Origin of the sequence: Bradyrhizobium sp. TM239, assembly GCF_036247985.1 — a bacterium.
Taxonomy (GTDB): Bacteria; Pseudomonadota; Alphaproteobacteria; order Rhizobiales; family Xanthobacteraceae; genus Bradyrhizobium; species Bradyrhizobium ottawaense.
The window spans coordinates 725,001-838,160 of the sequence record NZ_BTIR01000001.1; the positions used below are offsets into that span (position 1 = coordinate 725,001).

Below are 113,160 nucleotides of genomic sequence, written 5' to 3' on the forward strand. Positions count from 1 at the left end.
CCACAAGTCATCGGAGCCTTTTTCAACAGGCACCCGTTCGGTCCTCCAGTGAGTGTTACCTCACCTTCAACCTGCTCATGGCTAGATCACTAGGTTTCGGGTCTAATACAACGAACTTGACGCCCTATTCAGACTCGCTTTCGCTACGCCTTCGCCTATCGGCTTAAGCTTGCTCGTTAAATTAAGTCGCTGGCCCATAATACAAAAGGTACGATGTCACCCAGAACGTATCTTGGGCTCCATCTGTTTGTAGGTGTCCGGTTTCAGGTCTATTTCACTCCCCTCGTCGGGGTGCTTTTCACCTTTCCCTCACGGTACTGGTTCACTATCGGTCGCTGAGGAGTACTTAGGCTTGGAGGGTGGTCCCCCCGCGTTCAGACAGGATTTCACGTGTCCCGCCTTACTCGTGGATACATCATCGCATTACTCGTACGGGGCTATCACCCTCTGAGGCCCAGCTTTCCTGACTGGTTCCGATTGTCTTTGATGTATCACTGGCCTGGTCCGCGTTCGCTCGCCACTACTAACGGAGTCTCTGTTGATGTCCTTTCCTCCAGGTACTTAGATGTTTCAGTTCCCTGGGTTTGCTTGAAACCTCCTATGTATTCAGAAGTCTCATACCTTCTCTTGATAACCGGAAATCCAAAACCTCACGGTCAAGGATCGTTTGATTATCTCTCACAACCCCAAGACCAAGGTCTTGGAGTTCCGGCTATCGAAGGTGGGTTTCCCCATTCGGAAATCCATGGATCAAAGCTTCTTCGCAGCTCCCCACGGCTTATCGCAGCGTAGCACGTCCTTCATCGCCTCTCAGCGCCAAGGCATCCACCGAACACCCTTAAGGCACTTGATTGCTCTCATTATCAATGTCCACACACTCGGCAGAATGTTGTCTGCAGAACTGCCTTGCGGCACGCGCCCTCGATGAACGCTATCTGCAGCCGGACAATGATTAGAAAGACCAGCTTGCTTCGTAAGATCGTTCCGATAGCGAGGCGGTCAAGCTTCGCTAAAAGGATCATTTACAACTCGCCTGTCTCTCCAGAAGCAGCCTTGTGAGCTACCCTTGAAAGACGCACGAGCGCCGAAATGATCCGGAGATAATGAAGTCCCGCGTAGCAATTGCTTGCTGCACGATCCAACTCGGATCGATCTCCTCTTTACGATGTCAGAAATCACGCAACTTGCTGTCTATCCAGACTAGCAAGATGCGAAGTGATGTTTCGCGGACGATTTAGGTGCACGATCAGTCGATGATCAAACCATCTGGTGGAGCCAGACGGGATCGAACCGACGACCTCATGCTTGCAAAGCACGCGCTCTCCCAGCTGAGCTATGGCCCCGTAACCAGAAGACGAATGCTCACTCGATGAAAGTGGTGGGCCTGGGAAGACTTGAACTTCCGACCTCACGCTTATCAAGCGCGCGCTCTAACCAACTGAGCTACAAGCCCCTAACGCATATCCAGTCAAGGACCAGGGACTCTGCAAACCTGCAGCCCCAGCGCGTGTTCGTCCGCGAAGAAAGAGAAACGAAGACGGCGAAATCCCGCCAATGCAGCTCAACAATCCTGACGATTGTTGGCCACTGATGTTTCTAAAACGATCCGATAGTGAGCCGAAGCTCGCTGAAGGATCATCCTTAGAAAGGAGGTGATCCAGCCGCAGGTTCCCCTACGGCTACCTTGTTACGACTTCACCCCAGTCGCTGACCCTACCGTGGCCGGCTGCCTCCCTTGCGGGTTAGCGCACCGTCTTCAGGTAAAACCAACTCCCATGGTGTGACGGGCGGTGTGTACAAGGCCCGGGAACGTATTCACCGTGGCGTGCTGATCCACGATTACTAGCGATTCCAACTTCATGGGCTCGAGTTGCAGAGCCCAATCCGAACTGAGACGGCTTTTTGAGATTTGCGAAGGGTCGCCCCTTAGCATCCCATTGTCACCGCCATTGTAGCACGTGTGTAGCCCAGCCCGTAAGGGCCATGAGGACTTGACGTCATCCCCACCTTCCTCGCGGCTTATCACCGGCAGTCTCCTTAGAGTGCTCAACTAAATGGTAGCAACTAAGGACGGGGGTTGCGCTCGTTGCGGGACTTAACCCAACATCTCACGACACGAGCTGACGACAGCCATGCAGCACCTGTGTTCCAGGCTCCGAAGAGAAGGTCACATCTCTGCGACCGGTCCTGGACATGTCAAGGGCTGGTAAGGTTCTGCGCGTTGCGTCGAATTAAACCACATGCTCCACCGCTTGTGCGGGCCCCCGTCAATTCCTTTGAGTTTTAATCTTGCGACCGTACTCCCCAGGCGGAATGCTTAAAGCGTTAGCTGCGCCACTAGTGAGTAAACCCACTAACGGCTGGCATTCATCGTTTACGGCGTGGACTACCAGGGTATCTAATCCTGTTTGCTCCCCACGCTTTCGTGCCTCAGCGTCAGTATCGGGCCAGTGAGCCGCCTTCGCCACTGGTGTTCTTGCGAATATCTACGAATTTCACCTCTACACTCGCAGTTCCACTCACCTCTCCCGAACTCAAGATCTTCAGTATCAAAGGCAGTTCTGGAGTTGAGCTCCAGGATTTCACCCCTGACTTAAAGACCCGCCTACGCACCCTTTACGCCCAGTGATTCCGAGCAACGCTAGCCCCCTTCGTATTACCGCGGCTGCTGGCACGAAGTTAGCCGGGGCTTATTCTTGCGGTACCGTCATTATCTTCCCGCACAAAAGAGCTTTACAACCCTAGGGCCTTCATCACTCACGCGGCATGGCTGGATCAGGGTTGCCCCCATTGTCCAATATTCCCCACTGCTGCCTCCCGTAGGAGTTTGGGCCGTGTCTCAGTCCCAATGTGGCTGATCATCCTCTCAGACCAGCTACTGATCGTCGCCTTGGTGAGCCATTACCTCACCAACTAGCTAATCAGACGCGGGCCAATCTTTCGGCAATAAATCTTTCCCCGTAAGGGCTTATCCGGTATTAGCACAAGTTTCCCTGTGTTGTTCCGAACCAAAAGGTATGTTCCCACGCGTTACTCACCCGTCTGCCGCTGACGTATTGCTACGCCCGCTCGACTTGCATGTGTTAAGCCTGCCGCCAGCGTTCGCTCTGAGCCAGGATCAAACTCTCAAGTTGGACTTGAACTTTGAACCGGCTGATCACAACGTTTGACGAGGTCCCACCATTGTCGACCGAGATCGACTTGCTGCCTGCGATTCACATCGCGGGCAACGATGGTGTTTCCTTGAAAACGTGTACCGCCGAAGTCTTTCGTCCCCTCTCAGAACTCAAAAGCCGAAGCTCTTCAGTATCCGAGAGGCGCAAGGACTCCGCCGTCCACGTTTCTCTTTCTTCATCTTCACTTGTCAAACAGCCCGGGACCGTGGAGGCCCCAACCTTCCAGAGAGGAAGGGTTCCGACACCCTTACCGACGATGGATGAACTCCAATCGACTTACGTCGACTGTTGTGTCACTCAACAAGGTGAGGAGCATCAGTGGCGCGTTCGCTCGCCTTGGTCAGTGACCCGGCGGCGCCGCGCTCAGTGGTCGGGTTATAGGCCCCCGCACTCGGGATTGTCAACGGCCATTGTCAACAAATCGTCGCACGGTGGATTGTTGTAAAAAATCACACGATTCCAGCCGGTTAGCGGGACGCCGGTCGCGCGGGCCGGCCGCGTCCGGCAAAAAATCTGAAAAAAAGTTTGGCCCCAGGCGGGCTCCGGAGGGGCTCGGAAGGGGCTTCGGACACGGACTGCGGCGCCCCTCCAAGGGGGCCCCGCGCCGGGCCGTTCAGGAAACTTTTTCCCTGGTAGGCGCCGTACTAGAGCCACAATCCCGCGGCGTTCTGGTATGAGACAAGCTTGAATCGCAGGGATGCCAGTGGGGGCTGCCGGCGGTTTTCATGAGGTCAGAGGAAGGCATCTTGCAGATGACGCGGCCTTCCCCGGACATTCGAGAGACATCGAGAGAGCTTTTTCCGCCCTTCTGTTCGTAATTTCGGCCGGCCCCGTCGTGGGGCTTTCTGAGCGCGGACATCTGTGCGGCTTGCCTTTTCCCGGCAATCCCCCTTCAAGAGGGCGGCCTGGGACGAGGTTCGAAGCGGGCTTCTTGGGTCGTTGATTGGGGGACTTGGGTTGAGCCACAGGACATCACGCGGCGCTTACGGGCGTGAGACCGGGATCATCGATCTCGGCCACGAGCCGCCGCTGTCCGTCGATGGTTCCGAAGCCGCCGTGATCGACCGCCGCCGCGTCTCCGTGCAATGGTTCAGCGGGACAATCTTGACCGGACTCTGCGGCGCAGCCCTGATCGGCGGCGCCGTTTTCGCATCGCTCGACGGCGAGATGACCTTCGCCAAGGTGCCGGAGCGGGTCGAGGGCGCGCTGCGCGGTGCATTCGGCGCCGCCGATCGCGCCGCCACCCTGCACAAGAGCGACCGCCTGCCGCCGCCGAGCGAATCCTCGGCGTCCCGCAACATCGTGCGCGTCTCCACGGTCGCCCGCGTCGGCAACCGCGACGTGATGCGGGTGCGTCCCTTCGTCCGGATCGCCGGCAATCTGTCGATGACGACGAGCGACCTGTCGGCGAAGATCCCGCCGTTCAACGCCCAGCGCCTGCTCACCGACGTCGGCTCCGATCCGAAGACCGCATCCGACGATCCCAACAATCCCGAAGCGGTCGAGCCCGACGCCGAAGTGTCCTTCGTCACCAAGGACCTGTCGCCGGTGCTGCCGAAAGCCAAGATTTCCGCGGTGGTGGCGCTCGACGACATCCTGATGCGGGTGCGCGACGCCGCCAACTGGCGCGGCAATGGCGGAGTGCGCTACGCCTCGCTCGCCAATGCCGCAGCCGACGTCTCCGGCGCGACCGGCCCGTCCGACATCCGAAGCGCCTACGCCGCCGAAGCCTCGCCCTCCGATCCCTATGCCGGCTTCGAGACGCGCGTGGTGCCGGAAAACGTCACGCTGCTGCCCAAGACCAAGGAGCAGATCACCGGCGGCAATCCCAACGGCGAACGCGTCCATCTGGTCAAGAAGGGCGACAGCGTCGCCTCGGTGCTGCGCGATCTCGGCGCGAACGCCGACGAGATCAAGGCGATCGCCGCAACGCTCGGCCCCCGCGGCCGCGACGGCGGCCTCAAGGAGGGCGAGAAGCTCCGCATCCTGATGGCGCCGGCGAGCCCCGGCGCCCGCCTCCAGCCCTACCGCGTCGTCGTCGCCAACGAGACCATGGTCGAGGCGATCGCGGCGCTGTCCGATCTCGGCAAATACGTCGCGGTCGACGTCTCCAGCATGAACACCGTCGCCGATGCCGCCGCCAGCGCCAGCAGCGACGACGACGATGATGACGACGGCTCCGGCGTGCGGCTCTACCAGAGCATCTACGAGACCGCGATGCGCAACAAAGTGCCGATGCCCGTCATCGACGACATGATCAAGATCTACTCCTACGACGTCGATTTCCAGCGCAAGGTGCAGCCGGGCGATTCATTCGACGTGTTCTACGCCGGCGAGGACGAGGGCGTGACGTCGAGCGAAAAGAACGACGTGCTGTTCGCCTCCCTCACCGTCGGCGGCGAGACCAAGAAATACTACCGCTACCAGAGCCCCGACGACGGCGTCGTCGACTACTACGACGAGACCGGCAAGAGCGCGAAGAAGTTCCTGGTCAGAAAGCCGGTCAATAACGCCATCATGCGCTCCGGCTTCGGCGGCCGCCGCCACCCGATCCTCGGCTTTGTGAAGATGCACACCGGCGTCGACTGGGCCACCGCCTACGGCACGCCGATCTTCGCCTCCGGCAACGGCGCGATCGAGAAGGCCGGCCCCGAGGGCGGCTACGGCAAATACATCCGCATCAAGCACAACAACGGCTACGAGACGGCCTACGGCCACATGTCGGCCTTTGCCAAGGGCATGGAAGTCGGCAAGAAGGTGCGGCAGGGCCAGGTGATCGGCTTCGTCGGATCATCCGGCATGTCGACCGGCCCGCACGTCCACTACGAGATCCTGGTCAACGGCCGCTTCGTCGACCCGATGCGCGTGAAGCTGCCGCGCGGCCGTTCGCTCGAGGGCCCGATGCTCGCGGGCTTCGAGAAGGAGCGCGACCGGCTCGACGGCATGATGAGCGGCCGAGGCGGCGCCATCGCCCGCATGTCGGATGCGACCGGCGGCCCGTTGCAGGTCAGCAACCGCTAATTGCAACCGACCTGAGATCTCCAAACACGGTCCGAATTCGACGTTCCCGCGCGAGGCTGCTTCGCGGCGTCACAATTTCAAGTTTCGTTTGCCAAAGCGGCGCCAGGAGCGAATACTTTCCAAAAAACGGGAGGTCTCGCCATGACGAACAGGCTCGCCTGCGCAGCCTTTTTTGCTGCGTTTTTCGCAACCACGAGCGCATTCGCCGAGACCTGGGAGGTCACCAGGCTGGTCCAGGGTTCGGCATTCCATGGCGTGCATGGACTCGGCATCGACAAGGCTGGCCATCTGTTCGCCGGCAGCGTCGCCGGCGCGGCGCTCTACGAGGTCGACATATCAGGCGGCACCGCCAAGGTTGCAATCCCCTCTCCGATCGGAATGGCCGACGACATCGCGTTCGCGCCCGACGGCACCATGGCCTGGACCGGATTCCTGACCGGCGATCTCTATGCGCGCAAGGGCGACGGCCCGATCAAGAAGCTCGCATCCGGCCTTCCCGGCATCAACTCGCTCGCCTTCCGCAAGGACGGCAGGCTCTACGCCACCACCGTCTTCCTCGGCGACACGCTCTATGAGATCGACGTCGAGGGCGTCAAACCGCCGCGCCAGATCATGGAGAAGATGGGCGGCCTCAACGGCTTCGAGTTCGGTCCCGACGACAAGCTCTATGGTCCGCTCTGGTTCAAGGGCCAGGTCGCGAAAGTCGACGTCGACAAGGCCGAGCTGACCGTCGTCGCCGACGGCTTCAAGGTCCCGGCCGCGGTGAACTTCGATTCCAAGGGCAATCTCTTCGTGGTCGACACCGCGCTCGGCCAGCTCGTCCGGGTCGATCCCAAATCGGGCGCCAAGACCCTGGTCGCGCAACTGAAGCCGTCGCTGGACAATCTCGCGATCGACGACAAGGACCGCATCTACGTCTCCAACATGGCCGACAACGGCATCCAGGAGGTCGATCCCGCGACCGGTCAGGCCAAGCAGATCATCATTGGCAAGCTCGCTTTGCCCGGTGGCATCGGCGTCACCTCGGAGAACGGCAAGGATACGATCCACCTCGCCGACGTGTTCGCCTATCGCACGGTGGACGGCGCGACCGGCGAGGTCACCGAAAAGGCGCGCATGCACGCCGCCGACACCACGCTGGAATATCCGATGAGCGCGACGGCGAAGGGCAACGATGTGGTGCTGTCGAGCTGGTTCACCGGCACGGTGCAGGTGATCGACGCCAAGACCGGCGCGACGCGCGACATGCTGCACGACTTCAAGGCGCCGCACGACGCGATCGTGCTCGCCGACGGCAGCATTTTGGTCGCCGAGCTCGGCACCAAGTCGCTCGTCAAGGTGAGCGGTGAGCACGGCAAGGATCGCACCACGCTGATCGGCGACCTCGAGGGCCCGGTCGGGCTCGTCCGTGGCCAGACCGATGAAGTCTACGTCACCGAAGCCTTTTCGGGCATCGTCTCCAAAATCGACAGCAATGGCGGAAAGACCGTGGTCGCCAAGGAGCTGAAAATGCCCGAAGGCATCGCGCGCGGGAACGACGGCAAGCTCATCGTGGCGGAAGTCGGCGCCAAACGGCTGATCGAGATCGCGCCGGAAACCGGCAAGGTCACCGAGATCGCCGCCAATCTCCCGATCGGCCTCGCGGGCGCTCCCGGCGGGCTGCCGACGAACATTCCGACGGGCGTGGCGATCGGTGCGACGGGGGTGATCTATTTCACCTCGGACGTCGAGAACGCGATCTACAAGGTGGTGAAGAAATAGCGTCTGATCCCCACCGCGTTAGCTAAAGCGGGATGCTGCGCACCTTTTCGGACCACGCTTTTGCCAGCGCCCCCCAAAAAAACGCCCCGGAGAGGCTGGCCTCTCCGGGGCGGCTTATCGTTTCAGGCTTCGAGCGCCCGCGCTCAGTTCAGCTTCCGCTTCGCCGCCGGCGCCTCGAACTGGGTGATCTCGGCGGTCTGTGGTGCCTTGCCGTTGAAGGTCAGCACGTTGCCTTCGGACGAGATCGCGACACTGTCGCCGTCCCTGACGTCGCCGGCCAGGATCATCTCGGCGAGCGGGTCCTGGACGTGACGCTGGATCACGCGCTTGAGCGGCCTTGCGCCGTAGGCGGGGTCCCAGCCCTTGGCGGCGAGCCAGTCGCGGCCGGCAGCGTCGAGCGTCAGCACGATCTTGCGGTCGGTCAAGAGCTTCTGCAGCCGCGCGAACTGGATCTCGACGATCCGGCCCATCTCGCTCCGCTGCAGGCGGTGGAACAGGATGATCTCGTCGACGCGGTTGAGGAATTCGGGGCGGAAATGCCCGCGCACCATTCCCATCACCTGCTCGCGCACGGCGGAAGTGTCCTCGCCCTCCGGCTGGTTCACCAGGAATTCCGAACCGAGGTTCGAGGTCATGATGATCAGCGTGTTGCGGAAGTCGACGGTGCGGCCCTGGCCGTCGGTCAGGCGGCCGTCGTCGAGCACCTGCAACAGGACGTTGAAGACGTCGGGATGCGCCTTCTCGATCTCGTCGAACAGCACCACCTGGTAGGGCCGGCGCCGCACCGCTTCGGTGAGCGCGCCGCCCTCGTCATAGCCGACATAGCCCGGAGGCGCGCCGATCAGCCGCGAGACCGAGTGCTTCTCCATGTATTCGGACATGTCGAGGCGGACCATCGCGGTCTCGTCGTTGAACAGGTACTCCGCGAGCGCCTTGGTCAGCTCGGTCTTGCCGACGCCGGTAGGGCCTAAGAACATGAAGGAGCCCGTGGGGCGGTTCGGGTCCTGCAGGCCCGCGCGCGAGCGGCGCACGGCGGTTGCGACCGCACGCACGGCCTCGGCCTGGCCGACGACGCGGGTGCCGAGCTGCTCCTCCATCTTCAGGAGCTTTTCCTTCTCGCCCTCCAGCATCTTGTCGACGGGCACGCCGGTCCAGCGCGAGACCACCTGCGCGATGTGGTTGGCGGTGACCGCCTCCTCCATCATCTCGCCGGAGCCTTCACGTGCCTCGATATCCGCAAGCTGCTTCTCGAGCTGCGGGATCCGGCCATAGGCCAGCTCGCCGGCCTTCTGGAATTCCCCGCGACGCTGGGCGTCGGCGAGATCGACGCGCAGGGCGTCCAGCTCCGACTTCAGCTTCTGGGCGTTGGAGAGCTTGTTCTTCTCCGCACTCCAGCGCGCCGTCAGCGCCGCAGATTTTTCCTCGAGTTCGGCCAGCTCCTTCTGGAGCGCCTCGAGACGGGACTTGGAGCCGGGGTCGCTTTCCTTCTTCAGAGCTTCCTGCTCGATCTTGAGCCGGATGATCTCGCGGTCGAGCGAATCCAGCTCTTCCGGCTTGGAATCGACCTGCATCTTCAGCCGCGCCGCGGCCTCGTCCATCAGGTCGATCGCCTTGTCGGGCAGGAAGCGGTCGGTGATGTAACGGTTGGACAGCGTCGTCGCCGCGACAAGCGCGGAATCCGTGATCCGCACGCCATGGTGCTGCTCGTACTTGTCCTTGAGGCCGCGCAGGATCGAGATGGTGTCCTCGACCGAGGGCTCGCTGACGAAGATCGGCTGGAAGCGCCGCGCCAGCGCGGCGTCCTTTTCGACATGCTTCTGGTATTCGTCGAGCGTGGTCGCGCCGATGCAGTGCAGCTCGCCGCGGGCGAGCGCGGGCTTGAGCAGGTTGGAGGCGTCCATCGCGCCGTCGCCCTTGCCGGCGCCGATCAGCGTGTGCATCTCGTCGATGAACAGGACGAAAGTGCCCTCGCTCCCGGTCACTTCCTGGAGCACGGCCTTCAGCCGCTCCTCGAACTCACCGCGGTATTTTGCACCCGCGATCAGCGCGCCGAGGTCGAGCGACAGCAGCTTCTTGTCCTTCAGGCTCTCCGGCACGTCGCCGTTGACGATGCGCAGCGCGAGGCCTTCGGCGATGGCGGTCTTGCCGACGCCGGGCTCGCCGATCAGGACGGGATTGTTCTTGGTCCGGCGCGACAGCACCTGGATGGTGCGGCGGATCTCCTCGTCGCGGCCGATGACCGGATCGAGCTTGCCGTCGCGCGCCGCCTGGGTGAGGTCGCGGGCGTATTTCTTCAGCGCATCGTACGCGTTCTCGGCGGTGGCCGAGTCTGCGGTGCGGCCCTTGCGCAGGGCCTCGATCGCCGCATTGAGGTTTTGCGGGGTGACACCGCCCTTGGCCAGGATGGTGCCGGCCTCGCTGGTCTTCTCCAGCGTCAGGCCGAGCAGCAGCCGCTCGACGGTGACGAAGCTGTCGCCGGCCTTCTCGCCGGCCTTTTCGGCGGCATCAAAAGTACGGGCGAGCTCGGGCGCCAGATAGATCTGCCCGGCGCCACCGCCACTGACCTTCGGCACCTTGCCAAGGGCATCCTCGGTCGCCTTCAGAATTGCACGGGAATTGCCGCCGGCGCGGTCGATCAGACCGGCAGCCAGCCCCTCATTGTCGTCCAGGAGGACCTTGAGCACGTGCAGGGTGGAAAACTGCTGATGTCCCTCGCGCACCGCAAGCGACTGCGCTGACTGGACGAAGCCCCTGGAGCGTTCGGTATATTTGTCGATATTCATCTTTTCTGTCCCTCGGCCTGCCCCTGGAGCCCTCTAAGGCACTCCAAACGGCATCTTCATTGGGTTTCCGATTACCGCATTGACGTTTCTCAACCGGTAACGGTCATGTTTTGCCGACGTTGCCGCCGGCCTGAGGCAGATGTGGGAAGCAGGTTGCAGATGCGAAAGAGGCCAGTTCACAATTTCGTGCGCTGGCCCGCCGGCTTGGCGGGGCCGGATCGAATCCCTTAAGTAACGGCATGACAGTCAGCCACACTGCCGAAATCACCGGCCTTTACCGCTACCCGATCAAGGGCCTGACGCCGGAGTCCCTGCGCCGCGCCCCCTTGCGGACGGGCCAGACCCTGCCCGCCGACCGCCGCTACGCCATCGAGAACGGCCCGAGCGGCTTTGATCCCGAGCGACCCGAGTGGAAGCCGAAAATCCAGTTTCTGATGCTCGCGCGCAATGAGCGGCTTGCCGAGCTCGACAGCCGGTTCGACGACGCCACCAATGTCCTGACCATCCGCAGGGACGGCCAGATCGTCGCCAGCGGCGATCTCGAGACCGCGGCCGGGCGCGCCACCATCGAGAGTTATTTCAGCGAGAACTTTCAGCCGGAGTTGAAGGGCCCGCCCAAAATCCTGTCAGGCCGCTGCCACAGCTTCTCCGACGTCGCCCGCAAGGTGGTCTCCATCATCAATCTCGGCAGCGTCCGCGCCATCGAGACCATGCTGGGCGGCGCTGCCGTGCATCCGCTGCGCTTCCGCGCCAATCTCTACGTGAAGGGCTGGCCGGCCTGGTCGGAGCTCGATCTCGTCGGCCAGACGCTCGCGATCGGCGCGGTGCGGCTGAAGGTGGTCAAGCGCATCGTCCGCTGCCCGGCCACCAATGTCGACCCGGTGACGGCCAAGCGCGATCTCGAGATACCGCCGACACTCTCGCGCAACCTCGGCCACATGGACTGCGGCATCTATGCCGAGGTGATCGAAGGTGGCGAGATCGGCGTCGGCGATGCGGTTGCGGTGGAAGAGCCGAAGCTGGTGTGAGCTTCGTAGGGTGGGTTAGCCGAAGGCGTAACCCACCCTGTCTGTCACCGCAGAAACAGAAGAGGTGGGTTACGCCAGCGGACCGCGCTTCGCGCGACCGCTAGCTAACCCACCCTACGCGCCTCACCTCAATTCGGCATCACATAGGCGTAGATCCGGCCGCGCGAGACCGGCGCTTCGCGGACGCGATTGCCGTTGTTGCCGGAGATCATGATCGGATTGCCCTGCGCGTCGACGCCGGTGATGATGCCGACATGACCGCCGCGGCGGCCGCGCGACATCACCGCGATGGCGCCGACCTGCGGACCGGAGACACGGGTGCCGTAACGCGCGAACGAGCTCGCCATGTCGGAGCCCGAACTCTTATGGCCGGTGTGCTCCAGCACCATGTTCATGAAGCGCGCGCACCACAGGCTGCCGCGCCCGGTCGGGTTGCCGCCGACATAGCGGCGCGCCTCGGACACCAAGCTCGATCCGCCGCCGAAGCCGCCGCTATTGGCCATTGCGGTGTTAGCCATAGCGGCATGGGCCATGCCGCCGCTGTTGGCGTTCGGATCATAGCTCGCCTGGGTGTCCGCGAATCCGCCCGCCTGCAATTGCGCCGCGCTGCGCTCGAAGCGCGAGCTGCGGGCATGGTGGCGGTAATGATGATGCCTGGCGTGGTGCACGTAAGCGTGCCGCTCTGCGCTATGACGATGATGCGGCCGCGCTGAGGCCGGAGAAACCAATGCGGCAACCGCCGCGAACAAAATCGCCAGCGCGACAACACAACGCGACAGGCGAGACGCAAACAACTCAAACATTCTTCATCCTTCGTTGACACCCCACTTCCCAATCGGCCCGTGCAACGGCCGACATCGGTCTGGCCGTTAAGCCGCCCGATGTGGCGAGAAAAAGACGCCGCGCCGGTGAATAGCTGCGATGATTTTGCGCCGATACTGGATTGAGGCTGCCGCATTGCCGACAACAGCATTAACTGCAATCCTGCAAAGGCGGCTTTAAGAGAGGGAAACGGTTAATGCCCCACGCCACGACCAGGGACGACGTCCGCATCTATTTCGAAGAAGCGGGCCGGGGAACGCCAATCATTTTTCTGCACGAGTTCGCGGCCGACCACACCAATTGGGAGCCGCAGATGCGCTACTTCTCGCGCGGCCACCGTTGCATCACCTATTCGGCGCGCGGCTACACGCCGTCGGACGTGCCTGAGGGCGAGGTCTACACCTACACGCATTTCTACACCGACGCGCTCGCCGTGCTCGATCATCTCGGAATCGAGCGCGCCCATCTGGTCGGCCTGTCGATGGGCGCTTATTCCTCGCTGCAGATCGGATTGAACGCGCCGCAGCGCGCGCTGTCGATGACGCTGGCCGGCGTCGGCTCCGGCTCGGAGATCGAGAACCTGGAGGCCTGGCGCAAGCAGTGCCGCGCCAATGCCGAGCAATTCGAGACGCTGGGCTCCGCCGAGGTCGCAAAGGTCACGCGCGAGGCGCCGAGCCGGATTCCCTTCCTGGTGAAGGACCCGCGCGGCCATGCCGATTTCTATGCCGCGCTGGCGCGCCACGATTCCAAGGGATCGGCGCGCACGATGCGCGGCTTCCAGGGCGGCCGCCCCTCGATCTACACGATGACGGACGCAATCAAGCGCGCATCGACGCCGGCGCTGATCATCTGCGGCGACGAGGACGATCCGTGCGTCGGGCCGAGCCTGTTCCTGAAGCAGCATCTGCCCACGGCGGGGCTGGCGATGTTTCCGAAGTCCGGCCACGTGCTCAATCTCGAGGAGCCCGCGCTGTTCAACGAGAGCGTGGAGCGGTTCGTGACGCTGGTGGAAGCCGGGCGATGGCCGGTGCGCGATCCGCGATCGCTGGCTCTACACTAGCTGTCATTCCGGGATGCGCCGAAGGCGCAGGCCCGGAATCCATCGGGCTGCGGCGTTGTTGCACGATGGATTCCGGGCTCGCGCTACGCGCGCCCCGGAATGACGCCTACGGCGTCACTTCCCCCCGCCCCGGCTGAGCAAGAACACCGCCTGCTCGCCGAACATGTTCCACACCCACCAGGGCAGGTTCAGCGGCACCGGGCGGCCGTAGAGATCGAGCGCGACCGAGCGCTCCATCTTGACGTTGATCTCGTCGCAGAGCTGCACGAAATCCTTGATGGTGCAGAAATGGATGTTGGCGGTGTCGTACCAGGTCGCCGGCAAATTCTCGGTGCGCGGCATGTGGCCGCCGATCAGGAGCTGGAGCCGCATCTTCCAGAAGCCGAAATTCGGGAACGAGACGATGGCGCGGCGGCCGATGCGCAGCAGATTCTCCAGCACCACCCTCGGCTGCCGCGTCGCCTGCAGCGTCTGCGACAGGATCACGTAGTCGAAGGCGTCGTCGGGATAATTGACGAGGTCGGTGTCGGCGTCGCCCTGCACCACCGCAAGGCCCTTGGCGACGCAGCGGTTGACGCCCTCGCGCGACAGCTCGATGCCGCGGCCGTCGATGCCGCGGGTCTCCAGCAGCTGAAGCAGGTCGCCCTCGCCGCAGCCGACGTCGAGCACTTTCGAACCCGGCTTGACCATGTCGGCGACCAGCAGATGGTCGGCGCGAAACTGACCGGACGATCCGGTCGCAAGGCCGCCCAGCGGCAATACTTCCTGCACAGACATGCTAGCCATCCTTCAGTCCACGCGCCTTGCCCGCCGATTGCAGGAAGGCGCGGGAGATATCGAAGAATTCGGGGACGTCGAGCAGGAAGGCGTCGTGGCCGCGATCGGTCTCGATCTCGGCGAACGACACCCGTGCGCTCGACGCATTCAGCGCGTGCACCAGCGCGCGCGATTCCGAGGTCGGAAACAGCCAATCGCTGGTGAAGGAGACCACGCAGAAGCGGGTCGCAATTTCCGCGAACGCCTTCGCGAGCACGCCGCCATGGTCGGCGGCGATGTCGAAATAGTCCATCGCACGCGTCAGATAGAGATAGGCGTTGGCGTCGAAGCGCTCGACGAAGGACGAGCCCTGGTAGCGCAGATAGGACTCGACCTGGAAGTCGGCGTCGAACGAGAAGGTCGGCAGCTCGCGGTCCTGCATGCGCCGGCCGAACTTGCGATGCAGCGCTGCGTCCGAGAGATAGGTGATGTGCGCCGCCATCCGCGCCACCGCGAGCCCGCGATGCGGATGGATGCCATGATCGGCATAGCCGCCGCCGTGCCAGTCGGGATCGGCCATCACGGCCTGGCGGCCGAGCTCGTGGAAGGCGATGTTCTGCGCCGAGTGCCGCGTCGAGCAGGCGATCGCCAGCGCGGAGAACACGCGGCCCGGATAGGCCGCGGTCCATTGCAGCACCTGCATGCCGCCCATCGAGCCGCCGACGACCGCGAACAGCGTGTCGATGCCGAGCCGGTCGACCAGCATCGCCTGCGCACGCACCATGTCGGGGATGGTGATGACGGGGAAATCGAGGCCCCAGACCTTGCCGGTGGAAGGATTGATCGAGGCCGGCCCGGTCGAGCCCATGCAGCCGCCGATCACGTTGGAGCAAATGATGAAGTAGTGCTTGGGATCTATGGGTCGGCCGGGGCCGACCAGCGTCTCCCACCAGCCGGGCTTGCCGGTGACGGGATGCACATTGGCGACATGCTGATCGCCGGTCAGCGCATGGCAGATCAGCACCGCGTTGGAGCGATCGGCGTTGAGCTCGCCATAGGTCTGGTAGGCGATCTGGAACGGGGTGAGATCGACGCCGCAATCGAGCCGCAGCGGCTGCTCGGCGCCGAAATGCGCGATCTGCGAGCTTGGATGATCCACCTCGTGCGACCGCTCGTCGGCGCTGATCGCAGGACTCGGTATCGACTTGACGCCACCCATCTGACCATCGACCTCGTTTGCGATCAAACGCGTGATCGCCACTTGCATCAGGCCATGAAAAACCCGGCCTGAACGATAGGTTCGGCCGGGATCGGAAGCGTCCCCGGCCTGTTTAGCGAGTTTTTTAACGTGGCTGCAAGCCGGCCGGCTCAAATGACCACGGAACGGGCAAAAGCTACCGTCTTGGGCGGTTTTCGTCAAGTCGCGGCCCGGATCGACCAAATTCGCCTGCTACGCCGTCGGCGGAAAGCAGCGTCATTTCTCTTTGCTTTCGCGGCCCCGACTGCCTAATCAGGGCATCCCCCCATCGGAACGATCGACAGCCAGATATGTCCCAACGTCCGCCCGCGCCACCATCGCTGCAGGAACTGCGCAAGGAGATCGACGCGATCGACGCGGAGATGCATCGCCTGCTGATGGCCCGCGGCGACATCATCGACCGCCTGATCCAGGTGAAGCAGACCCAGGAGGTCGGCTCGGCGTTCCGCCCGGCGCGCGAGGCCGCCATGATGCGCGAGATCGTGCAGCGCCATCGCGGCATCCTGCCGCTCGACACGGTCGAGAGCATCTGGCGCGTCATCATCTCGACGTTCACTTACGTGCAGGCGCCGTTCTCCGTGCATGCCGACATCTCGGCGAGCGAGCCGGCGATGCGCGATTCCGCGCGCTTCCATTTTGGCTTCACCGTGCCTTACGTCGCGCATTTCAGCGCGCAGGCCGCGGTCGAGGCGGTGGCGAAATCCAAGGGCGATCTGGCGCTGGTCTCGGCAACATCCAGCCGCACACCCTGGTGGCTCTCGCTGGAGGAGACCGGTGCGCCAAAAATCATCGCGCGGATGCCCTTCGTCGAGCGCGCCGACCATCCGGCGGCACTGCCGGTGTTCGCGATCTCGCGCGTCGCCGACAGCGCCCTGGTGACGGAGGTCGAGACCTTCAGCGTGCGCGTGTCCGGCTGGAACGCCGAGGTCGCGCGCGCCCTGTCGCCGCTTGCCGAGATCGTGGCGGTGCCCGATACCGCCTTCGACGGCGCGGCGCTGCTGGTCTCGGTCACGAGCGCGACCAGCATCGACAAAATCAGGGCTGCCCTGATCGAGGCGGGGGCCTCGGTACGCTCCACGGCTCTCGTCGGCAGCCACGCAACGCGCTATACGGTGCCCCCGACCGGGGCGAAATCGTAAACCACGCGCCGCGCCCCGCCATTTTCGGAGTTCAAGATGTCCCGCCCCGTGCCGAATCCCGGCATCCTCGATATTGCGCCCTACACGCCCGGCAAGAGCCCGGTCGCCGAGCCGGGCCGCAAGGTGTTCAAGCTGTCGGCGAACGAGACGCCGTTCGGGCCCTCGCCCAAGGCAATCGAAGCCTTCAAGCACGTGGCGGATCACCTGGAAGACTATCCGGAAGGAACCTCGCGCGTGCTGCGCGAGGCGATCGGCCGCCACTTCGGGCTCGATCCCAACCGCATCATCTGCGGCGCCGGCTCGGACGAGATCCTCAATCTTTTGGCGCACACCTATCTCAGCCACGGTGACGAGGCGATCTCCACCACGCACGGCTTCCTGGTCTACCCGATCGCGACCATGGCGGTCGGCGCCAAGAATGTCGTCGCAGCCGAGAAGAACCTCACCTGCGACGTCGATGCCATCCTCAAGGCGGTGACGCCGAAGACAAAGCTGGTGTGGCTCGCCAATCCCAACAACCCGACCGGCACCTATGTGCCGTTCGACGAGATCAAGCGCCTGCGCGCCGGCCTGCCCTCGCACGTGCTGCTGGTGCTCGACGCCGCCTATTGCGACTACGTCTCGCGCAACGACTACGAGATGGGGATCGAGCTGGTCGCCACCACCGAGAACACGGTGGTGACGCACACCTTCTCCAAGATCCACGGCCTCGCCGCGCTGCGCATCGGCTGGATGTTCGGCCCCGAGCACATCATCGACGCGGTCAACCGCATCCGCGGTCCGTTCAACGTGTCGACGCCGGCGATGTATGCCGCGGTCGCCGCGATCGAGGACACCGCGCACCAGGCGATGTCGAAGCAGTTCACCGAGACCTGGCGCAACTGGCTGACCGAGGAGATCGGCAAGCTCGGCCTGAAGGTGACGCCGAGCGTCGCCAATTTCGTGCTGATCCACTTCCCGACCGACAAGGGCAAGACCGCCGATGACGCCGACGCCTTCCTCACCAAACGCGGCCTCGTGCTGCGCGCGCTGAAGAACTACGGCCTGCCGCATTCGCTGCGCATGACCATCGGCACCGAGGAGGCCAACCGCCTCGTCGTCGACGGCTTGCGCGACTTCATGGCCGGCAGATGAGCGCGAATCCGCACTTCCAGCGCGTCGCGCTGATCGGCTTCGGCCTGATCGGCGGCTCGATCGCGCGCGCTGCGAAGCTCCAGGGCCTGGCGGGCGAGATCGTCACCACCGCGCGCTCGGAGAAGACCCGCGCGCGGGTGATGGAGCTCGGTATCGTCGACCAGGTCGTGGCGACCAATGCGGAGGCGGTGAAGGATGCTGATCTCGTCATCCTCTGCATTCCCGTCGGCGCCTGCGGCGAGGTCGCGCAGGAGATCGCCGCGCATCTGAAGCCCGGCGCGATCATCTCCGACGTCGGCTCGGTCAAGGGCGCCATCGTCAGGGACATGGCGCCGCATCTGCCGAAGTCGGTTCATTTCGTGCCGGCGCACCCGGTGGCGGGCACCGAGCATTCGGGGCCGGATTCCGGCTTCGCCGAGCTCTTCATCAACCGCTGGTGCATCCTCACCCCCCCGGAAGGTGTCGATGCCGCCGCCACCGATCGCCTGCGCGCGTTCTGGGCGGCGATGGGCGCCAAGGTCGAGGTGATGACGCCGGATCATCACGATCTCGTGCTCGCGATCACCAGCCATCTGCCGCATCTGATCGCCTACACCATCGTCGGCACCGCCGACGAGCTGGCGCAGGTGACGGAGTCCGAGGTGATCAAGTTCTCCGCCGGCGGTTTCCGCGATTTCACCCGCATCGCGGCGTCCGACCCGACGATGTGGCGCGACGTCTTCCTCGCCAACAAGGAGGCCGTGCTGGAGATGCTCGGCACCTTCACCGAGGATCTCGCAAAGCTCACTCGCGCCATCCGCCGCGGCGACGGCGAGGCGCTGTTCGACCATTTCACGCGCACCCGCGCCATCCGCCGCGGCATCGTCGAGATCGGCCAGGATTCGGCGGCCGCGGATTTCGGCCGTCAGCATGGGGCGCTGAAGCAGCCGTGAGCCTGTAGCCCAGACAAAGCTGCGTAGCCCGGATGGAGCGCAAGCGTAATCCGGGACGTGCCAGCTGTGATCAAGAACCCCGGATTGCGCTGCGCTCCATCCGGGCTACGGAAGCACTCAATACAGCGGCGGGATCTGGCCGACCTTGACCGGGCCGAGCAGCACGGCGCCGTCGACGAATTTCAGCGGGAAGCTTCTCGCCTTCTTGCCTTCCAGCGTGCTCTCGGTGCCGATCGAGTTGATGCCGGCGGCAACGCCGGCATTGGCGTTCTGCTTGATCACCTTGCCAAGGCCGGGCACGGCGCGATCGAGTGCGCCGAACAGATTGTTGAGGTCCTGCGACTTCACGCCGGGCGCGACGCGGTCGAGCGTGGCCTGCGGCACGCCCTCCTCCAGCATCTTCTCGATGCCGAGCGCCGGGATCACGCGCTCGAGGCCCGTGACGGTCATCTGCAATTCACCATCCAGGCGCCCATTGACGGAGAGGCCAAGAGTGCCGGCCGCAACCGCGATCATCTCGCCCTGCTGGATCCGCGACTGCACGATCTCGATGTGACCGCCGGCGGCCTGGATTTCGCGAAAACGCTGCGGCCAGGGCTTTGGCGTGAGGTCGGACAGGCCGGTGATCTTGGCGCGCGTGTCCGCCTCGAACGGCTCTGCGAGCAAGGGATGAACGCCCTGGATGCTGCCCTGCGCGACATGGAGCACGGTCTCGATCACGGGATGAACGGCCGGCGATCCATCCGCGAGGCGCCCGTGCAGCTCGACCTGCTTGGCGCGCGCGAGCGGCACCTGCATGCTGCCGTCGAGCCGATTGATGTTGGGATGGTCGAACACGATGGAGGCACGATCCGGCACCGCCGGCAGGCCGACCACGCTGCTGCGGCCCTTGCTCCAGTTCACCACGAAGGTGTTTTGCGTGACGCCGTCGGTCAGCGTCGCGGGCGCCGAGAATTCGGCGATGACGAGCTTGGGATCGTAGACCTGGGCGACGACCAGGATGTTGTCGAGCTTGGCCGTGAACGGCGTCTTGCTCGCATTCTGCGAGACCAGGGCGACACTGGCGCCGGAGCACTGGACCTCGAAGCGGAACGGGAAGCCGGCGATCGAGCGCTTGGCGCAATCATAGATGCGGCCGGACTTGGCCTCCTGCGCCCGCCAGGCGTCGGCGGCCACTTCGGCCTGCGAAGCGGCATAGAACCAGAAGCAGCTCCAGGCGACGGCGAGGATCAGGACGAGGACGGGGGCGATGAAAAGGCCCCAACGGGAGCGGCGGCCTGCGGCAACGGTCATATTGGACATGCGGCGACCCTTTGGCCCCAGATTTTGGCAAATGTAAGCGAGGCAAGCCCCCGACGAAAGGCGGAGAATTCGCTTCGCTTGGGGGCGCGGTTCTGGTAGCCGTGCCCGAAATGTCCGAAATCACCCTCCCCTCCGTCACGACAGCCACGGGCGACCTCTGGGTGTTCGGCTATGGTTCGCTGATGTGGCGGCCGGGCTTCGACTTCGAGGAGCGCGTCCCGGCGCGGCTGGTCGGCGAGCACCGCGCGCTCTGCGTCTATTCCTTCGTCCATCGCGGCACGCCGGAGAAGCCGGGCCTGGTGCTCGGGCTCGACCGCGGCGGCGCCTGCCGCGGCATTGCCTTCCGTGTCGCTGAAAAGAACCGCACCGAGGTCGTCGCGTATTTGCGGGCGCGCGAGCAGGTCACCTCGGTCTATCGCGAGGTGATGCGCTCGGTGTGGCTGGAGAACGATGCGCGCCAGCGCGTCTCCGCGCTCGCCTATGTCGTCGACCGCGGCCATGTGCAATATGCCGGCCGCCTCTCGCTCGCCGAGCAGCACCGCCATGTCGTCCAGGGCCACGGCCAGTCCGGCGCCAACCGCGACTACGTCACCGCGACGGTGAAGGCGATCGAGGCCGAAGGTTTTCGCGATATGCAATTGCATCAGCTTGCGACCATGCTGCATGGCGAGGCGCATTCCCTGCACGCGCCGGCTCCTGACGATCGAGAGAGCCGCTAAAGCATGATCCGGAAAAGTGCGCAGCGGTTTTCCGAAAAAATCATGCTTAAACAACAACCCTAAAGCGCGATGACGATTCATCCTCATCGCATCGCGCTTTAGCTCTCCGACGGGGCGTAACTCGGCGAGGCGCCGATCAATTGCTCCTGCTCCTTGCGGCCGGCTTCGACGAGACGGCTGGTTGCCTCTTCGATGGCCGTTTGCACACGGGAGAGAAACTCATCCTTCGGCAGGCCTGACGGCAACGGATCGAGGAATTCCACCACGAGCGTGCCGGGATAGCGCATGAAGGTGCGGCGGGGCCAGAACAGGCCGGAGTTGAGCGCGATCGGCAGGCACGGCACGCCGCAGGACGAATAGATCTGCGCAAAGCCGGTCTTGTAGTCGGGCGGCGCGCCTGGCGCGCGGCGCGTGCCTTCCGGAAAGATGACGAGCTGCCGGCCCGAGCGCACCGCCTCGCGCGCCCGCCGCGTCATGTCCAAGAGCGCCTTCACGCCGGCCTTGCGGTCGATCGCGATCATCCCGGTCTTGACCAGAAACTGGCCGAACACCGGGATCTGCATGAGCTGACGCTTGAGGATGAAGATCGGACGATTGAAGAATCCGGGCAGCACGAACGTTTCCCAGAACGACTGATGCTTTGCCACGATCACCAGGGGTCCCTGCGGAATGTTCTCGACACCGCGGAATTCGACCTTGATGTTGCAGACCACGCGCATCAGGACCAGCGTCGCCTTGGCCCACCATTGCGCAACCGTCAACATGGCACGCGGCGGCAATGCGAAGGTCGGCAGCGCCACGATCGCGAGGCAGACCAGCACGGCGTAGAACAGCACGTTGAACACGAGCGAGCGCAGGAAAATCAGGAACATCGACGATCCGATTATTTTGCCGATCCATTGCCGGTCAATTGGCTGTTAATTGGCTTGGGCGGTGGCGGGCCGCTTGGGCAGCTGACCTGCAGGCTGCTCCGACATCTCGGGCAAAAGGTCAATCCCGAAATCCTCCAGCCGCACCCTCAGCTCGGCCGCGATGTACTTGACATATTCGGACAGCAGCAGCCGCAGGGTGGACGCCGAGGTCCACCACGGCTCCTCGCGCCATTTGTCGCCGACCACCGCGAACGGGATCAACGTCGTTTGCGGCATGGCATGCGAGAATTCCACCAGCGCGCGCGGCATGTGATAGTTCGAGGTGACCACGATCAGCGACTTGAACCGGCGGCCGTCGGCCCAGCGCCGCGCCTCCGCCGCATTGCCGCGGGTCGAGAGCGCAGTGCGGTCGAGATCGACACAACAGGTCATGAAGGACTGGTTCTCCGGCAACGTCCGGGAGATGTCGCTCGCCGTGGATGTCGGGTGCACGCCGGAGATCAGGAGCCGCCTGCCGTAACCAGCAGCGAGCAGCTCCATCGCGTCGGACACCCGCGAGGAGCCACCGGTCAGGACCACGATGCCGTCTGCCTTGCGGCTTGGGGCGATCTCGGCGCCGCGCAATTGCGACAGGAACGCGATGAAGCCCGCCGCCGCGCCGACGAAGGCGAACGCAATCGTCGACACCAATGCCGCGCGCAGCCAGCCGCGCGGCAGGTTCGGCGATCGATCGTCGGTCGGCGAGGTCATATGATGTCGGTGATCCCTTCCCTGAGGTGATTTTAAAAGGTTTTGAGGCGAAGTGGAGTCCGGTTTGTGGGGCTTATCAACGCTACAAGATGCAACTCTATTCGCGTCGGTAGTGCGCTCCCTCGCCCCGCAAGCGGGGAGAGGCGAAGAAATCTCAATCCACATCGTTCAACGTCGCAAACAGGGTCTGGCGTGAGGCCACCGCGGTGATGGCGCCGATCAGCACGGCCTGCACCGCGAGCACGATGTATCCGGACGGCCGCAGCGAGAAGGTGCCGAGCAGCGCGGCGAACTGGTCGCCGACGGGGGTACCGGAAAACCAGCCGGCGATCGACTCGGAGAAGCCGAACACCAGCATGGCGGCGCCGCCGCCGATCACGCCGCCCTCGAGGCCGAGCCTCAGGAAATGTCGCAGGAAGTGATTGGCGATGTAGCGGTCGCCGGCGCCGACGAAATGCAGCACCTCGACGATCGGACGGTTCGCCGCCATGGCGCCGCGGGTCGCGAACGACACCGAGATGATGGTGGCGATGATGACCAGCGCGAGGATGCCGAGGCCGGCGAGCACGGTGGCGTTGGTCATCGAGCGCATCCGCTCGATCCAGGCGCGGTGATCGTCGACGCTGGCACTTGGCGCGACCTGGGTCACGCGCGCGCGCAAGGCGCCGAGATCGAGCGGCGTGCCGGGTTGCACGCGCGCGATGATCATGCGCGGCACCGGCAGATCGTCCATCGACAGCCCGGTGCCGAGCCAGGGCTCGAGCAGCTTGCCGCTCTCCTCCCGGGTGAACGGCTTGACCTCGACGACGCCGGCTTGCGCACGCATCGCCTCCGTCACCGCTGCGGTGTCGCGTTCGAGATCGCGGCCGGCCTGCGGGCGAACCTGGATGGTGATTTCGCTCGCGACCTCCGACTGCCACTCCGCGGCGGAGGCGCTCACCAATAGCACCGTGCCCGTGGTCATCGACGCCAGGAAGGTCATGATGGCGACGACGGCGACCAGCGCGCGGCCCTGGATCGAGGCGCGCGGCACGATCGGCGACATGTTGCGCGCGTTGGCCGGAAGCTGCGGACGCTCCTGCCCGAGGTCGACCAACACGCCGCGCTCGTCGGTCCTACTCATAGACGTGCAACCGTCCCTGGTGCAGCACCAGCCGCCGGGCCTCGTACTGGTCCATCAGGCCGATGTCGTGGGTCGCGATGATGACGGCGGTGCCTGATTTGTTGAGCTCGATGAAGAGCCGCAGCAGGCGGCGTCCCAGCGTCGGGTCGACGCTGCCGGTCGGCTCGTCCGCGAGCAACAGCTGCGGCCGCGAGATGACGGCGCGCGCGATTGCCGCGCGCTGCTTCTCGCCGCCCGACAGGATCGGCGGCAGCGCGTCCATGCGGTCGCCGAGCCCGACCCAGCGCAAGAGGTCGATCACCTCCTTGCGGTAGCTCGACTCGCTGCGGCCCATGACGCGGAACGGCAGCGCGACGTTCTCATAGGTCGTCATGTGATCGAGCAGGCGGAAATCCTGGAGCACGATGCCGATGCGCTTGCGCAAATCGGCGATCTCGTCCTTGCCGAGGCGCGAGATGTCGTGGCCGAACAGATTGACCAGCCCCCGCGTCGGCCGGTGCGACAGGAACAACAGGCGCAGCAGCGAGGTCTTGCCGGCACCGGAGGGGCCGGTGAGAAACTGGAACGAATGCGCCGGGATCTGGAAGCTGAGGTCGCGCAGGATCTCCGGCCCCAGACCGTAACGCAATCCGACATTTTCGAACCGAACCAAGCTCAGCTCCGTTCGAGAGGGGGCGCGGGTCGCACTGCTGCGCTCCGCCATACGCGACCAACGGGTTTTGCCGCCGTTATGGTTTCCGGTTCGTTAACGGTCGCCCTGTAGCATACATCGTAGCATCCTTGCCGCGCTGTTCTCCCCGACGCGGTCATCGTCCAAGGCTCGTCCATGCATATCGTCTGCCCCCATTGTATGACATCCTACGCCATCAAGCTCGCGAGCCTTGGGGCGAACGGACGGGCGGTCCGTTGTTCCCGCTGCAAGGAGACCTGGATCGCCCATGCCGAGGATGCCATCGAGGAGGCATCCATCCCCGCCATGGCCGCGGCCAGCCAGGCCGACGACCAGACCGATCTCGCCGAGCAGTGGAACTCCTATGCCAAGGACGACGGCGCCACTGATGCGCCCGTCGTCGACAGCCCCTCGATTGCCAGCGACTGGCCCGACGAAGAGGCCAAGGAAACCGAAGACGAGTGGTCCGCGGCGGCCCGGGAGGCCGAGGAGGAGGTCGTCGGCGCGCAGCACCAGTCCTGGTTCCGCGGTCTATTCCCCCGCCGCGGCGCGCGGGTCAGCCGTCCGGTCGCCACCGCAGCGCCGCGAAAATCCCATTTCGGCCTGCCGACCGCCTGCGCCGCCATGGGCGCGCTGGTGCTGGCGCTGGTGATCTGGCGCGGCGACATGGTGCGGCTGCTGCCGCAGACCGCCGCTTTCTACAAGATGGTCGGGCTCGAGGTGAACCTGCGGGGCCTGGCCTTCAAGGACGTGAAGCTTTCGAGCGAGACCGTCGACGGTAAGCAGGTGCTGGTGATCGAGGGTGTGATCGTCGGCGAGGGCAAGAAGCCGCTCGACATTCCGCGGCTGCGCTTTGCCGTGCGCGACGGGCAAGGCGCGGAGATCTACGCCTGGAATACGGTGCTGGAGCAGACCGTGCTGCGGCCCGGCGAGCGCGCCTTCTTCCGCTCCCGCCTCGCCTCGCCGCCGCCGGAAGGCCGCAATATCGACGTTCGCTTCTTCAACCGGCGCGACATTGCCGGCGGCAGCGTATAATCGCGCCGCCCGGTGCCGCACGGGAGGTTGGTCCGAGAGTTAGTCCCATGCCGAAGATCTTGATCGCCGATGACGAGGATTCGATGCGCCAGCTGGTGGCGCGCGCCATCGCCATGGACGGGCACGAAACGGTCACCGCGCAGGACGGCGCCGAAGCGCTGGAGATCCTGGCCCGCGAGGACGGCGCCTTCGACCTGCTGCTCACCGACATCCAGATGCCTATCATGGACGGCATCGCGCTGGCGCTCTCCGCCGCGCGCGATTTTCCCGATCTGACCATCTTGCTGATGACAGGCTTTGCCGACCAGCGCGAGCGCGCCTCGAACCTCAATGCGCTGGTGCACGACGTCGTGACGAAACCGTTCTCGGTCGCGGATATCCGCACCGCGGTGGCGGACGCGCTCGCGGCGAAGAAGGGGTGACGCGAAGCTGCCGCCCAACACTCCGCCGTCATGCCCCGGCTTGACCGGGGCATCCAGTACGCCGCGGCGGATGCAGTGAGAGCGTGCTCATCAACGCCAGCCTCTGGAATACTGGATCGCCCGGTCCCGGCTCCGCCAAGGCTACGCCGAGGCCCACACGGCGCTGGCACGCCGAAGCTTCAGCGAAGGCGGCAAGCCGGGCGATGACAGTGAGCTTGTGGCACCTTCGCCTCAGAAATCCTTCAGCAGGCGCTCGATGTAATCGAGCTCGATCTGCGGACGCGAGCTGTCGCCGAGGCGGCGGCGGAGCTCTTCGAGGATGCGGCGGACACGCTGGGCGTCGATCTCGCCGGGGATCTTGACGGTGTAATCGTCGCTGAGATCGCGGCCGTGAAGCGGGCGACCGAGCGGATCAGTCTGATTGCCGCCGCTCTGCTGACGGCCGGCCCGATTGCCGGGACCATCGCCCTGCCCGTCGCCATCGCCCTGCTGCATCGCCTCGGCCATCTTCTGCGCGCCCTTGCGCATCGCATCGAGAGCCTTGCCCTGCGAATCCACGGCGCCATCGGCATTGCCATCGCCGAGCTTCGAGCCGGCATCGCCCATGGCACCGTCGGCAGTGTCCAGGCTGCCGTCGTCATCACCCTGATCCCCGTCCTGATCGCCGCTCTGGCCCGGGTCGCCCTGCTGGCCCTTCTGGCCCTGCTGCCCTTTCTGACCCTTTTGTCCCTTCTGCGCGAGGCCGCGCTTGGCGAGCTCGTCCTGCAGCTTCTTCAGGCGGTCGCGCAGCGACTGCTGATCCTGCTGCAGGTCCGACATCGACTGGTCGCCCTGCGGCTTGCCGCGCGAGCGGTCACGCCGGGAATCCTGGCCCTGCTTGAAAGTCTTGTCGCGCAATTGCTGCTGCTTGCGGATCATGTCGCTGAGCTCGTTGAGCGCCTGCTCCATCTCGCTCTCACCGGATTGTCCGGGCTGCGCCATCTGGAGGTTTTCCATGATCTGCGCGAGCTGCTCGAGCATGCGCTGGGCCGCCTCTTTATTGCCCTCGCGCGCCGCCTTCTCGATCTGCCGCAGGAGGTCATCCAGATCCCGCTGCGTGATGACGTTGCGATCACGGCTGGAGGATTGGCTCCGTTCCGTCGCCCGCTTGTACTCCTCGAGCTTCTGGATGGCGTCGGACTGGTTGCTCAGGCTCTTGCCGGACTCCTTCTGCCTGAGGCTGTCGCCAGACTCCTGCATGGCCTTTTCGGCACTGTCGAGCAGCGCGTCGGGATCCTGATCCAGCTGGGCAGCGGCCGGCGAGACGCCTCCCAACAGGAAGGCGAGGCAGGCGATCGACATCGCCTTCAAGACTGGCACGCGTGCTAGCTTCCGCATTTCCGGTCCCGCGTAAACTGGTTGGTCTTGTCGTCCCCCGCCTTGTTGGCACGGCTGTTCGCCGACTTGCGATAGGCCTGAAGCTGCTCGCGCAAGACGTCCTGCTGCTGCGCCAGCTCGGCGAGCTGCTCGGGCGTCGCATGCTGGGTTTTCTGTCGCAGCTCGACGGCCTTGTCGAGGATGAGCTGGACCTCCGCGGGGAACGGCTGGCGGGCGCCGAGCGGATTCTGCTCGGCGCGGCGGGCGAGATCGCGCACCTTGCCGGCCATGGCCTCACGCAGCTTCTGCGTCAGCACCCTGAGCTCGTCCTCGCTGGCGCCGCGGTCCAGCGCGGCCTTGAGCGCATCCTGCGCCGAGCGCAGCGCGGCGTTGACGCTGCCGGCAACGCCGTCGTCCTCGATGGTCGTCGCGAAGGCCCACATGCTCGCCACCACGTTGCGCAGCGCATCGTCGGTGCGGGCAGCCTCGAGCTGGGTCGCCAGACTCCGGAGGCCGAGATAGCAGCCGGCATCCGGCGTGAACAATTCGGGTGCGATCATCAGCGCGTCGAGCGCGGTGTAGACGTCGGAATTCCTGTTGGCGTCGAGCGCGAGGATGCGGCGCTGCTCGATCAGCGCGCGCGCGAGCGAGTTGGTGAACAGACGCTCGGGCAGGCGCATGTTGAAGGGTTCGCTCCTGGCCTCGTTGCCGGCCTCGTCCTTGGCAGTCAACGTCAGCGTGACGTCGGCTCCGGCATAGGGGTCCTCGCTGAGGTCCTTCACGGTCTGGCCGACGCCGTTGCGGGTGCGCGCGTTCGGCAGCACGAGCGGGAATTGCGGTGGCTGGAACAGCGGCCGCGCCGCGGCCTTGCCCTCGGAATCCTTGCTGCCGTCCTTGACGGCATCTTTGGCGTCGGCGGGGCGCAGGGCAATCTGGGCATCCGCGCCGGTGACGCCGTAATCGTCCTCGATCTTGTAGGAGAGCTGGAGCCCGCCGCGCGCCTGGCGCTCGGGATCCTTGGCGAGGGCGATCGTCGGCGCGCGGTCTGGCGTTGCCGCGAACGCCCATTGCGGCTGGCCGGAGGGCGCGCGGACATGCGCGGTGCCGTCAGCGGCGATGGTGAAGTGCTTCTCGTTGGTGCCCTTGGGCGCGGCCTCCGCGGGGGCGACCTCCTTGAGGCCGCCGGAGACGACGACATCCAGACTGCCGCCTGAGGAGCGCACGATCAGGGTCGAGCCTGCGGGAACGGCAAGCGGGCCGGAGGCCGGCAGCGCCGCGGCCTCCTTGTTGGCGGCCGACAGGATGACCGGCGGCTTGCCGGTGTAAAGCGGCGGAGTGACCCACGCATCGACGCGAACATTGGCCGGCGCCAGCACGCCGTTCCAGTCGAAGGCGGCCCCGAGCCGCATCGCGCGCTCGTCGCCGGCGGCGAAGAAGGTCGCAACCAGCATCACCATCACCAGCGCGCGCAGCGCCCAGGGATCATGCAGCGCCAGCCGCGGATGCGGCAGGCCGGCGCGGATGCGCTTGAGCGAGGCCAGCGTACGCTCGCGCTGCGCCTGCCACAGCGCCTGCGCGATCGGGTCCTGCGAGGACAGCGTGTCGGTCAGCGTCGTGGCCGGGCGGTGACGGATGCCGGAGCCACGATCGAGCCGGCTAAGCGCCTCCTCGCGGCTCGGCCAGCGGAAGCGAATCAAGGGAAACAGGACGGCAATCGCGATGCCGGCGAAAACGACGAGACCGATGGCACGGGCAACGAACGGCAGCGCCAGCCAGAGGCCGGCCCAGGACACCACCAGGAACAAGCCGACGACGGTCAGAAGCCGCGCCAAATTCGGCCAGGCACGCTCCCACGCGATGGCATAAATGGCCCGATCGAGGGCCTGCGCCAGCTTCAGCCGCGACAGAGCATCGCTGTTGCGGATCGGGTCTGACGGCTCGGGGGTGACGCCGTTCAATCAACTCTCCAGGTTGCCCGGTAGAGAAGCCTATCACAACGGCAGCACTGAGGCATCCGTTCCGGTACGGGAGACACCCCTTTTCCCGCATAACACGAGGACGTGACTGGCCCGCTGCAACCCCGTAATTTCCGCGCCGCCATCCGAGGGAGACGAGAGGAAACGCCATGGACAAGAAGATGCACGACAAGGGCCTGGAAGTCCGCAAAGCGGTGCTGGGCGAGGCCTATGTCAACAACGCCCTGAAGAACGTCGACGATTTCAACCGTCCGTTCCAGGAGATGCTGAACGAATATTGCTGGGGCACGGTGTGGGGCCGCGAGGAGCTGCCGCGCAAGACCCGCAGCATGCTCAACATCGCCATGATCGCGATCCTCAACCGCCAGCACGAGTTTCGCGCGCATCTGAAGGGCGCGCTGACCAACGGCGTCAGCCGCGAGGAGATCCGCGAGATCCTGATGCAGGTCGCGATCTATGGCGGCATGCCCGCCGCCGTCGACAGCTTCCGCATCGCGCGCGAGGTGTTTGCGGAGATCGACGGCAAGGCGTGAGGGCAGCGCCAATCTCCGCTGTCGTCCCGGACAAGCGAAGCGCAGATCCGGGACGACATCGAGGCTGGAGTGCCCGTATTTCAAAACGACAACGAAAAAAGAAGGAAACACCATGGACATCGGATTCATCGGGCTCGGAAACATGGGTTTCCCGATGGCGCGGCGGCTGATCGAGGCGGGACACAAGCTCGTCGTGTTCGACACGCGCAAGGAGGTCACGGGCAAGCTCACATCGCTCGGCGCGACGGCGGCGACATCGCCAAAGGACGTCGCCGATCAGGTCGAGACTGTCATGGCGAGCCTGCCCTCGCTGCAGGCTTCGCTCGAGGTTGCAACGGGAGCGAACGGCGTGATCGAGGGCAGCCGCGCAAAACGCTTCGTCGATCTCTCCACCGTCGGCTCGGCAATGGCCGTGAAGATTCACGGCCTGCTCGCCAAGCGCGACATCGTGCAGATCGACTGCCCGGTCTCCGGCGGCGTCGGCGGCGCCGAGAAGGGCACGCTGGCGGTGATGGTCTCCGGGCCGAAGGGGGAGTTCGATCTGCTCAAGCCCGCCCTCGACGTGATCGGAAAAGTGTTCTTCATCGGCGAGAAGCCCGGCGCGGCGCAGACCATGAAGCTCGCCAACAATTTCCTGTCGGCCACCGCGATCGTGGCGACCTCGGAAGCGGTGGTGATGGGCGTGAAGGCCGGGCTCGATCCGGCCGTGATGATCGACGTCATCAACGCCGGCTCCGGCATGAACACCGCGAGCCGCGACAAGTTTCCGCGATCGGTGCTGCCGCGCAGCTTCGATTTCGGCTTCGCCACGGGGCTGATGGTGAAGGACGTGCGGCTGGCGCTGGAGGAGATGAAGCAGCTCGGCCTGTCGATGGAGGTCGCCGAGGCGGTCGGGCGATTGTGGGAGACCGTGATCAGCGCAGAAGGCGCAGACTCGGATTTCACCGCGGCGATCAAGCCGATCGAGAAGAAGGCGGGCGTTGTGGTGGGTGGAGCGAAGGGTGGCGTGACGGGGAAGTAGCGATCCCAATCTCCGCTCGTCGTCCCGGACAAGCGAAGCGCGCCCCTCACACACTCACAGCCACGGCGCCGGCGTGTCCATCGCGATCAGCTGCTCGACCTCGATGCGCGGGCGGACCACGGCGTATTGATCGTCCTTCACCAGCACCTCCGGCACCAGCGGGCGCGTGTTGTAGGTGCCGGCCTGCACCGCGCCGTAGGCACCTGATGTCATGATGGCGATGAGATCGCCGGGCGCGGGCGTCGGCAACGTGCGGTCGAGCGCGAGATAGTCGCCGGTCTCGCAGACCGGGCCGACGACATCGGCCATGATGGTGGGGGCGCCCTTGGTGGCTTGCGTCACCGGCAGGATGTCGTGATGCGCCTCATACAGCGTCGGGCGGATCAGGTCGTTCATGGCGGCGTCGATGATGACGAAGTTCTTGCCGTCGCCGTGCTTCACATAGATCACCTTGGCGACCAGGATGCCGGCATTGCCGACGATCATGCGGCCCGGCTCGAACATCAGCGTGCAGCCGAGATTGTGGCTGACGCGCTTGACCATGGCAGCATAGGCATCAGGCGCCGGCGGCGCCTCGCGGTCCATGTAATAGGGAATGCCGAGGCCGCCGCCGAAATCGACGTGGCTGATATTGTGGCCGTCGGAGCGCAGCGTCTGCACGAATTCGGAGAGGATGCGGAACGCGGTCTCCATCTTGGAGAGGTCGGTGATCTGGCTGCCGATGTGCACGTCGGTGCCGGTCACCTCGATGCCCGGCAGCTTGGCGGCGCGGGCATAGACCTCGCGGGCATAAGCGATGGGAATGCCGAACTTGTTCTCGGACTTGCCGGTGGAGATTTTGGCGTGGGTGCCGGCATCGACGTCCGGATTGACGCGCACCGAGATGCGCGCGGTCTTGCCCATCTCGGTCGCAAGCCGCGACAACAGCTCGAGCTCGGGCTCGGATTCGACGTTGAGACAGAGGATGTCGGCGGCGAGCGCGGCGCGCAGCTCTTGTTCCGTCTTGCCGACGCCGGAGAACAGGATTTTGCTTGGCGGAATGCCGGCGGCCAGCGCGCGCTTCAACTCGCCGCCCGAGACCACGTCGGCGCCGGCGCCGAGCTTGGCCAGCGTGCGCAGCACCGACTGGTTGGAGTTCGCCTTCATGGCGTAGCAGACCAGCACCTTCTCGCCCGCGAAGGCCTCGGTGAAGACGCGATAGTGCCGCTCCAGCGTCGCGGTCGAATAGCAATAGAACGGCGTGCCGACGGTCGCGGCCAGCTCGGACAGGTTCACCGCCTCGGCGTGCAGCACGCCGTTGCGATAGTCGAAATGGTTCATGGCTTAGGCTCGGTTGTCCCGGCTTATTTCTTGCCGGGAGGTTCGTCCAGGAGCGGGTCGAGAATAAACGGTTTCTTCCGGCCCTTGGCCGCCGCCGGCGCGGCATCCGCACCTGATGAGGTGGGATTGAACATGCTCGACGTCTTCTGGGCAGCGGTCTCGGTGTCGGCTGGAGCTGCGACGTTGGCCGTAGGCGCGTCGGAAGCGGTCGGCGGCAGATCCAGCGGACCCTTGCGGCCGCAGCCGGCCAGCGCGAGCGCCGTCAGGCTCAAGACAATGATGGCCCACCCCGAGCCGGCCGGGCGAAACTTTGACGTCACGACGAAATCCCCACTACGCGGGCCGCACCATACAGAGATTGGCGCGCTCTGGCGAGAGCCGGATGACCATGAAACATAAGCGAAATTTTGCCCCTCAGCACAATTTCCGCTCTTTTTCCAGCCGCTTCGCCCAGGCCTTGGCCTGCGACGCCACGTTCTTCGGCGCAGTGCCGCCGAAGCTGGTGCGGCTCTTCACCGACGATTCGACCGAGAGCACGCCGAGCACGTCCTTGGTGATTTTCGGCTCGATCGCCTGCATCTCCTTGAGCGGCAGCTCGTGCAGCGCCACGCCGCCCTCGGCGGCCTTGGCGACGATGCGGCCGGTGACGTGATGGGCCTCGCGGAACGGCATTTTCAGCGTCCGCACCAGCCAGTCGGCAAGGTCGGTCGCGGTGGCATAGCCCTCGCCCGCAGCCGCCTTCATCCTGGCTTCGTCAGGCTCGAGGTCACGGACCATGCCGGTCATGGCGCGGATCGCCAGCGACAGCGCGGCAAAGCCCTCCATGGCGCCCTGCTTGTCCTCCTGCATGTCCTTTTGATAGGCGAGCGGCAGGCCCTTCATCACGATCAGGAGACCATTGAGCGCGCCGATGACGCGGCCGGTCTTGGCACGCACCAGCTCGGCGGCATCCGGATTGCGCTTCTGCGGCATGATGGAGGAGCCGGTGGTGAACTTGTCGCTGAGCCGGATCATGCCGACCAGCGGCGAGGTCCAGATCACGATCTCCTCGGCGAAGCGCGACATGTGCACGGCACAGATCGAGGCCGCGGACAACGTCTCCAGCACGAAGTCGCGGTCGGAGACGGCGTCGAGCGAGTTCGCCATCGGACGATCGAAGCCCAATGCCTTCGCGGTGGCGTGACGGTCGATCGGGAACGAGGTGCCGGCCAGCGCGGCGGCGCCGAGCGGGGATTCATTGAGCCGCTTCCGCGCATCCTGGAAACGGCCGCGGTCGCGCGCGGCCATCTCGACATAGGCGAGCAGATGATGGCCGAAGGTCACGGGCTGTGCGGTCTGCAGATGGGTGAAGCCGGGCATCACGGTTGCGGCATGCTCCAGCGCGCGATTGACCAGCGCGGCCTGGAACGCGGCGAGCGCGGCATCGGTCTCGTCGAGGACGTCGCGGACATAGAGACGGAAATCGGTCGCGACCTGGTCGTTGCGCGAGCGCGCGGTGTGCAGGCGGCCGGCGGCGGGGCCGATCAGCTCGGACAGGCGGCTCTCGACATTCATGTGAATGTCCTCCAGCGCGCGCTTGAACTCGAAGCCGCCCTTGCCGATCTCTGACAAAATCGTGTCTAGACCCTTGCTGATATTTTTCGCATCAGAGCCCGTGATGATGCCTTGGCTGGCCAGCATCGCAGCGTGGGCCTTGGACGCGGCAATGTCCTGGGCGAAGAGGTGACGATCGACGTCGATGGAGACGTTGATCTCTTCCATGATCTCGTCGGGACGTTCCGAGAACCGGCCGCCCCACATCTTGTTGCTCATGATCCCCTGCTCACGCCTTGATTTGCCGCACGTTTGCTGGCCGCCGCCAGCCGTATTAAGAGGCTCCTGATAGCCATATCTGCGACCGGATGACAAACGATATGCTCGACAAGACGCCCTCCGCTACGCGCCGGGTCCCCCTCGTCATCGCCACCGTGGCGGTCGGAGGGCTGGCCGGCTTCGCCGCGCTGTACGGACTGGGCCTGAGCCGGTCGCCTGGCGGCGATCCCACCTGCAAGCCCGCGGTGGCGACGGCCCAGAAAATCGCCCCCCTCGCCCATGGCGAGCTGGCGGCGCTGACCATGGCGAGCGCGCCCCTCAAGCTGCCCGACCTCGCCTTCGAGGACGCCGACGGCAAGCCGAAAAAGCTGTCCGATTTTCGCGGCAAGACGCTGCTGGTGAACCTCTGGGCCACCTGGTGCGTGCCATGCCGGAAGGAAATGCCGGCGCTGGACGAGCTCCAGGGCAAGCTGTCGGGCCCGAATTTCGAGGTGGTGGCGATCAATATCGACACCCGCGACGCCGAGAAGCCGAAGACCTTCCTGAAAGAGGCCAATCTGACCAGGCTCGACTATTTCAGCGATCAGAAAGCCAAGGTTTTTCAGGATCTTAAGGCGATAGGCCGGGCGCTTGGCATGCCCACCTCGGTGCTGGTCGATCCGCAAGGCTGCGAGATTGCGACGATCGCGGGACCGGCGGAATGGGCGAGCGAGGACGCGCTCAAGCTGATCCGGGCGGCGACGGGCAAGGCCGCCGCGTCGCTTTAGAGATTTTAAGCGGTGACGTTGAGGTTGCCGCCGACGCCGGCACCGACATTGGCCAGCGAAGGCTGCCCGGCGCCCATCAGCGTCAGGACGGTGGATTTCTCCATGTCCATGTTCTGCTTGGTCAGCGTCGCCGAGATATTCGACTGCAGCGCGCCTTGCTGAGCGGCCAGCATGGTGCTGACCATTGCCATCATGTCCATTACGCGAACCCTCTTACCGGCTGCAGCCTAGGCGCGAGGGGTTAATGGGACATGAATTGTCACGAAGCTATTGGGTGGCCTCGGTCCGTGTCCCGGACGCGGCGCGGCATGAAATGACGCGACGCAGAGCCGGGACCCATGATTCAGCGCGCCCGAAGCTCCTGGGCCCCGGCTCTGCAGCGCACCGCTGACGCGCTGCGCAGCGTCCGGGGCACGAGACCGCCCTACCGCGTCGGAACCGGCTTGGCGCCGCGGTAATCGTAGAAGCCGCGCTGGGTCTTGCGGCCGAGCCAGCCGGCCTCGACATATTTCACCAGCAGCGGGCACGGGCGGTATTTGGAATCGGCCAGCCCCTCGTGCAGCACCTGCATGATGGAGAGGCAGGTATCGAGGCCGATGAAATCGGCCAGCTCCAGCGGACCCATCGGATGGTGCGCGCCGAGCTTCATGGCCGCGTCGATCGCCTCGACATTGCCGACGCCTTCATACAGCGTGTAGATCGCCTCGTTGATCATCGGCAGCAGGATGCGGTTGACGATGAAGGCCGGGAAATCCTCGGAGACCGCGACCTGCTTGCCGAGCTTGGCAACGAATTCCTTGGACGCCTCGAAGGTCTGGTCGTCGGTGGCGATGCCGCGGATCAGTTCCACCAGCTCCATCAGCGGCACCGGATTCATGAAGTGAATGCCGATGAAGCGCTCGGGCCGGTCGGTGGCGGCGGCAAGCCGGGTGATCGAGATCGAGGACGTATCGGAGGCAACGATCGCCTCGGGCTTCAGCACCGCGCAGAGCTCGTGGAAGATCTTGCGCTTGACCTCTTCCTTCTCGACCGCGGTCTCGATCACGAGGTCGCAGTCGGCGAGGTCGTCCAGCTTCTCGGCGGACGTGATGCGCGCCATCGCCTTGGCCTTGTCGTCCTCGGAGACGGCCTTCTTGGAGACTTGGCGCGCCAGATTGCCGTTGATGGTGGCCATGCCCGACTTGAGGCGATCAGGCGAAACGTCGTTGAGCACCACGTCGAAGCCGGCCAGCGCCGCGACATGCGCGATGCCGTTGCCCATCTGACCCGCGCCGATCACGCCGACCTTCTTGATCACTGCCGCCATAATGCCATCCACCGGAACGGCGCGCGACGAGCGCGCCTGCCTATCCCCCGAGCCGGGAGGTCTGATTTGATCAGAAGCTTGATTTAATCAGAACCCGGGCTCGAAACCTAGATTGGATCGCTTCCCCGGCGTGCCCCACGCCAAAGAAAACGCTTCAGAAATGAAACACCGGCCGGAGTTTATGCCTCCGGCCGGTGTTTTGAGGTCTTTTACTTGCCGAGCTTGCCGAGTTCGGCCGTCAACTCCGGAACCGCCTGGTAGAGATCGGCGACCAGGCCGTAATCGGCAACCTGGAAGATCGGCGCGTCCTCGTCCTTGTTGATCGCGACGATCACCTTGGAGTCCTTCATGCCGGCCAGATGCTGGATCGCGCCGGAAATGCCGACGGCGACATAGAGCTCGGGCGCCACGACCTTGCCGGTCTGGCCGACCTGCCAGTCGTTCGGCGCATAGCCGGCGTCCACCGCCGCACGCGAGGCACCGACACCGGCGCCGAGCTTGTCGGCGAGCGGCTCGATGTACTTGGCAAAATTCTCGCGGCTCTGCATGGCGCGGCCACCGGAGACGATGATCTTGGCCGAGGTCAGCTCGGGACGGTCGCTCTTGGCGACCTCCTCGCCGACGAAGGACGACAGGGCCGGATCGGCCGCCGCCGCCACGGTCTCGACCGGTGCGCTGCCACCCTCGCCGGCTGCGGCGAAGGTGGAGGTCCGCACCGTGATGACCTTCTTGGCGTCCTTGGACTTCACGGTCTGGATGGCGTTGCCGGCATAGATCGGGCGCTCATAGGTGTCGGGGGCGACCACCTTGATGATTTCCGAGACCTGCATGACGTCGAGCAGGGCGGCGACGCGCGGCATCACGTTCTTGAAGCGCGAGGTCGCGGGCGCGACGATCGCATCGTAGCCGGAAGCCAGCGAAACGATCAGCGCGGCCAGCGGCTCGGCAAGATCGTGCGCGTAGAGCTCGCCATCGGCGAGCAGCACTTTCTTGACGCCGGCGAGCTTGGCAGCGGCATCCGCCGCGGCCTTGGCGTTCTGGCCGGCAACGAGGACCTCGACGTCCGCGCCGAGCGCGGCAGCCGCGGTCAGGGCCTTGTTGGTCGCATCCTTGAGCGACGCATTGTCGTGTTCGGCAATCAGCAGCGTCGTCATCAGAGCACCCCGGCTTCGTTCTTGAGTTTCGACACCAGCTCGGCGACGTCCTTGACCTTGACGCCCGCCTTGCGGCCGGCCGGCTCCGTCGTCTTGACGACCTCGAGACGCGGAGCGACGTCGACGCCGTAATCGGCGACGGTCTTGTCGGCGATCGGCTTCTTCTTGGCCTTCATGATGTTCGGCAGCGAGGCATAACGCGGCTCGTTGAGACGCAGATCGGTGGTGACGATCGTCGGTCCCTTCAGCTTCACGGTCTGGAGACCGCCATCGACTTCACGGGTGACCTTGAAGTCAGAACCTTCGACCTCGAGCTTCGAAGCGAAGGTCGCCTGCGACCAACCGAGCAGCGCAGCCAGCATCTGGCCGGTCTGGTTGCTGTCGTCGTCGATCGCCTGCTTGCCGAGAATGATCAGGCCGGGCTGCTCTTCTTCCGCAACCTTCTTCAGGATCTTGGCGACCGCGAGCGGCTCGACCGCGCCCTCGGCCTTCACCAGGATGCCGCGATCGGCGCCCATGGCAAGACCCGTGCGGATCGTCTCCGACGCCTGCGCCGGTCCAATGGAAACCACCACGACCTCGGTCGCCTTGCCGGCTTCCTTCAGGCGCAGCGCTTCCTCGACCGCGATTTCGTCGAACGGGTTCATCGACATCTTGACGTTGGCGAGTTCAACGCCCGATCCATCGCTCTTGACGCGGACCTTGACGTTGTAATCGACCACCCGCTTTACCGGCACTAAGACCTTCATCGATCCTCTTTCACTCAATTTAGGAGGGGGGTTATCAACTGGCGCGGAACCTAAAGGCCCGATCTGCCCCGGTCAACGCGCGAACGGGCCTAATTTTAGCCCTCTGAAATGCGAGAGCTCGATGGGTCAGCGGTTCTGGCCCGGAACCCAGAGCACGTCGCCGGCGCCGTTCCCGTTGGCGGCTCGGCTGGCCACGAACAGGAAGTCCGACAGGCGGTTCATATATTGGATGCCAGCCGCGCTGACCTGCTCCCCGGGTCGGGCCGCCAGTTCCACGATCACCCGTTCCGCCCTGCGGCATATCGTGCGCGCCACGTGGAGATGAGCCGCAGCCGGCGTGCCGCCGGGGAGCACGAAGGAGGTGAGCGGCTTAAGCTTGTCGTTGAGCGCATCGATGTCGCGCTCGAGCCGTTCGACCTGGCTCGCCACCACCCGCAGGCGCTCGGCTTTGCCTTCACGCTCCGGGACCGCAAGGTCGGCGCCAAGATCGAACAGATCGTTCTGGATGCGGCCCAGCATCGCATCGAGCTCGGGCGCATCCTGGGTATGGAGCCGCACCACGCCGATTGCGGCATTGGTTTCGTCGACCGTGCCATAGGCCTCGATCCGCAGATCGTATTTTGGGCGGCGCTCGCCCGAGCCGAGCGCCGTCGTGCCGTCGTCACCGGTCTTCGTGTAGATGCGATTCAGTACGACCATAGAGGCCTCTTAATTTTGGGGCATGATCTTGTCGGAAAACCGCTTCACACTTTGCGCTAACGCGGCCCTTCGGGTCCGGATCATGCCCTACCGCCCCATCGCCCAGACCGCGAGCATTGCGATGACGATCGCCACGAACTGAAGCAGCACGCGCCAGCGCATCAGCTTCTGCGAAGTGTTGGGCGAGCCGCCGCGCATCATGTTGATGAGCCCGAGCAGCAGCACCAACGCCACGGCGCCGGCTGCCGCCGGCAGGATGAAAGTCGTCAGGAGAGATGCCATTGGGGGGTGATAACACCGTGCGCGCCGGTCCGCCATGGCGTTCCCGATCTGGCTTTTATGCCCATAATATCAGAAGCTCATGAGATGATTTCCGATTTGCGCGAATGGCCCGTCCGCTTCCCTTCTCCCCGCTTGCGGGGAGAGGCGAGCGGGAAGAGGCGAAGCGGGAGCTAGCCGTGAAAGCCATCCGCACCATCTACGTCGTCGTGGAGGACGCGTTCTATACCTTCCTCGCCGATGACGGCTGGGCGATCGCGAGCCATATCGCGCTGTCGACGCTGATGGCGCTGTTCCCGTTCCTGATCGTGCTGACCTCGCTCGCGGGCTTCTTCGGCTCCAAGGAACTCGCCGACCAGGCCGCCAGCCTGATGCTGCAGATCTGGCCGAAGCAGGTCGCCGATTCGATCTCGGGCGAGGTCCATGACGTGCTGACCACGACCCGCACCGGCGTGCTCACCATCGGCGCGGCGCTGTCGGTCTATTTCGCCTCCAACGGCGTCGAAGCACTCCGGGTCGCGCTCAACCGCGCCTATGCGGTGGTCGAGATGCGGCGCTGGTACTGGCTGCGGCTGGAGTCGATCGCCTACACGCTGATCGCGGCTTTCACCGCGCTCGCCATGGCGTTCCTGATCGTGCTCGGTCCGCTGCTGATCGAAGCGGCGCGAAGCCATATCCCGCTGTTCGTCGAGTCCAACGAGAGCATCCTCACCTGGCTGCGCTACGGCATCACCGTCGGCGCGCTGGTGGTGGCGCTGCTGATCCTGCACGCCTGGCTGCCGGCGGGGCGGCGCGGCTTCTTCCAGATCCTGCCCGGCATCGTCTTCACCATCGTGGCGTCGCTGATATCAGGCATCGTGTTCGGACAATATCTGGCGCGCTTCGCCAACAACTACGTGACCATGTATGCGGGGCTCGCCTCGGTGATCATCGCGCTGGTGTTCCTGTATTTCATCGCCGCGATCTTCGTTTACGGCGGCGAGCTCAATGCCGCGATCATCAAGTCGCGGCTTCCTCACGGCGTGTCGCTTCAAGCAGCGCAGTCGCTAAAGCCCGCGGAGACACAGGCTTGACCAGGAAGGCGTCGGCGCCGGCCTCGCGCGAGGCCGCCTCGTCCTCGCCGCGACCGGACACCCCGATGATCGGGATCAGAGCCAGCGGCGCCTCCATGGTGCGGATCCGCCTGATGGCCTCGACGCCGTCGATGCCGGGCAGCACCATGTCCATCAGCACCGCATCGAACGCGCCTTGCGCCAGCCGGCCGACGGCATCCTCGCCGCGCCCGATGAACTCGGCATGATGGCCGAGCTCGGTCAGAATCGTGTTGAGCACGACGCGGCCGAACGGATTGTCCTCGACGCTGAGGACGCGCAGCGCCGCGACCGCATCCGCCTCGGCTTCGCCCTTCGCCTTGCGGGATTTGCTGGGGCCCGCCGCATCGAGCGACACCGTCAGCGTAAAGGTGGCGCCGCCGCCGCGGCGCGGTGCGACGGTGATGTCGCCGCCCATCGCGCGCGCCAATTGCTTGACCGAGGACAGCCCCAGGCCGGCGCCGCCGAAGCGTGAGGCGATGGTGACATTGGCCTGGGTGAACGGGCGGAACAGCCGCTTGATCTCGGCCATGGTCAGACCGATGCCGCTGTCGGACACCGCGAAGGCGACGCCGACCCTGCCCTTGTCTTTCGACTTGCCCTTCGCTTTGCCTTTGGCGGGACGCCAGGGCGCGACCTCGAGCGCCACGCCGCCCTGGTCGGTGAACTTCACGGCATTGTCGATCAGATTCTCGAGCGCGGCGCGCAGGCGGACGGGATCGCCGACCACGAGGCCGGGGAGCTTTTCGGAGATCTCGACCTGGGCCTGGAGACCCTTGGCCGCGGCACGGCCGGCGAGCGAATCGCCGGCGCTGCGGGCGAGTGTCCTGAGGTCGAACAGGTCCTGCCGCAGCGTACCTGCGGCCTTGCCGGCCCCTTTGCCGGTTCTGGCGGCATCCACGAACAGCGTGGCAAGGCTCGCCAGATGCTCGGCACCGGCCTTGATGGTGTCGGCCCAGCGCCGTTCCCGCTCGCCGAGATCGGAGGTCGCGAGCAGGTCGCTGATCGCCAGAATGCCGGTCAGGGGGGTACGGACCTCGTGGGCAAAAGCAGCGAGCGCCGCCTGGACCACGTCCGGCCCGACCGCCTTGGTGCTGCGCTTGCGCAACCCGCCGGCCGTCCCGGACCGCTTCCGAGGCGGTCGCCTGGACGTCCGCGTGGTGCGCGCTGGGCGCGTTTTCGCCGCCATGAATCCCCTTCGAAGTATCCCCTTCGAACCCCGGACTGTCGATCAAGCATGGCACGGCGGAACCCCCGGAGTCACGGCGGCGTTTTGCTAACCCCCAGAGAAACTTAACCTAATCCCACCAGTTGGCGGATGCCGGCAGGCGTGATGCCGGCCGCGCGCAAGGCGCGCAGGCCGGTCGAGCGGCTCGATTTCGACAGCTTCCGTCCCTCGACGTCGCAAATCAGCCGGTGATGGCGGTAGGCGGGTTCGGGCAGGCCGAGCAGGACCTGGAGCAGACGGTGGACGGCGGTGGCATGAAACAGGTCCAGGCCCCGCACGATCTCGCTGACGCCCTGGAGCGCATCGTCGACGACGACGGATAGATGGTAGCTGGTCGGCGTCTCCTTGCGCGCCAGGATCACATCGCCCCAGGCCTCTGGTCGTGCCGGGACGATACCGCGCTCGCCGCCCACCTCCTCGCCGAGTTCGTTCCACGCCAGGCCTGCGACACGCCGACAGGCGGCCGCCATGTCGAGCCGCAGCGCATAGGGCGCGCCTGAAGCGATCAGCTGCGCCCGCTCGTCGGCAGGCCGCGATTTCACGTTGCCGGGATAGAGCGGCGCGCCGTCGGGATCGCGTGGCCATGGGCCGTCCGCCTCACGCGCGGAAACGAGCTTTGCGATCTCGGCGCGGCTTTCGAAGGCGGGATAGACGAGGCCAAGCGCCGACAGCTTGTCCAGCGCGGCGCGATAATCGGCGAGATGCTCGGACTGCCGCCGCACCGGAATCTCCCAGTCGAGCCCGAGCCAGGCCAGATCCTCGTAGATCGCCGCCTCGAATTCCGGCCGGCAGCGCGTCGCGTCGATGTCCTCGATCCGCAGCAACAACCGGCCGCCTGTCTCTCGCGCGCGGTCGAAGTTCAGCAGCGCCGAAAAAGCGTGGCCAAGATGCAGGTGGCCGTTCGGGCTGGGAGCGAATCGGAAAACGGGTGGTGTCATGAGAAAGAACTCGTCATGGCCGGGCTTGACCGCCTCGGCTGTCGTTCCGGGGCGGTCCGCAGGACCGAACCGGAATCTCGAGATTCCGGGCTCGACTTCGCATCGCCCCGGAACGACGGAGTAGGATAATAGATAAGCGGGTCAAGCCCGGCCACATGACGTCCGAAAGAGTTTGCCAAACTGCAATGACCATCCATCTCGAATCCCAGTCCGATCTCGAAGAGGCCATTCACACGCTGATCAAGCGCGACCCGCGCCTCAAGCCGGTGTTCGAGATCGCGGGCATGCCGGCGTTGCGGCGGCGCGAGCCGGGTTTTGCGGGCCTTGCCCACATCGTCTGCGGCCAGCAGCTCTCGACCGCGAGCGCCGCGGCAATCTGGGGACGGTTGTCGGCCGCCTTCGATCCGTTCGACCACGACGCGGTGCGCCGGGCCCGCACCGACCGGCTCGGGCGGCTCGGACTCTCGGCTGCCAAGATCAAGACGCTGAAACATCTCGCGCGCGAGATCGGCGCGCAGCGGCTGAACCTCGACGTGCTCGCCGAGGAAGATGCCGACGCCGCGCATCACACGTTGATCGCACTGCCGGGCATCGGCCCCTGGACCGCGGACGTCTATCTCTTGTTCTGCCTCGGCCATGGCGATGCCTGGCCCGCCGGCGACCTCGCCGTGCAGGAGGCCATCAAGATCGGCCTCGGTCTTCCCGGACGGCCGACCGAAAAGCAGATGGCGCCGCTCGCCGAACCCTGGCGTCCCCTGCGCGGCGCGGCGGCGCACCTATGGTGGAGCTATTATCGCGCGGTGAAGAAGCGGGAGGGCGTGCTCGCCGGCTCGGCCTAAAGCGCGACGCGATCAGGATGAAACGTCATCGCGCTTTAGGTTGTTGTTTAAGCATGATCTTTTCGGAAAACCGCTGCGCACTTTTCCGGATCATGCTTTAGCCCCGCAGCCTGGCGCGGTCGGCCCGGGCGCATTCGGCAACGAAATCCACGACGGCACGCACCGCCGGAAGCTCGACGAGGTCGGGATGGGCCAGCAGCCACAGGTCCGCCACGCTGGCGAGCTTTTGCGGGGCGACGCGCACGAGGTCGGGATAGCTTTCTGCGACGAAGCACGAGAGCGCCGAGATTCCGATCCCGGCGCGGACCGCCGCCAGCATGTCCCCTTGGGAAGAGCAGCGCATCACCACCCTGGCCTGCCGGGTGACGACGTCGCTCCAGCGCGCAAGCTGTGCATTCGACGCCTGGTCGGCGAAGCCGACGACGCTATGCTCCTTCCACTCGCCGCGGCGTTCAGGCAAGGACCGCCCCGCGGCATAATCGCGCGAGGCGTAGAATCCGGTACCAAGGCGGCCGATCTTGCGGCCGACCAGGTTTTCCTCGCCGCTGTCGAAAGGCCGCAGCACCACGTCTGCCTCACGCCGGCGCACGCTCGCCGGAAACGGGTGGGTGATGATCTCGAGCTGGACATGGTCATGCGCACGCAGGAAGGCGGGCAGGCGCGGCATCAGCCAATGCGAGGCCAGCGTCGCGCCGATCGAAAGCTTGACGATGCCGCGCGCCTTATGTCCTCCGGCCGCGACCGCGGTCTCGGCCCGCAGCGCCGCCGCCGCCATGGCCTCGGCGTGCTCGCGCAATGTCCGTCCATCCGCCGTCAGCGCCAGGCCGTCGGCGGCACGCGCCACCAGCCTGGTGCCGAGCTGAGCTTCCAGCGCCGCGATCTTGCGGCTGACGGTGGGATGGCTGGTGTGCAGCCGGCGGGCGGCGGCGGTGAAGCTTCCGGTATCGGCGACCGCGACGAAGGTCTTGCAAAGATCCCAGTCCAATCCGCACCTCCGTTCAAATCTGAATGGCTATCCGTTCATTATTGAACGCCCGGAGCGCGCCGTCCAACCTTATAGTGGGATCAAATCCGCAACACGGGCGGCAATCGCCCGCGCGACAATCAACACGGAAACGCCTCGTCATCCGCCCGCCGGCGGGACTGCTTTTCCAGGGAGGACATGATGGCGCTGCCCGCTCTCTTGAAGGATTCGCTCGCGCTGCCGGTGGTGGGCTCGCCGCTCTTCATCGTCTCCGGACCGGAGCTGGTGATCGCCCAGTGCAAGGCGGGCGTCGTCGGCTCGTTTCCGGCGCTCAACGCCCGTCCGGTCGAGAAGCTGGACGAGTGGCTGAGCCGCATCGAGGACGAGCTCGGCCAATACAAATCGCTCAATCCGGGCAGGAAGGTCGCGCCCTACGCGGTCAACCAGATCTGCCACGCCTCCAACGACCGCCTGATGAAGGACATGGAGACCTGCGTGAAACATCGCGTCCCCATCATCATCACCTCGCTGCGGCCACCGGCGGAGATCGTCGAGGCCGCGCATTCGTATGGCGGGCTGGTGTTCCACGACGTCATCAACGTCAAGCATGCACGGAAAGCGGCCGAGCACGGCGTCGACGGCCTGATCCTGGTCTGCGCGGGCGCCGGCGGGCATGCCGGAACGCTCTCGCCCTTCGCGCTGGTGCGCGAGGTCAAGCAATGGTTCAAGGGCACGATCCTGCTGTCGGGCGCGATAAGCGACGGCTTCGGCATCGCCTCCGCGCTGACGCTGGGCGCCGACCTCGCCTATATGGGCACGCGTTTCATCGCGACCAGGGAAGCCAACGCCGACGAAGCCTACAAGTCCGCGCTGACGCAGCATGCCGCGCACGACATCGTCTACACCAACCTGTTCACCGGCGTGCACGGCAACTATCTCGGCCCCTCCATCGCCGCCGCGGGGTTAGATCCGGACAATCTGCCGGTGGCCGACAAGACGAAGATGAATTTCGGCTCAGGCGGCAACACGAAATCAAAGGCGTGGCGCGACATCTGGGGTTCGGGCCAGGGCATCGGCCAGATCACCGACGCGCCTCCCGTCGCCGACCTGGTCGACCGGATGAAGGCGGAGTTCGATCAGGCCCGTCAGGATTTCCTGCTGCGCGCCAGCGCCTGACGTCTCGGACTACAAGAAAAACGGGAGGACACCATGAAGCTCGCAGCCGCATTGATCGGCATGTCGTTGCTGACGCTCGGCGCCGGCAGCGTCCACGCCGAAGGCAGCGCCGAGATCCGCATCGGGCAGACCCTGCCCTATAGCGGCCCGGCCTCCGGCTTCGGCGCGATCGGGCGGACGCAGGAAGCGTTCTTCGAGAAGATCAATGCCGAAGGCGGCATCAACGGCCGCAAGGTCAAGTTCATCACGCTGGACGACGCCTATTCGCCGCCAAAGACGGTCGAGCAGACCCGCAAGCTGGTCGAGCAGGACGAGGTGCTGATGATGTTCGGCTCGCTCGGCACCGCCACCAACAGCGCCGTGCAGCGCTATCTCAACGCCAAGAAGGTGCCGCAGCTGTTCGTGCTCTCGGGCGCCACCAAATGGGCCGCGCCGCAGAAGAATCCGTGGACGATGCCGGGGATGGCGGCCTACGAATCCGAGGGCGTGGTCTATGCCAAATACATCTTGCAGACCAAGCCCGACGCCCGGATCGCAATCCTGGCACAGAACGACGATTTCGGTCGCGACTATGTCGCAGGCTTCAAGCGCGCGCTCGGAGCCAAGGCGGCCGGCATGATCATCGCCGAACAGACCTACGAGACCAGCGCGCCGACGATCAGCTCGCAGCTCTCGACCCTGAAGGCCTCGGGCGCCAACGTGCTGTTCGGCGTCGTACTCGGAAAATTCACCTCGCAGATGGTCAAGGGCGTGGCCGAGATCGGCTGGAAGCCCGAACTGTTCTTCGTGCCGACCTCGGCTTCGTCGATTTCGTTCCTGGAGCCGGCCGGGCTCGACAACGCGGTCGGCCTGATCTCGTCGAGCAACCAGAAGGACACGATGGACCCGCAATGGGCCGACGATCCCGGCGTGAAGGAGTATTTTGCCTTCATGAAGCAATACCTGCCGAACGCCGACCTTTCCAACTCCAACTACGCGGCCGGCTACCACTATGCGACGCTGCTGATGACGGTGCTGAGGGCGTGCAAGGAAGACGTCAGCCGCGACAACATCATGCGCCAGGCGGCCTCGCTGAAGGAGGTGAAGCTGCCGCTGCTGCTGCCGGGAATCTCGGTTACGACCGGTGCCGACGATTATCTGCCGTTCCAGCAGCTTCAGCTCCGCCGCTTCAACGGCAAGAGCTGGGTCGGCTTCGGCGACGTGCTGGACGATCGCTAGGCTCGTGCGGGACAAGGACACGCCATGATCATCAGCGGCGAGCGCCGGATCAGCTATGACGAGATCCAGTCACGCATCAGGCGGGCGGCAAGCGGGTTTCGCGCCCTGGGCCTTGCCGAGGCCGCGCCGGTTGCGATGATGCTGCGCAACGACTTCGCCCTGTTCGAGGTGGTTGCGGCCTCCGCCGCCCTCGGCAGCCCGGTGGTGCCGATCAACTGGCATCTCAAGGCCGAGGAGGTCCGCTACATCCTGACCGACAGCGGCGCGAAGATCCTGGTCTGCCACGCCGACCTGCTGCCGCAGATTCGTGACGGCGTGGCGCCGGATGTCCGCCTTCTCGAGGTCGCGACGCCGCCCGAGCTGGCGGCGACCTTCGCCATTGCCCCGGAGCTGACCGCGGTCCCGCCCGGACTGACCGATTGGGAGCGCTGGCGCGACGGCCATACCGAAACCCAGGAACCGCCGCGCCGGGCCGCGGCAATGATCTACACCTCGGGCACGACCGGGATGCCGAAGGGCGTGCGGCGCATGCCGATGCAGCCCGAGCAGGCGGCCGCTTCCGAACGTGTCGGCGCGATCGCCTATGGCATCAAGCCGCGGGACAACCAAATCGTGCTGATCAACGGGCCGATGTATCACTCGGCGCCGCATTCCTACGGCATGATGGCGTTCCGCAACGGCTGCACCATCGTCCTCCAGCCGCGGTTCGATGCGGAGGAGCTGCTGGCACTGATCGAGCGTCACCGCGTGACGCACATCCACATGGTTCCGACGATGTTCGTGCGGCTGCTGCGGCTCCCCGAGACGGTCAGGCGGCGCTACGACCTGTCGTCGCTGCGCTTCGTCGTGCACGGGGCTGCGCCCTGCCCGCCCGAGGTGAAGAAGGCGATGATCGATTGGTGGGGGCCGGTCATCAACGAGTATTTCGGCTCGACCGAGACCGGGATCCCGGTGTGGCACTCTGCCGAGGAGGCGCTGAAGAAGCCCGGCACCGTCGGCCGCGCCATCGAAGGCGGCATCGTCAGGATCTTCCGCGACGACGGCAGCGCGTGCAACGCCAACGAGGTCGGCGAAATCTACATGCGCCAGACGGCGGTGCCCGATTTCGATTACCACGGCAAGGCGCAGGCGCGCGCCGAGGCGGGGCGCGACGGCCTCGTCAGCGTCGGCGACGTCGGCTATCTCGACGAGGACGGCTATCTGTTTCTGTGCGACCGCAAGCGCGACATGGTGATATCAGGCGGCGTCAACATCTATCCCGCCGAGATCGAGAACGCGCTGATCGGCATGCCCGGCGTGCGCGATTGCGCCGTGTTCGGCATTCCCGACCCGGAATATGGCGAGCGGCTATGTGCCTGCATCGAGCCCGACACCGGCGAGCAGCTCTCCGCCGCCGCAGTGCAGGCTTTTCTGCGCGAGAGGCTGGCGAACTTCAAGGTGCCGAAGGAGGTCCGGTTCCTGGAGGCGCTGCCCCGGGAGGCGACCGGAAAGATCTTCAAACGCAAGCTGCGCGATCCCTATTGGACCGGCCGCGGGCCGGGCGGCGCTTAGACCTTCTCCGGCCGGCGTCCGTGCGAGCGGAATTCCAGGCCATATTCCGCCCGAGCAGGGCTGCATGCCTGCCTCGCTCGGGTCCGCAGCTTTTGGCGGGCGAGGAAACCGTATAGCGTTCGATCTCAGAGGAAACGCCGCGAAAGACGGCCAAGAGGTCGCGCATGCTCGACAAGACCAAGGATCTATCCGCGTGCGCCCAGGCCTGGCTCGATGAATTCGAGCGCGCGCTGGGCAGGCCCGATCCCGCCACGCTGGATCGCCTCTTCCTCGCCGACAGCTTCTGGCGCGACGTGCTGGCGCTGAGCTGGAACCTGCAAACGATCGCCGGCCGCGCGACGATTGCGCAAGCGCTGACCGCGCTGGCGCCCGAGGCGGCACCGGCCAACTTCAAGATCGCGCCGAACCGCGCGCCGCCGCGCTGGGTGACGCGCGCCGGCACCAACACCATCGAAGCGATCTTCACGTTCGAAACCGCGACCGGCCGTGGCAGCGGCATCCTGCGGCTCATTCCCGACACCGCCGACGGCGACCGCCTGAAGGCCTGGACGCTGCTCACCGCGCTCGACGAACTCAAAGGATTCGAGGAGCAGCTCGGCACGTCGCGCCCGCGCGGCCAGGCCTATTCCCGCGATTTCCGCGGGCCGAACTGGCTGGATTTGCGCAGCGCCTCGCGCGACTATGCCGATCGCGATCCCGCCGTGCTGGTGGTCGGCGGCGGCCAGGCCGGGCTCGCGATCGCAGCACGGCTGAAGCAGTTGCAGGTCGACGCGCTGATCGTCGATCGCGAGATGCGGATCGGCGACAACTGGCGCAAGCGCTATCACGCGCTCACCCTGCACAACCAGGTGCAGGTCAATCACATGCCCTACATGCCGTTTCCGCCGAACTGGCCGGTCTATATCCCCAAGGACAAGCTCGCCAATTGGTTCGAGGCTTACGTCGATGCGATGGAGCTGAATTTCTGGACCAGCACCGAGTTCGCAGGCGGCGCCTATGACGAGGCGAACGGACACTGGACCGTCACGCTGCGCCGCGCCGACGGCAGCGTCCGGACCATGCATCCGCGCCACGTCATCATGGCGACCGGCGTCAGCGGCATCGCCAATATTCCGGACATTCCGACCCTCGACAATTTCAAGGGAACGCTGCTGCATTCCAGCCGCTATGAGGACGGCGAGACCTGGACAGGCAAGCGCGCGATCGTCATCGGCACCGGCAACAGCGGCCACGACATCGCACAGGATCTCTATTCCAGCGGCGCCGAGGTGACGCTGGTGCAGCGCGCAGCCACGCTGGTCACCAATATCGAGCCGTCGGCGCAGCTCGCTTATGCGACCTACAACGAAGGCACGCTCGAGGACAATGACCTGATCGCGGCCTCGATGCCGACGCCGCTCGCGAAGAAGACGCATGTGATGCTGACGGAGCAGTCGAAGCAGCTCGACAAGGAGCTGCTCGACGGCCTCTCGCGCGTCGGTTTCAAGCTCGACTTCGGCGAGGCCGGCACCGGCTGGCAGTTCAAATACCTCACCCGCGGCGGCGGCTATTATTTCAACGTCGGCTGCTCCAACCTGATCGTCGAGGGCAAGATCAGGCTCAGGCAGTTTGCCGACATCGAGGGCTTTGTACCCGACGGGGCGCGGATGAAGGACGGCACGCTGCTTCCCGCCGATCTCATCGTGCTCTCCACCGGTTACAAGCCGCAGGAATATCTGGTGCGAAAACTGTTTGGCGAGGCCATCGCCGACCGCGTCGGCCCGATCTGGGGCTTTGGCGACGGTCTTGAGCTGCGCAACATGTATGCGCGCACCAGGCAGCCCGGGCTCTGGTTCATCGCCGGCAGCCTCGCGCAATGCCGGATCAACTCGAAATACCTTGGGCTCCAGATCAAGGCGATCGAGGAAGGGATTCTGGGACAAATATAGCTACAGCCGTCATTCCGGGGCGCGCGAAGCGCGAGCCCGGAATCCACTTATCCAAGAAAACGCCGCACAATGGATTCCGGGCTCACGCTTCGCGTGTCCCGGAATGACAGGAGGACAGATTCATGCCAGCCATTCTCGGCAGCGGCGAGCACCGCTACCGCGTCGTCGACAATTTCGCGAAACTCCCGGACGGCTGGCAGCTCACCGACGTCGCCTCCGTCGCGGTCGACAGCAAGGACCGCGTCTACGTCTTCAACCGCGGCGCCCACCCGATGGTGGTGCTCGACCGCGACGGCAATTTCCTGCGCAGCTGGGGCGAAGGGCTGTTCTCGCGCGCACACGGCCTGCACATCGACGCCGACGACAATCTCTACTGCACCGATGACGGCGACCACACCGTGCGCAAATGCACCACGGACGGCAAGGTGCTGCTGACGATCGGCATTCCCGAAAAACCGGCGCCGTTCATGAGCGGTGATCCCTTCCATCGCTGCACCCACACCGCGCTGTCGCCGAAGGGCGAGATCTACGTCTCCGACGGCTATGGCAATGCGCGCGTGCACAAGTTCACGCCCGAGGGCAAGCTGCTCAAGAGCTGGGGCGAGCCGGGCACCGATCCCGGCCAGTTCAACATCGTGCACAATATTGCCACCGATGCCGATGGCTGGGTCTATGTCGCCGACCGCGAGAACCATCGCGTGCAGGTGTTCGACGGCGAGGGCAAATACGAGACGCAGTGGAACAATCTGCACCGGCCCTGCGCGCTGTGCTGTTGCGGCGGGACCAAGAGCCCGACTTTCGTGATCGGCGAGCTCGGCCCGGGCCTTGCCATCAACCGCAATGTGCCCAATCTCGGCCCGCGGCTGTCGATCGTGGACGCCAAGGGCAAGCGCATCGCACGGCTTGGCGGCGAGGAAGGGCCGGGTGTTGCGAGCGGAAAGTTCCTGGCGCCCCACGGCATCGCGCTGGATTCCAGGGGCGACATCTATGTCGGCGAGGTCGGCGTCACCAACTGGGACACGAGCTTTCCGGACGAGGAGATGCCGGCTGCGGTCCGCGCGACGCGGTGCTTGCAGAAGCTGGAACGGGTACGGGAGTAGCTGCCGCGCCGGGCCGCGACGCGCTGGTAACGGCAGTTCCGCGCCAGCCGCGCACCTCCCCCAAATCGCGGCTTTTTCAGCGCTTTCGCCACCCCGGCGCCGCATTGCTTGCGCCTGAATAAGTCGCTCAACGGGCTTCACAATCCCGTCACGCTGCATGTAGTATGTCAGTACATGCTGCTTCGCAGCGTATATTGGAGGCCGGGAGCGTTACTTGAACGCACATGTCTCGCAAGGCAGTTGGCCGGTGTTGGTGCTGAATGCGGACTTCCGGCCGCTGAGTTACTACCCGCTGTCTCTTTGGTCGTGGCAAGACGCGATCAAGGCAGTGTTCCTCGATCGCGTCAACATCGTCGCACATTACGATCAGGCGGTTCATAGCCCCACGCTGCAAATGCAGCTGCCGAGCGTTGTCTCGCTCAAATCCTTCGTCAAGCCGACCACCCATCCGGCCTTCACCCGGTTCAACGTCTTCCTGCGCGACCGTTTCGCCTGCCAATATTGCGGCTCGCCCGAAGACCTGACCTTCGATCACATCATCCCGCGCAGCAAAGGCGGCCAGACCACCTGGGAGAACGTGGTCGCGGCATGCTCGCCGTGTAACCTGCGCAAAGGCAATCTCACGCCGGTGCAAGCCAAGATGTTTCCGCGCCAGCACGCCTTTGCCCCGACCGTGCACCAGCTCCACCGCAACGGCCGCCTGTTCCCGCCGAACTATCTGCACGATAGTTGGCTGGACTATCTGTACTGGGACACGGAGCTGGATCCGTAGGATCTGGCCTCACCCCCCGATCGCGTTCCGTGCCACCACGTCGCGATAGAACGCCGCGCTCAGTTTCGGCACCCGCGCCTGCGTCTCGAAATCGACCCGGTAGAGGCCGAAGCGCTTGCCGTAGCCAAAAATCCACTCGAAATTGTCCATCAGGCTCCAGAGGAAATAGCCGCGGATCGGCACGCCTTCGGCGGTCGCGCGCTGCATCTGGGACAGGTAATTGCGCAGGAACATGATGCGGTCGAGGTCGTAGACCTGGCCGTCGGCGGAAATCTTGTCCTCGGACGAGGTGCCGTTCTCGCTGATGTAGATGTTCTCGATGTTCCAGATTTTCGCGGCAAGCCGCGGCGCCCAGTAGATCACCTCGGGGCCAACCCGCAGCCATTCCGAATTCATGTGCGGGAACGAGGTGGGGAACGGCAGCACGTGGAAGCCAGGCGCGCTGTCGGAGGCCGTGACGTAGTATTGCGGCGCATAGATATTGAGGCCGACGAAGTCGTTCGGCGTGCCGATGATCTTCAATTCCTCGGCGGTGAATTTCGGCGCGTCCGCGCCGGCATAGGCCAGAAAGCCCTCGGTGTATCTGCCCTCCAGCACCACGCCGAGGAAGCCCGCATTGAGCTCGCGCGTCGCGCTCTCGGCGGCGCGAATGTTTTCCGGCGTCGCTATCGCCGGCACGCAGGCGGCGATGTTCTCGGCCGCCCCGACGCGGGTGCCGGCGCGGCCGGAGGCGCGGATCGCCTGCACGGCGAGCCCGTGCGCCAGCGCGACGTGGTGGCGGGCCTGGTTGAGTTGCGCGGCCGGCAGCTTGAGGCCGGGCGCATCGATGCCCCAGCCATAGCCGAAATTCACGAAGCGTCCGACCTCGTTCACGGTAAAAATGTTTTTGACGCGATCGGTCAGGCGCGCGGCGACATGCGCAGCGTAGTCGGCAAAAGCCTTCGAGGTGTCGCTCGACGACCAGCCGCCGACGCGATCCTGCAGCGCCTGCGGCAGGTCCCAGTGATAGAGCGTGGCGTAAGGCTCGATCCCGTTCGCGAGCAGCTCGTCGACGAGGCGGTCGTAGAAGTCGAGTCCCCTGGGATTGGGCTGGCCCGCGCCATCCGGAAACACCCGCGGCCATGCGATCGAAAAACGGTACGCCGTGACGCCGAGCGCCCTGATCAGCGCGACGTCCTCCTTGTAGCGATGATAGTGCTCGTTGGCGCGGTCGCCGGTCGAGCCGTCCTCGATCTTGCCGGGGGTGTGGCTGAAGATGTCCCAGATCGACTTGCCGCGACCGTCCTCGTTGACCGCGCCCTCGATCTGGTAGGACGAGGTCGCCGTTCCCCACAGAAAATCCTTCGGGAATGGTGCCGGCAGGTGGCGGTCGGTCGATGCGGACTTTTCATTCTCCGCGGCCCTAGCACCTGCGGCTACGCCCAGCGCGGCGAGGCCCGTGAGCTTGGCAAAACGGCGCCGCGAGACATCGGCTGACATCGCTATCTCCGTGCCAGCTCCAGATCGATCTGATAGACCGAGATCCGGTCGATCTCGAATGCGACGCTCGGCGGCGATTCCGCGTCGACGGGACCGACGCCGAGAAAGAATTTCGACCCGATCGCCAGATTGACGATCATGTACATGGGATCGTCGAAGCCGATCGGCACCTTGATGTCGGAGACCGGCCTGCGGTCGATGAAATAGACCAGCCGATCCTCCTGCCACAGCACACCGTAATTGTGGAACACGCTCGAGGCGTCGCCGACCGCGAAATCGAAGCCGCAGGACTGGATCTTCTGGGTCGAGGGGATCCGCCAATGCGTCGTCATCACGAGATCGCCTGGCTTTTCGCCGCGGCCTTCCAGCACGTCGACCTCCGGGGGCCAGCCGCCATCGTCCGCCAGCATCCAGAACGCCGGCCACACCGCATGGCCGACCGGCACCTTGGCACGAATTTCGAAATAGCCGTGCTTCTGGGCGAACGTGCCCTGGGTCGTCAGGATGCCCGAGATGTACTCGTTGTTGAACAGCAGCGGCTTCAAGTCCGGCGGCGTGCGGCTGGCGATGATCGACAGCACGCCGTCCTTCACCCTGAATGGATCGAGCCCGAGCGGCGCGGCCGCGCGGCCGGCGTAGCGCGGATCGACGTAGATCTGCTGCTCGCCATTGGCGCTGGTCTTGCGCTTGAAGTCGGAGCCGTCGCCGCCCCAATAGCGCGCCTCCGGCCAGGCCGCGCCGCCCGCATAATGCGGGACCCAGCGTCCGTTCGACAGCGGATGCTCGTCAAAATCCTCGCTGAAGGTCCGGCGCAGCGGCAGGAACACCAGCGAAGCTGGATTGACCGTGTCGAGCCGGCGACACACGATGGTGGAAGGATCGGTCGTCACCTGCAGCGACATGCTCGCCGGCGCGCGATCGAGCTCATCCTGCGCAATACAAGGCGCAGGCAGCACGCCGAGGCCGATCGCAACCAGAGTGCCCCTCGTCCAACGGCCGATCATCACCGCACTCGAAGCTGCCTCGACATGCGCAGAGGTTAGCTCATCCGTCTTGGCGCGGGCAACCGCGGCATCCAACGCCGGCGGGCGATTTGAAAAGCATTTCTCCCGCCTCCCCACCGCCGCGAGGTTGGCGACTCCATCCCCGCTGCAACTTAGCAGGCAAGCGCGGCCCGCTCCACCTCGGCTGGCGCATGCGGGCCATCGGGCGCTGGGAACCCGAAGCGCCCACGCCCGTTCACAGTCAGCGCCATGCGCTCGCATGCACGTTCCATCGAGCGCGTTTGTCCGCTGCAAGATGAAACGAGGGAAGACCCATGCCCGCAACCGAGAGTGATCACGTCTACAAGATCCTGGATCTCGTCGGATCGTCCGAAACCTCGATCGAGGACGCGATCAAGAACGCGGTCAGCCGCGCGTCCAAGACCATTCGCGAGATGAAATGGTTCGAGGTGGTGCAGACGCGCGGCCACATCGAGAACGGCGCCGTGCGCCACTATCAGGTGACGCTGCGCGTCGGCTTCACCCTGGAGGGATGAAGCGGCAGGCGGCAGAACGGAACTGTCGCACTGCGGTAACGTGTCTCAGCCGACCGGCCCTGACGATGCCTGCAATCCCACCGGTTGATTACGGACCCCGCACAATCATTGCAGATTTTGCAAGAGGCCGTTAAGACGAAAGTGAGAGGTTTGCTCCGATTTGGAGCAAGCCTGATGGTCACGAGCCGCGAACTCGGCAAGACGCGCCTTCCGCTCTGGGCGGCGGGCTTCGTTGGGCTGATTTGCGTGACGATCCTGGGCCTCAGCGCCTGGCGCGAATGGGAAGCTCGCAATGTCGATCTCAGGAACGCCGAGATCGATGTCGCCAACCTCGCACATTCGCTGATCCAGCACGCGGACGATACGTTCGAGCTGGTCGATACGCTCCTGGTCGGACTGGTCCACCGGCTCGAACTCGACGGGACCGGCCCCGATACGATCACGAAGCTCCAGGCCTATCTGCCGACGCGCAAATCATCGGACCGCATCCGGGGCATCTTCGTCTATGACGCGACGGGCCGATGGCTTGCCACGACCGAGCGTCTCGACTTTTCCAAGCTCAACAACAGCGACCGGGAATATTTCCAGCGCCATCGCAACTCCCCGGAGACGGGCACGCTGATCGGACCGCCCATCAAGAGCCGCTCCGGGGGCCAGTGGATCATTACGGCATCCCGACGGATCAACGATCCCGACGGCGGCTTCGCCGGCGTTGCCCTGCTCACGATCGACGTCAGCTATTTCGTCAAATTCTACGAGCGATTCGACATCGGGCCGAACGGCTCGGCGTCACTGCTCAACAATGGCGGCATCATGCTGGCACGCAGCCGAGACGTGAGCGGCGCCTTCGTCGGACGCGACCTGTCCAATGCGCCCTTGTTCAAAGGCTGGGACAGCCGCCCCGCCGAAGCGGTCTATTACTTCAAGTCGCCGCTCGATGGCGTGCAGCGCCTGAGCTACTACCAGCGCAGCAGCCGCTATCCCCTGATGGTGCTGGCGAGTAAGTCCCGGGACGATGTGCTGGCTCCCTGGCGACGCGCCGCCGCCGCGCGCATAACCTTCGTCGTCGGCCTCGTCCTGCTGATCGCGGTGATCGGCTCCTACCTGGTCCGTCAGCTCTGGCAGCGGCAGCGCATGGCGCAGGCCCTGGTCGCCAAGGAGGCAAATTTCCGACTGCTGGCCGAGCAATCCAGCGACATGGTGACCCGGATCGGGCTGGATGACCGGCTGCTCTACGTCTCTCCGTCATGCGTGCGCATCACCGGCTGGACCGCCGAGGAACTGCTGAACACGTCGGCCCTGGCCGGCATTCACGCGGACGACATGGAACGGGTCGCTCAGGCCATCACCGCGCTGAAGAGCGGCGAGGCCGAGGAAGCGCGGTTCGTCTATCGCCAGCGTCATCGCGACAAGGGGGAGATCTGGGCGGAGGCGGCGCTGCACGTGACGGTGGCATCGGACAGCGGCGCGATCGACGGCGTCGTCGCGGTCGTGCGCGACATGACCGAGCAGAAGGATCTCCAGGACAAGCTCGCTTCGCTTGCGAGGACCGACGGCCTCACCGGCCTTGCCAACCGGCGCGCATTCGACGAACGCCTCGCCGACGAATGGGCGCGCGCCCGGCGCGACGGCACGCAGCTTTCGCTCCTGCTGATCGACGTCGATCATTTCAAGAAATTCAACGACCATTACGGGCATCTGGCAGGCGACGGGTGCCTGCGCGCGCTGGGCCGGATCCTATCCGCCCAGGCCAGGCGTCCCGCCGACCTCCCGGCGCGCTACGGCGGCGAGGAATTCGCCGTGTTGTTGCCGAACACAGGTCCGGATGGCTGCGTGGAGGTCGCGGAAGCGGTTCGCCAGGCGCTGTCCGATCTTGCCATGCTGCATGCGCAAAATCCGCCTTCCCGGCTGGTCACGGTAAGCGTCGGCGCCGCAACCGGTCTTCCGTCCCTGACCTCCACGGACTTCAGCACGCTGGTCGCTGCGGCCGACCGCGCGCTCTATGCCGCGAAGGATAGCGGCCGCGATCGGCTGGTGATGTCGGGACAGGTCGTGCCTTGGCCCGCGAAGAGCGCGTGAAGGGACCCATCGCTCACCAGCCGTAGCGAACGCTGCCCTTGCCGGCGTAGCTGCGGGTGACGCTGGAGAACTCGCCTTCGAACGTGGCCGCCGCCGACCAGCCGTTCAGCCACTTCATCTCGACCGAAGCCGTCGTGAGCGCGGCGTCGCGGGCCTGCGCTGCGCCGCTGACGACGAAGCTTGCGACCGGGAGCGCCTGAAAGGTTGCTGCGGCCGTACGATCGGGATTGAAATCATGCGCCCAGGCGACACGGCCGCGCAGGGCCAACACGCCGTCCTGCGTCGCGAACGACCTGTCGGTACGCAGGCCGAGCTCGCTGCGGCCATCGGTCACGCTTTTCGCGGCGTAGCTCAAGGCAAATGCCGATGAGCCGGAGACGGCCTGTTCGGCATAGGCCGGCAGGTCGAGCGTCGTGAACTGCGCCGCGCCATAAGGCGTGAGGCCGATCCCACCGATCCACGACGCGACCAGGCGGTAGCCGCCTTCGAGACGACCGGAATAGGCATTGGCGTCGAACGCGGCGCGCAGGCGATCGGCGCCGGCGATCGTCACGGTGCGATCGGTGGTGATGTTCTGCCAACCATAGGCCAGCGCGGCGGAGACGTAGGCCGGGCCGTTCGCGTGGTGCAGATAGGCGCCGGCCTGGAACAGGTCGGAGCGACCCGAGCCGAGGCCGTTCACGCCGAAGCTGGTGCCGCCACCGGCGAGCGCGAAGCCGAGCTTCGTGGACGGTGAGAGCCGATAGTCGGCTCCGACCACGGTGCCGGCGATGCGGCTCGTGGTGTCATTCGAGCCGGCCGCAGCATTGCCGTCGGTCGATTGCGATCCGCCGAAGCCGGCAGCCCACACGCTCCAGGACTGCGCAAAGGTCTGCGGCCCGGCTTTTGTCATCATCGCGAAGGCATCGGTGCGCTTGCGTGCGGCGTAGGCGCTGGCCTGATCCTCCTCGGCAAACCCGGTTGCGCCGCTGGCCGAACCCGGCCCGCCCTCGCGTGACGCGACGGGATCGGTGAGCAGGCCCATGAACTGGCTCATGGCGTTGAACGTGGTCTGCTGCGACCCCGTTCCCGGCTCGCCGGAAGCCTGCGTCAGGCCAGCCGGCGTCAGCGCACCATAGAGCGCGGCGATTCCGCCGTTGGTGTTGAAGAAATTCGTCAGCGCGTCGCCGACATGCTGCTGGTTGCCGTTGAGGCCGGTCGGAATTCCAAAGTTCAGGACCAGGTCGAGATAGACGTCGTTGGCATCATAGCTCAAGCCAGCGCTTCTGATGTTGCCCGGCAGGCCGGTCGTGACCAGCGAGCCGAACGTGCCGCTGACCCCGCCACTCGCGGTCAGGATAGTGTAGCGCTTCGGGATGTAGCTGCCGCTCGCGAACCCCGCGCCTACCGTGGCGCCGCCGAGCGTCGCCGCACCGCTAACGGAGGCGAACGAGGCCACCGCGGGACTGACCTGGACCAGATAGACCGCGCCGGACGCGAAAGCGAGGCTGCCGCTCACGGCCATCGACGTGCCGGCCGTGCCGTTGCCCGGTGCGAAGATGCCCCCGCTGCCGATCACGGTCGACCCGACCGTGCCACTGCCGCTGAGTGCCGCGCCGTTCTGGACCGTCGTCAGACTGGATGACGCGATCGATCCGTTCACCTGCAATGTGCCGCCGCTGACGGTGGTCGTGCCGGTATAGGTGTTGTGACCGGACAGCAGCAACAGGCCGGTCCCGGTCTTAGTCAGCGCGAACGACCCCGCGCCGTCCTGGATCGTTCCAGAAAACGCCGTGGACGTGTCGTCGCCACCGGTGGTCAGCGTGGCGGCGACGCCGCTGTTGCTGACGGTGCCGGCGCCGGCGAGCGAGCCGATGGCATTGGAGAAGCCGGCGAGATCGAGCACGGCGCCGCCGGCGACCGTGACCGCGGAATTGCTACCGAAGGCGCTGGTCGAGCCAGCCTGCAAGATGCCGGCGTTCACGACAGTCGGGCCGGTATAGGTGTTGACGCCCGAGAGGATCAGCGTTCCGGCATAGCCGCTCGCCGCGTTGACGACGACGTCGCCGGAGCCGGAGAGAACGCCCGAAAGATTCACCGTGTTGCCGGTGAGAACGTTGTAGGTCGGATCGCCGCTCGCGGCGATGTCGTTGGCGATGGTGAAGCTGCCGTTGAAATTCACGGTCACGCCCGTGGCGCCGCCGTTGAGTGTCAGCTTGCCGGTGCCGAGCGCATTGGCATTGCCGACGACGAGCGTCGAGCCTTCGTTGATGGTGGTGCCGCCGCTATAGGTGTTGGCGCCCGACAGTGTCAGCGTACCGCCATTGCTCTTGGTGATCGAGCTCTGTCCGCCCATGCCGCCGAAGCCGTCGGCGGCGCTGCTGCCGCCGGAGCCGTTCTGGTCGGCGATGACGTCGGAGGAGATGAAATTGCCGGCACCGAAGGCCAGCGTCGAGCCCTGCACGAAAATGCCGGAACCGAATGCCGAGCCTGCATTGCCACCCGTGCCGCCGGTGACATTGCCGCCGGACGTCGAGCCGTCGCCGGTGATGGTCAGCGTGCCGCCCTTTGCGACAAACACCGCACCGCCCATCGCGCCGCCGCCCCCGCCGACGCCAGCAGTCGCGTCACCGGCGCCAAACCCGCCGGCGCCACTTGCATCGTATCCTGCTCCTCCACCGCCGCCGAAGCCACCGGCGCCGCCGATCGAAGTACCGGAAATTGCGAGCGTTGGGCTGCCGCCACCGCCGCCACCGAATCCTCCAGCCCCGCCCACGTTCGCCCCAAAATAATTGGAGCCACGACTTCCGCCGCCACCGCCGCCGAAGCCACCTTTGCCTCCATCGGTATTGCCGCCGCCGCCACCGCCGCCAAAGCCGCCGGCGCCGCCATTGCCCGCGTTGTCGCCGTAGCCGCCGCCACCACCAAAGCCGCCTGCACCGCCGATGTTGTAGATGCCGTTCTTCCCGTCGAAACCGCCGCCACCCCCCTGAGCGGTCTGGATCTGGCTTCCGCCCCCTCCGCCATTGGCGCCGCCATTGTTGCCAACACCACTGCTCACGGCACCGGAACCGGCGCCCCCCGTCAGCCCGGAAATGCCAAGCAAGCCGTCCGCTCCGGCACCGGGACCGCTCGTGAAAGTTCCGCCGTTGCCGGAATAACCGCCGCCGCCGCCCGCGATAGAGCCACCATTTCCGAAAACACCGCCCCCACCGCCAAGGTGGTTACCTGCCTGACCGAAAATGCCGCCACCACCGGCGGATAGGGAGACCGCGCTACCCCCACCACCACCAAGCCCTCCGCCGCCCCCAGGCTCGCCACTCAAATACGCGGCCCCTGCGCCGCCAATCGCCCGGTTGTTGCTGAAGCTGACGCCGGACAAGCTCACGTTGGCCGACTGGTTGACGAACAGCGCTCCGCCCGCCCCCATCCCGCCGCCCCCGGCAGCACCGGCCGCGCCGCCCTGGGCAAGTCCGTTGGCCAGGGTGACATTGCTGATGCTGACATTCTGCGTCTGCGCGACGACCGAACCAACCACCGCAGCACCGGTCTTCGTCTCCGTATCCACGCCGACGAAGAATATCCGCTGGGTGCCGCCACCGTCGATGGTATGCCCATTGCCGTTGATCGTCAGCGAATTGAAGATCGGCGACAGCGGGCCCGCCAGCGTGACGTCCGTCTGGATGTTGATTGTGACCGGCGAGGATCGCGCATTCGCATAGGCAAGCGCGTAGCTCAGCGTACCGGCGGCGCCCGTCGTGCCGCTCGAAGCGGTACCCGGGTCGCTCGCGATCGTGACGGTGCAGGTATTGCTCGCACATTGGGCTTGCGCCACGCTCGTACCTGTCACATGTGCAATCGCGAGCCCGAAAGCCGCGATCCAGACCGCCCGCATGCACGCGCGGCAGCCCGACATCATTCCCACCAGCATCAAACCTCGCTCTGCGCCGGCGCGAGCATCAACCTCGCGGCTTCCCTATCCTGCGTTCGGCATGCGCACCGGGCGGACCGTAACGACACGCTGGCCAGACCGTTGTGCCCGGAGTCTCAGCGGCCGATTCATGGGGCGATTGATGCAATTGCATCACAACCCGGATTCGCGCCCTGCCGCGCAGTTGCTCCGCATGGTGCGAAAGACTAGATAACCAGCTCGATATCGGCGCTCTGCATGGCCTTCGTCCGTGCGGCCCGTGTGATCGGGGGACAGCGTGGACGGAGCGGTCGCGAACGAGAGCACGCCGGCGGATGATGGCGAGCGCGGGTCGAGTGCGCTTGCGCAGTTGCGCGCGATGACGGCCGACATCTGTGACGTCATTCCGCTCACCGCGGATGACGATTTCCATGTCACCAGCCTGACGAAGATGACCGGCAATGCATTGCTGGTCGAGACGCGTGCCACCGACCTCGAATACGACCGGACGCCCGCGCACGTCGCCCGCGGCGCGATGGACCACTTTCAGATCACCCTCTGCGTCGCAGGCGAGATGCGGTTCAGCTCAGGTCGTCGCGAAGTGACGCTGGGGTCCAGCGACATCTGCCTGCTCGACATGGCGCAACCGAACCGGACGGCACTGCGTGGCGGCGGCGGCCGCACCCACCTGATCGCGATCATCCTGCAACGTGCCATGCTGGCGCCGCGGCTCGCACATCCGGACTCGGCCACGGCAACCCTGCTACCGGCGAACCACCCGCATGCTCGCCTGATCGCCAGCCATTTTGCGGCGCTTGGACTGCCACCGGCGCCCGAGGCCGCCAACGTCGAGGCCACGATCGAGGCGATCGCCGACCTCGTGGCCGCAGCCGCGGGCGGTACCGCAGACATTGCGGCGGGCGTCGAACGGGCCGAGCGGCATCTTTATCTTACGATGATCAAGCGCCGCATCGCGGACAATCTCGAGACCGACGCGCTGACCGCGGCCGAGCTCTGCCGCCACTTCCGGATCTCGCGCGCGACCCTTTATCGGCAGTTCGAGGCCGATGGCGGACTTGCGCATTACGTCCGGGAGCAGCGGCTCAATCTCGCCTTTCGGCAACTGATCTCCCCATCTGCGCAGGACAAGCGGCTGATCGACCTCGCCGTCGGCATGCGCTTCAGCAGCGACTCGACCTTCATCCGCGCCTTCCGCCGCAAATTCGGGCTGACACCGGGCGAGTTGAGGGAGCTGGCCGACAATTGGCTGCGCGAAACCGGATCGGTCCCGGCGATCGACACCGTGCTGCATCAACTGGCCCGGCGTCGTACCTCACAGCCGTGAGGGACGCCAACGAGCGGATTTGTCGCCTGCATTCCGACCGGATATGATTCCAATCAGGATCGCATATTGGGCCATCTGAGAGTCCGCCGTGACTGATGCCATCAAGCTCGTCCTCTTCGACATGGACAATGTGCTTTGCGACTACGACAGGGCGACGCGCGTCGCCTATCTGGCGCAGCTTGCGGGGACCAGCGGCGAAGCCGTGCACAACGCGATCTGGGACAGCGGATTCGAGCTGCTCGGCGATTCCGGCGCGCTTGAGGCTGCCGACTATCTGCGAGGTTTTGGCGAACGCATCGGCTATCCGCTCTCACTCGACGAGTGGGTGGAGGCCCGGCGCCGTTCGATGCAGGCGGATGGCGCGATGCTGGACATCGCCGGCAGCTTGCGAAAGACCGTCGATATTGCCGTCCTGACCAACAATACCACGCTGGTCGCCGACCACATCGACACGCTGCTGCCGGAGTTGCGCCCGCTGTTCGGCGCCCGGATCTACACCTCGGCGCAATTCAAGACGGCCAAGCCGGACCCGCACTGCTATCGCCTCTGCCTCTCGGAGCTCGGCTTGAGGCCGCAAACCGTCCTGTTCGTCGACGATCTCGCAGCCAACGTCGCCGGCGCGCGAGAGGCGGGCCTGTTCGCGCATCAGCACACGTCCGTGGAGATGTTCAGGCAGGCCCTGTCTGAGCACGGCCTCAATCACGACTGAATCCGCCTTCTACGGCCTCAGGCCAGATGGCACGCCACGAAATGCCCGCCCGCCCCTTCCTTCAGCACGGGCGCACTTTCCGCGCAGCGCGGCTGGGCGATCGGACAGCGGGTGTGGAAGTGGCAACCCGACGGCGGCTTCATCGGGCTCGGCACGTCGCCCTTGAGGCGGATGCGCTCACGCTTGAGTTTTGGATCGGGCACCGGCACCGCCGACAGCAGCGCCCTGGTGTAGGGATGCTGCGGGTTGCGGTAGAGATCGCTGGCCTTCGCCAGCTCGACGATGCGACCGAGATACATCACCGCGACGCGGTCGGAGATGTGTTCGACCACCGAGAGGTCGTGCGCGACGAAGAGATAGGTGAGGTTCAGTTCGGCCTGGAGGTCTTCAAGCAGGTTGATGACCTGGGCCTGGATCGACACGTCGAGCGCCGACACCGGCTCGTCGCAGACGATCAGCTTCGGCTCGACCGCGAGCGCCCGCGCGATCACGATGCGCTGGCGCTGGCCGCCGGAAAATTCGTGCGGATAGCGCCGCATGTGCTCGGCCTTGAGCCCGACCTTGACCAGCAGGCCGGCGACGCGCTCCTCCCGCTCCTTGGCGGACGAGGCGAGGTTATGGATGGTGAAGGCTTCGCCGAGAATCGCGCCGACCGTCATACGCGGATTGAGCGAGGCGAACGGATCCTGGAACACCAGCTGCATGTTGCGCCGCATCGCGCGCAGATCGTTGCCGCCGAGGCTGCGCACGTCCTGGCCGTCGAAGGTGACCTCGCCGTCGGTCGGCTCGATCAGGCGCAGCACGCAGCGCCCCGTCGTCGACTTGCCGCAGCCGGATTCGCCGACGAGACCGAGCGTCTCGCCGCGGTTGACCGAGAACGACACGCCGTCGACCGCATAGACGGTGCCGACCTGGCGGGACAGCAGGCCGCCGAGCACCGGGAAGTGCTTCTTCAGGTTGGAGACCTGCAGCAAGGGTTCGCTCATGCCGCGCCTCCCAGATTTGTATCGCCGAGGTGACAGGCCATGCGATGGCCGGGTGCGATCTCGCGCAGCAGCGGCTCCTTTTCGGTGCAGACGTTCATGGCGAACTTGCAGCGCGGCGCAAAGCGGCAGCCGACCGGCGGATTGATCAGGATCGGCACCGAGCCGCCGATCGCCTCGAGCCGCGTCTTGTGCTCGCTGTCGAGGTCGATGCGCGGGATCGAGCGGATCAACCCCTGCGTATAGGGATGGCCGGGATTGCCGAACAGATCGTCGACGAGCGCTTCCTCGACCACCTTGCCGGCATACATCACGACGACGCGTTGCGCGGTTTCGGCGACGACGCCCATGGCATGGGTGATCAGCATCACCGCCATGCCGAAGCGCTCCTTCATGTCCTGGAGCAAATCCAGGATCTGCGCCTGGATGGTGACGTCGAGCGCAGTGGTCGGCTCGTCGGCGATGATCAGCTTCGGCTTGCAGGCGAGCGCCATCGCGATCATCACGCGCTGGCGCATGCCGCCGGAGAACTGGTGCGGATAATTGTGCACGCGGCCTTCGGCGTTGGGGATCTGCACCAGCTTCAGCATCTCGATGGTGCGTTCGAGCGCCTGCTTCCGGGTCACGGCCTCGTGGCGGCGCAGGCTTTCGGCGATCTGCTCGCCGACGGTGAGCACCGGGTTGAGCGAGGTCATCGGCTCCTGGAAGATGAAGCCGATCTCCTTGGCCCTGATCTCGTCGAGCTCGTTGCTGGTCAGCGGCACGAGATCGCGACCCTCGAAGATGATCTGACCCGCCGCGATGCGGCCCGGCGGCATCGCGATCAGCTTCAGGATCGACATCGCGGTGACGGTCTTGCCGCAGCCGGATTCGCCGACCACGCAGAGCGTCTCGCCCCGGTTGATGGAGATGTCGACGCCGTCGACGGCCTGGAGGATGCCGTCGTCCGTGGAGAAGTGGGTCTTCAGTCCCTTGATCTCGAGCAGCGGCGCCATCAGATCACCCGTCGCGCATCGAGCGCGTCACGCAGGCCGTCGCCGATGAAGTTGATGGCGACCACCGCGATGAAGATCGCGCCGCCCGGAAACAGCGCCCAGTGCGGGCCGATGTCGAGAAAGTCCTTGGCGTCATACAGCAGCCGGCCCCAGGTCGGCGTATCCGGCGGGAAGCCGAGGCCGAGGAAGGACAGCGTCGATTCCGCGATGATGGCGGCGGCGACGTCGATGGTGCCGGCGATGATCACCGGACCGAGCGCATTGGGCAGGATGTGCTTCACCACCTGCCGCACCGGGCTCGCCCCGAGCGCCCGCGCGGCCTCGACGAACTCCTTCTCGCGGATCGACAGAAACTGGGCGCGCACGAGCCGCGCCACCGGCATCCACCGCAGGCCCCCGATCACGAGCACGATCAGGATGAAGATGCCGCCCTCCGGACCGAACGCGGCCTTCAGGCCGTCGCGGAAGAGATAGATCAGCAGCAGCAGCAGCGGCAATTGCGGCAGCGACAGGAACAGATCGGTAAGCCACATCAGCCCGTGACCGAGCGCACCGCGCGACATGCCGGCGAGCGCGCCGATCAGCACACCGACGAAGACCGAGACCAGCATCGCGGCGAGGCCGACCGCGAGCGAGATGCGCCCGCCATAGATCATGCGGGCGAGGATGTCCTGCCCGAGATCGTCGGTACCGAAGGGATGGGCCGGCGAGGGCCCCTGCATGCCTGCGACGATGTCGATGTCGTCGATCTTGACGCGCCAGACGAAGGGGCCGAGCACCACTGCCAGGATCAGAACGAGCAGCAGGAACGCGCTGACCACGGCAAGCTTGTGGCGGCTGTAGCGCCGCCACGTCTCGCGCCAGGGCGAGTAGACGCGCCGCTCAGCGGAGGGAGATGCGAGGGTCAAGCCAGCCATAAAGCACGTCCGCGATGAGATTGAACAGCACGACGAGACACGCAAAGACGAAGGTGACGGCCATCACCACCGGCGTGTCGTTGGAAAGGATGGAGGAGATCAGCAGCGAGCCGATGCCGGGAATGCGGAAGATCTGCTCGGTGACGATGGCGCCGCCGAACACCGCGGGCATTTGCAGCGCGATCAACGTCACGACCGGAATCATGGCGTTGCGCATGACATGCTTGACGATGACCTTGGCCTGCCCGAGCCCCTTGGCGCGGGCGGTGGTGACATAGTCGAGCCGGATCACATCCAGCATCGCCGAGCGCACGAAACGCGTCATCGACGCCGCCTGGAACAGGCCGAGCACCGCCACCGGCATGATCGCCTGACGGATCATCTCCAGCACCCAGTGGATGCCGGTGCCCTTGATGTCGGTGGTGTAGACGAAAGGCAGCCAGTCCAGCGTGACCGAGAAGATCAGGATGAACAGGATGCCGGTGAAGAACGTCGGCAGCGAGAAGCCGACGAAGGCGAGCGTGTTGGCGATCTGGTCGAACAGCGAATACGGCTTCGTGGCCGCATAGACGCCGACGGGAATCGCGATCAGCAGCGCCAGGATCTGCGCCGAGCCGATCACGTAGAGCGTGGCCGGCAGGCGCTGGAGGATGAGCGTGTCGACGTTCATCCGGCTGACGAAGGAGAAGCCCCAGTCGCCGTGCAGCATGGCGTTGAGCCAGTGCAGGTAGCGAAGGTGGATCGGATCGTCGAGGCCGAACTTGGCCCGAAGCGCCGCCTGCACTTCCGGCGGCACATTCGGATTGGTCGCCAGTTCGGAGAACGGATCGCCGGGCGCAAGCGCGAGCACGACAAACAGCACGACCGAGATTCCGAGCAGGCTCGGAATCGCGATCAGCAGGCGACGCAGGACGTATTGGCTCATGAGGGAAGGCCCCGTCTAGAGTTGGGGGATCATTCCTCGCGGTACCAGTCGAACAGATTGTCGGTTTCGTTGGCCCAGCCCGAAACGACCGGGCGCAGATTGTTGGCGGCCGCCTCGACCTTCAGACGATGCTGCACCGGGATGAACACCGTGTCTTCCCACATCAGATCGTTGGCCTTGATGTAGAGCGCCGCGCGCTTCACCGGGTCCATTTCCATGTCGGCCGCGTTGATCGCGGCGTCATAGTCCTTGTTGACCCAGCGCGGGAAGTTCGTGCCCTGCCACTTGTTCTCCTTGGTCGCGGCGCTGGTGGAGAGGTAGCGGCGCATGTGCTGCGACGGATCCGGCTGGCTGAGCGGGATCTGGAACATCTCGATGTCGGCGTAGAACTTCGGATAGGTGTCGGGGTTGGCGACGTCGGAGGAGAAGAACACCGATGCCACCACCGATTTCAGCTCGACCTCGATGCCGGCCTTCTGACAGGCCTGCTTGACGATGGCCTGGGTCTTCTGGCGCGGACCATTGATCGAGGTCTGGTACAGGATCTTCAGCTTCTTGCCGTCCTTCTCGCGGATGCCGTCGGCACCGGGCTTCCAGCCGGCGTCGTCGAGCATCTTGGCGGCCTTCTCGATGTTGAATTCCCAGGATGTGTTCTTGGAAACAAACTTCTCCGGGCCGTTGAGGAAGTTGGAGGTGGTGCGGCCGGCGCGGCCGTAGATCGCCTTCTTGACGGACTCGCGGTCGACCAGCAGGGACAGCGCCTTGCGCACGACAGGGTCCGAGAACAGCGGATGCTTGGTCTTCATCGACGAACGCTCGCCGTCGACCTCGACGTTCGGGTCGGTGAAATTGAGCGCGATGAATTCGGTGTCGCCGCCCACGGCATACACCGTCTTGCCCTTGCCGCCTTTCTCCAGACGCAGCAGCACGTCATCCTCGACCTGGATGTTCCAGCCGAAATCATATTCGCCGGTCTGGATCACCGCACGCGCGGCCGAGACGGCGTCGCCGCCGCCCTTCATCTCGATCGTATCGAAGTAGGGCCGGTTGGCCATGTGATAGTCGGGATTGATCACGCCGCGGATGAGATCGCCCGGCTTGAACTCGACGAATTTGTAGGGACCGGTTCCGACTGGAGAAAGGTTGGTCGGCGCTTCCCGTGACTTGCTGCCCGTGTAGTCGGCAAACAGGTGCTTGGGGAGAATGGTGTTCGGGGCTCCGACAAAGGCGTCCGCCCAGAACGGTGTCGGCTTCGGGAAAGTGATCTTGACCGTGAGATCGTCGATCTTCTCGACAGTGATGTCGCGATAGCTTGCGATGGTCACGGCCGCCGTCGCGGGATCCTTGATATATTGCCAAGTGAAGACAATGTCGTCGGCCGTGAACGGCTTGCCGTCATGCCACTTCACGCCGGGCTTCAGCTTCCACGTCACCGACTTGCCGTCGGCGGCGAGCAGGCCGTTCTGGATCGAGGGAATTTCGGTCGCCAGCACCAGCTTCATGTTGCCGTCCGGATCCCAGCAGGCGAGCGGTTCGTAGAACAGGCGCGAGCCGTCCTGGTCCTTGGTGCCGGTGGCGAAATGCGGATTGAGCAGGGTCGGACCCTGCCACCACAGCAGCTTCAGCGCACCGCCGCCGCCACGCTTGGTCGGCTTGTAGGTCGAGACGCCCTCGGCCATGGCGACGCCGCCGAGCGCGAGGATCTGATTGGCCAGGGGTGCGGTGAGACCGACGGCAGCCAGACGCTGGATGAAGGCGCGGCGATCCATCCGCCCATCCTTCACTTTGCCGATCATCGAACGCAGTTCTTTATCCAGCATGGTTGTCCCCCGTCTGGTTCCCATAGTGATGAGGACGGCCGTGAAAGCTGGCCGCCCAATTGGCTGGCAGTAGATGGCACACCGAATGGGGGGCGCGTCAACTGGGACCGTGTGTATGCAAACGGTCTTCTGGCTGTCTGTTGGGCAAAACCGTGTTCTGCAGCCCATCCGTTCGGCAATCCAGCATCAAAACATGCTGGATTGCACGCTGCACTGCGGAAAATTTGTTCGCAGGATCAGACGAAGTGTGGAGACGAAATTCTACGCGACGGACATGTCGAGCGGCGGATCGACGTGATCCGGTAGCGGGCAGACATACGGCGTCTTGGCCGTCCGCTTCTTCAGGTCCGCCTTGGCCGACTTGATCAGTTCCGGATCGGTCAGCGCCTTGATGCCGAGACCGGCCATCGCCTTGGCGGCCTGCACCATGGCCTTGTGGGCATGCGGGCTCTTGCCCTGCGCCACCACCTGCCAGGTGTGGAACGGCGTGCCGATTGCAACCGTGGGGGCGTGAACCTGCACGGTCGGCACCACCCAGCTGACGTCGCCGACGTCGGTCGAGCCGACCAGCGGATTGCGCTTGGCATCGAGCGGCACCAGGAAGTCGGCCAGCGGCCGATCGGTCTGCTCCATGCCGATCGCGTAATAGACCGACGCGATATCCTTGTCGCTCAACGTCGCACGGATCTGGCTGGCAAAACCCTTGTCCGCATCGTCGAAATGCGGCGGTCCAAGCTCTTCCATGACCCGGTGCAGCGCCTGCTCCAGTGGGGTGTTCGGCAGGATGTTGGAGACCGCGGAGATGATCTTCATCTCGACCTTGGTCTCGGTCATCAGCGCCGCGCCCTCGGCGATCTTGCTCACGCGTCCGACCAGTTCGTTCATGCCGGGAAGGTCACGGGCGCGGATCGAATAGCGCACCCGCGCATGGGCCTGGACCACGTTGGGCGCGATGCCGCCGGTGTCGAGCAGCGCGTAATGCACCCGCGCATCGCTCGGCATGTGCTCGCGCATGTAGTTCACGCCGACATTCATCAACTCCACCGCATCGAGCGCGGAACGGCCGAGATGCGGCGAGGCCGCGGCATGCGAGGTGCGGCCGGTGAAGATGAAATCCGCGCGGGTGTTGGCGAGCGACGGCGTCACCGCGACCTCCCAGAAGCTGTGCGGATGCCAGGTGATGGCGATGTCGGCGTCCTCGAACGCGCCGGAGCGCACCATGAAGGCCTTTGCCGCGCCGCCTTCTTCGGCCGGGCAGCCATAATAACGCACGCGACCGGGCACCTTGTTTTCGGCAAGCCAGTCCTTCACCGCGGTCGCGGCGAGCAGCGCGGCGGAACCGAGCAGATTGTGACCACAGCCATGGCCGTGCCCGCCGGTCTCGACTGGACGATGCTCGGCGACACCCGCTTCCTGGCTGAGACCGGGCAGCGCGTCATATTCGCCCATGAAGGCGATGACCGGCCCGCCCTCGCCCCACTCGCCCATCACCGCGGTCGGAATGCCGGCGACGTTCTCGGTGATGCGGAAACCCTGATGACGCAGCTCGAGGAGATGCTCGGCGGCGGACCGCGCCTCGGTGTAGCACACCTCGGGCATGCCCCAGACCTTGTCGCTGAGGTCGATGAAACGCGCCTTGATCGTGTCGATGCCACGCCAGATGTCGCTGCGGTTGTCCATGCTTCGATCCGTGATCCCTTGGTCAAACGAAGCGGCAATGGTTAGCAGCTTCATGGTACGGCGCCTAGCACCTCGCCGGACACCAGCCATGCGGCGCATGCCGGATTGAGGGACACCGCTCGTGCACGGTGTTTCCGTGCCTTTCAAAGATTTCACGCGGCGTTCCCACGAATAGTTGGGAACGAGGCTTTCAAGACGGCCTGCCCCGGCCTAAATTATGCGTGCTTCGCGCGTCGCTCTGCAGCAATCTCGGAGCAATGCACTCAGCCAGGAGAACTCCATGCCCGCTTTGACCGAATGGAGAGTGCCGCCGGCCAATCAGCCGCGTGCGAGCGACTACAGTTTCGATCTCGACCGCGCGCTCGCATCCGTCGTCGGCCTGCACGCCATCATCCCGCCGGACGCCTTCAGCGCCGAGACGCTGGGCACCGAACGCGCCGGCAACGGCGTCGTGATCGATCACGGACTGGTGCTCACCATCGGCTATCTCATCACCGAGGCGGAATCGGTGTGGCTGCACCTCGGCGATGGGCGGGTGGTCGAAGGCCATGCGCTCGGTTTCGATTCCGAAACCGGCTTCGGGCTGGTGCAAGCCCTCGGTGAGCTCGACGTCGAACCGTTGCCGCTCGGCAGCTCGGCGGACACCCGGATCGGCGACCGCGTCGTGGTCGGCGGCGCCGGCGGCCGCACGCGCTCGGTCGCCAGCCAGATCGTGGCCAAGCAGGAATTCGCCGGCTATTGGGAATATCTGCTGGACGAAGCCGTCTTCACCTATCCCGCACATCCGAACTGGGGCGGCACTGCGCTGCTCAACGAGCGCGGCGAGCTGATCGGCATCGGCTCGCTTCAGCTGGAGCGCGAACGCGACGGCAAGGCCGAGCACGTCAACATGGTCGTGCCGATCGACCTCTTGAAGCCGATCCTGGGCGATCTGCGCAAATTCGGTCGCGTCAACAAGCCGGCGCGGCCCTGGCTCGGACTCTACTCGACCGACATCGACAACCGCGTGGTCGTGATCGGGATCTCTCCCAACGGTCCTGCCGCGCGGGCCGAGCTCAAGACCGACGACATCATCCTCGCCGTGAACGGCGACAAGGTCACGAGCCAGACCGTATTCTACAAAAAGATGTGGGCGCTCGGCGCCGCCGGCGTCGACGTGCCACTGACCGTGTACCACCAAGGCGTCACCTTCGACGTCACAGTGACCTCCACCGATCGCTTCAAGCTCTTGAAGGCGCCGAAGCTGCATTGATCCCACGCTGAGGGAAGCCGCGATGAGCGAGGCCGTGATCGACGACATCGTGGCCGTGCTGCCGCCGCTGCTCAATGCGCTGGAAGCGCTTGGATTTTTTCAACGCCATCTGCATCCGCCGGCCTTCGCTTCCGTGATGAACGCGATCGGCGCACCGGATGAGGCGCTGCAAACGGCACACGGGGCTATTGGAGAGTGGCCGGAGCAATTCGCTGGCCTCCGCGATCGGCTCGATCGCGCCTGCGGCGAGACCCTTGCCGCCTTTGCCGGGATCCGCGAGGTCGAGCGCGGCAATGGCGATTTCGTCGCCGTCTTCCGCGCGCTGCGCCACCTGCCGCGCGCGCAGGAGGCGCTTTATCCGCTGTCGCTGCAATTTCCCCCCGTCAGCAGTTTCTTTCTCGACACCGCCAATCGCGACAATGCGGGTCTGTTGTCGCGGCTCGAAGGCAGCGCGAGCGAAGATGCCGGCATCTTCCACGATCACAACGAACCCGGCAGCCGCGGTGGCTTCTCGGTCTACGTGCCCGAGTACTATACGCCCGAGCGCGCCATGCCGCTGGTGATGGCGCTGCATGGCGGCAGCGGCAACGGACGCGGTTTCCTGTGGAGCTGGCTGCGCGACGCCCGCAGCCTCGGCGCGATCCTGGTGGCGCCAACCGCGACCGGTCCGACCTGGGCGCTGATGGGCGATGACGCCGATACGCCCAATCTCATGCGCATCCTCGAAACCGTGCGCAGCCGCTGGACCGTCGATGCCTCGCGCATGCTGCTGACCGGCATGAGCGACGGCGGCACCTTCAGCTACGTCAGCGGCCTCGACGGTGCCTCGCCCTTCACCCATCTGGCGCCGGTCTCGGCAACCTTCCATCCGCTGATGGCGGAGATGGCGGACGCCGCGCGCCTGCAGGGGCTGCCGATCTTCATCACCCACGGCAAGCTCGACTGGATGTTTCCGGTGCAGACCGCGCGCCAGACCCAGGCAACGCTCGCAGCGGCCGGCGCTGATGTCACCTATCGCGAGATCGACGACCTCAGCCACACCTATCCGCGCGAGATCAACGCGGAGCTGGTGCAGTGGCTGAATGGCGAACAGACGCGATCATACTAAACCCTGTCTCAGCGGCACGTCCGGTAACGCCCCCACCCGGTCCCGGGCTTCACACAGAATCCGGCGATCGGCAGCATTCAGACCGCGGAGATCCCCATCTTCGAAGAAGCCTATCGCGCGCAGCACCTGTGCAGGCTCCCCGCCGAACATTTCTCTGAATGCCGCGAGGCCGCGCGGCAGTGACATGCCGGCAGAGATCATCTCCGCGATGTCCCGATAGTCCTTTGCCTCGGCACGGTCGAGAATCGCCTTGAGTTTGGTCGCCAGCAGGTCCTCGAGCGACGCCACGAACATCGTACCATCAGTCGTCTGCAGCGGATCGTTGGCGCGACCGAACCCGATACCTCCGAAGAAAGAGACCTTCACTGAACCCGAGGGCATATTGGCGGAGACGACCAACGTATTGGGCGCATCCTGAAGAATAGCGGCGCCACTGCTAAAACCGAACTGCTTACGAACCTCCTCCTTATCCAGCGGAGCCGAACGAAAGAAATCGAAATCCAGCGATTCTCGATGCCCCAGTTGAAGCGCAACAGCCGTTCCGCCGTAGAGGACAAATTGAAGGTCCTGCGAAGGAGCAAGTAAGGGCCAGATTTCGCGTTGAGCGGCAGGCAGGATCGACAGTCTTGGTTCAAAGGCTTGCGACATCGAATGCCCGTCGGGGCGCCGTTTCCGGCAGCGCTTCACCCGTCGCAAATGACAGCCGCCCGCGCCAGAATTCCCAGGAGCGATCGCTGAACCAGCCGGGTTCGGCGCGTCGCATGATGTCTACGAGATGCGGCCGCCCCAGCGCCGCCTCCAATTTGAGAATGTCGTCGTACGTTCCGAGGTTCATGATTTGCGCAACGACACGATCCTCGCAGAAAGGCAATCCGTCAACCGGTCGCCACCAGAGATATCTGCGGCCGAGCTCGTCGATCAGGCTTTGGGCGGCGTTGTCAGACATTGCTGCGAGTATAGCGGATCCACCCGCTCTAATCCACGGCCATAGGGCCGCTCCGGTCCAACCCCGCTCTCGATAGGGCGTGGACATGGTGGGAACTCTCTTTGTCGATGCACGTTATTGCTGGCCCACCGGAGGTTCTCAAATGCAGACTTTTTTCGGGATGATCCTTGGCGCGCTGCTGCTTGCCGGCGGCGTGTATGTCTATGACTCCATGCAGACGTCATCCGTCGCCAATGGCGAGGTCGCGATCACCAATCGCACCATCGTGAACTGGGACGTCGCGAAGGCCGACTGGGACGCGCTGCGCGATCGCGCGCACAAGGACTGGGTCCGGATCTCGTCGAAGTAACAACGCCCATCGTGAACAAGGCGCCGTCGCGAGCTCCGCGGCGGCGCCTTTGTGTTGGCTACGACCGACGCTGCGCGCCTCAGTTCATCTTGGCCTTGCGGGCATCGGCGATGACCTGCTCGAACTCGGTCATGCTGAGCACGCCGGGGACGCGGTACTTGCCGACGATGAAGGACGGGGTGCCGCTGAAACCGAAGGCTTCGGCCTGCTCATTGTTGCGCTTGAGCAGGGCGTCGATGTCGCTGCCATGGCCGGCAAGATCGCGCTTCAGGCGGTCCATGTCGACGCCGGCGGCCGCCAGCAGCTCGTTGATGCGCGGCTCGGTCAGGCGCGAAGAGACGCCCATCATGGCGTCATGGGCCTGATGGTATTTGTCCTGGAATTTTGCCGCGAGAGCGGTCCGCGCTGCGGTGACCGAGACCGGCCCAAGGATCGGCCAGTCCTTCATCACCAGCCGCACCTTGCCGTCGTCCTGGACGACCTGGCGCAGCTCGGGCTCGAGCTTGCGGCAATAGGGGCAATTGTAGTCGGACCATTCGACAATGGTAACGTTGCCGTTGGGATTGCCGGCGACCGGCGTGTCGGGATCGCGCAGCACCTTGGCTTCGGTGAGCACCTCGTTGTCGTCGGTCGCCGCGCGTGCCGAGGCGCCGCCCGTCAGTGCGAGGGCACCCGCCCCGATCAGCGTCAACGCCGCGCGTCGCGTCGGCGCAAGGCCCTTAGTCTCAGATCCAGCCATATCTCGTCCCGTTTCGGTCCCATCTCCCTGAATACGGTTTGGGACCGGGAATTGTTACCGATCATATAGAGTGTCGCGGCGACGATGTCATCGCACCAGCAGCGTGACTGCCAGGGGGACCAGGAACGAGGTCACCAAGGCGTTGAGACTCATGGCGATGCCGGAGAAGACGCCGGCAAGCTCGTCGACCTGAAACGCGCGCGCGGTGCCGATGCCATGCGCGGCAAGGCCGGCGGCGAAGCCGCGCGCCCGGTAATCGGTGACGCCGGTGCGGTTCATCAGCGGCGTCACGATGATCGCGCCCATGATGCCGGTGAGGATCACCGCCACCGCCGCCAGCGAGGGATCGGCGTGCAGGGATTCGGCGATGCCCATGGCAACACCGGCCGTGACCGATTTCGGCGCCAGCGACAGCACGACCTCGCGCGGCAGGCCGGCAAGCTCGGCCAGCAGCACCACCGACACCACCGCCGTGACCGATCCCGCGAGCAGCGCCACCAGCATCGGCACGATGGATGACACGACGCGCCTGCGGTTCTCATAGAGCGGGACCGCCAGCGCCACGGTGGCAGGCCCGAGCAGGAAGTGCACGAACTGCGCGCCGGCGAAATAGCTCGTATAGGACGTGCCGGTCGCGAGCAGGAACGCGCCGATGATCCACATCGCGTGCAGCACGGGATTGGCGAGCGGATGGCGCCGCGTCGCCAGCGACACCGCATCCGTGGTCGCATAGACCAGCAGCGTCACCGTCAGCCAGAGCAGCGGCGACTGCGAGAGATAGACCCAGAGCGAAAACGGATTGTCCTTCATCGCACATCCTGTTGCTTCAGCAGGCGGCTGACGAGGCGAAAGGTCAGCACCGTCGCGAGCAGCGTGACGACCACTGACAGCGCGAGCACCAGGATGATCACGATGCCGTGGGATGCAAGCAGGTCGAGCTCCTGCACGACGCCGACGCCGGCCGGCACGAACAACAGCGACAGATGGGCCAGCAGGCCCTTGCTTGCCGTTTCCACGCCGTCGTTGCGCAGCGGCCCGTATGCAAGCGCTGCGAAGCGATCGCGCGCGAGCAGCAGGATCAGGAGCAGCAGCAGGCCGAGCACAGGTCCCGGCAAGGGCAGGCCGAGGCCGCGCGCGACGGCTTCGCCGATCAATTGGCACAGCAGGATGAGGCCGAGACTCGCAAGCATGACCAGCGCATCAAGGGATGCGCCGGCAGGCTTGTCAATCGCGGCTATGCATGAGACGTGCGCGGCTCGTGCGAGGCAGCAATGCGGGGCAGCATCGCCATCAACGTCCCGGTCATCGTTGCGATCAGCGTGGTCTTGCCCTCGTGCTCGGCAAACGCCCTGGCCTCGCAGAACGTGAGCGTGCGGCCGGGCTTGACCACCTCCGCCTTGAAGACGAAGCGCTCGCCCCGGGCCGGTGCGAGCAGCGTGGTCTTGAACTCGACGGTGAGGATGTCGGCCTCGCGCGGCATCAGGGTAAAGGCGGCAACGCCGCAGGCGTTGTCGAGGCCTGCCGTGATGATGCCGGCATGGACAAAACCGTTCTGCTGCGTGAGATCAGGCGAATGCAGCATCGCCAGCTCGACCTCGCCCGGTGCAAGGCGGACGATCACGATGCCGAGCGTGTGCATCGCCGGCTGGCCGTCGAACATTGCGATCGCCGCCGCGCGATAGCCCGGGTTCTTCGGCTCGAACGCAGCCATGGTTCAGGCCTCGGCCGGATCGGCGAGATGGCGCAGAGCGATCTCCCGGATGGCATCCGCGAACGGTGCCGATTTGCGCTGGCTCCGATCCATGTGCACGCCGGTGATCTCGCAAGTTGCGGCGATCTCGCCGGTCTCGGCATTCGTCATGTCGTGCCGGAAGCGGATCGACTTGTCGCGGACCTCGAGCAGATGGCTGCGGATCTCGACGATGTCGCCGGCGAGCAGCTCGCGCCTGTAGGCAATGTTCTGCTGCACGGCGGCCATGCCGCGGCCGGAGGAGCGCAAATAGCTCGGCGTCAGGCCGAGGCGGGCGAACAGGTTCCAGTTGGCTTCGTCGAATTTGCCGACATACCACATGATGTTCATGTGGCCGACATGATCGCATTGCCACGGATAGACCGTGCCGCGATAGGTCGCCTCCTGCTCCATCGCCATTCCGCCCTCTTTGTTTATTGGTTTTGATACGGTAGCGTATCAGGCACGAGACGCGTTAGCAATACGGCACCGTATCGGAAATCGGAGGGGGCACTGCTTCATGAGCGACGGCAAGGGCGATGTCTGGGTCGAGGCAGGATTCACCGAGCTCGCCCGCTCGGGGGTCGAGGGTGTCAGGGTCGAGGTGCTCGCCAAGAATCTCGGCGTCACCAAGGGCGGCTTCTACCGCCGCTTCGCCGACCGCGCCGCACTGCTCGATGCCATGCTGCAACGCTGGCGCGAGGGGCGGGCCGCGTCGATCGCGCAGCAGACGCGCCTCGATGGTCAAGCGCCCCGCGAACGGCTGAAGGCGGTGATCCAGCTCTACTCCGAGCGGCTCAATCCGGAAGCCATGGCGATCGAGCTCGCGATCCGGCAATGGGCCCGCTCCGACGAGAGCGCCGCGGCCGCGGTCGCGAACGTGGACGCAGCGCGGCTCAAGCACGTGGCCGAGCTCTACCGCGCGACCGGGCTTGCGGCCGAGGAGGCCGAGGCGCAGGCCTTCCTGTTCTACTGCTTCATCTTCGGCCAGAGCCTGTTGTTCGTCGAGCGCGGCCCGCGCAAGCGATCGCAACTGGTGGCGAAGTCGGCCGAAAAGCTGCTCGACTAAAGCGCGATGCGATCAGGATGAATCGTCATCGCGCTTTAGGTTGTTGTTTAAGCATGATCTTTTCGGAAAACCGCTGCGCACTTTTCCGGATCATGCTTTAGGCGAAAAGGCCGGAGCGTTGCTCCGGCCTTCGTATCAATTCGAAGCTCAGGCGGCGCCCTTCAGCTTCTTGTTGCATTCGCTGTAATAGCCGCCGCCCTTCTCGATCCACTTCATGCCGCCATTGCCGTTGGTGGTCTTGTTGGCGTTGTACTGGTCGACGCAGGTGTGGAGGCGCCCCTTGCCCGGGGTCTCCTTGGCATATTTCGGATCGATCGCGTTCGGATAGATCGCGGGGCCGGCCGGCAGGGTCGGCGCGGCCGCCGGGGCCGCCTCCTTCTTGGCCTGCTTCGGCTGGGCGGGAGCGGCGGGCGCAGCCGCGGTCGGTGCAGGCGCAGCCGGTGCGGCAGCGGCCGGGGTTGCATCCGCACCGCACTGGGCCTTGCGGAAGTCATTCCACTTCATGGTGCCGAGCGAGCCGTCCTTCTTGGCCGCCTGGTATTTGGCGCTACACTCCTGCGACGTCAGCGCCTGCGCTGGCGCCGACACAGCCAACGCAGCAAATCCCGACAACGCAATCGCGCACAGCATTTTTGATTGAATGGTCATCCTCAGGTCTCCTCCTTGGTCTTCCCCCGGGGGGAAGTGAAACAGGACTTGCTATCCTAGCGTGCCGGCCATTTGCGACAAGGAAGCGATGGCTCCCGGCCGCCAAAATATAGTAACGGCGCCGTTCAGATTATTCATGTCGCGTTCAGCAACGCGAGCCGACGTTCGCAACCCTTCGCAATTCTCGCCAGAAGAGTGCAACACCATGACCCTCGCCTCTCGCCTCGCCGCCGTCGCCCTCGCCTCCCTGCTCGCCGGCGGCACCGCCTTCGCGCAGACCGCCGCGCCGGCGGCCAAGACCGATACCAAGATCGATGCCGCCGCCGCGGCCGACAAGAAAGCCCCGAAGGAGCGCTCGGCCGAGTCGCTCGAATGCTCCAAGCAGGCCGACGCCAAGGGCCTGCACGGCAAGGAGCGCAAGAAATTCCGTTCCGAATGCATCAAGAGCGCCAAGGGGGGCACCGCCGCGCCGGCTGCGGACAAGAAGTAGCCTCCGACACGATCTTCAGCGAGCTTCTCGCGAGAGGCGCGCGCATTGCGGCATGACGAGCCTGCAATTGTGCGCCTCTCGCTGATTTGCGATAAGGTGGCGTGAAGCAAATCGCCGCCTCCCTGTCGTTCGAATGGCCGAGCCGTGCCAAGATCTTGAGCACGGCCGAGACGCTCGTCATCGGCACCGCCGGCGGCCTTGCATTTCTCCTCGCCGGCCTTCCCGGCGGGCTGATCTCCGGCTCGATGATCGCGGTCGGGATCGCCGCGATCGCCGGGCGCCAGCTCGCGCTGCCGCCGCTCCTGACCCAGACCGTGCTGGTGCTGCTCGGTATTTCGCTGGGCTCGGTGGTCTCGCGCCATCTGCTTCAGCAGGTCGGCGCCTACCCCCTCACCATCGGGCTGCTTGCGCTGGCGACCTTCTGCTCGACCTTCGGCTCGAGCTATTACCTCCAGCGCATCCATGGCTGGGACCGCACTTCGGCCTTCCTGGCCGGCAGCCCCGGCGCGCTGTCGCAGATCACGATTCTGGCGGTCGAGCGCGGCGCCGACCTGCCGGGCATCGCCGTGGTGCAGACCATGCGCGTCATCATCCTCACCGCGGCCTTGCCGATGGTGCTGGCATTTGCGGGCGTCGCCCCCTCCGCCGCGCCGTCGCTGGCGACGACGATCGCCTCGCCGCTCGATCTCGTGGAGCTGGCCGCGGCCTCGCTGGCCATGGCGCTGTTCCTGCGCCTGATCAAGTTTCCGGCGAGCTGGATGTTCGGCGCCATGATCGCCTCCAGCGTGCTGCACGGCGCAGGCTGGGTCGATGGCGGCCTGTCGGACTGGGTGCGCGGCGTGGCGCTGGTCGGCATCGGCGCGCTGATCGGCAGCCGTTTCGCGCGGATGCGCATCAAGACGCTCGCCGGCCACATCAACGCGGCGCTGGGCTCGTTTACCGTGGCGATCGCCGTCTCCGCCGTTTTCGTCGGCATCGTCGCGCTGACCACGCAGGTCAAGTTCTCCGATGTCGTGGTCGCCTTCGCGCCGGGCGCGATGGACGCCATGCTGGCGCTGGCGCTGACCTTGCACATCGACCCGATCTTCGTCGGCGCCCACCACCTGTCGCGCTTCGTGTTCGTGACGATCGCAACGCCGGGCATCGTCCATCTGTTCGGACGCACGCAGGACGATGTGGACGATTGAGCTTATCGCTTCGCCGTCTTCGCAAATCCCCACGTCGCGATTCCGGCCATCACGAGCGAGATCAGCACATTGTAGCCGGCGAGCGAGAGGCCGAGGAAGCGCCACTGGACCTCGTCGCAGCGCACCACCTTCACGGTGTCGAGCCTTGAGAAGAGATCGCCGGCGTTGCCGAGGTTGACGACGGGACCGGTGCAATCGGTCGGCCCTTTCCAGAATCCCCATTCGACGCCGGAATGGTAGGTGCCGAGACCGGCATTGGCGAGCGTCGCCAGCGCGAGGATCGCGAGCCCCGCCAGCAGCAGCGGCCGCGGCGCGCCGCTCCTGGCCGCCAGCGCCGTGAGGGCACCGAGCGGAATGGCGAAGTAATAGGCGTAGCGCTGCTCCAGGCAGAGCGGACAGGGCAGGATCTCCAGCACGAGCTGGAAGAACCACGCGCCCGCGATGGTCGCAGCCGCAATCAGCGTGACGAGCAGCGAGGCGGTCAGCGCGGCGCCGCTGGCAGCCGGCTTGAACGCAGGTATGGCGGCACTCTGGGTCGTCACGGCAGTCTCTTTCCGATAGGTCGCGCCCTTAAGCCTCTAGCCCCGGTCCATGCGGCTGTCGAGAACGGCCGACATCACTTTGGCGCGGGTTGACCCCGCTTTGTCCATGGCTATAGTCCGCCGGCTTCGCGACGCTCCCTTCAAGGGCCGACCGAGGGCCCCTGTGGCGGAACTGGTAGACGCGCTCGACTCAAAATCGAGTTCCGCAAGGAGTGCTGGTTCGATTCCGGCCAGGGGCACCACGCTTCGCCCTTCGGGCTACGCGTGGCGCGGCCAAGCTGGACCGAAAGACGAAGTGCCCGACGAAGCCACGCGAGGCCGAAGGGTGAAGCGTGTCCGGCGAAGCCTTTTGGCGAAGACGGACTGTCTCATCCACACTCGCTCCCCCCACCCTAGCCATCCCCGCATCTCCACTGTATAAACCGGTAGCTTCTTCCGTCACTCGAAGGAGCTCATATGAACGACCTGCACGCGTGGCTTTCGCAGCAACACCACGGTTTGCGGACCTTCCAGACCTTTCAGCAAAAGCTCGAGATGCTCGGCCAGCGCGATCCCGCCCAGCGCGGTCTGTGCCGCCTGCTCAGCGGTATCGTCGGCAGCTATGTCGAGGCCTTTGACGAGGCGCCGCTGCCGGTCGACATTGCCGAGGTCGCCCATCGGCGCCTGCTGACGCTGGTCGAAAGCCTCGATCTGCACGGAAACGCCGCTCGCCGGCTCGCCGACATCAACCGCGTGGCGACCTGCGAGTTGTGGCGGTGATCGGCAGGACGAGCGGACCCACTTCAATTTCTGGATAGCAAGACACGCCGCTACGGCCTCGCGACGCATGACGCCCGAGTCCTGTGCTTCTCTCGACGCCCCTTCCTGAAGAAAGGGCGCAGGGAAGGCCGGGCGCCGGCTGGCACCCGCGGTCCGCTGCGCGCAAATTGCGAAGACAAATGCACAGCGGCATACAGGGCAGCCTGGGACATCCCGGCCTTTCCCTGCGCAGTGGTTTGACGGCTTATGGCGCGCTCTCCCCGGGGAGCGATGCACTATTGCCCCCGTCGCCTTGCGGATGGCTGATGCGCACGCCCGGTCGGGCAGCTCACATCACCGCAAGCCTTGACGCACAGACCCCGGGCGTCAGGACGACACGCTTTTGCCGTACGCGGACCGCACCGGTCGTGTGCGCGCTGCTCAACCGCTCACGGGCCAAACCCGCCCTGCGATTGCTGGCGCGCCGATGCGCTCCCCGTCCACCGCCACCCGGCCCGCGCATCGTGACGATCGCGAAACGCCCCTTATCCTTGGGCCGGGATGAGCATCACATACGATATTTCCGAATTTCGGTCAAGCAGAATTTTTGGATTGCGGCACGGCGTGTCCCGGCTCTGCAGCGCACCGCTGAAGTAGCGCTGCGCTGCGTCCGGGGCACGAGAGAGAGGGAGGCACGCTCTCTCCCGTCATTGCGAGCGCCTCGTCCGCCGAAGCTCGAAGCAATCCAGGAATGCACCCGCGGAAACAGTCTGGATTGCTTCGTCGCAAGAGCTCCTCGCAATGACGAGGAGGAGAGATTCCGCGTCTGGAGGCGTTCGACTTCGCCGCGCCAGTCCCTATATCCTGTGGCAACAATCCGATGCAGCGGACAGTTTGATGGCCAGGACACGCAGGACGGACGCCGACGACCTCCCCCGCTATTTCGTCTGGGTTCGGGGCCTAGAAGGCCCCGAGCCGCAGAAATGGATGGCGATGGATTTCGGCGTCGGCGACTGGAAGAGGCCGCTCGTGCTGGCCTATCTGGAGCTGCCGGCGGACGAGCGGGATCTGTCGCTATCGCTGTTGGCGCGGCGCTACCCGCCGCCGCGGGTGGATCTCTCGTAACGGCGTCAACACATCCAGCACAAAGCCGTCGCCACGGAGACAACGACCGCCGGAAGCAGCGCCACGGGATCGCCGCTGCCATTCAGCGACGACCCGACACGGCGGGGCGGCATGATCCCACTTGCTACCTCAGCGGGATTGTGCGCAGAATGCACCTGTATTTTCATGTTTCAGAGATTTCAACCATTGATTGATTCCGGGAAATGATGCCCGGTTTGGCCTGACGCTTTCCTTGTTGAATTGCCGGAGGGGCCCATGACGCATCATGATGTCGGGGGGAACGCCGATTCTCCGAGGCCGGAACGCGCGCCCAGCGACAGGGATGGGAATGCCAGCGGGAGTGCGAGCGCGGCCCTGCCAAGACGCAAGCTGGTGCTGTTCGCCGACGGCACCGGCAATGCTTTCACCACGCAGGAATCCAGCGTCTGGCGTCTCTATGAAGCCCTGGACCATACCCAGCCCGATCAGATCGCGCATTACATCAAGGGTGTCGGCACCGCCGGCTGGGCACCGCTCGCCGCGCTCGACGGCGCCACCGGCGTCGGCGTCCCCGGCAACGTCCGCAAGCTCTATCGCTTCCTGTGCTGGAACTGGCGACCGGGCGACGACATCTACATCTTCGGCTTCAGCCGCGGCGCCTTCACCGCGCGCACGCTGGCGGCGCTGATCTCGAGCCAGGGCCTGGTGCCGGCGGAGATCGACGACACGCCGGTGTCGCATGCGGAGATGGGGCGCAACGTCAAAGCCGCCTGGCGCGAGTACCGGCGCGAGACCGTGCCCTGGACCAAGAGCCTGCCGACGATCTGGGTCACGCGCTGGATTCGCGATGTCCTGCTGTTCGTCTATCACTGGCTTTGCCGGCACCGTAGCTATGCCGAGGTGCGGAGCAAGATGAACGGGCGCACCGAGGTCGAGATCGCATTCCTCGGTCTGTTCGACACCGTCGAGGCGTTCGGCGTTCCGGTCGAGGAGCTCCGTCTCGCCATCGACTGGGCGATCTGGCCGATCTCGTTCCGCAATCACCGGCTGTCGCACAAGGTCAGGCATGCCTGTCACGCGCTCGCGCTCGACGACGAACGCACCACTTTTCATCCGCTGAGGATCGACCAGAGCCATCTGGCGCAGGGACAGATCGTCAAGGAAGTGTGGTTCACGGGCGTTCATTCCGATATCGGCGGCGGCTATCCGGAATCCACGCTGTCCTTCGTGCCGCTGGTCTGGATGGTCGAGCAGCTCGGCGGCCGGCTGCGCTTCCAGGACGGCGAGATCGAGCATTTCAGGGAATATCAATCGGCGCTCGGACCCAGGCATGATTCCCGCAGCGGCGCGGCGGTGCTGTACCGCTACGGGCCGCGTCCGATCCTCGGCGGAGATGAGAATGGCGGGCTGCCGGTGGTGCACTTCGCCGTCATCGAGCGCATGCTGCTCGGCTGCGACGATTACGCGCCGATCATGCTTCCGGCGAACTGCCTGGTGCTGCTGCCGGACGGAACGAGGTTGCCGCTGCGTTCTGAGGGAGAGACCAAGGATCTCGACGAGCAGCATGCGCGCGAGGTCATGAAGGCCGCCTATCTGCAAAAGGCGACGGGACCGCGTCGTACCGAGGAGGCCACGGCCTTCACCAGGATGAGCACGCCCGACGCCATCATGTCGAGCCTCACGCGCGACACCGTGTGGTGGCGGCGCGTCGCCTATTTCTCGCTTTTGTTCATGGCCGGCGTGATCGCCGCCTGGCCGTGGATCGCGCACGCGCTGGTGCAATGGTCCGAAGACCGCGCCCTGGAGGGCACTGGCGCACTGTCTTTCATCACCAATATCGACTGGGTGATGGGCGCAGTGGTGGCGCCGCTGACCAATCTGCTGCGAGACGTGCTGCCGTCCTATGCGGCCCCCTGGCTCAACATCGCGACCTACTATCCCTTCCTGACCTCGATCGTGGTGATCGTCGCCTGGTGGATCTGGCACAAGAACGGAACGTTGCGTGACGACATCCAGGAGCGGGCGCGTCTCGCCTGGAACACGTCGCGCCGCAGGGCGACCATGAAGCACATCGACAAGCCGGGGCCGTTGATGCGGTTCGGACACTGGATGCGCCTGAATGCCAGCCCGGCGCAGCGCGTCATCACCAGGGGACTGGTGCCGGCGGTCTTCTTGATCGCGATCTTCGGCTCGGCCGCGCTGATCGTGTCGAGCAGCCTGTTCACCGGTCGTCTCGCCCTCGGATCGGTCTGCTCGCCCCCTACGGTCAAGGGCTCTGCCGCGTTCCAGACCGGCACGCCGGTGACAGACGAGCCGGTCGACGCGCGCGCGTTGTTCGACACCAGGGACTTTTGCTGGTGGAGCGGGCTCGCCGTCGAGAAGGGCCGCAAATACCGCGTCTTTCTCGAGATCAAAGAGCCATGGTTCGACCGCACCATCATGAGCGGCGTGAACGGATTTGCGACCTACGAGCCGCACCACTACGTGGCGCTGCCGGAGCGTCGTCTGTTCGCCGCGGACTGGTTCCAGCCCGTCGTGCGCATCGGCAGCAAAGGCATCAACGACCAGCCGCTCAAGGCGGTCAATGCGATGCCGGCCGACGAATTTCCCCGCCGCATGAAGCCCACCCTGCCCGCGGAGGACGACATCAGCAGGAGCCGCAACAGGTACCCCGTGCGGCTCGACGACACGGCCGAGTTCAAGGGCAGGCTCGACGTACTCGGCAAATTCGAACCGATTCCGCCGGCCATGCTCGCCGAGGCAAGCCAGGTCTGGACGAAGCAGCTGTTGACGGGCCGCGTCGTCGCCGAATTCGTCGCGCCCGAGTCCGGCGAGCTGTTCTTCTACGTCAATGACGCCGTCCAGATATTCCCGCGGCTGCTTCCGGAGTCGTTGGTCCCGTCCTGGCTCGATGCGATCCAGGGACCGCGCGATCTCTTCTACCGAAACAATAGCGGCACTGCGAAGATCAAGGTCCAGCGCCTGCCGGCCCCACCGATGCCGCCGGACAAGCCGGCATTACCGCTTGCGAGCAACTGAGGCCCAGCAGGGCCCCCGCGTCGGAGCTCTCCGCGCCGCCACATGGACACGGGCATTCCCGCCCCCATGATTATGGGTGTCACGACATCCGCACTGCGGCTAAACTTGCCCTTGCGCCGCGGGGGACACGCGGGTCGCGGGACCAGGATCATGACCGAACAGGGCGAGACGGGTGAAGCCATCACCATCCTCCTCGTCGAGGACGACGCGCCGACCTGCTGGCGGCTGCAGGATGCGCTGGTCAAGGCCGGCTACGAGGTGCGCAGCGCCGGCACGCTCGGTGAAGCCCGTTCCGCCCTCGCCGGCGGCGCGCCCCGCGTGCTGCTGACCGATCTGCGGCTGCCCGACGGCCACGGCATCGAGCTGATCCGCGAGATGAGGCAGCGCTTCCCCGACACCGAGATCATGGTGATCTCGGCCCTCGGGGACGAGGAAAGCGTGATCTCCGCGATCACGGTCGGCGCCACCGGCTATCTGCTCAAGGACGCCTTCCCCACCGACATCGCCACCACGGTGCGCGATCTGGTCGCCGGCCATTCGCCGATCTCGGCCTCGATCGCGCGCTTCATCGTGCGCAGAACACAAGGCTCCGCGCCAAATTCGGCGGAGCCGCCGCCCGGCCCCGTGCTCAATACGGCGAGGCTCACGCCGCGCGAGATCGACATCCTCTGGGGCATCGCAAAAGGCTTCAGCTACGCCGAGATCGCCAGCCATCTCGGCCTGTCCAAGCAGACCGTGCCCGGCCATATCAAGAACATCTATCGCAAGCTCGAGGTGCACACGCGCGGCGAAGCGGTGTTCGAGGCGGTGCAGCAGGGCCTGATCAAGCTGTGAGCGAGATCGCGGTCAAAGCACCTGCAAACGCACCCACGCGCCCGCGGCGCCGGCTGATCGCCTCGCGCCTCGTGCCCTATCTGCTGCTGCAGGCCCTGATCGTGATCGCCACCATTCTCGGGCTGCAGCTGCTGCAGCCGAGCGATCCCGACGATTTTGCGCTGAGCGGGTTTTCGCTGCGGCAGGACGGCGTGACGCTGCCCGTGACGCTGCCGCATTTCACGGCTTCGCGCTATTCCCTGGCCGACCCCCCGCTCTACGCCGGCAGCTTCACGTTCCACCGCGGCGATGCGGCGGCAGGATGGTCGGTCTACCTGCCGCGCTTCAGCAACGCGGTCGAGGTCGCCGTCGACGGCGTCGTCGTGCTCGATTCCCGGCGCGACGCCAACGCCAACCGGCCCGACCGCAACACGCCGCAGATCGCAGCTATCCCCGCCTCGCTGCTGCGCGAGGGCGCCAACGAGATCACGGTGCGCCTGTTCGTGTGGGGGCCGTTGAAGGGCTTTCTCGACACGGTGTATGTCGGACCCGACGCCGCCTTGCGTCCAGCCTATGAGACGCGCACGCTGCTGTTCGTCACCCTGCCGGTGGTGTTTTCGGCCTGGCAGTCGATCCTGGCCGTCATCCTCGCGATCATGTGGCTGATGCGGCGGCGCGAGCCGGTCTATGGCGTGCTCGCGGCTGCGATGGTGCTCGGCGTGGTGCAGGCCTACGTGCCGCCGCCGGTGCCGCCGGCCGCCACGTCGCGGCTTGCCGCCGTGCTGCTGGCGTCCGCGCCGATCGAGAGCGCGTTGGTCGTCATGTTCGGCGTGCTGTTCTTCGGCTGGCGCTGGCCGCGCTACGGCATGCTGCTGTTCGTGCCGGGCCTGGTCGTGTTCGTGGTCGGGCTGATCGGAGGCCCGCCGCTGCCGCGCATTCTTTTTCTGGTGCTCGGCATCCCCACGGTCGGGCTTTGCCTGGTTCTGATGGCCTGGGTGACCGCGACCGCGGTCGTCCGGCGGCAGGACGCGGCAAGCTTCACGATCGGCTGCGCCGTCACCATCGTGCTGGTCTGCTGGATCCAGGACATGCTCACGGTGCTCGAGATCGCGAGCAACGATCGCATCTTCGTTTCGCGCCTGTCCTATTCGGCGATGCTGGTCGCGATCGGCGCGGGACTGACCTGGCGCTTCGCCCGCGCATTGAACCAGGTCGACAGCTTTGCCGGCCAGCTGGTGACGCGCGTGCGCGAGGCCGAGGAGCGGCTGAAGGCGAGCTTCGTCCGCGAGGAGGAGCGCGCGCGCGCCGCCGCGCTCGCCAATGAGCGCACGCGCCTGATGCGCGACCTGCATGACGGCCTCGGCGGCCAGCTGGTCAGCATCGTCGCGCTCTCCGAGCGCGGCCATGAGGGCGCGACCATCACCGACGCTGCCCGGGCCGCGCTGAAGGATCTGCGTCTCGTCATCGATTCCATGGACGACATCGGCGGCGACCTGATGCTGGCACTCGGCTCCTGGCGCGAACGTGCAAGCGCGCAATTGCGGCCGCACGACATCACGCTCGACTGGCGCGTGGCGATCCCGCAGGGGCTGCCGCTGCATCCTGAACTGCGGCCATGGCACGTCATCCAGATCGTGCGCATCCTCGACGAGGCCGTGACCAACGCCGTCAAGCACGCGCAGGCCCGCCACATCGCGGTCACCATCGAGACGCTCGACGCAAGCGAGGGGCCGTACGGCCTGATCAGCGTGACCGACGACGGCCATGGCTTTGCGCCGGCCGGCCATGGAGAGACCGCCCGCGCGGGCCAGACCGCGCGCGGCTTGCGCAACATGAGAAGCCGCGCCGCGCGCTGCGGCGCGGTGCTCGACCTGAGTTCCGATGCTTCCGGGACGCGCGTGCGGCTGCGATTGCCGCAGCGTTTTCCCGACAGCGACGCGGCTGCGGGCTGAAAAGCCCCCTCTCCGAACGTGTGGGACGCGCGGAGAGAGGGAACGGGCCGGGTGGTTTGCCGGCGGAGGACGGGGGGTTCGTCCGCAGGGCGCCCTGGGCCCGAAGCGATGCAATCAATTCAATCGATTGGAAGTATCAGCGCACGCCGACGCGATTGACCGGGCCGCCGCGATTCATCGGCGTTCCCGCGCGCACGCCGACACCGGGCGCGCCGACGCCGGGCGTTACCACCGCGGCCCTTGCGACCGGCGCGCCCGGCGCGACCACCACCGCCGCCGTCGGCCGCACCACGCAGCCCTTGGGCACGCCGACCGTCTTGCAATAGACCACCGCCTGCGCCGGGCTCGTGCCCAGCGACACCATCGCCACGCCCGCCAGCGCCATGACCGTCAGCGCCATGACCGTCAGCCTTGCGCTCAGCGCTCCAGCTCTCTTCGACATCTAGCTCTCCTGCTTCCCGTTCGGCGTCCCGATGCAATCACCGGATTTCGCAGCCGAGGTGCAGCCTGAATGACAAAAGACGGCGGGCGGATACATGCCATGAAGATGGGGGTTGCTGCAGCCGCGAGGCCGGGCCGACGCCATGAACATGGCATGGACCCGCGCCCGGCCTTCGCGAGATGGTCCGGCCCGATCGATCCCGGTCGGGACCAACGTCGATTCCAAAGAGGTGCTTTATGAAGATTTCAGCTGTTGCCGCGCTGCTGCTCGCCGCTACCGCCCTGCCCGCTGCTGCGCAATCCGGCCCATCGGTCCAGGAGCAAATGGCCTGCCGTGGCGACGCCAGCAAATTCTGCGCCGAACATATCGGCAAGCCGCCGCAGATGAACGCCTGCCTGCGCGAGAACAAGTCGAAGCTCTCGGACAGCTGCCGCAAGGTCGTCGAATCGCGCGGCGGCTGATCCGTTATCCTTCTCTACAAAGAGGGCGGCGGGTTGCCGCCCTCTCGACACCGGCGCCGCTACTCCTGCATCATCTCGCCGCTGCCGCCGAACTCGGCCGGAAAATCCTTCAGCTTGGGCAGGCCGTCGCGCATCGGCAGCACGGTCTCGGCATAGTTGACGTGAACGCCGGGCGCGAATGCCAGCGTCGGGATGGTCGCGGTGAAGACGTCGACCAGTCCGAGCGGCGGATGGTTGGTCATGAGATGGCCGCCGCACTTCTTGCAATATTTGCGCTGGCTGAGCGCCGTCTTGGCAAAGGTCTCGACATTCTGGGCTCCTTCGGTGATGCGCACGGCTTCGGGCTTCCACAGGCTGAAGGCGTTGACCGGGCCGCCCGACCAGGAGCGGCAGGAGCGGCAATGGCAATAGCCCATCGCCTCCGGCGCGCCCGTGACCTCGATCGTGACCGCGCCACAGAAGCAATTTCCGACATGTTTCATTGGGTCGTCTCCGTTTGATGAAGAGAAAGAAATCCTCTCCCCGCTCCTCGTCCACAATATGTCGGGACCGGTGGGATACGGGGAGAGGTGTCGGGGTGAAGGGGGAGATCACCCCGGGGGACGTTGAGGGGACGGAATGCGTGCGACGCTCGGGGTAGCTCACTCCACGCGACCGGGCGTCCTCCGTTCGGCGGACGCCCGCGGTGCCGCGCCGAGGCTAGAGTGACCGGCGCCAGGGAATAAGCATCGACACCCGTTGTTTGTACTGCCGGTACTCGTCGCCGAAGAGAGCGACGAGGTCGTGCTCCTCCAGCGCGATGCCGACGAAGATGTAGAGCGTGGTGACGACCGCAAACAGCAGATGCCCCGCGGTCATGGTCGGCGCCGCCCAGAACGCAATGATGAAGCCGAGATAAATCGGATGGCGGACGAAATTGTAGAGCAGCGGCGTCTTGAAGCGCGGCGGCGTCATCTCCTTGCCGACCAGGTGGTTGGTCACCTGATGCAATCCGAACAATTCGAAATGATTGATGATGAAGGTCGAGGTGAACACCAGGATCCACCCCGCGAAGGACAGCGTGACCAATGTCACGGCGAGATCCGGGTCCTCGACATTCCATACGGTCGCGGGCAGCGGACGCCACTGCCAGAACAGGAGCAGCAATGACAGGCTCGCCAGCAGCACATAGGTGCTCCGCTCGACCGGCTTGGGGACGAACTGCGTCCACCAGGCCTTGAACTGCTGGCGCGCCATCACGCTGTGCTGAATGGCGAACAGCGACATCAGGAGCAGATTGATGATGACGGCTTCAGTCGTCGGGGTCTGGGTTCCAGTATCGATGGTCTTGGGCACCACCAGACCCATGACGAAGCCGATGGCGTAGAGAATGGTGACGAAAAACACGAGATACGCCGCAATTCCGTACAAAAAGGCGATGAACCTGAAAATGCGCAAGCCCGCAACCTCCGGGCCGACCGAATGAACCTGTTGATCGAGTTGGGTCATATAACAGCTCCGTTGTGCCAAAACGCCGGCACTTCGTTGGTCGCCTCACCATGCATCCCGGACGGGCCTAAGACTTTCGCGACCGGTTGATTTTCGCCTGAGACGACTTTGATTTTTGCTTGAGACGACAGAAACGTGCGATTTCGCTTTGAAAACAACGTGCTCGACGGCGACCTGCGGGAGCTCACCTGCGGCGGGGCTGCCGTGCCGCTGCAGCCGCAAGTGTTCGACCTCTTGCTCTATCTCGTCGCGCAACGGACGCGTGTGGTCAGCAAGGATGACCTGATCAGCCAGGTCTGGAGCGACCGCATCGTCTCGGATTCCGCGCTGAACAGCCGGATCAACGCCGCGCGCAAGGCGCTCGGCGACGACGGCGCGACGCAGCGGCTGATCAAGACCATCCCGCGCAAGGGCTTTCGTTTCGTCGGCGAGGTCCGGGAAGAATTGGCAGCGTCGGTCGTGCCGGCCGAAGCCAGGCCCGCGCCCTCGCGCGTGGGGGACCGCCCGGCGATCGCGGTGCTCGCCTTCGAGAACATGAGCGGCGATCCCGCGCAGGACTATTTCGGCGACGGCATCAGCGAGGACATCCTTACGGCGCTGTCGAAGCAACGCTGGTTCATGGTGATCGCCCGCAACTCGTCCTTCACCTACAAGGGGCGCGCAGTCCATCTCAGGCAGATCGCGGAGGAGCTCGGCGTCAGCTACGTCGTTGAAGGCAGCGTGCGCAAGGCGAACAACCGGGTGCGCATCACCGCGCAGCTCAACGATGCCACATCAGGCAGCCATCTGTGGGCCGAGCGCTACGACCGCGAGCTGGTCGACGTCTTCGCCGTCCAGGACGAGATCACCAACGCGATCGTCGCGGCGATCGAACCGCAGATTCACGCGGCCGAAAGTTTTCGCGCCCACCGCAAGGCGCCTGCGAGCCTGGACGCATGGGATCTGCTGATGCGGGCGTTGTCGCATTATTGGCGCGTGACCCGGCGCGATCACGACACCGCACGGACGCTGCTCGAACGCGCGATCGGGATCGATCCGAATTACGGCCAGGCGCTGTCGGTGCTGGCGGCGAACTACATGTTCGGTGTGCATCTCGGCTGGGCCGAGCTCGCCGCCGTGGCGCCGGTGGCGGAAGCCGCCGCGCTGGCCGCGGTGCGCTGCGACCATGAGGATGCCTGGGCGCATGTTGCGCTCGGCAGCGTCTGCTTCTCGACACGCAGGCTCGCGGACGCGCTGTCCGCGTTCGAGCAGGCGCTCGCGCTCAATCCGAACTTCTCGCTGGCGCAGGGCTATTACGCACTGGCGCTGTCCTATGCCGGGCGATCGAAAGATTCGTTCGAGGCCGCGCAACGGGCGATCCGGCTGTCACCGCGCGATCCGTCGCTGGCGATCTATCACGGCATCGCTGGCTATGCGCGCTTCACCGAACGCCGTTATGACGAGGCCATCGCGCTGGCGCGCGAGGCGATCCGTCATCGCGGCGATCTCACCGGCGCCTACCGCGTGCTCGCGGTTTCCGCCGGCATGACCGGCGACGAGATGCTTGCGGAGACGGCGCTGAGCGAGCTCCGCCGTACCCAACCCGACATCTCGCTGCACTGGATCGCGACGCAACTGCCGTGGGCCAATGACGGGGATCGCGAGCACTATCTGGAAGGATTTCGGCGCGCGGGGTTGCGCTAGCGCTTGCGGCGCAAATGGACGATGACGTCGAGCCGCGCGATCTCGTGGCCGGGAAGCGCCTCGGGGATCTTGGTGAAGGCGAGGCCTTCGGCGACGTCGACCAGCATATCCTCGCCTTCGAGATAGAAGTGCGGGTGCACCGATGTGTCGGTGTCGAAGAACGACTTGATACCGTCCGCCGCGATCCGGCGCAGCAGGCCGGCCTCGGTGAACTGGTTCAGGGTGTTGTAGACGGTCGCGAGCGACAGATACGCGCTCGCCGCCATCGCTTCTTCGAAGAGGCTCTCGGCGGTGACATGACGATGGCCGCGCAGGAACAGCAACTGGCCGAGCGCCAGCCGCTGGCGCGTCGGCCGCAGGCCGGCATCAACAAGCAATTGCAGACAGTGCTGCACGCCCGCATCGGGCGGCAGCTCGAGGCCGGCGACATCAGGTCCGCTATCGTCGACCGCAGGGATATTCGTGGCCTGGATGTCCATCGATCGTCTCACGCGTCTCACGGCTCAGGGGAGCAGGACGCACAGCGCCGGGTCCCGCCAGTTGCTATTCGATCGCAAAAGCGGCGGCCTGGCTTTGATCCGGATCAAATCCGAGAGCCGCCTCTGACCTATCCAAAGGCAGCCCAGTTTATTCCCGGCCAGAAATGGCTGATATCGACGAGGTTCAGATGTCCAGGCCGGTTCCCGACAAGGCAGAGATCGCGCTCGAATATCCCGACAAGTTCTATGTCGGCACCTTCGAGCATTCGTCGCGGTTCGAGGCGCGGCTCGACGGCAGCGGTGTTGCGCTGGTGCTGCAGCATCCCGGCGCGGCCGACGAACGCAAATCGGTGCACCTGCACCTCAATTTCGGCCTCCTCGCCGGCATCCTGCGTGAGCTCGCCGTCAGCGTCGCCGCCCTCCCCAAGGACGACATCGCACACCGCGAGCAGCTCGCGGACGCGCTCGACGAATTGCGCCGGGCGCTGCGGAGCTCCTGAAGGCTACTTCGCTTTCGCCTGGATCGGCCTCGGGGCCGGCACCGCCGCCCATTCCTTGTCGGCGCGGGGGCCGTTGAGATCGCCGGTCAGGCCGACGAGCTGGCCGGGCAGCACGTCGAGGGTCTGCTGCCAGGTCTGGGTCTGGCACAGGAATTTGATGAGGCAGCCCTTGAGCTTGAGGCGATCCGGAGACTCGCGCCAGATCGACACCGCGTAGGACTTGCCGTCCTCGGCGTTGTAGATGTCGCCGGCAAAGCGCCCCTCGGGCGTCGCCTGCAGGCCCATGATGAGCTGGTGGCCGAGCAGTGTGCGGGCGCGCTTGTCGGGATCCGGATTCTGGCTGTCGCGGTAAGGCTGGCCGCGCTTGTCGGCCGGCTCCTTCATCCAGACGATGAAGCCGCAAAGGCGATCGCGCGACGGCCCGCAGCGCTCGAGGCGAATGCGGGCGCGGCCGTCCTCGACCAGCCAGGTGCCGCTCGGATCCGTCGGCGTGACGGCGCCGGCGCGGCCGCCGAACGCCAGCATCACGATCGTGATCGCGATGCGCAGCACGAAGCGAAGGAGAATATTCATCAGCAGCACCTTTGGTTGAAGGGATCGCGGCGTCAGTTCAGCTGCGCCATCAGCGCGTCGGCGCCCTTGTCGAGGCCGGCCGTGGCGGCCGCGAGCGCGCCGGTGGTGGCCTTGATGTCGTAGGCAGCAGGGTATTGCTTGGTGACGTAGGCGGAGAGCAGCCGCGAGGTCGTGGCGTCGAAGATCTCGACGCCGTAGACGACCGAGCCGGTCATCGTCCCCTCGCCGTCGCGTGCGGCCTGCACGCCGTTGTAGACGGCGCCGGCAAGGTCGAACCGCGAGAGCGTGCCGAGCACCGGCGTGTTGGCGACGGCGCCGGTGAGTGTCAGCCTGATCCGCAGCGTGTTCGGCCCGGGCTCGCGCACGAGCACGAAGCGGCCGCGCAGCCGGTCGGCGAAACAGTTCTGCATGTAGGCAGCGAGCGTCGCCCTGTCCTTGCCGGACATGTCGCCGAACTGATGATCCCGGCCACGATAGATCACGACGGGATCGAGGATCACTTTGCTATAGGTGCGCCAGTCGACCGGCGTGGAATAGCGGTAGGGTACGCGGCCGGAGGCGTCCGATTTGTCCGGCGCCATGTAGGCCGAGGACGCCATCTCCGAATAGGGCACCGGCGCGATCGACGCGCAGCCGGCCACGGCCACGCAAAGCACCAGCGTTCCCAGACCGCGCACCGCGATCGAGCGATTCATTCCAGACTCCTCTTGGCACTGCTCTGGCGATGGCGACCGCAGCCACGTCAGGGACCGGACGCGGCTGCGGGGCTCACCATTGCCAACCCTCGGCTTCGTCCGGGGCGTTTCGGAAGCGTTGGGTTGCCTCAGTGTCCGGATTTATAAAACCGACTAGACGGTTTGTAAAGTTCAAAAACCAGGGCCTGACGCATTTGGCCGCAAGGCGCGGCTTTGGGCAGGCACCGGTTCGATTTCGTTAACGATGAATCAGGCGCGCTTACGCCGGGTTGCGGCCTTCGCGACCGCTGCCGTTCCGGATTTGGCGGCACGTTTTGCGGCCGGTTGTTCGAGGCCGATCCACTGCGCATCGTCGAGCAGGCGCGCGAACAGTCGCTGGTGCTCGTCCTTGCTGAGCGGCGACATGCCGAACAGCGAACTCAGCAGCAGTCCCATCGCTCCGGCCCAACGCAGCATCGCGAGATCGGGATCCGTGGCCTCTTCCCTGATCGCGGCCATCCGCTCCATCTCGCGCTCGCGCGGCAGCGCCATCAGACGCGGATTCTCCACCATGGCCGCAACCAGCGCCAGCGCCGCGGAATTCGGCGACGTTGCCGCTTCGCGCACGGTGGCCAGCTGGGTCGCCAGATTGGGATTCGCGGAGGTCTCGCTCGCCTTCGCCATATAACGCGTCGAGAATTCCTCGAAATGCGCCATCTGCCGGTCGAGCAACGCCTTCAGCACCGCCTCCTTGGTGCGGAACTGATGCATCACGCCGCCCTTGCTCAGCCCGCTCTCGCGCGCAATCGCATCGAGCGTCAACCGGCCCGGGCCGTCGCGCGCGATGATCGCGATGGCCGCTTCGAGCGCAGCGTTGCGGGACCGTTCGGAGCGCGTGGCATTGTCCATGGCCGACTTGTCTCCGTGACGCCGCGATGAATCAAGTGAAAACAGGACGCGCTGTACATTTTTTGTGCGAGCACTGTCGCGACTTTCATCTTGCGGCGCCGAACGGGACTGTGTGAGCCTCAATACCGGATGGGGACTGGGATGGGCCGGCCGTAGCTTTGCGCGCCATGACGTGCGAAGCGTTGACGGCTGGTCTCGCTTGAGAAAGATACGACATGCCGAAACGAGTGTTGCTTGGTCTCCTCCTGGCGTGCGGCCTCACGGCCCCGACACTGGCGCAAGAGCCGAAGACGGGAGGTGTGGTCAATGCAGTGATCCAGCCCGAGCCGCCCGGCCTGATGCTGGCGATGGTCCAGAACGGCCCGGTGCAGATGGTGTCGGGCAACATCTTCGAAGGGCTGCTGCGCTACAGCCCCAAGCTCGAGCCGCAGCCTGAGCTCGCCGAGAGCTGGAGCGTCAGCGAGGACGCCAAGACCTACACCTTCAAGCTTCGGAAGGGTGTGACCTGGCATGACGGCAAACCTTTCACCGCCGCCGACGTGCTGTTCTCGATCGAGATGCTGAAGCAGACCCACGCGCGCGCCCGCAACAACCTCGCGCAGGTCGACAAGGTCGAGGCGCCCGACGATTACACTGTCGTCTTCACGCTGAAGCAGCCGTTCGGCCCGTTCCTCGGCATCTTCGAGGTCGGTTCGATGCCGATGGTGCCGAAGCATCTCTATGACGGCACCGACTGGAAGACCAATCCCTACAACAACGCCCCGGTCGGCACCGGCCCCTTCATGTTCAAGGAATGGCAGAAGGGCTCGTTCATTCGCCTGGCCAAGAACCCGAACTATCACGAGAAGGGCAAACCCTATCTCGACGAGATCTACTGGCAGATCATACCCGACGCCGCCGCGCGCTCGGTGGCCTACGAGACCGGCAAGGTCGACGTGCTGCCCGGCGGCTCGGTCGAGAATTTCGACGTGCCGCGGCTGTCCAAGCTGAAGGACACCTGCGTCACCGGCGCCGGCTGGGAGTTCTTCTCGCCGCTGGCCTGGCTGTGGCTCAACAACCGCCAGGGCCCGCTCGCCGACAAGCGGGTGCGGCAGGCGGTCATGTATGCGATCGACCGCGAATTCGCCAAGGACGTGATCTGGAACGGGCTCGGCAAGGTCGCGACCGGCCCGTCCGCCTCGACCATCAAATACTATACCGACGACGTGCCGAAATATCCGTACGACCCGGCCAAGGCCAAGGCCCTCTTGAAGGAAGCCGGCTACAAGGGCGAGAAGATCCGCCTGCTGCCGCTCGCTTATGGCGAGACCTGGCAGCGCTGGGGTGAAGCGGTGAAGCAGAACCTCCAGGACGTCGGCATGAATATCGAGACGATCGCCACCGACGTTGCCGGCGGCAACCAGAAGATCGGCGACTGGGACTACGACATCGCCTTCACCTATCTCTACCAGTATGGCGATCCCGCGCTCGGCGTCGGCCGAAACTACGTCTCCAGCGCCATCGCCAAGGGCCAGGTCTTCAACAACGTCGAGGGCTACTCCAACCCCGAGATCGACAAGCTGTTCGCCGACGGCGCCGTCGCAACGCCGGACTCCAAGCGCAAGGAGATCTACGAGAAGGCGCAGAAGATCCTGGTCGAAGACGTGCCGGTGGCCTGGATGCTCGAGCTGCAATTCCCGACCATCATGCGCTGCAAGGTCAAGAACCTGATCACCACGGGGATCGGGGTCAATGACGGCTTCAAGGACGCATGGCTCGACAAGTGAGGAGGGGCGCTTCGCGTCTGGTCTCTCGTGCTGTAGCTTTCGCCGAATGATTGCCGTCCGAGCCACGGAAAAGGTGCAACTCTCCCGCTTGCGGGAGAGGTCGACGCGCGCCGGGCGATGCGAAGCATCGTCCCGAGCGCGGCGGGTGGGGGCTTTCTCCGCTCGGGGACCTTCTCTGCGGAAACACCCCCACCCCTACCCTCCCCCGCAAGCGGGAGAGGGAGCGCATCGTCGCTGCGGCGACCCTCTCGTCAAACAAGCGTCACTCTAAGTATGCTCTCATTCGTCGCTCAGCGTGTCCTCAAGGGCGTCATCGTCCTGCTTGCGATCGTCGTCCTCAATTTCTTCCTGATCCGGCTTGCGCCCGGCGACCCCGCTGTCGTGATGGCGGGCGAGGCCGGGGCCAGTGACCAGATCTTCGTCAAGCAGCTCAGGGAGAAATTCGGCCTCGACAAGCCGTTGCCCGAGCAGCTCTTTATCTACGTCAAGGGCATCGTCACCCTCGACCTCGGCTTCTCCTTCCGCCAGCAGGCGCCGGTCGCAAAGCTGATCGGCGAGCGGCTGCCGGCGACGCTGCTGCTGACACTGACGGCATTTTCGATCTCGCTCATGCTCGGCATTCTCTTCGGCACCTTCGCCGCGCGCTTTGCCGGGACCTTTCTCGACACCGCCATCACCGTCTTTGCCCTGATCTTCTACGCCATGCCGATCTTCTGGGTGGCGTTGATGGGCATCCTGCTGTTCTCGGTGACCATGGATTGGCTGCCGAGTTTTGGTTACGAGACGGTCGGTGCGAACCTCACCGGCTTCGCCCACGCGGTCGACGTCGCAAAACACCTGATCATGCCGGCGATGACGCTCGGCCTGTTCTTCATGGCGACCTATACCCGCATGACGCGCGCCTCGATGCTGGAGGTGAAGCGGCTCGACTTCGTCAAGACCGCGCGCGCCAAGGGCCTCTCCGACGCCGTGATCCAGCGCCGCCACGTGCTGCGCAACGCGCTGCTCCCCGTCGTGACGCTGGCCGGCGTGCATTCCGGCACGCTGATCGGCGGCGCCGTCATCACCGAGACCGTGTTCGCCTGGCCCGGCATCGGGCGGCTGATGTACGACGCGCTGCTGCAGCGGGACTACAATCTGCTGCTCGGCGTCTTTGTGATCTGCTCCGCCATGGTCCTGATCTTCAACCTCATCACCGACCTCGTCTATCGCCTGGTCGATCCGCGCATCGAATTCGCCTCATGAAACAATTCTGGAAATCGATGCTGCGCAGCCCGAGCGGCGTCATCGGGCTCATCATTCTGGTTCTCGCGATCTCGGTCGCATTGTTCGGACCGATGCTGTTCCCGAACTCGCCCTGGCGCATGGTGCAGCGGCCGTTCCTGCCGCCCTTCACGCTCTCGACGGTGCCGCTCGGCACCGACGCGCTCGGCCGCGACGTGTTCGCCGGCATGATTTTTGGCGCGCGCGTCTCGCTGCTTGTCGGCCTCGTCTCCACGCTGGTCGCGCTGATCGTCGGCGTTCCCATCGGCGCCATGGCCGGCTATTTCGGCGGCAGGGTCGATGACGCCCTGATGCGCTTCACCGAGTTCTTCCAGACCATTCCGAGCTTCGCGCTTGCGATCGTGCTGGTCGCGATCCTGCAGCCCTCGATCTACTCGATCGTGACCTCGATTGCGCTGGTGAGCTGGCCGCCGGTCGCCCGCCTCGTGCGCGGCGAGGTGCTGTCGCTGCGCACGCGCGAATATGTCCAGGCCGCCGTGGTCACCGGCCAGAGCAATAGCTGGATCATCATGCGCGAGATCCTGCCGAACGCGCTGTCGCCCGTGATCGTGCTGGCCTCGCTGATGGTGGCGACCGCGATCCTGCTGGAGTCCTCGCTGTCGTTCCTCGGCCTCGGCGATCCCAATCTGATTTCCTGGGGCTACATGGTCGGCGCCGGCCGCACCGTGATCCGCCAGGCCTGGTGGATCACGGTGTTTCCCGGCGTCGCCATCCTGATCTCGGTGCTGGGTCTCAACCTGATCGGCGAAGGCCTCAACGACGCGCTCAATCCGCGCCTGTCGCGGGAGGGACGCTGACGATGACCGCCCCACCCGCCGTCTCCATCAAGAACTTGCGGATCGCGCTGCCTGAGGGAGCCGAGCGAACTTTCGCCGTCGACGGCGTCTCGCTCGATTTGCGGCCCGGCAAGATCGTCTGCGTCGTCGGCGAATCCGGCTCCGGCAAGTCGATGTGCGCGCATGCGCTGATGGGCCTGTTGCCCGATACGGTCTCGGTCGCCTCCGGCGAGATTCAGTTCGAAGGACGCGACCTGCTCAAGCTCGACGACGACGGCTGGCGCGATCTGCGCGGCCGCCGTCTCGCGATGATCTTCCAGGAGCCGATGACCGCGCTCAATCCCTTGATGCGGATCGGCGACCAGATGGCCGAGATGTTCGAGGCCCACGGCCTGCTCTCGCCGAAGGAGCGGCGCGCCAGAGCGCTCGCTTTGGCACGGGAAGTCGGCCTGCCCGACCCCGAGCGCATCGTCCGCGCCTATCCGCACCAGCTCTCCGGCGGCCAGCGCCAGCGCGCCATGATCGCGATGGCGCTGGCGCTGGAGCCGGCGGTGCTGGTCGCGGACGAGCCGACCACCGCGCTCGACGTCACCACGCAGGCGCAGATTCTCAAGCTGATCCGCAACCTCCAGCGCAATCGCAACATGGCGGTGATGTTCATCACCCACGATTTCGGCGTGGTCGCCGATATCGCCGATCAGGTCGTCGTGCTCCGGCACGGCAAGGTGGTCGAGGAAGGCCCTGCGAGCTCCGTCTTCAACGCGCCGCAGCACGACTACACCAAGGCGCTGCTCGCCGCGGTGCCCTCGATGGATCCGCCGGCGCGCGCGCCGCTCGACGACCAGGCCAGGGCCGTCGAGGTGATCGGGCTCGACAAGACCTATGTCACCTCGGGCGGCTGGTTTCGCGAGGACCGCCGCGTCGATGCCGCGCGCGCGGTCAATTTTGACATTCTCAGGGGCGAGACGCTCGGCCTCGTCGGCGAATCCGGCTCCGGCAAATCGTCGGTGGCGCGCCTGGTGATGCGGCTGATCGAGGCCGACCGCGGCACGGTGCGGATCGGCGAGACCGATCTCACCTCGCTGTCGGGCAAGGCGCTGCGCGCCGAGCGCCATCGCATCCAGATGATCTTCCAGGATCCGTTCGCCTCGCTCAATCCGCGCCGCAAGGTCGGTCACATCATCGCCGACGGCCCGATCGCGGCCGGCCTTGATCCGAAGACGGCGTTCGACCGCGCCCGCGATCTCCTCAAGATGGTCGGACTCGATGCCGGCGCGCTCGAGCGCTATCCGCATGAATTCTCCGGCGGCCAGCGTCAGCGCATCGGCATTGCGCGCGCGCTGGCGCTGGAGCCCGAGATCATCGTCGCCGACGAGGCCGTCTCCGCGCTCGACGTCTCCGTGCAGGCGCAAGTCTTGCGGCTGCTCGAAGACCTCAAGACGCGACTCGGTCTCTCGATGCTGTTCATCACCCACGATCTACGCGTCGCCGCCCAGATCTGCGACCGCATCGCGGTGATGCAGCGCGGCGCCATCGTCGAGCTGAAGCCGACCGCGCAGCTCTTCGCCGCGCCGGAGCATGCCTATACGCGCGAGCTGCTGGCGGCGGTGCCGGGACGGAAAGAGCGCGCGCCGGCGGCGTGAAGATCGATCGCACCGAGTCGCCGAATTCCGGGATGGTTCCAAAAACTTGCACGCGGCCCGAGGTGAAACCTATTCGGTCCAGAAGAATTTTCTCCACGAAAATATCCTTGCCGATGATCGCAGGGAGCAAGTCGACACCAGCATTCGCTCGCGCGGCTTCCGAAGCCCCGTGACGGATGTGAGCTGGTGGGCGGTCTCTCAACCCGGCGCATCAAAGGCACTGGAGACGTTGGGATTCCGGAGTGCGCTCACGCGCTTTTTATTCCTTCGTGATCGGCGACACCGCTTCAAAGCCGAAGACGGCGTCATAGATGACGATGAAATGATGGTCGTCAGCTGATGACGGGATTTGCCAACTGATATTCGGAGCCAACATGGGAGAAGTCATTCGATTTGTCTCAAAGTCCGAGCGCGAGCGCGCACGTCTCATCCAGGAGGCGCGCGCCATCTACGACAGTATCTTCCCACCGACCGACCCGGCCAGCGAAGGCCAGGATAAGGCCGCGATCGGCCGTACCTATATCGGCCGCGACGGGAGTAACCTGTCGTGATCAAGATCATCGCCGTGCTTTGCAGCCTTGCCTCCCCGACCAATTGTCACGAGCAGGTCGTCACCACCTCGGATTTCGCGCAGGTCTCGGTGCAGTCCTGCCTGATGGGCGCGCCGCAACTCGCCGACTGGATGAGCCAGCATCCGGCGGAGCGACTGGCTGCGTGGCGCTGCGTGATCGGTCAACAGGCCGGCCGGGGCATCTGAGGCCGAAGGCCGTGCCCTATCTCGTGGTGTTGCTCCAGGTGGGCACCGAGTTGGTCACGCCGACCGAGGGCCAATTGTACGATCCGACCGACGGCGCCGTGACCGTCCCGGCCGTCTGGCCGGACGAGCCGTAGGACGCCCTCGGCTGCGCTGCGGGCGCTCCGGCGCCGCCATAGGTCGGGGCCACCACGCCCGTGCTGTAGTTTCGGCTCGACCGGGCCTTCTTCGCTTCGGCCGCAAAGGGCGCGGCAAGCAGCCCGGTCGTGATGAGCGCGGCAATCGCGAGTTTGATGCTTGTCATGGCTGATCCCTCGGTCGCTGGGGGCCCCTTGTGCCATGTGTTCATTGATCGGACGAAGTCCATAGGCACAAGTTCATAACTCCGTGCGCGGGCGAAGGTGCCGAGGCAATGCCGTCACCTCCATTTCGGACGGATCATGCCCGCCTTCGGATGGACCCGAATCAGCGCTAGGGCATTGCCCTCAGCGACTTCGCGTATTGAGGCGACATGACCGGGCCCGAACTGAAGCAACTCCGCGCCGACCTCTCCGATGCCCTCGAGCGGAAGCTCACTGCGGCCGACATGGCAAAGCTCTGCGGATTGCCGGAGAAAGGCGGCGGCGACACCATCCGGCGCTGGGAGGTGAGCGGCCCGACACCGGCGGTGACCAAGGTGCTGCGCGTGCTTGCGATGGCGAGCGAGCGCTATCCCATCCTGGAGAAGTTCGACATCTTCGATCGCCATGACGTGCGCGAGGAGGACCGCCCCGCAAAGCGCGCGGCGTTCCGCGAGCAGATGCGCGATGAGGCGCGACGGCGTCTTGGTTAACGAAGGACGCGCAGAGGTTACCGGCAGCTTGTGAAGTTAAGCCTTCCTTCACCACTTCTTAAGCCGGCATTAAGCACGAAAATCATTTGCAGCCCAATAAGTTAGGTTGGGTCTCGTTGTGCCATGCATGTGACAGCATTTTCGTCAAAAGCGAGCTATCTGCAAAACCAACGCGGCGCGGAAAGCGCGCCTGCCGGGGACCTTAAGTGTCGGAGTTCAAGACGATGAAGAAGATTCTGTTTGCGACCGTTGCGCTGCTCGTGGTGGGCGCTGCTGCGCCGGCCGTCGGTGCCGATCTCGGCAACCGCAACTATTACAAGTCGCCCGCGCCGGCCTATGCCGCGCCGATCTACAACTGGACCGGTTTCTACATCGGTGGCCACGTCGGCGGCGCGTTCTCCAGCGACAATAATTTCAACGGCCTTTCCACCGGCAACAACGGCAACGGCCGTTTCCTCGGCGGCGTGCAGGTCGGCGGGGACTGGCAGTTCCACCCGAACTTCGTGGTCGGCGTCGAGGGCCAGTATTCCTGGCTCTCCGGCAGCGTCGGCGCCGTGTTTCCGGGCGGCATCGCCTACACCAACGATCAGCGTGGCCTCGGCTCGATCACCGGCCGCGTCGGCTACACCTGGGGCCCCGGCCTCGTCTATGTGAAGGGCGGCTACGCCTATTCGGACAACAACGAGAAGGTGACCGTGGGCGGCGTGCCCGCCGCGTTCGTCATCACTGGCGATCACCGCAACGGCTACACGGTCGGCGCCGGCCTCGAATACATGTTCGCCCCGAACTGGTCGGCCAAGGCCGAGTACCAGTACTACAATTTCGGCGAAGCGAGCTTCACCGGCGGTCCGCTCGCAGGCACCGGCAGCTTCACCACCGACGACCACACCATCAAGGCGGGCGTCAACTACCGCTTCAACTGGGCAAGCCCGGCCGTCGCGCGCTACTGATCGGTTACCACAACCTTACCATGACGGGGGGCCGGCGATTTCGCCGGCCCTTCTTTTTTCGCCCTGCGGAACACATGCAACCGTTTGCGGAGATTGCGAATTTTTAACCCGCCGTGCGGATACTGCCGGCCACAAACAGAAGCAAGAACGTTGGGGGAATTTCGATGGCGATCCGTTTCAGCCTTGGCAGCTCACTTGGCGGCCCACTTGGCCGAATGCGGCCTCGTTTCAAAATGCCGACCTGGGGCGTACGCGGCAGCCTGTTCGCCGCCTTCGCGGTGATCGCCGGCATGGGCCTCGTGATCGCGGCCGGCGCCGGCCTGGCGTTGCAGAATCTCGGCGGGCGCATGACCGAACTGAGCGGGCGGGACATTCCGCGCCTTGCCGCCAGCCTGCAATTGTCGGCATTGAGCGCGAGCCTTGCGGCACAGGGACCTGCCCTGCTCGCGGCGCAAAGCGAGGAAGCGCTGAACGAGCGCACCAAGAAGCTCAAGGAGCTGCAGGAGCAAACACAGCAGAAGCTCAACGAGATCATCCAGCTCGGCGGCGACAAGTCCGTCGTCTCCGGACTCAGCGAGACGATGAAGAGCATCAACGAGGCGGCCCAGAGCCTGGCCAAGGCCGCGCGCGAACGGCTCGATATCGCCGCCCTCCACGACAAGCAATATGACGCGCTGCGCAGCGCCCAGGGCGCCTTCGTCGGCGCGGCCAGCCCGGCGATGCTGGACGCGCAGACCCGGGTCAACGCCATTCTCGGCTCGGCCGACCTGTCCGCGGCAGATGCCAGCGACGCCGCACAGACCGTCGGCCAGCTCGGCAACGTCGTCGCCAGCGGCAATCTCGCAGCCGCCGACATGAGTGCGGCGCTGTCGGCCAACACCAGCGACAAGCTCGACGACATCCAGAAGGAATTCAAGACGGCACAGGGCCGCCTGCGATCCAACCTCGACCTGTTGCCCGACAACCAGGGCAACAAGATGCTGCGCGAAACGGCGGAGAAGCTGCTCGCGCTCGGCACCGGCAAGACCGGCGTCTTCAATCTGCGTGAGAAGGAGCTCGACTCCGTCGACTACGGCCAGACCATCCTCGACGAGACCCGCAAGCTCAATGTCGGCCTCGGCATCAGCGTGCAGCAGCTCGTCGACGGCGTGCAGAAAGAGACCAACGCCTCGACCTCGCAGGCGCAGCAGGAGACCTCGCTCGCGACGACCGTGATGCTGGCGCTCGGGGCCTTGATGCTGGTCGGCTCGGCGCTGTTCGTCTGGCTCTATGTCGGCCGCAACATCCTGCGCCGCATCCGCGAGCTTCAGCGCGCCATGCAGCTGCTGTCGGCCGGCGACCTCGACACCGAGATCGTCCGCTCCCGGCAGAACGACGAGATCGGCGTGATGAAGGAAACGCTGACCGTGTTCCGCGACAGCATGATCGAAGCCCGGGCGCTCGCCGGCGAGCAGGACAAGGACCGGATCGCCAAGGCCGAGCGGGCCGCGCGCATGGAAGCCAAGATCGCCGAATTCGAAAGCACGGTGCGCTCCGCGCTCGACAATCTGGCGCAGTCGGCCAATTCGATGCAATCGACCGCGCAGAGCATGTCGACCACCGCCGACCAGTCCAACGCGCTGGTCAACGCGGTCGCCTCCGCCGCCGAGGAGACCTCGGTCAACGTCCAGACCGTGTCGTCAGGCACCGAGCAGCTGTCGTCCTCGATCGAGGAGATCAGCAAGCAGGTCGTCACCTCGGCCGCGATCGCCAAGAAGGCGGTCGACGAGGCCGGCGCCACCGACACCACGGTGCAGAGCCTCGCCGACAGCGCGAGCCGCATCAGCGTCGTGGTCGACCTGATCCAGACCATCGCCTCGCAGACCAATCTGCTCGCGCTCAACGCCACCATCGAGGCGGCGCGTGCGGGCGAGGCCGGCCGCGGCTTTGCGGTGGTTGCCTCCGAGGTGAAGAGCCTCGCGAGCCAGACCGCCAAGGCCACGGAGGAAATCCGCACCCAGATCGCCAGCATGCAGGAGATCACGACCTCGGCGGTCGGCGCCATCCAGGGCATCGGCCGGATCATCGGCGAGATCGACAACGTGACCACGACGATCGCAGCCGCGGTCGAGGAGCAGGGCGCCGCCACCCGCGAGATCGCGCGCAACATCCAGCATGCCGCCGGCGGCACCAGCGAGGTCTCCAGCAACATCGTCGGCGTCTCCACCGCCTCGGCCGAAGCCGGCGCCGCGGCAAACGAAGTGCTGGGCGCCTCCGACGCGCTCCGCCGCGAAGCCGACATGCTGCGCGGAGAGATCGACGCGTTCCTCAACAACATGCGGGCGGCGTAACAGCGCCGGCCCGTAGCCCGGACGGCGCTTCGTCCGGGCTACGGAAAAACACGCCCGGTATGACCGCCATGCGGAGACCACGGGCCAGCCTTTTTCGGCTGGCGCCCCGCGCGCGCTGGGGTTAAGCCGGTAGCATGAACGCGAAAACCGACACCGCACAGTCCTCAGCCGAAGCCCTGCGCTACCCCTGGGAGCAGCACCCTGGCCACGACGAGATCGTCGAGGTCAGGCCCGGCGTGCTGTGGGCGCGGCTGAAATTGCCGTTCCGCCTCAACCACGTGAACATCTACCTGCTCGCCGACGGCGACGGCTATGCGATGGTGGATACCGGCTTCGGCAACGAGGAGACGATCGAGGCCTGGACCAAGCTGTTCGACGGACCGCTGAAAGGCGTCCACATCACGCGCCTGATCGTCACCCACTCCCACCCCGACCATGTCGGACTCGCGGGGTGGGTCGTCGAGCGGTTCAACTGCCCGCTGGTGATGTCGCAGGTCGAATATCTGCAATCGGTCTATCACCAGAACCGCGGCACCGCGGAGCGGCAGGAGGCGCAGCGGCTGTTCTTCCGTCGCCATGGCATGGACGAGTCGCTCACCGAAAAGCTGCTCGGCCGCGGCCAGGATTATCTCAAGCGCGTCTCGGTGCTGCCGCCCTCCTACCGCCGCATCTCCCATGGCGACGACGTCGTGATCGGCACGCGCCGCTTCAAGGTGATCACCGGCGGCGGCCACGCCCTCGACCAGGTGATGCTGTATTGCGCCGACGACAAGCTGTTCCTCTCCGCCGACCAGGTGCTGAGCAAGATCTCGCCCAATGTCAGCGTCTGGGCGGTCGAGCCCGACCAGAACTCGCTCGGCGAATATCTGGCCTCACTCGCCAGCCTCACCACGACGCTGCCCTATGACGTCCTGGTGCTGCCCGGCCACGGCGTGCCGTTCTACGGACTGAAGACCCGGATCAAACAGCTCGCCGACCACCATGAAGAGCGCTGCCGCCTGATCGCGGAAGCCTGCCGCGAGGTGCCGCAGACCTCGCGCGCCTTGGTGCCCGTCGTGTTCAACAAGCATGTGCTCGACGAACACCAGATGGGCTTTGCCGCCGGAGAGCTCGTCGCCCACGTCAACTACATGATCGTCGAGGGCCGGCTGACGGCGGAGACGAAGGACGGCGTGCTGCAGTTCAGGACGACGTGAGCGTTTCTTAGCCTCTCACCGTAAGAACGGCGCGAGGGAGCGCACCGCCCTCCCCGCGAACACCTCACTTCATATTCGCGATCGCATGCAGCGCCGCGATGTAGCCGAACGGGCCCAGGCCGCAGATCACCCCGGTCGCCACGAACGAGATCTTGGAGTGGCGGTGATATTCGTCGCGGGCGTGGATGTTGGAGATGTGGACTTCCAGCACCGGCCCTTCGAACGTCTTGATCGCGTCCATGATCGCGACCGAGGTGAAGGAGAAGCCGGCCGGATTGATGATGATGGCGTCGGCGTCCTGCCGCGCCGACTGGATCAGGTCGACCAGCACGCCTTCGTGGTTGGACTGGTGGAAGGCGAGCTTGAGCCCGAGCGTTGCGGCGGCCGCCTCGCAGCTCGCGTTGACCTCTGCGAGCGTCGTGGTGCCGTAGATGTGTGGCTCGCGAATGCCGAGCATATTGAGGTTGGGACCGTTCAGAATCATGACTCGCTTCATCGGGCGTCCTTTCGCATGAGCTTGCCGCCGGGCGCCGATCCGCGCCTCGCAGAAAGCAAGGCTACGACATCGGCGCGACCGGCTCCGCAATCATGGACGGAGCGCGCCCCATGGACAAAATGTCCATGGCAGCGGCAACGGTCCCTGGCTTTCCCGGGGGCCTCGGCCCGCGCGGGCGGGCCAGTGTTAGGCGTTTGATCCACATCAACTATCGCCGGCGAGACGCCGCTATCAATGGACCTGCGCACCTCGTCACAAATGTGTGCGGGCGCATGGACATTGGAGCTGGAAAAGCTCTAAAAATGAGCGGCCGCCGTGGCCGGGTTCCGTTGCAGGTTTTGCCGATGGATTACAACCAGTTCTTCGATTCCGCCCTCGATCGTCTCCACTCCGAGCGGCGCTACCGCGTGTTCGCCGACCTCGAGCGCACGGCCGGCCGATTCCCGCACGCGGTCTGGCACTCGCCCAAGGGCAAGCGCGACGTCGTGATCTGGTGCTCCAACGATTATCTCGGCATGGGCCAGCATCCGAAAGTGGTCGGCGCCATGGTCGAGACCGCGACGCGCGTCGGCACCGGTGCCGGCGGCACCCGCAACATCGCCGGCACGCATCATCCGCTGGTCCAGCTCGAGGCCGAGCTCGCCGATCTCCACGGCAAGGAAGCCGCGCTGCTGTTCACCTCGGGCTATGTCTCGAACCAGACCGGCATCCCGACCATCGCAAAGCTCATTCCGAACTGCCTGATCCTGTCGGACGAGCTCAACCACAATTCGATGATCGAGGGCATCCGCCAGTCCGGCTGCGAGAGGGTGGTGTTCCGCCACAACGATCTTGCGCATTTGGAGGAGCTGTTGAAAGCGGCCGGCCCGAACCGGCCGAAGCTGATCGTCTGCGAGAGCCTCTATTCCATGGACGGCGACGTCGCCCCGCTCGCCAAGATCTGCGATCTCGCCGAGAAGTACGACGCGATGACCTATGTCGACGAGGTCCACGCGGTCGGCATGTACGGCCCGCGCGGCGGCGGCATCGCCGAGCGTGACGGCGTCATGCATCGCATCGACATCCTCGAAGGCACGCTGGCGAAAGCGTTCGGCTGCCTCGGCGGCTACATCGCCGCCAGCGGCCAGATCATCGATGCCGTGCGCTCCTATGCGCCGGGCTTCATCTTCACCACCGCGCTGCCGCCGGCGATCTGCTCGGCCGCGACCGCCGCGATCAAGCATCTGAAGACCTCGAACTGGGAGCGCGAGCGTCACCAGGACCGTGCTGCCCGCGTGAAGGCGATCCTCAACGCCGCCGGCCTGCCCGTGATGTCGAGCGACACCCACATCGTGCCGCTGTTCGTCGGCGATCCCGAGAAGTGCAAGCAGGCGTCCGACCTGCTGCTCGAGGAGCACGGCATCTATATCCAGCCGATCAACTATCCGACGGTCGCCAAGGGCAGCGAGCGGCTGCGCATCACGCCCTCGCCCTATCACGACGACGGCTTGATCGATCAGCTCGCCGAGGCCCTGCTGCAAGTGTGGGACCGTCTCGGCCTGCCGCTGCGCGAGAAGTCACTGGCGGCGGAGTAGGCCTCTTCGCCTCTTCTTGAATCCAACTCGGACCGTCCCCGGAGCTACCCCTCTCCCCGACCCTCCCCCGCAAGGGGGGAGGGAGCGAAACAGGTGCGCCCGCCTCACGTCGATTGAGCGCGACTGCCTGACGCTGCACTAGTCTCGCCCTTGTCCCTAGTCTCACCCTTGTTGCAGCGATAGACGCTCTCTCCGTTCCCTCCCCCCTTGCGGGGGAGGGTCAGGGAGGGGGGTGCCACACGGGGACTCTCTCGGTGGGCCTCAAGCGACCAGCTTAACGACAACCCCAGTTCCCGCCCCGGCGCGGTATTTCGCTGTCGCCTCCACTCGCCCAACGCGCTAGAACTAAAGGGAAAATGAGCTCGGGCGCGGCCAGCGCCCAGGGAGAAGCGCGCTCGCCATGCTGCACGATTGGGGCGTGATCGCCGCCGCCTTCGGCTATATCGGCTTCCTGTTCCTGGTGGCGAGCCATGGCGACCGCCGCTCGCCGGCCGGGCGCGGCCGTGCCTCCGGGCTGATCTATCCGCTGTCGCTGGCGATCTACTGCACCTCCTGGACCTTCTTCGGCTCGGTCGGCTTCGCCACCCGCACCTCGACCGACTTCCTCGCTATCTATGTCGGCCCGATCCTGATGATCGGGTTAGGGGCCGGCGTGTTGCGCCGCGTGATCCAGCTCGCGAAAGCCCACAACATCACCTCGATCGCCGACTTCATCGGGGCCCGCTATGGCAAGAGCCAGGCGGTGGCGGCCACCGTCGCGCTGATCGCGATCATCGGCTCGGTGCCCTACATCGCGCTCCAGCTCAAGGCGGTCGCCTCCTCGCTCGAAACGATCCTGAGCGAGGACCAGGCCTTCTCCCACATTCCGATCGTCGGCGACATGGCGCTGATGGTGACGCTGGCGATGGCGGCCTTCGCCGTGCTGTTCGGCACGCGGCAGACCGACGCCACCGAGCACCAGCACGGCCTGATGCTGGCGGTTGCGACCGAATCCATCATCAAGCTGGTCGCCTTCCTCGCCGCCGGCATCTTCGTCACCTTCTGGATGTTCTCGCCGCACGAATTGATCGAGCGCGCCATGAAGACACCGGAGGCGGTGCGCACCATCAACTATTCGCCCTCGATCGGCAACTTCCTCACCATGACGCTGCTGTCGCTCTGCGCGATCATGCTGTTGCCGCGCCAGTTCCACGTCAGTGTGGTCGAGAACTCCTCGGATGCCGAGGTCGGCCGCGCGCGCTGGCTGTTCCCGCTCTACCTCGTCGCCATCAATCTGTTCGTGATCCCGATCGCGCTCGCCGGCCTCGTCACCTTCCCGTTCGGCGCGGCCGACCCTGACATGTACGTGCTGGCGCTGCCGATGGAGGGCGGTGCGGGGCTTCTCAGCGTCGCCATTTTCGTCGGCGGCCTGTCGGCGGCGACCGCGATGGTGATCGTCGAATGCGTCGCGCTCTCCATCATGGTCTCGAACGACCTCGTGGTGCCGCTGGTGCTGCAACGACGGCCGGAAGGACGCGCCGGCGGCGCGGATTTCAGCGACTTCCTGCTGCGCTCGCGCCGGCTCGCGATCTTCGCCATCATGGTGATGGCCTATTTCTACTATCGCGCGCTCGGCAATACCCAGCTCGTGGCGATCGGCCTGCTCTCCTTTGCCGCCATCGCGCAGCTTGCGCCGAGCTTCTTCGGCGGGCTGCTGTGGCGGCGCGCGACCGCGCGCGGCGCCATCGGCGGCATGCTGGTCGGCTTCGCGGTGTGGCTCTACACGCTGTTCATCCCGAGCTTCATGGATTCCTCGACATCGGGCATCCTGCTGCTGCAGCACGGTCCGTTCGGCATCGAGGCGCTGCGGCCGCAGGCGCTGTTCGGCGCCGATCTGCCTCCCCTGATGCACGGCGTGATCTGGTCGCTGTCGCTCAACATCCTGACCTATGTGCTGCTGTCGCTGGCGCGAAGGCCCTCGTCCATCGAGCTGCTGCAGGCAGATCTGTTCGTGCCCAATACGCTTGCGCCGATCTCGCCTAGTTTCCGCCGCTGGCGCACCACCGTCACCGTGCAGGACATCCAGACCACGGTGGCGCAATATCTCGGACCCGACCGCGCCCGGCATTCCTTCGAGGCATTCTCCGCACGGCGCAACGTTCGTCTGGAGGCGGGAGCGCCCGCCGATTTCGAGCTGTTGCAGCACGCCGAGCATTTGATCGCCTCCTCGATCGGCGCGGCCTCCTCGCGCCTCGTGATGTCGCTGCTGCTGCGCAAGCGCACGGTATCGGCCAAGGCCGCGCTAAAACTGCTCGACGATTCGCACGCGGCCCTGCATTTCAACCGCGAGATCCTCCAGACCGCGCTCAACCACGTGCGCCAGGGCATCGCCGTGTTCGATGCCGACCTGCAGCTGATCTGCTCCAACCGGCAGTTCGGCGACCTCCTCAATGTGCCCCCGCACATCGTCCAGTTCGGCACGCCGCTGCGCGAGATCCTGGAATTCATCGGCGTGAGCGATCCGGACGACCCGGTCGAGCGCGAAGCCATGCTGGAGCGGCGTCTCGCCGCCTACACTACCGACAGCGAGCCATATCTCGAACGCCTGCCGGAACGCCACATGGTGATCGAAGTGCTCACCAACCGCATGCCCGGCGGCGGCTTCGTCATCACCTTCACCGATGTCACGCCGACCTTCGAAGCGGCGGAGGCGCTGGAGCGTGCCAACGCGACCCTGGAAAAGCGCGTGCGCGACCGCACCGAGGAGCTGACGCGGCTGAACTCCGAGCTGGCACTGGCCAAGAGCGCGGCGGAAGACGCCAGCATCTCCAAGACGCGCTTCCTCGCCGCCGCCAGCCACGACATTCTCCAGCCACTGAACGCGGCGCGGCTCTATGTCACGAGCCTCGTCGAGCGCCAGCACAGCGGCGAGGAGACGCGGCTGGTCGAGAACATCGACGAATCCCTGCAGGCGATCGAGGAGATCCTCGGCGCGCTGCTGGACATCTCGCGGCTGGACGCCGGCGCGATGACGACCTCGATCTCGAGCTTCAAGATGGCTGATCTGATGCGTTCGCTGGAAATCGAGTTCGCGCCGGTCGCGCGCGCCAAGAACCTGGAGCTCGCCTTCGTGCCGTGCTCGCTGCCGGTCGAATCGGACCGGCTGCTGCTGCGGCGCCTGCTGCAGAACCTGATCTCGAACGCGATCAAATACACCCCGCGCGGCCGCGTGCTGGTCGGCTGTCGCCGACAAGGCCCTTCGCTCAAGATCTGCGTCTACGACACCGGCGTCGGCATCCCGCCGGTCAAGCGCGGCGAGATCTTCAAGGAATTCCACCGCCTCGAGCAGGGGGCGCGGATCGCGCGCGGGCTGGGGCTCGGCCTGTCGATCGTCGAACGCCTGGCGCGCGTGCTCAAGCACGGCATCGCCATCGACGGCAACAGAAGCGGCGGCTCGGTCTTCTCCGTGACGGTGCCGACGGCGAAGGCGATCACCCACACCGCCGCCGTGACCAGCGCGACGCCGCTGGCACGGACGCCGATCTCGGGCGCGCTGATCGTCTGCATCGAGAACGACGCGGCGATCCTCGACGGCATGCGCACGCTGCTGAAGGCCTGGGACGCCGAGGTGATCGCGGTCGCCGATCCCGAAGGCGCGATCGCCGCGATCGAAACGGCGGGACGACGCGTCACCGGCCTTCTGGTCGACTATCATCTCGACCGCGGCAACGGCATCGCCGCCATCCGCGACATCCGCCGCCGCTTCGGCGACGCGATCCCCGCGATCCTGATCACGGCCGACCGCAGCCCCGCCGTGCAAGTCGCCGCCCGCGACGAGAAGGTCGCGGTACTGAACAAGCCGGTCAAGCCGGCTTCGCTCCGCGCGCTCCTCGGCCAGTGGCGCACGCAGCAGATGGTGGCGGCGGAGTAGGTGTTACTGGAAATCGGGCTTGCACATTCCTGACCCGTCATCCCCGCGCAACGGCGACGCCGTTGTCGCTGGAGGCGCGAGCCATGCGGTGCGGCAGCACCGCATCGCGAGCCTCGAAGGATGAACGGCCGAGGTGCCAGCCGGGCCGTTCATCCTTCGAGGCCTCCGCTACGCTCCGGCGCCTCAGGATGACGGATTTGATAACACGATGAGCTCACCCCGTCGGCGTGCCCGACTTCCACTGGCCGCTCGCGATCTTGGCGGCCGCGATCACCGCCTGGGTGCGGCTTTCGACGCCGAGCTTTTGCAGGATCGCCGAGACATGCGCCTTGATGGTGGCCTCGGAGACACCGAGCTCATAGGCGATCTGCTTGTTGAGGAGGCCCTCCGACAGCATCATCAGGACCCGGACCTGCTGCGGCGTCAGCGTCACCAGGCGGTCGCGCAGGCGCGTCATGTCGGGGTCGGCCGCAGCCGACAAATCGGTATCGGCGGGAACCCAGACGTCGCCCTCCATCACCTTGAGGATGGCGTCGCGCAGGGTCTCGACGCCGAAACGCTTGGGAATGAAGCCGGAGGCGCCGAAATCGAGCGAACGGCGAATCGTGGCGCTGTCGTCGGACGCCGAGACGATCACCACCGGGATCGCCGGATATTGCGCACGCAGATAGATCAGGCCGGAAAAGCCTGAAATCCCGGGCATCGAGAGGTCGAGCAGGATCAGGTCGACATCCGAGGTCTGTTCCAGGAGCTTGGTCAGATCCTCGAACGATCCGGCCTCGTCGATCCTGGCCGAGGTCAGGACGCCAGCCACCGCCTGTCGCAGCGCGTCGC

General features: G+C 65.3%; 103 protein-coding genes, 3 tRNA genes, 2 rRNA genes and 1 riboswitch (2 of these 109 running past the window's edge). Of the genes, 53 read left to right on the top strand and 55 right to left on the bottom strand.

The window, feature by feature from the left end:
- From AABA84_RS03540 to AABA84_RS03555, 4 genes are all read right to left on the bottom strand, one after another.
- Positions 1-853 (bottom strand): 23S ribosomal RNA (locus AABA84_RS03540); it reaches 1,993 nt to the left of the window's first position.
- Between the two features lie 414 nt (positions 854-1,267).
- Positions 1,268-1,343, bottom strand: a tRNA-Ala gene (locus AABA84_RS03545).
- 33 nt (positions 1,344-1,376) lie between these two features.
- Positions 1,377-1,453, bottom strand: a tRNA-Ile gene (locus AABA84_RS03550).
- 192 nt (positions 1,454-1,645) lie between these two features.
- Positions 1,646-3,134, bottom strand: a 16S ribosomal RNA gene (locus tag AABA84_RS03555).
- The 16S and 23S rRNA genes sit together here with 2 tRNA genes alongside, the layout of an rRNA operon.
- A 999-nt stretch (positions 3,135-4,133) precedes the next feature.
- On the opposite strand from AABA84_RS03555, the gene AABA84_RS03560 reads away from it, so the two are divergent.
- Together AABA84_RS03560 and AABA84_RS03565 are read left to right on the top strand one after the other, a co-directional pair.
- The gene (locus AABA84_RS03560) at positions 4,134-6,197 is read left to right on the top strand and encodes a M23 family metallopeptidase (RefSeq protein WP_338311385.1); all 2,064 of its coding nucleotides are present in this window, start codon (positions 4,134-4,136) and stop codon (positions 6,195-6,197) included.
- Positions 6,198-6,338: 141 nt separating this feature from the next.
- On the top strand, positions 6,339-7,958 hold the full coding sequence (locus AABA84_RS03565; RefSeq protein ID WP_338311387.1) for a hypothetical protein: 1,620 nt from the start codon (positions 6,339-6,341) through the stop codon (positions 7,956-7,958).
- A 143-nt stretch (positions 7,959-8,101) separates the two neighbouring features.
- Here the strand turns inward: AABA84_RS03565 and clpB are convergent, their stop codons facing one another.
- The gene (gene clpB / locus AABA84_RS03570) at positions 8,102-10,741 is read right to left on the bottom strand and encodes an ATP-dependent chaperone ClpB (RefSeq protein ID WP_212247172.1); all 2,640 of its coding nucleotides are present in this window, start codon (positions 10,739-10,741) and stop codon (positions 8,102-8,104) included.
- A gap of 239 nt (positions 10,742-10,980) precedes the next feature.
- On the opposite strand from clpB, the gene AABA84_RS03575 reads away from it, so the two are divergent.
- Positions 10,981-11,769 carry an MOSC domain-containing protein gene (locus AABA84_RS03575; RefSeq protein ID WP_212247173.1) on the top strand — a complete coding sequence of 263 codons (789 nt, stop codon included), beginning with the start codon at positions 10,981-10,983 and terminating at the stop codon, positions 11,767-11,769.
- A gap of 128 nt (positions 11,770-11,897) precedes the next feature.
- Here the strand turns inward: AABA84_RS03575 and AABA84_RS03580 are convergent, their stop codons facing one another.
- Complete coding sequence (locus tag AABA84_RS03580; RefSeq protein ID WP_338309664.1) at positions 11,898-12,572, bottom strand: TIGR02594 family protein; 675 nt, start codon at positions 12,570-12,572, stop codon at positions 11,898-11,900.
- Between the two features lie 215 nt (positions 12,573-12,787).
- Here AABA84_RS03580 and AABA84_RS03585 point away from each other — a divergent pair, with 215 nt between their 5' ends.
- Positions 12,788-13,651 (top strand): alpha/beta fold hydrolase, encoded by an 864-nt coding sequence (locus AABA84_RS03585; protein WP_338311390.1) that lies wholly within the window; start codon positions 12,788-12,790, stop codon positions 13,649-13,651.
- Between the two features lie 114 nt (positions 13,652-13,765).
- Here AABA84_RS03585 and metW read toward each other — a convergent pair whose 3' ends face one another.
- Both metW and metX read right to left on the bottom strand, forming a co-directional pair.
- On the bottom strand, positions 13,766-14,428 hold the full coding sequence (gene metW / locus AABA84_RS03590; protein ID WP_212247176.1) for a methionine biosynthesis protein MetW: 663 nt from the start codon (positions 14,426-14,428) through the stop codon (positions 13,766-13,768).
- 1 nt (position 14,429) lies between these two features.
- The gene (gene metX / locus AABA84_RS03595; RefSeq protein ID WP_271591322.1) at positions 14,430-15,626 is read right to left on the bottom strand and encodes a homoserine O-acetyltransferase MetX; all 1,197 of its coding nucleotides are present in this window, start codon (positions 15,624-15,626) and stop codon (positions 14,430-14,432) included.
- A gap of 91 nt (positions 15,627-15,717) precedes the next feature.
- Positions 15,718-15,797: riboswitch (SAM riboswitch) on the bottom strand.
- A 158-nt stretch (positions 15,798-15,955) separates the two neighbouring features.
- Between metX and AABA84_RS03600 the strand changes: the two genes are divergently transcribed.
- The 3 genes from AABA84_RS03600 to AABA84_RS03610 are packed head-to-tail and all read left to right on the top strand — an operon-like array spanning position 15,956 to position 18,870.
- Positions 15,956-16,804, top strand: a complete 849-nt coding sequence (locus AABA84_RS03600; RefSeq protein ID WP_338311393.1) for a chorismate mutase — start codon at positions 15,956-15,958, stop codon at positions 16,802-16,804.
- A 36-nt stretch (positions 16,805-16,840) separates the two neighbouring features.
- Positions 16,841-17,938: a histidinol-phosphate transaminase gene (hisC, locus tag AABA84_RS03605; RefSeq protein ID WP_338311394.1), complete on the top strand. Its 1,098-nt coding sequence runs from the start codon at positions 16,841-16,843 to the stop codon at positions 17,936-17,938.
- Entirely contained in the window at positions 17,935-18,870 is a 936-nt protein-coding gene (locus AABA84_RS03610; protein ID WP_338309660.1) for a prephenate/arogenate dehydrogenase family protein, read from the top strand. The genes hisC and AABA84_RS03610 overlap by 4 nt, the downstream gene beginning before the upstream one ends.
- A gap of 117 nt (positions 18,871-18,987) precedes the next feature.
- Here the strand turns inward: AABA84_RS03610 and AABA84_RS03615 are convergent, their stop codons facing one another.
- Positions 18,988-20,172 carry a DUF2125 domain-containing protein gene (locus AABA84_RS03615; protein WP_338311395.1) on the bottom strand — a complete coding sequence of 395 codons (1,185 nt, stop codon included), beginning with the start codon at positions 20,170-20,172 and terminating at the stop codon, positions 18,988-18,990.
- A gap of 110 nt (positions 20,173-20,282) precedes the next feature.
- Here AABA84_RS03615 and AABA84_RS03620 point away from each other — a divergent pair, with 110 nt between their 5' ends.
- Positions 20,283-20,891: a gamma-glutamylcyclotransferase gene (locus AABA84_RS03620; RefSeq protein ID WP_338311396.1), complete on the top strand. Its 609-nt coding sequence runs from the start codon at positions 20,283-20,285 to the stop codon at positions 20,889-20,891.
- A gap of 98 nt (positions 20,892-20,989) precedes the next feature.
- Here the strand turns inward: AABA84_RS03620 and AABA84_RS03625 are convergent, their stop codons facing one another.
- The 4 genes from AABA84_RS03625 to ftsE all read right to left on the bottom strand — a co-directional run bounded on the left by AABA84_RS03625 (position 20,990) and on the right by ftsE (position 24,288).
- On the bottom strand, positions 20,990-21,763 hold the full coding sequence (locus AABA84_RS03625) for a lysophospholipid acyltransferase family protein (RefSeq protein ID WP_212247188.1): 774 nt from the start codon (positions 21,761-21,763) through the stop codon (positions 20,990-20,992).
- Positions 21,764-21,808: 45 nt separating this feature from the next.
- Complete coding sequence (locus tag AABA84_RS03630) at positions 21,809-22,513, bottom strand: YdcF family protein (protein WP_212247190.1); 705 nt, start codon at positions 22,511-22,513, stop codon at positions 21,809-21,811.
- 154 nt (positions 22,514-22,667) lie between these two features.
- Positions 22,668-23,636 (bottom strand): cell division protein FtsX, encoded by a 969-nt coding sequence (locus tag AABA84_RS03635; protein ID WP_212247192.1) that lies wholly within the window; start codon positions 23,634-23,636, stop codon positions 22,668-22,670.
- A complete protein-coding gene (gene ftsE, locus AABA84_RS03640; protein ID WP_020508614.1) occupies positions 23,629-24,288 on the bottom strand; it encodes a cell division ATP-binding protein FtsE in 660 nt (219 codons plus the stop codon). Before ftsE ends, AABA84_RS03635 begins: the two co-directional genes overlap by 8 nt.
- A gap of 174 nt (positions 24,289-24,462) precedes the next feature.
- Between ftsE and AABA84_RS03645 the strand changes: the two genes are divergently transcribed.
- Together AABA84_RS03645 and AABA84_RS03650 are read left to right on the top strand one after the other, a co-directional pair.
- On the top strand, positions 24,463-25,341 hold the full coding sequence (locus AABA84_RS03645) for an MJ0042-type zinc finger domain-containing protein (RefSeq protein WP_338311398.1): 879 nt from the start codon (positions 24,463-24,465) through the stop codon (positions 25,339-25,341).
- A 47-nt stretch (positions 25,342-25,388) separates the two neighbouring features.
- Positions 25,389-25,763: a response regulator gene (locus AABA84_RS03650; RefSeq protein WP_212247196.1), complete on the top strand. Its 375-nt coding sequence runs from the start codon at positions 25,389-25,391 to the stop codon at positions 25,761-25,763.
- Between the two features lie 231 nt (positions 25,764-25,994).
- Here the strand turns inward: AABA84_RS03650 and AABA84_RS03655 are convergent, their stop codons facing one another.
- Entirely contained in the window at positions 25,995-27,140 is a 1,146-nt protein-coding gene (locus AABA84_RS03655; protein ID WP_338309656.1) for a DUF4175 family protein, read from the bottom strand.
- Entirely contained in the window at positions 27,128-29,077 is a 1,950-nt protein-coding gene (locus AABA84_RS03660) for a TIGR02302 family protein (RefSeq protein ID WP_338309655.1), read from the bottom strand. Before AABA84_RS03660 ends, AABA84_RS03655 begins: the two co-directional genes overlap by 13 nt.
- Before the next feature lie 167 nt (positions 29,078-29,244).
- Between AABA84_RS03660 and AABA84_RS03665 the strand changes: the two genes are divergently transcribed.
- A complete protein-coding gene (locus AABA84_RS03665; protein ID WP_018316258.1) occupies positions 29,245-29,628 on the top strand; it encodes a carboxymuconolactone decarboxylase family protein in 384 nt (127 codons plus the stop codon).
- 112 nt (positions 29,629-29,740) lie between these two features.
- Entirely contained in the window at positions 29,741-30,649 is a 909-nt protein-coding gene (locus AABA84_RS03670) for an NAD(P)-dependent oxidoreductase (RefSeq protein WP_338311399.1), read from the top strand.
- A 54-nt stretch (positions 30,650-30,703) separates the two neighbouring features.
- Here AABA84_RS03670 and lysA read toward each other — a convergent pair whose 3' ends face one another.
- From lysA to argH, 3 genes are all read right to left on the bottom strand, one after another.
- Positions 30,704-31,969, bottom strand: a complete 1,266-nt coding sequence (gene lysA, locus AABA84_RS03675; RefSeq protein ID WP_338311401.1) for a diaminopimelate decarboxylase — start codon at positions 31,967-31,969, stop codon at positions 30,704-30,706.
- 23 nt (positions 31,970-31,992) lie between these two features.
- Positions 31,993-32,289, bottom strand: a complete 297-nt coding sequence (lptM, locus tag AABA84_RS03680; RefSeq protein ID WP_212247211.1) for an LPS translocon maturation chaperone LptM — start codon at positions 32,287-32,289, stop codon at positions 31,993-31,995.
- 94 nt (positions 32,290-32,383) lie between these two features.
- A complete protein-coding gene (argH, locus tag AABA84_RS03685) occupies positions 32,384-33,781 on the bottom strand; it encodes an argininosuccinate lyase (protein WP_338311403.1) in 1,398 nt (465 codons plus the stop codon).
- A 101-nt stretch (positions 33,782-33,882) separates the two neighbouring features.
- Between argH and tlpA the strand changes: the two genes are divergently transcribed.
- The gene (gene tlpA / locus AABA84_RS03690; RefSeq protein ID WP_338311405.1) at positions 33,883-34,548 is read left to right on the top strand and encodes a thiol:disulfide interchange protein TlpA; all 666 of its coding nucleotides are present in this window, start codon (positions 33,883-33,885) and stop codon (positions 34,546-34,548) included.
- 5 nt (positions 34,549-34,553) lie between these two features.
- Here tlpA and AABA84_RS03695 read toward each other — a convergent pair whose 3' ends face one another.
- The 6 genes from AABA84_RS03695 to AABA84_RS03720 form a co-directional block, all read right to left on the bottom strand.
- Complete coding sequence (locus AABA84_RS03695) at positions 34,554-34,748, bottom strand: hypothetical protein (RefSeq protein ID WP_091960250.1); 195 nt, start codon at positions 34,746-34,748, stop codon at positions 34,554-34,556.
- Between the two features lie 224 nt (positions 34,749-34,972).
- The gene (locus AABA84_RS03700; RefSeq protein WP_028139924.1) at positions 34,973-35,854 is read right to left on the bottom strand and encodes a 3-hydroxybutyryl-CoA dehydrogenase; all 882 of its coding nucleotides are present in this window, start codon (positions 35,852-35,854) and stop codon (positions 34,973-34,975) included.
- A gap of 209 nt (positions 35,855-36,063) precedes the next feature.
- A complete protein-coding gene (locus AABA84_RS03705; RefSeq protein WP_028139923.1) occupies positions 36,064-37,008 on the bottom strand; it encodes an electron transfer flavoprotein subunit alpha/FixB family protein in 945 nt (314 codons plus the stop codon).
- Positions 37,008-37,757 (bottom strand): electron transfer flavoprotein subunit beta/FixA family protein, encoded by a 750-nt coding sequence (locus AABA84_RS03710; RefSeq protein WP_212247215.1) that lies wholly within the window; start codon positions 37,755-37,757, stop codon positions 37,008-37,010. The genes AABA84_RS03705 and AABA84_RS03710 overlap by 1 nt, the downstream gene beginning before the upstream one ends.
- Positions 37,758-37,883: 126 nt before the next feature.
- Positions 37,884-38,456, bottom strand: a complete 573-nt coding sequence (locus AABA84_RS03715) for a cob(I)yrinic acid a,c-diamide adenosyltransferase (protein ID WP_338311407.1) — start codon at positions 38,454-38,456, stop codon at positions 37,884-37,886.
- 87 nt (positions 38,457-38,543) lie between these two features.
- Positions 38,544-38,738, bottom strand: coding sequence for a twin transmembrane helix small protein (locus AABA84_RS03720; RefSeq protein WP_028139921.1), 195 nt, complete (start codon positions 38,736-38,738; stop codon positions 38,544-38,546).
- Positions 38,739-38,914: 176 nt separating this feature from the next.
- Between AABA84_RS03720 and AABA84_RS03725 the strand changes: the two genes are divergently transcribed.
- On the top strand, positions 38,915-39,808 hold the full coding sequence (locus AABA84_RS03725; protein ID WP_338311408.1) for a YihY/virulence factor BrkB family protein: 894 nt from the start codon (positions 38,915-38,917) through the stop codon (positions 39,806-39,808).
- On the opposite strand, the gene AABA84_RS03730 is transcribed toward AABA84_RS03725, so the two are convergent.
- Both AABA84_RS03730 and gluQRS read right to left on the bottom strand, forming a co-directional pair.
- Positions 39,735-41,015, bottom strand: coding sequence for an ATP-binding protein (locus AABA84_RS03730; protein WP_338311410.1), 1,281 nt, complete (start codon positions 41,013-41,015; stop codon positions 39,735-39,737). The genes AABA84_RS03725 and AABA84_RS03730 overlap by 74 nt on opposite strands.
- A 104-nt stretch (positions 41,016-41,119) precedes the next feature.
- Complete coding sequence (gene gluQRS, locus AABA84_RS03735) at positions 41,120-41,992, bottom strand: tRNA glutamyl-Q(34) synthetase GluQRS (RefSeq protein ID WP_338311413.1); 873 nt, start codon at positions 41,990-41,992, stop codon at positions 41,120-41,122.
- Positions 41,993-42,177: 185 nt separating this feature from the next.
- On the opposite strand from gluQRS, the gene AABA84_RS03740 reads away from it, so the two are divergent.
- Entirely contained in the window at positions 42,178-42,831 is a 654-nt protein-coding gene (locus AABA84_RS03740; RefSeq protein ID WP_338311415.1) for a DNA-3-methyladenine glycosylase family protein, read from the top strand.
- 97 nt (positions 42,832-42,928) lie between these two features.
- On the opposite strand, the gene AABA84_RS03745 is transcribed toward AABA84_RS03740, so the two are convergent.
- Entirely contained in the window at positions 42,929-43,816 is an 888-nt protein-coding gene (locus AABA84_RS03745) for a LysR family transcriptional regulator (RefSeq protein WP_091960223.1), read from the bottom strand.
- A 180-nt stretch (positions 43,817-43,996) separates the two neighbouring features.
- Between AABA84_RS03745 and AABA84_RS03750 the strand changes: the two genes are divergently transcribed.
- The 6 genes from AABA84_RS03750 (at position 43,997) to AABA84_RS03775 (ending at position 51,540) form a co-directional block, all read left to right on the top strand.
- Positions 43,997-44,971 carry an NAD(P)H-dependent flavin oxidoreductase gene (locus tag AABA84_RS03750; RefSeq protein ID WP_212247224.1) on the top strand — a complete coding sequence of 325 codons (975 nt, stop codon included), beginning with the start codon at positions 43,997-43,999 and terminating at the stop codon, positions 44,969-44,971.
- A gap of 33 nt (positions 44,972-45,004) precedes the next feature.
- Positions 45,005-46,189: an ABC transporter substrate-binding protein gene (locus tag AABA84_RS03755; protein WP_338311417.1), complete on the top strand. Its 1,185-nt coding sequence runs from the start codon at positions 45,005-45,007 to the stop codon at positions 46,187-46,189.
- Between the two features lie 24 nt (positions 46,190-46,213).
- Complete coding sequence (locus AABA84_RS03760; RefSeq protein WP_338311419.1) at positions 46,214-47,740, top strand: acyl-CoA synthetase; 1,527 nt, start codon at positions 46,214-46,216, stop codon at positions 47,738-47,740.
- A 164-nt stretch (positions 47,741-47,904) separates the two neighbouring features.
- Positions 47,905-49,668: a flavin-containing monooxygenase gene (locus AABA84_RS03765; protein ID WP_338311421.1), complete on the top strand. Its 1,764-nt coding sequence runs from the start codon at positions 47,905-47,907 to the stop codon at positions 49,666-49,668.
- A gap of 122 nt (positions 49,669-49,790) precedes the next feature.
- Positions 49,791-50,768, top strand: a complete 978-nt coding sequence (locus AABA84_RS03770) for a peptidyl-alpha-hydroxyglycine alpha-amidating lyase family protein (RefSeq protein ID WP_338309753.1) — start codon at positions 49,791-49,793, stop codon at positions 50,766-50,768.
- A 214-nt stretch (positions 50,769-50,982) separates the two neighbouring features.
- A complete protein-coding gene (locus tag AABA84_RS03775; RefSeq protein ID WP_018316280.1) occupies positions 50,983-51,540 on the top strand; it encodes an HNH endonuclease in 558 nt (185 codons plus the stop codon).
- A 9-nt stretch (positions 51,541-51,549) separates the two neighbouring features.
- On the opposite strand, the gene AABA84_RS03780 is transcribed toward AABA84_RS03775, so the two are convergent.
- Together AABA84_RS03780 and AABA84_RS03785 are read right to left on the bottom strand one after the other, a co-directional pair.
- Positions 51,550-53,019: a GH1 family beta-glucosidase gene (locus tag AABA84_RS03780; protein ID WP_338311423.1), complete on the bottom strand. Its 1,470-nt coding sequence runs from the start codon at positions 53,017-53,019 to the stop codon at positions 51,550-51,552.
- A gap of 2 nt (positions 53,020-53,021) precedes the next feature.
- Positions 53,022-54,023, bottom strand: a complete 1,002-nt coding sequence (locus AABA84_RS03785) for a glycoside hydrolase family 16 protein (protein WP_338309670.1) — start codon at positions 54,021-54,023, stop codon at positions 53,022-53,024.
- Between the two features lie 314 nt (positions 54,024-54,337).
- Between AABA84_RS03785 and AABA84_RS03790 the strand changes: the two genes are divergently transcribed.
- On the top strand, positions 54,338-54,559 hold the full coding sequence (locus tag AABA84_RS03790; RefSeq protein ID WP_212247240.1) for a dodecin: 222 nt from the start codon (positions 54,338-54,340) through the stop codon (positions 54,557-54,559).
- A gap of 174 nt (positions 54,560-54,733) precedes the next feature.
- Positions 54,734-56,638, top strand: coding sequence for a sensor domain-containing diguanylate cyclase (locus tag AABA84_RS03795; protein WP_338311426.1), 1,905 nt, complete (start codon positions 54,734-54,736; stop codon positions 56,636-56,638).
- A 13-nt stretch (positions 56,639-56,651) separates the two neighbouring features.
- Here AABA84_RS03795 and AABA84_RS03800 read toward each other — a convergent pair whose 3' ends face one another.
- Positions 56,652-60,548 (bottom strand): autotransporter domain-containing protein, encoded by a 3,897-nt coding sequence (locus AABA84_RS03800; protein WP_338311428.1) that lies wholly within the window; start codon positions 60,546-60,548, stop codon positions 56,652-56,654.
- Positions 60,549-60,825: 277 nt separating this feature from the next.
- Here AABA84_RS03800 and AABA84_RS03805 point away from each other — a divergent pair, with 277 nt between their 5' ends.
- Both AABA84_RS03805 and AABA84_RS03810 read left to right on the top strand, forming a co-directional pair.
- Positions 60,826-61,872: a helix-turn-helix domain-containing protein gene (locus AABA84_RS03805; protein WP_338311430.1), complete on the top strand. Its 1,047-nt coding sequence runs from the start codon at positions 60,826-60,828 to the stop codon at positions 61,870-61,872.
- Between the two features lie 88 nt (positions 61,873-61,960).
- Positions 61,961-62,581 carry an HAD family hydrolase gene (locus AABA84_RS03810; RefSeq protein ID WP_338311431.1) on the top strand — a complete coding sequence of 207 codons (621 nt, stop codon included), beginning with the start codon at positions 61,961-61,963 and terminating at the stop codon, positions 62,579-62,581.
- A gap of 17 nt (positions 62,582-62,598) precedes the next feature.
- Here the strand turns inward: AABA84_RS03810 and AABA84_RS03815 are convergent, their stop codons facing one another.
- From AABA84_RS03815 to AABA84_RS03840, 6 genes are all read right to left on the bottom strand, one after another.
- Positions 62,599-63,567, bottom strand: a complete 969-nt coding sequence (locus AABA84_RS03815) for an ABC transporter ATP-binding protein (RefSeq protein WP_212247244.1) — start codon at positions 63,565-63,567, stop codon at positions 62,599-62,601.
- Positions 63,564-64,559 carry an ABC transporter ATP-binding protein gene (locus AABA84_RS03820; RefSeq protein ID WP_212247246.1) on the bottom strand — a complete coding sequence of 332 codons (996 nt, stop codon included), beginning with the start codon at positions 64,557-64,559 and terminating at the stop codon, positions 63,564-63,566. The genes AABA84_RS03815 and AABA84_RS03820 overlap by 4 nt, the downstream gene beginning before the upstream one ends.
- A complete protein-coding gene (locus tag AABA84_RS03825) occupies positions 64,559-65,476 on the bottom strand; it encodes an ABC transporter permease (protein WP_028139904.1) in 918 nt (305 codons plus the stop codon). The genes AABA84_RS03820 and AABA84_RS03825 overlap by 1 nt, the downstream gene beginning before the upstream one ends.
- Positions 65,442-66,401 carry an ABC transporter permease gene (locus AABA84_RS03830; protein ID WP_152103647.1) on the bottom strand — a complete coding sequence of 320 codons (960 nt, stop codon included), beginning with the start codon at positions 66,399-66,401 and terminating at the stop codon, positions 65,442-65,444. Before AABA84_RS03830 ends, AABA84_RS03825 begins: the two co-directional genes overlap by 35 nt.
- 29 nt (positions 66,402-66,430) lie before the next feature.
- The gene (locus AABA84_RS03835) at positions 66,431-68,221 is read right to left on the bottom strand and encodes a peptide ABC transporter substrate-binding protein (protein ID WP_212247247.1); all 1,791 of its coding nucleotides are present in this window, start codon (positions 68,219-68,221) and stop codon (positions 66,431-66,433) included.
- A gap of 261 nt (positions 68,222-68,482) precedes the next feature.
- Positions 68,483-69,901, bottom strand: coding sequence for a M20 family metallopeptidase (locus AABA84_RS03840; RefSeq protein WP_338311435.1), 1,419 nt, complete (start codon positions 69,899-69,901; stop codon positions 68,483-68,485).
- A 280-nt stretch (positions 69,902-70,181) separates the two neighbouring features.
- Between AABA84_RS03840 and AABA84_RS03845 the strand changes: the two genes are divergently transcribed.
- Positions 70,182-71,153 carry a S1C family serine protease gene (locus AABA84_RS03845; protein WP_338311437.1) on the top strand — a complete coding sequence of 324 codons (972 nt, stop codon included), beginning with the start codon at positions 70,182-70,184 and terminating at the stop codon, positions 71,151-71,153.
- A 22-nt stretch (positions 71,154-71,175) separates the two neighbouring features.
- Positions 71,176-72,261: a carboxylesterase family protein gene (locus AABA84_RS03850; RefSeq protein ID WP_338311439.1), complete on the top strand. Its 1,086-nt coding sequence runs from the start codon at positions 71,176-71,178 to the stop codon at positions 72,259-72,261.
- Here AABA84_RS03850 and AABA84_RS03855 read toward each other — a convergent pair.
- Positions 72,253-72,909 carry a nucleotidyl transferase AbiEii/AbiGii toxin family protein gene (locus AABA84_RS03855; protein WP_338311441.1) on the bottom strand — a complete coding sequence of 219 codons (657 nt, stop codon included), beginning with the start codon at positions 72,907-72,909 and terminating at the stop codon, positions 72,253-72,255. The genes AABA84_RS03850 and AABA84_RS03855 overlap by 9 nt on opposite strands.
- Entirely contained in the window at positions 72,893-73,294 is a 402-nt protein-coding gene (locus AABA84_RS03860; protein ID WP_338311443.1) for a hypothetical protein, read from the bottom strand. The genes AABA84_RS03855 and AABA84_RS03860 overlap by 17 nt, the downstream gene beginning before the upstream one ends.
- Positions 73,295-73,349: 55 nt before the next feature.
- Between AABA84_RS03860 and AABA84_RS03865 the strand changes: the two genes are divergently transcribed.
- Positions 73,350-73,556 carry a hypothetical protein gene (locus tag AABA84_RS03865; protein WP_027573305.1) on the top strand — a complete coding sequence of 69 codons (207 nt, stop codon included), beginning with the start codon at positions 73,350-73,352 and terminating at the stop codon, positions 73,554-73,556.
- Between the two features lie 79 nt (positions 73,557-73,635).
- Here AABA84_RS03865 and AABA84_RS03870 read toward each other — a convergent pair whose 3' ends face one another.
- The 5 genes from AABA84_RS03870 to AABA84_RS03890 form a co-directional block, all read right to left on the bottom strand.
- The gene (locus AABA84_RS03870) at positions 73,636-74,295 is read right to left on the bottom strand and encodes a DsbA family protein (protein ID WP_212247253.1); all 660 of its coding nucleotides are present in this window, start codon (positions 74,293-74,295) and stop codon (positions 73,636-73,638) included.
- A gap of 87 nt (positions 74,296-74,382) precedes the next feature.
- Entirely contained in the window at positions 74,383-75,105 is a 723-nt protein-coding gene (locus tag AABA84_RS03875; protein ID WP_338311446.1) for an LrgB family protein, read from the bottom strand.
- The gene (locus AABA84_RS03880) at positions 75,102-75,485 is read right to left on the bottom strand and encodes a CidA/LrgA family protein (protein ID WP_338311447.1); all 384 of its coding nucleotides are present in this window, start codon (positions 75,483-75,485) and stop codon (positions 75,102-75,104) included. The genes AABA84_RS03875 and AABA84_RS03880 overlap by 4 nt, the downstream gene beginning before the upstream one ends.
- 44 nt (positions 75,486-75,529) lie before the next feature.
- Positions 75,530-76,006: a PaaI family thioesterase gene (locus AABA84_RS03885; protein WP_212247256.1), complete on the bottom strand. Its 477-nt coding sequence runs from the start codon at positions 76,004-76,006 to the stop codon at positions 75,530-75,532.
- A gap of 3 nt (positions 76,007-76,009) precedes the next feature.
- Positions 76,010-76,438: an acyl-CoA thioesterase gene (locus AABA84_RS03890; protein ID WP_212247586.1), complete on the bottom strand. Its 429-nt coding sequence runs from the start codon at positions 76,436-76,438 to the stop codon at positions 76,010-76,012.
- A gap of 106 nt (positions 76,439-76,544) precedes the next feature.
- Here AABA84_RS03890 and AABA84_RS03895 point away from each other — a divergent pair, with 106 nt between their 5' ends.
- Positions 76,545-77,093, top strand: a complete 549-nt coding sequence (locus tag AABA84_RS03895) for a TetR/AcrR family transcriptional regulator (protein WP_212247257.1) — start codon at positions 76,545-76,547, stop codon at positions 77,091-77,093.
- 147 nt (positions 77,094-77,240) lie between these two features.
- Here the strand turns inward: AABA84_RS03895 and AABA84_RS03900 are convergent, their stop codons facing one another.
- Positions 77,241-77,741: a hypothetical protein gene (locus tag AABA84_RS03900; RefSeq protein ID WP_212247258.1), complete on the bottom strand. Its 501-nt coding sequence runs from the start codon at positions 77,739-77,741 to the stop codon at positions 77,241-77,243.
- Between the two features lie 205 nt (positions 77,742-77,946).
- On the opposite strand from AABA84_RS03900, the gene AABA84_RS03905 reads away from it, so the two are divergent.
- Positions 77,947-78,231 (top strand): PsiF family protein, encoded by a 285-nt coding sequence (locus AABA84_RS03905; RefSeq protein WP_338309717.1) that lies wholly within the window; start codon positions 77,947-77,949, stop codon positions 78,229-78,231.
- A gap of 101 nt (positions 78,232-78,332) precedes the next feature.
- On the top strand, positions 78,333-79,418 hold the full coding sequence (locus AABA84_RS03910; RefSeq protein ID WP_338311448.1) for an AbrB family transcriptional regulator: 1,086 nt from the start codon (positions 78,333-78,335) through the stop codon (positions 79,416-79,418).
- 2 nt (positions 79,419-79,420) lie between these two features.
- Here the strand turns inward: AABA84_RS03910 and AABA84_RS03915 are convergent, their stop codons facing one another.
- Positions 79,421-79,960 (bottom strand): disulfide bond formation protein B, encoded by a 540-nt coding sequence (locus tag AABA84_RS03915; protein ID WP_338311449.1) that lies wholly within the window; start codon positions 79,958-79,960, stop codon positions 79,421-79,423.
- 157 nt (positions 79,961-80,117) lie between these two features.
- Here AABA84_RS03915 and AABA84_RS03920 point away from each other — a divergent pair.
- From AABA84_RS03920 to AABA84_RS03945, 6 genes are all read left to right on the top strand, one after another.
- Positions 80,118-80,202: transfer RNA gene (locus AABA84_RS03920), tRNA-Leu, on the top strand.
- A 214-nt stretch (positions 80,203-80,416) separates the two neighbouring features.
- The gene (locus tag AABA84_RS03925) at positions 80,417-80,719 is read left to right on the top strand and encodes a hypothetical protein (protein ID WP_212247267.1); all 303 of its coding nucleotides are present in this window, start codon (positions 80,417-80,419) and stop codon (positions 80,717-80,719) included.
- Between the two features lie 876 nt (positions 80,720-81,595).
- Positions 81,596-81,823 (top strand): hypothetical protein, encoded by a 228-nt coding sequence (locus tag AABA84_RS03930; protein ID WP_038948568.1) that lies wholly within the window; start codon positions 81,596-81,598, stop codon positions 81,821-81,823.
- A 372-nt stretch (positions 81,824-82,195) separates the two neighbouring features.
- Positions 82,196-84,841, top strand: coding sequence for a DUF2235 domain-containing protein (locus tag AABA84_RS03935; protein ID WP_338311450.1), 2,646 nt, complete (start codon positions 82,196-82,198; stop codon positions 84,839-84,841).
- A gap of 150 nt (positions 84,842-84,991) precedes the next feature.
- The gene (locus AABA84_RS03940) at positions 84,992-85,675 is read left to right on the top strand and encodes a response regulator transcription factor (protein ID WP_338311451.1); all 684 of its coding nucleotides are present in this window, start codon (positions 84,992-84,994) and stop codon (positions 85,673-85,675) included.
- Complete coding sequence (locus tag AABA84_RS03945) at positions 85,672-87,606, top strand: sensor histidine kinase (protein ID WP_338311452.1); 1,935 nt, start codon at positions 85,672-85,674, stop codon at positions 87,604-87,606. The genes AABA84_RS03940 and AABA84_RS03945 overlap by 4 nt, the downstream gene beginning before the upstream one ends.
- A 136-nt stretch (positions 87,607-87,742) precedes the next feature.
- On the opposite strand, the gene AABA84_RS03950 is transcribed toward AABA84_RS03945, so the two are convergent.
- Positions 87,743-88,048: a hypothetical protein gene (locus AABA84_RS03950; RefSeq protein ID WP_338311453.1), complete on the bottom strand. Its 306-nt coding sequence runs from the start codon at positions 88,046-88,048 to the stop codon at positions 87,743-87,745.
- Positions 88,049-88,284: 236 nt separating this feature from the next.
- Here AABA84_RS03950 and AABA84_RS03955 point away from each other — a divergent pair, with 236 nt between their 5' ends.
- Positions 88,285-88,509, top strand: a complete 225-nt coding sequence (locus tag AABA84_RS03955) for a hypothetical protein (protein WP_212247278.1) — start codon at positions 88,285-88,287, stop codon at positions 88,507-88,509.
- 59 nt (positions 88,510-88,568) lie between these two features.
- On the opposite strand, the gene AABA84_RS03960 is transcribed toward AABA84_RS03955, so the two are convergent.
- Positions 88,569-88,991, bottom strand: a complete 423-nt coding sequence (locus AABA84_RS03960) for a GFA family protein (RefSeq protein WP_338311454.1) — start codon at positions 88,989-88,991, stop codon at positions 88,569-88,571.
- A gap of 217 nt (positions 88,992-89,208) precedes the next feature.
- Positions 89,209-89,997: a methanethiol S-methyltransferase gene (gene mddA / locus AABA84_RS03965; protein WP_338311455.1), complete on the bottom strand. Its 789-nt coding sequence runs from the start codon at positions 89,995-89,997 to the stop codon at positions 89,209-89,211.
- Positions 89,998-90,132: 135 nt separating this feature from the next.
- Between mddA and AABA84_RS03970 the strand changes: the two genes are divergently transcribed.
- Positions 90,133-91,680: a winged helix-turn-helix domain-containing tetratricopeptide repeat protein gene (locus AABA84_RS03970; protein WP_338311456.1), complete on the top strand. Its 1,548-nt coding sequence runs from the start codon at positions 90,133-90,135 to the stop codon at positions 91,678-91,680.
- On the opposite strand, the gene irr is transcribed toward AABA84_RS03970, so the two are convergent.
- Positions 91,677-92,159 (bottom strand): Fur family transcriptional regulator Irr, encoded by a 483-nt coding sequence (gene irr / locus AABA84_RS03975; RefSeq protein ID WP_246550133.1) that lies wholly within the window; start codon positions 92,157-92,159, stop codon positions 91,677-91,679. The two genes, AABA84_RS03970 and irr, sit on opposite strands and share 4 nt — an antisense overlap.
- A 188-nt stretch (positions 92,160-92,347) precedes the next feature.
- On the opposite strand from irr, the gene AABA84_RS03980 reads away from it, so the two are divergent.
- The gene (locus AABA84_RS03980) at positions 92,348-92,659 is read left to right on the top strand and encodes a hypothetical protein (RefSeq protein WP_212247284.1); all 312 of its coding nucleotides are present in this window, start codon (positions 92,348-92,350) and stop codon (positions 92,657-92,659) included.
- A 3-nt stretch (positions 92,660-92,662) separates the two neighbouring features.
- Here AABA84_RS03980 and AABA84_RS03985 read toward each other — a convergent pair whose 3' ends face one another.
- From AABA84_RS03985 to AABA84_RS03995, 3 genes are all read right to left on the bottom strand, one after another.
- Complete coding sequence (locus AABA84_RS03985; protein WP_212247285.1) at positions 92,663-93,232, bottom strand: DUF2147 domain-containing protein; 570 nt, start codon at positions 93,230-93,232, stop codon at positions 92,663-92,665.
- A gap of 32 nt (positions 93,233-93,264) precedes the next feature.
- Positions 93,265-93,927, bottom strand: a complete 663-nt coding sequence (locus AABA84_RS03990; RefSeq protein WP_338311457.1) for a DUF3313 domain-containing protein — start codon at positions 93,925-93,927, stop codon at positions 93,265-93,267.
- A gap of 249 nt (positions 93,928-94,176) precedes the next feature.
- Positions 94,177-94,815: a TetR/AcrR family transcriptional regulator gene (locus tag AABA84_RS03995; RefSeq protein WP_338311458.1), complete on the bottom strand. Its 639-nt coding sequence runs from the start codon at positions 94,813-94,815 to the stop codon at positions 94,177-94,179.
- 215 nt (positions 94,816-95,030) lie between these two features.
- Here AABA84_RS03995 and AABA84_RS04000 point away from each other — a divergent pair, with 215 nt between their 5' ends.
- The 7 genes from AABA84_RS04000 to AABA84_RS04030 all read left to right on the top strand — a co-directional run bounded on the left by AABA84_RS04000 (position 95,031) and on the right by AABA84_RS04030 (position 101,041).
- Positions 95,031-96,581 (top strand): ABC transporter substrate-binding protein, encoded by a 1,551-nt coding sequence (locus tag AABA84_RS04000; protein ID WP_338311459.1) that lies wholly within the window; start codon positions 95,031-95,033, stop codon positions 96,579-96,581.
- 273 nt (positions 96,582-96,854) lie between these two features.
- Positions 96,855-97,826, top strand: a complete 972-nt coding sequence (locus tag AABA84_RS04005) for an ABC transporter permease (RefSeq protein ID WP_338311460.1) — start codon at positions 96,855-96,857, stop codon at positions 97,824-97,826.
- Positions 97,823-98,662 carry an ABC transporter permease gene (locus tag AABA84_RS04010; protein ID WP_212247295.1) on the top strand — a complete coding sequence of 280 codons (840 nt, stop codon included), beginning with the start codon at positions 97,823-97,825 and terminating at the stop codon, positions 98,660-98,662. The genes AABA84_RS04005 and AABA84_RS04010 overlap by 4 nt, the downstream gene beginning before the upstream one ends.
- Positions 98,663-98,664: 2 nt before the next feature.
- On the top strand, positions 98,665-100,284 hold the full coding sequence (locus AABA84_RS04015) for an ABC transporter ATP-binding protein (RefSeq protein ID WP_338311461.1): 1,620 nt from the start codon (positions 98,665-98,667) through the stop codon (positions 100,282-100,284).
- Positions 100,285-100,330: 46 nt separating this feature from the next.
- Positions 100,331-100,624, top strand: a complete 294-nt coding sequence (locus AABA84_RS04020; RefSeq protein WP_212247298.1) for a hypothetical protein — start codon at positions 100,331-100,333, stop codon at positions 100,622-100,624.
- 34 nt (positions 100,625-100,658) lie between these two features.
- Complete coding sequence (locus tag AABA84_RS04025; protein WP_212247299.1) at positions 100,659-100,835, top strand: hypothetical protein; 177 nt, start codon at positions 100,659-100,661, stop codon at positions 100,833-100,835.
- Entirely contained in the window at positions 100,832-101,041 is a 210-nt protein-coding gene (locus AABA84_RS04030) for a hypothetical protein (RefSeq protein ID WP_212247302.1), read from the top strand. The genes AABA84_RS04025 and AABA84_RS04030 overlap by 4 nt, the downstream gene beginning before the upstream one ends.
- Positions 101,042-101,057: 16 nt before the next feature.
- Here the strand turns inward: AABA84_RS04030 and AABA84_RS04035 are convergent, their stop codons facing one another.
- Positions 101,058-101,342, bottom strand: coding sequence for a hypothetical protein (locus tag AABA84_RS04035; RefSeq protein WP_212247304.1), 285 nt, complete (start codon positions 101,340-101,342; stop codon positions 101,058-101,060).
- Between the two features lie 207 nt (positions 101,343-101,549).
- Between AABA84_RS04035 and AABA84_RS04040 the strand changes: the two genes are divergently transcribed.
- The 4 genes from AABA84_RS04040 to AABA84_RS04055 all read left to right on the top strand — a co-directional run bounded on the left by AABA84_RS04040 (position 101,550) and on the right by AABA84_RS04055 (position 106,346).
- Positions 101,550-101,870, top strand: coding sequence for a hypothetical protein (locus AABA84_RS04040; RefSeq protein WP_028139866.1), 321 nt, complete (start codon positions 101,550-101,552; stop codon positions 101,868-101,870).
- A 224-nt stretch (positions 101,871-102,094) separates the two neighbouring features.
- On the top strand, positions 102,095-102,820 hold the full coding sequence (locus AABA84_RS04045; RefSeq protein WP_212247305.1) for an outer membrane protein: 726 nt from the start codon (positions 102,095-102,097) through the stop codon (positions 102,818-102,820).
- Between the two features lie 164 nt (positions 102,821-102,984).
- The gene (locus AABA84_RS04050; RefSeq protein WP_212247306.1) at positions 102,985-105,150 is read left to right on the top strand and encodes a methyl-accepting chemotaxis protein; all 2,166 of its coding nucleotides are present in this window, start codon (positions 102,985-102,987) and stop codon (positions 105,148-105,150) included.
- Between the two features lie 134 nt (positions 105,151-105,284).
- Positions 105,285-106,346 carry an MBL fold metallo-hydrolase gene (locus tag AABA84_RS04055; RefSeq protein WP_028139863.1) on the top strand — a complete coding sequence of 354 codons (1,062 nt, stop codon included), beginning with the start codon at positions 105,285-105,287 and terminating at the stop codon, positions 106,344-106,346.
- A 64-nt stretch (positions 106,347-106,410) separates the two neighbouring features.
- Here the strand turns inward: AABA84_RS04055 and aroQ are convergent, their stop codons facing one another.
- Positions 106,411-106,842: a type II 3-dehydroquinate dehydratase gene (gene aroQ / locus AABA84_RS04060; protein WP_091960086.1), complete on the bottom strand. Its 432-nt coding sequence runs from the start codon at positions 106,840-106,842 to the stop codon at positions 106,411-106,413.
- Positions 106,843-107,186: 344 nt separating this feature from the next.
- Between aroQ and hemA the strand changes: the two genes are divergently transcribed.
- Both hemA and AABA84_RS04070 read left to right on the top strand, forming a co-directional pair.
- A complete protein-coding gene (gene hemA / locus AABA84_RS04065; RefSeq protein WP_338307654.1) occupies positions 107,187-108,416 on the top strand; it encodes a 5-aminolevulinate synthase in 1,230 nt (409 codons plus the stop codon).
- 400 nt (positions 108,417-108,816) lie between these two features.
- On the top strand, positions 108,817-112,326 hold the full coding sequence (locus AABA84_RS04070; protein WP_338311462.1) for a PAS domain-containing hybrid sensor histidine kinase/response regulator: 3,510 nt from the start codon (positions 108,817-108,819) through the stop codon (positions 112,324-112,326).
- A 214-nt stretch (positions 112,327-112,540) separates the two neighbouring features.
- Here the strand turns inward: AABA84_RS04070 and AABA84_RS04075 are convergent, their stop codons facing one another.
- Positions 112,541-113,160: the 3' portion of a response regulator gene (locus tag AABA84_RS04075; RefSeq protein ID WP_338307655.1), read on the bottom strand. Its footprint extends 52 nt past the window's final position; only the last 620 of its 672 coding nucleotides appear in the window; its start codon lies off the right edge, out of view; the stop codon is at positions 112,541-112,543.

What these genes read in the sequence shown, in the direction of transcription:
- AABA84_RS03565 (WP_338311387.1), top strand. Translation starts at nt 6,339, where the DNA reads ATGACGAACAGGCTCGCCTGCGCAGCCTTTTTTGCTGCGTTTTTCGCA.
- clpB (WP_212247172.1), bottom strand. Translation starts at nt 10,741, where the DNA reads ATGAATATCGACAAATATACCGAACGCTCCAGGGGCTTCGTCCAGTCA.
- AABA84_RS03575 (WP_212247173.1), top strand. Translation starts at nt 10,981, where the DNA reads ATGACAGTCAGCCACACTGCCGAAATCACCGGCCTTTACCGCTACCCG.
- AABA84_RS03580 (WP_338309664.1), bottom strand. Translation starts at nt 12,572, where the DNA reads ATGTTTGAGTTGTTTGCGTCTCGCCTGTCGCGTTGTGTTGTCGCGCTG.
- AABA84_RS03585 (WP_338311390.1), top strand. Translation starts at nt 12,788, where the DNA reads ATGCCCCACGCCACGACCAGGGACGACGTCCGCATCTATTTCGAAGAA.
- metW (WP_212247176.1), bottom strand. Translation starts at nt 14,428, where the DNA reads ATGTCTGTGCAGGAAGTATTGCCGCTGGGCGGCCTTGCGACCGGATCG.
- metX (WP_271591322.1), bottom strand. Translation starts at nt 15,626, where the DNA reads ATGGGTGGCGTCAAGTCGATACCGAGTCCTGCGATCAGCGCCGACGAG.
- AABA84_RS03600 (WP_338311393.1), top strand. Translation starts at nt 15,956, where the DNA reads ATGTCCCAACGTCCGCCCGCGCCACCATCGCTGCAGGAACTGCGCAAG.
- hisC (WP_338311394.1), top strand. Translation starts at nt 16,841, where the DNA reads ATGTCCCGCCCCGTGCCGAATCCCGGCATCCTCGATATTGCGCCCTAC.
- AABA84_RS03610 (WP_338309660.1), top strand. Translation starts at nt 17,935, where the DNA reads ATGAGCGCGAATCCGCACTTCCAGCGCGTCGCGCTGATCGGCTTCGGC.
- AABA84_RS03615 (WP_338311395.1), bottom strand. Translation starts at nt 20,172, where the DNA reads ATGTCCAATATGACCGTTGCCGCAGGCCGCCGCTCCCGTTGGGGCCTT.
- AABA84_RS03620 (WP_338311396.1), top strand. Translation starts at nt 20,283, where the DNA reads ATGTCCGAAATCACCCTCCCCTCCGTCACGACAGCCACGGGCGACCTC.
- AABA84_RS03625 (WP_212247188.1), bottom strand. Translation starts at nt 21,763, where the DNA reads ATGTTCCTGATTTTCCTGCGCTCGCTCGTGTTCAACGTGCTGTTCTAC.
- AABA84_RS03630 (WP_212247190.1), bottom strand. Translation starts at nt 22,513, where the DNA reads ATGACCTCGCCGACCGACGATCGATCGCCGAACCTGCCGCGCGGCTGG.
- AABA84_RS03635 (WP_212247192.1), bottom strand. Translation starts at nt 23,636, where the DNA reads ATGAGTAGGACCGACGAGCGCGGCGTGTTGGTCGACCTCGGGCAGGAG.
- AABA84_RS03645 (WP_338311398.1), top strand. Translation starts at nt 24,463, where the DNA reads ATGCATATCGTCTGCCCCCATTGTATGACATCCTACGCCATCAAGCTC.
- AABA84_RS03650 (WP_212247196.1), top strand. Translation starts at nt 25,389, where the DNA reads ATGCCGAAGATCTTGATCGCCGATGACGAGGATTCGATGCGCCAGCTG.
- AABA84_RS03655 (WP_338309656.1), bottom strand. Translation starts at nt 27,140, where the DNA reads ATGCGGAAGCTAGCACGCGTGCCAGTCTTGAAGGCGATGTCGATCGCC.
- AABA84_RS03665 (WP_018316258.1), top strand. Translation starts at nt 29,245, where the DNA reads ATGGACAAGAAGATGCACGACAAGGGCCTGGAAGTCCGCAAAGCGGTG.
- AABA84_RS03670 (WP_338311399.1), top strand. Translation starts at nt 29,741, where the DNA reads ATGGACATCGGATTCATCGGGCTCGGAAACATGGGTTTCCCGATGGCG.
- lysA (WP_338311401.1), bottom strand. Translation starts at nt 31,969, where the DNA reads ATGAACCATTTCGACTATCGCAACGGCGTGCTGCACGCCGAGGCGGTG.
- argH (WP_338311403.1), bottom strand. Translation starts at nt 33,781, where the DNA reads ATGAGCAACAAGATGTGGGGCGGCCGGTTCTCGGAACGTCCCGACGAG.
- tlpA (WP_338311405.1), top strand. Translation starts at nt 33,883, where the DNA reads ATGCTCGACAAGACGCCCTCCGCTACGCGCCGGGTCCCCCTCGTCATC.
- AABA84_RS03695 (WP_091960250.1), bottom strand. Translation starts at nt 34,748, where the DNA reads ATGGACATGATGGCAATGGTCAGCACCATGCTGGCCGCTCAGCAAGGC.
- AABA84_RS03700 (WP_028139924.1), bottom strand. Translation starts at nt 35,854, where the DNA reads ATGGCGGCAGTGATCAAGAAGGTCGGCGTGATCGGCGCGGGTCAGATG.
- AABA84_RS03705 (WP_028139923.1), bottom strand. Translation starts at nt 37,008, where the DNA reads ATGACGACGCTGCTGATTGCCGAACACGACAATGCGTCGCTCAAGGAT.
- AABA84_RS03710 (WP_212247215.1), bottom strand. Translation starts at nt 37,757, where the DNA reads ATGAAGGTCTTAGTGCCGGTAAAGCGGGTGGTCGATTACAACGTCAAG.
- AABA84_RS03715 (WP_338311407.1), bottom strand. Translation starts at nt 38,456, where the DNA reads ATGGTCGTACTGAATCGCATCTACACGAAGACCGGTGACGACGGCACG.
- AABA84_RS03720 (WP_028139921.1), bottom strand. Translation starts at nt 38,738, where the DNA reads ATGGCATCTCTCCTGACGACTTTCATCCTGCCGGCGGCAGCCGGCGCC.
- AABA84_RS03730 (WP_338311410.1), bottom strand. Translation starts at nt 41,015, where the DNA reads ATGGCGGCGAAAACGCGCCCAGCGCGCACCACGCGGACGTCCAGGCGA.
- gluQRS (WP_338311413.1), bottom strand. Translation starts at nt 41,992, where the DNA reads ATGACACCACCCGTTTTCCGATTCGCTCCCAGCCCGAACGGCCACCTG.
- AABA84_RS03740 (WP_338311415.1), top strand. Translation starts at nt 42,178, where the DNA reads ATGACCATCCATCTCGAATCCCAGTCCGATCTCGAAGAGGCCATTCAC.
- AABA84_RS03750 (WP_212247224.1), top strand. Translation starts at nt 43,997, where the DNA reads ATGGCGCTGCCCGCTCTCTTGAAGGATTCGCTCGCGCTGCCGGTGGTG.
- AABA84_RS03755 (WP_338311417.1), top strand. Translation starts at nt 45,005, where the DNA reads ATGAAGCTCGCAGCCGCATTGATCGGCATGTCGTTGCTGACGCTCGGC.
- AABA84_RS03760 (WP_338311419.1), top strand. Translation starts at nt 46,214, where the DNA reads ATGATCATCAGCGGCGAGCGCCGGATCAGCTATGACGAGATCCAGTCA.
- AABA84_RS03765 (WP_338311421.1), top strand. Translation starts at nt 47,905, where the DNA reads ATGCTCGACAAGACCAAGGATCTATCCGCGTGCGCCCAGGCCTGGCTC.
- AABA84_RS03770 (WP_338309753.1), top strand. Translation starts at nt 49,791, where the DNA reads ATGCCAGCCATTCTCGGCAGCGGCGAGCACCGCTACCGCGTCGTCGAC.
- AABA84_RS03780 (WP_338311423.1), bottom strand. Translation starts at nt 53,019, where the DNA reads ATGTCAGCCGATGTCTCGCGGCGCCGTTTTGCCAAGCTCACGGGCCTC.
- AABA84_RS03785 (WP_338309670.1), bottom strand. Translation starts at nt 54,023, where the DNA reads ATGATCGGCCGTTGGACGAGGGGCACTCTGGTTGCGATCGGCCTCGGC.
- AABA84_RS03790 (WP_212247240.1), top strand. Translation starts at nt 54,338, where the DNA reads ATGCCCGCAACCGAGAGTGATCACGTCTACAAGATCCTGGATCTCGTC.
- AABA84_RS03795 (WP_338311426.1), top strand. Translation starts at nt 54,734, where the DNA reads ATGGTCACGAGCCGCGAACTCGGCAAGACGCGCCTTCCGCTCTGGGCG.
- AABA84_RS03800 (WP_338311428.1), bottom strand. Translation starts at nt 60,548, where the DNA reads ATGCTGGTGGGAATGATGTCGGGCTGCCGCGCGTGCATGCGGGCGGTC.
- AABA84_RS03815 (WP_212247244.1), bottom strand. Translation starts at nt 63,567, where the DNA reads ATGAGCGAACCCTTGCTGCAGGTCTCCAACCTGAAGAAGCACTTCCCG.
- AABA84_RS03820 (WP_212247246.1), bottom strand. Translation starts at nt 64,559, where the DNA reads ATGGCGCCGCTGCTCGAGATCAAGGGACTGAAGACCCACTTCTCCACG.
- AABA84_RS03825 (WP_028139904.1), bottom strand. Translation starts at nt 65,476, where the DNA reads ATGGCTGGCTTGACCCTCGCATCTCCCTCCGCTGAGCGGCGCGTCTAC.
- AABA84_RS03830 (WP_152103647.1), bottom strand. Translation starts at nt 66,401, where the DNA reads ATGAGCCAATACGTCCTGCGTCGCCTGCTGATCGCGATTCCGAGCCTG.
- AABA84_RS03835 (WP_212247247.1), bottom strand. Translation starts at nt 68,221, where the DNA reads ATGCTGGATAAAGAACTGCGTTCGATGATCGGCAAAGTGAAGGATGGG.
- AABA84_RS03840 (WP_338311435.1), bottom strand. Translation starts at nt 69,901, where the DNA reads ATGGACAACCGCAGCGACATCTGGCGTGGCATCGACACGATCAAGGCG.
- AABA84_RS03845 (WP_338311437.1), top strand. Translation starts at nt 70,182, where the DNA reads ATGCCCGCTTTGACCGAATGGAGAGTGCCGCCGGCCAATCAGCCGCGT.
- AABA84_RS03850 (WP_338311439.1), top strand. Translation starts at nt 71,176, where the DNA reads ATGAGCGAGGCCGTGATCGACGACATCGTGGCCGTGCTGCCGCCGCTG.
- AABA84_RS03855 (WP_338311441.1), bottom strand. Translation starts at nt 72,909, where the DNA reads ATGTCGCAAGCCTTTGAACCAAGACTGTCGATCCTGCCTGCCGCTCAA.
- AABA84_RS03860 (WP_338311443.1), bottom strand. Translation starts at nt 73,294, where the DNA reads ATGTCCACGCCCTATCGAGAGCGGGGTTGGACCGGAGCGGCCCTATGG.
- AABA84_RS03865 (WP_027573305.1), top strand. Translation starts at nt 73,350, where the DNA reads ATGCAGACTTTTTTCGGGATGATCCTTGGCGCGCTGCTGCTTGCCGGC.
- AABA84_RS03870 (WP_212247253.1), bottom strand. Translation starts at nt 74,295, where the DNA reads ATGGCTGGATCTGAGACTAAGGGCCTTGCGCCGACGCGACGCGCGGCG.
- AABA84_RS03875 (WP_338311446.1), bottom strand. Translation starts at nt 75,105, where the DNA reads ATGAAGGACAATCCGTTTTCGCTCTGGGTCTATCTCTCGCAGTCGCCG.
- AABA84_RS03880 (WP_338311447.1), bottom strand. Translation starts at nt 75,485, where the DNA reads ATGCTTGCGAGTCTCGGCCTCATCCTGCTGTGCCAATTGATCGGCGAA.
- AABA84_RS03885 (WP_212247256.1), bottom strand. Translation starts at nt 76,006, where the DNA reads ATGGCTGCGTTCGAGCCGAAGAACCCGGGCTATCGCGCGGCGGCGATC.
- AABA84_RS03890 (WP_212247586.1), bottom strand. Translation starts at nt 76,438, where the DNA reads ATGGAGCAGGAGGCGACCTATCGCGGCACGGTCTATCCGTGGCAATGC.
- AABA84_RS03895 (WP_212247257.1), top strand. Translation starts at nt 76,545, where the DNA reads ATGAGCGACGGCAAGGGCGATGTCTGGGTCGAGGCAGGATTCACCGAG.
- AABA84_RS03900 (WP_212247258.1), bottom strand. Translation starts at nt 77,741, where the DNA reads ATGACCATTCAATCAAAAATGCTGTGCGCGATTGCGTTGTCGGGATTT.
- AABA84_RS03905 (WP_338309717.1), top strand. Translation starts at nt 77,947, where the DNA reads ATGACCCTCGCCTCTCGCCTCGCCGCCGTCGCCCTCGCCTCCCTGCTC.
- AABA84_RS03925 (WP_212247267.1), top strand. Translation starts at nt 80,417, where the DNA reads ATGAACGACCTGCACGCGTGGCTTTCGCAGCAACACCACGGTTTGCGG.
- AABA84_RS03930 (WP_038948568.1), top strand. Translation starts at nt 81,596, where the DNA reads ATGGCCAGGACACGCAGGACGGACGCCGACGACCTCCCCCGCTATTTC.
- AABA84_RS03940 (WP_338311451.1), top strand. Translation starts at nt 84,992, where the DNA reads ATGACCGAACAGGGCGAGACGGGTGAAGCCATCACCATCCTCCTCGTC.
- AABA84_RS03950 (WP_338311453.1), bottom strand. Translation starts at nt 88,048, where the DNA reads ATGTCGAAGAGAGCTGGAGCGCTGAGCGCAAGGCTGACGGTCATGGCG.
- AABA84_RS03955 (WP_212247278.1), top strand. Translation starts at nt 88,285, where the DNA reads ATGAAGATTTCAGCTGTTGCCGCGCTGCTGCTCGCCGCTACCGCCCTG.
- AABA84_RS03960 (WP_338311454.1), bottom strand. Translation starts at nt 88,991, where the DNA reads ATGAAACATGTCGGAAATTGCTTCTGTGGCGCGGTCACGATCGAGGTC.
- mddA (WP_338311455.1), bottom strand. Translation starts at nt 89,997, where the DNA reads ATGACCCAACTCGATCAACAGGTTCATTCGGTCGGCCCGGAGGTTGCG.
- irr (WP_246550133.1), bottom strand. Translation starts at nt 92,159, where the DNA reads ATGGACATCCAGGCCACGAATATCCCTGCGGTCGACGATAGCGGACCT.
- AABA84_RS03980 (WP_212247284.1), top strand. Translation starts at nt 92,348, where the DNA reads ATGTCCAGGCCGGTTCCCGACAAGGCAGAGATCGCGCTCGAATATCCC.
- AABA84_RS03985 (WP_212247285.1), bottom strand. Translation starts at nt 93,232, where the DNA reads ATGAATATTCTCCTTCGCTTCGTGCTGCGCATCGCGATCACGATCGTG.
- AABA84_RS03990 (WP_338311457.1), bottom strand. Translation starts at nt 93,927, where the DNA reads ATGAATCGCTCGATCGCGGTGCGCGGTCTGGGAACGCTGGTGCTTTGC.
- AABA84_RS03995 (WP_338311458.1), bottom strand. Translation starts at nt 94,815, where the DNA reads ATGGACAATGCCACGCGCTCCGAACGGTCCCGCAACGCTGCGCTCGAA.
- AABA84_RS04000 (WP_338311459.1), top strand. Translation starts at nt 95,031, where the DNA reads ATGCCGAAACGAGTGTTGCTTGGTCTCCTCCTGGCGTGCGGCCTCACG.
- AABA84_RS04005 (WP_338311460.1), top strand. Translation starts at nt 96,855, where the DNA reads ATGCTCTCATTCGTCGCTCAGCGTGTCCTCAAGGGCGTCATCGTCCTG.
- AABA84_RS04010 (WP_212247295.1), top strand. Translation starts at nt 97,823, where the DNA reads ATGAAACAATTCTGGAAATCGATGCTGCGCAGCCCGAGCGGCGTCATC.
- AABA84_RS04015 (WP_338311461.1), top strand. Translation starts at nt 98,665, where the DNA reads ATGACCGCCCCACCCGCCGTCTCCATCAAGAACTTGCGGATCGCGCTG.
- AABA84_RS04025 (WP_212247299.1), top strand. Translation starts at nt 100,659, where the DNA reads ATGGGAGAAGTCATTCGATTTGTCTCAAAGTCCGAGCGCGAGCGCGCA.
- AABA84_RS04035 (WP_212247304.1), bottom strand. Translation starts at nt 101,342, where the DNA reads ATGACAAGCATCAAACTCGCGATTGCCGCGCTCATCACGACCGGGCTG.
- AABA84_RS04040 (WP_028139866.1), top strand. Translation starts at nt 101,550, where the DNA reads ATGACCGGGCCCGAACTGAAGCAACTCCGCGCCGACCTCTCCGATGCC.
- AABA84_RS04045 (WP_212247305.1), top strand. Translation starts at nt 102,095, where the DNA reads ATGAAGAAGATTCTGTTTGCGACCGTTGCGCTGCTCGTGGTGGGCGCT.
- AABA84_RS04050 (WP_212247306.1), top strand. Translation starts at nt 102,985, where the DNA reads ATGGCGATCCGTTTCAGCCTTGGCAGCTCACTTGGCGGCCCACTTGGC.
- AABA84_RS04055 (WP_028139863.1), top strand. Translation starts at nt 105,285, where the DNA reads ATGAACGCGAAAACCGACACCGCACAGTCCTCAGCCGAAGCCCTGCGC.
- aroQ (WP_091960086.1), bottom strand. Translation starts at nt 106,842, where the DNA reads ATGAAGCGAGTCATGATTCTGAACGGTCCCAACCTCAATATGCTCGGC.
- hemA (WP_338307654.1), top strand. Translation starts at nt 107,187, where the DNA reads ATGGATTACAACCAGTTCTTCGATTCCGCCCTCGATCGTCTCCACTCC.
- AABA84_RS04070 (WP_338311462.1), top strand. Translation starts at nt 108,817, where the DNA reads ATGCTGCACGATTGGGGCGTGATCGCCGCCGCCTTCGGCTATATCGGC.